Below are 113,428 nucleotides of genomic sequence, written 5' to 3'. Positions count from 1 at the left end.
TCTATAACATCCCGCCGCGTTCGGTGGTGGATATGTCGCCGGAAACCATGGGTGCGCTTGTGAAGGCGCACAGGAACATCGTCGGCGTCAAGGATGCGACGGGCAAGCTCGACCGCGTCTCCGAACAGCGGATTTCCTGCGGCAAGGATTTCATCCAGCTGTCCGGCGAAGATGGCACGGCGCTTGGCTTCAACGCCCATGGCGGCGTCGGCTGCATTTCGGTCAGCGCCAATGTTGCGCCACGCCTCTGTTCTGAATTCCAGGCGGCCATGCTTGCAGGCGACTACGCCAAGGCGCTGGAGTATCAGGACCGCCTGATGCCTCTGCACCGGGCCATCTTTATGGAACCTGGTGTCTGCGGCACAAAATATGCGCTTTCGAAGACCCGTGGCGGCAACCGCAAGGTCCGCTCGCCGTTGATGAGCACGCTGGAACCGGCAACGGAAGCGGCAATCGACGCGGCGCTGAAGCACGCCGGCCTGATGAACTGACGGACACCTGAAACCCGAAAGGCGCGCAATGGGACTGCTTCGCGACAGAAGCCGTTTCGCGCGCCTTTTCTTTTCGTAACGACGATACTAAATAGAAACGTGAAAACCGCTCGTGGCGGACAAGCCGCAGGCGCAATAAGAAAAACAAGGGATTGAAATATCATGGCCCCCAAAGGCAGCCAGCGCGTGGTGAACAAGATCGTTGCGGAAAACCGCAAGGCTCGTTTCAACTACGAAATCATCGACACCTATGAGGCGGGTTTGGTGCTGACCGGCACCGAGGTCAAGGCGCTGCGCGAAGGCAAGGCTAATATCGCCGAGTCCTACGCATCGGACGAGGGCGATGAAATCTGGCTCATCAATTCCCACCTGCCGGAATATCTGCAGGCCAACCGCTTCAACCACGAGCCGCGCCGCCGTCGCAAGTTGCTGCTGAACAAGCGCGAGATCAACCGTCTGCGCGCCGGCATCAACCGTGAAGGCATGACGCTGGTGCCGCTGAAGGTCTATTTCAACGAAAAGGGCCGTGCGAAGCTGGAACTGGCACTGGCCAAGGGCAAGAAGCTACACGACAAGCGCGAGACGGAGAAGGAACGCGACTGGAACCGGCAGAAGTCGCGGCTGCTGAAGGGCAACAACGCCTAGAGCTCATCCCTCATTCCTGCACTTGTCGCAGGAATCAAGCCGCCGCGCGTCCGCGCGGCGAGAGAGTTCTTTTCAGCCCAAGGATTTGGTCTGGCTAGATTGCTGTGACAAGCACAGAAATGAGAGTGGGGATGCTTTCGCCTCTTGAATAGACAGCTCTCACGCCGCCCTATAAGTCCGCTCCACATAGGACGTGGACGCCGAAACACTGAACCGGCTGACCAGTGCCGCCAGATTGGCGCTGACATCGCTCAGATTATGCGTGGCCGCGTTGGTTTCTTCCACCATGGCCGCATTCTTCTGGGTCAGATTGTCCATGCTGTTGATGGCGGCGCTGATTTCCTGAATGCCGACGGACTGCTCCTGGGCCGCCTTGGTCAGTGAGGTGATATGTTCCTGAATATGATCCACCTTGTTGCCGATCGTATTCAGCGATTGCCCGGTTTTATTGACCAGCGATACGCCCTGCATCACATCCTCCGAGGATTTGGTGATGAGGGTCTTGATCTCCTTGGCGGCGTTGGCTGAACGCTGTGCCAGCTCGCGCACTTCCTGGGCGACGACGGCAAAACCCTTGCCAGCTTCACCGGCACGCGCGGCTTCCACACCGGCATTCAGCGCCAGAAGGTTCGTCTGGAACGAAATCTCGTCGATGACGGAAATGATCTGGGTGATCTTCTGCGACGATTCCTCGATGGCGCCCATCGCTTTTACCGCTTCCGTCACCACATCCCGTGACCGCGCCGCTTCGGCGGCCGAGCTTTCGACGATGGCCTTGGCTTCTTCGGAGCGCTGCGCCGAAAGCTTGGAAATGGTGGTGATTTCCTCCACGGCGGCGGCGGTTTCCTCAAGGGCTGCTGCCTGCTGCTCCGTTCTGCGGGCCATGTCGTCGGTAGCCGATGTCAGTTCGCGCGTATTGCCTGATATCTTGTTGGCTTCCTCGACGATCTGCGAGAACGCACCCGCGAGATTGCCGACCGCAGCGTTGAAATTGGCAATCAGACCCTCGAATTGCGGTGCAGTCTTTTCGTTGATGCTGGAGGTGAGGTCGCCATTCGCCAGCTTGTTCAGGGCGTTGTTGAGCAGTTCGAGAACGTGCTCCTGCTCCTTCTTCATCTGCGCCTGTTGTTCCTCGACCTTCAGCCGCTCGGCGGCAAGCACGTCGAGGTAGACGGAGATCGAATAGTCCATGTCGAGAAGGGCGGCCTTGATCGTTACCGTCAGGGCGTCGTTCAGCTTCTTGGCCTTCTTTTCCTGGAAAAGGCCCTTCAGTTCCGAATTGATAACGGCTTTGACGATGCCATCAAGCATCAGCGCGTAACCGCCAATATACCATCTCGGCTCCAGCCCCAGCCTTGCATGGGTACGGCCGATGGCCGTCACGGCATCGGTATAGTCCGAGTTGAAGGTGCCGGAGGCAATTCTTGCCCAGTGTTTCATCTGCATGCCTTTGGCATGCTGGACATGCGCGTCGCTTGCAAAGAATTTCGCCGTTTCCGGCACGGAGCGCGCCTTCGCATAAAACCGGTCGAGAGAGGCGTCGAGCGAGCCTGTAATGACGCCCTTCATGTCCGAAAGGTTTTGCCGTTGCTCCTGGCCAAGCCCCAGAAAATTAAGTCTTTCGTCGAGTTGTTGATTGGTTTTTACTTGGCCATGCATGTCTGAACATCCTGATTTGACACCGAAATCATGTCGTTGGTGCCGTTGGGTGATTTAGACACGTCTAAAATTAACCAAGATATAATTTTGACTGGCCGAATTTGATGTTTGTTAATTTTAAGAGGAATTTTCCGGCAGGAATACACGGTTGTGACGCCAAACAAAAACGCGCCCGCCTTGCAGACGGACGCGTTCTCATTAGGTCGGCGGCTTAAAAACCGGTATCAGATCGTCTCGGGGCTTTCGACGTGCCGGGCAGGGCGCTCGTTCGGGTCACGCCCGATTTCGGCCTTCAAGGTCATGAGATCAATGAAGTGATCTGCCTGCCTGCGCAGATCGTCGGCGATCATTGCGGGCTGCGTTGCCATGGTGGACACCACGGAAACCTTGCGGCCCTTGCGCTGAAGCGCGTCCACCAGCTTGGTGAAATCGCCGTCACCGGAAAACAGAACCAGATGATCGACGGTCTCTGACTGTTCCATGGCATCGACAGCAAGTTCGATATCCATGTTGCCTTTGATCTTGCGGCGACCGAGCGCGTCGGTGAATTCCTTCGCCGGCTTCGTCACGACCTTGTAGCCGTTATAATCCAGCCAGTCGATCAGAGGGCGGATCGAGGAATATTCCTGATCCTCGATCAATGCGGTGTAATAGTAGGCGCGCAGCAGGTATCCGCGCTTCTGAAACGCCTTAAGAAGCTTGCGATAGTCGATATCGAACCCCAGGCTTTTAGATGCTGCATAAAGATTGGCTCCATCTATAAAGAGCGCAATTTTCTCCCGTGGATCGAACATTCCATCCCATTCCTTTTTTGGAAAGGCCATTATCTGGCTTTTATTTCCGGTCGCAAATGCGAAAAATCATGTCGTATCAACGAATTTTGCGTAGCGCCGTTGCGTTTTAAGTAAGGTAACTTCACCCGTATTCCAAGACAATTCTTCTAGACATTTTGTTCATCAGACGCCAAACAAGGGCAATAAGGTGCCAAAAGACGCCAAAGACAGGAAAAACTTGAATTCCGCGGCCAATGGCTGTATCGGAAGCTGGAAGGCTTCGTCGCGAGGAATCCAAAGCGTTTTTCGCAAGGCACGAAGCGCAGATTCAATAGGTTAGAGCATCCCTTGTGCATCCTCAAGAAAGCACGGCGCTCTGATCCACGACATTACGACTCGCAAAGGACAGGCAATGGCCCGCGTCACAGTTGAAGATTGCATTGATAAAGTAGACAACCGTTTCGAGCTGGTCCTTCTCGCCAGCCACCGTGCGCGCCAGATTTCCCAGGGCTCGTCCATCACGGTTGACCGCGATAACGACAAGAACCCGGTCGTCGCTCTGCGCGAAATCGCCGACGAGATGCTTTCGCCCGACGACCTCAAGGAAGACCTCATCCATTCGCTGCAGAAGCATGTGGAAGTGGACGAGCCCGAGCCCGATCCGGTTACGCTGGCAGCCTCCGCTACTGCCGATGGCGAAGAGGACGACCAGCCGGAAACCGTTACTTTCGACCAGATGTCGGAAGAAGAACTGCTGGCCGGTATCGAAGGCCTTGTGCCGCCGGAAAAAAATGACGACTATTGATCTGACTTTATGACGCCATTGGCAGGCGGTGGTTACCGTCTGTCAATATTTGCCGTCATAATCTGATCCCTATTGATGCAGCATTGTGCGCCGACCCCAAGGTTGGCGCGCTTTCTTTTTGTGGAATATCGCATGATGCGGCAATACGAACTCGTTGAGCGGGTTCAAAAATATAAACCGGATGCGAATGAGGCCCTGCTGAACAAGGCCTATGTTTATGCAATGCAGAAACATGGCCAGCAAAAGCGGGCCAATGGCGACCCCTATATCTCGCATCCGCTGGAAGTTGCCGCCATCCTGACGGAAATGCATCTCGACGAATCGACCATCGCGGTGGCGCTGCTGCACGATACGATCGAGGACACCACCGCTACCCGCGCTGAAATCGACGAGCTGTTCGGCGAGGATATCGGCAGACTGGTGGAGGGGCTGACCAAGCTCAAGAAACTCGATCTCGTCACGCGCAAGGCCAAGCAGGCCGAAAACCTGCGCAAGCTACTGCTTGCCATTTCCGACGACGTGCGCGTTCTTCTGGTGAAGCTGGCCGACCGCCTGCACAACATGCGCACCATGGAATATATGCCGGCGGACAAACGCAGCCGCATTTCCGAAGAAACCATGGAAATCTATGCGCCGCTGGCCGGCCGCATGGGCATGCAGGACATGCGCGACGAGCTGGAGGACCTGTCCTTCCGTTACCTCAATCCGGAAGCCTATGAGACGGTGACCAACCGCCTTCAGGAACTCGAAACGCGCAACGAAGGGCTCATCAAGAAGATCGAGGACGAATTGCGCGAGCTACTCGTGGCGAATGGCCTTCTCGGCGCCAGCGTCAAGGGGCGTCAGAAGAAGCCCTATTCGGTGTTCCGCAAGATGCAGTCGAAATCGCTCTCTTTCGAGCAGCTGTCCGACGTCTACGGCTTCCGCATTCTGGTGGACGATATTCCCTCCTGCTACCGCGCACTCGGCATTGTCCACACCCGCTGGCGCGTGGTACCCGGTCGCTTCAAGGACTATATCTCCACGCCGAAGCAGAACGACTATCGTTCCATCCACACCACGATCGTTGGCCCTTCGCGCCAGCGTATCGAGTTGCAGCTGCGCACCAAGCGCATGCACGAAATCGCCGAATTCGGCATTGCCGCCCATGCGCTCTATAAGGACGGCGAAAACGGGGAGGGCGATCTGCTCTCGCCGGAGAGCAACGCCTACTCCTGGCTGCGCCACACCATCGAATCGCTGGCAGAAGGCGACAGCCCGGAAGAATTCCTCGAACACACCAAGCTGGAACTGTTCCAGGACCAGGTGTTCTGCTTCACGCCCAAGGGCAAGCTGATTGCGCTGCCGCGCGGCGCGACGCCCATCGATTTCGCCTATGCGGTACACACCAATATCGGTGACACCACGGTTGGCGCCAAGATCAACGGGCGGATCATGCCGCTCGTGACCCGGCTCAACAATGGCGACGAGGTGGAGATCATCCGCTCCGGCGTGCAGGTTCCGCCCGCTGCATGGGAAGAGGTGGTGGTGACGGGCAAAGCCCGCTCGGCCATCCGCCGCGCCACGCGCATGGCCATTCGCAAGCAATATTCGGGTCTCGGTTACCGTATTCTGGAGCGCACTTTCGAACGTGCCGGCAAGGCCTTCTCGCGTGACGCGCTGAAACCTGTGCTGCATCGCCTGGCGCAGAAGGATGTGGAAGACGCTATCGCCGCCGTCGGACGCGGCGAGGTCTCCTCGCTCGACGTGCTGCGTGCAGTCTATCCGGATTATCAGGACGAGCGCGTGACGGTGAAGATGACCGGCGACGACGGCTGGTTCAACATGCGCAGCGCTTCCGGTATGGTCTTCAAGATCCCCGGAAAGTCGCGCTCCGTTCTGGAAGACGATGGCGCAGCCGAAATGCTCGATGGACCGGACCCGCTGCCCATCCGTGGCCTTTCCGGCAATGTCGATGTGCATTTCGGTGCCGCCGGCGCCGTTCCGGGCGATCGCATCGTCGGCATCATGGAAAAAGGCAAGGGCATCACCATCTATCCCATTCAGGCGCCGGCGCTGCAGCGTTTCGACGATGAGCCGGAGCGCTGGATTGATGTCCGCTGGGATCTTGATGAGGCGAACAAGTCGCGCTTCATGGCGCGGGTGATGATCAACGCGCTGAACGAACCCGGCACGCTCGCCTCCGTGGCGCAATCAATCGCGACGCTGGATGTCAACATACGCGCCCTGAATATGGTCCGCATCGGCACGGATTTCTCCGAACTGGCGCTGGATGTCGAAGTCTGGGATTTGCGGCAACTCAACCAGCTGCTGTCGCAGCTGAAAGACCTCGATTGCGTATCCACAGTCAAACGTGCCTTCGATTGAGGCATTTTTGATCATTCGCGCATTCCAAAAGGCCGCTGTTATGCATTGGATGCATGGCAGCGGCCTTTTACTGTCTCTGGTCGCGCATGTGGTTTGCGACTATCTTCCTTTCAGAAATTGAAAACGGAAAACGCGGCGTGCCGGTGGTCCTACCCCGATGAGAAACGCCATTTCCAAACTGAAAGGACATGAAATCATGTTTACTCCGCTTCGCAAGATCGCCCGTGCAGTTCGTGGCAAGACGACCCAGGAACGCGAATTCGAATATCTCAGCGGCTCCGTGTCGAATGTCGACCTCGAGTTCCGCCAGCGCGAAATCGACCGCGGCCTGTTCCGCCGGTAATGCACTCAGCGCATGGCAGCCGTTCGCCATGCGTATGGGACTTGGAAGGCGGGTGACCGTTATCGGTCAGCTCCTTCTCGTGTCTCGTAAGGCTGTGTGAATGCGCGCTACGAACGGGCGTTCGCCGTTGTCCGGTCTAAATGATAGGACATGCTGCTTTTGAAACGAATTTGACGGCGAGAGGTGCTTGTTTCCTCGACGTCATCCTTGGCGCGTGCCAGGGATCTGGTAGCCTTGCATTCAATCAATCGATTGCAAATCCTCGGGACAAGCCTGAGGATGACGTCAGAGTATTCGGCAAGGTTCGTATACTCGGTTGTGCCACGTGGCGTGGGCGGAATTCCAGCTAACGGCCGGAATGACGGGGAAAATATGCCTGCAAAAGAAATCCCCGTGTCGTATACGATGCTCTTGGCTCAGCCGGGGCGATGAAATAGACTGCCCTCATGCCGTTTCGCCGCCGTGAACCCGTTGGTTTTTCAGAGAAGATTCGTGACCTCTTTTGGCCGCGCACGGGATTTACCCGTTCGCTGCGCTATATGAAGCTGCGTCTCCTGCGGTTGTCTGCGTCTCCGCATTCGATTGCCGCCGGTGTCGCGCTCGGTATCGGCGTGGCGTGGACACCGTTTCTCGGCGTGCATATCATTATCGCCATGGCGCTCGGTTTCCTCATGCGCGTCAATCTCGTTGCGGCAGCACTCGGCACCACCTTCGCCAATCCCCTGACATTTCCGTTCATCTGGGCGTCCACCTGGGAACTCGGGCATTTCCTGCTCGGACGACAGAAGGAGGCGGGGGTTGCGCATGTGGATTTCGTTGCGCTGTTCAGCCACCTCGAATTCCGGCAGATATGGAGGCCGGTGCTGGAACCCATGACCGTCGGTGCGCTTCTGCCCGCGGCCGTGAGCGCGGTGATCGCCTATATCACCGTCTACAGCCTCATCAGCGGTTTCCAGCGCCGCAAGATGGAAAATCTCGCGCATCGCGCCGCCAATAAAAACGCGTCTCTGGAGATGTTGAAATGATCCTTGGATTGGGCAGCGACCTGATCGATATCCGCCGCGTCGAACATTCGCTCACTCGTTTCGGTGAACGTTTCACGCACCGCTGTTTCACCGATATCGAGCGCGCCAAGTCCGATGGCCGCAAGAACCGCGCGGCATCCTACGCCAAGCGTTTCGCCGCCAAGGAAGCCTGCTCCAAGGCGCTCGGAACCGGCCTTGCGAACGGCGTTTTCTGGAAGGACATGGGGGTCGTCAATCTGCCGGGCGGCAAGCCAACCATGGCGCTCACCAACGGTGCCGCAGAAAGGCTGGCGGCCATGCTGCCCGCCGGTCACCGCGCCAATATCCATCTGACCATCACGGACGATTACCCTTACGCTCAGGCATTTGTGATTATCGAGGCGCTTCCCGTGAGCGACTGAGACCGGCGGCTGCCGCATTGGCGGCCTATTTGCAGGCGTATGACAGAAGCGCTTCCCTTCCGGCTGGAAAGGTTCTAGAGAAGTCGCAGAAATATGAAAGCGTCGCTGGCTGCGTGAAAAATTGCTTCACCCCGCCGCAGTCGCGAGCAACAACGGCCCGGACGCCTCCGTCAAATCGCAGGAACCGGTAAACAATCAGGCAGGTCTTTAAGTGTCCGAAAAAGCTGAAAAGAAGCAGAACGCCCTCTGGGAAAACGTCAAGGTCATCATTCAGGCGCTGCTGCTGGCCATGGTCATCCGCACCGTGCTGTTTCAGCCCTTCACGATCCCTTCAGGTTCGATGATGCCGACGCTGCTGGTAGGCGACTATCTTTTCGTCAACAAGTTCTCCTACGGCTATTCGAAATATTCGCTGCCCTTTTCGCCGAACCTGTTTTCCGGCCGTATCCTCGAATTCAGCAAGCCCAAGCGTGGCGATGTCGTGGTCTTCCGCCTGCCGCCCAATCCTGAAGTCGATTACATCAAGCGTCTCGTCGGCTTGCCCGGTGACCGCATCCAGGTGACGAACGGCGTGCTGTTCATCAACGGCCAGCCGGTTCCGAAGCAGCCTGATGGCACCTTCACCTCCGATTACCGTGCCGATCCGGGCGCCAATGTACCGGTGTTCCGCGAAACGCTCGATAATGGCGTCACCTTCGACACGCTCGACCAGTCGCCCGATTCGCGCGGCGACAACACTCGCGAATTCCTGGTGCCGGAAGGCCATTATTTCATGATGGGCGATAATCGCGACAACTCGCTCGACAGCCGTTTCGACGTCGGTTTCGTGCCGGAAGAAAACCTGATCGGCCGCGCCAGCGTCATCTTCTTCTCGCTGGGCAATGACACGCCGTTCAGCCGCATTTGGGACTGGCCGTCCAACATGCGCTGGGACCGTCTCTTCAAGGTTGTGGGATGAGCAAGACCAAGCCGCTGTCGATTGCGGAGATTTCCCGTCTCGAAGCGTTGATCGGATATGAATTCAAGGAAAAGGCCCGGCTCGACCGGGCCTTGACCCATGCGAGTGCCCGTTCCGCTGCGGCGGGCAATTACGAGCGGCTGGAGTTTTTGGGCGACCGCGTTCTCGGCCTTTGTGTTGCCGAACTGTTGTTCTCCACCTTCCGCAACGCCAGCGAAGGTGAGCTTTCTGTTCGCCTCAACCAGCTTGTCAGCGCCGAATCCTGCGCCGCTATCGGCGACGAAATGGGCCTGCATAATTTCATTCGCACCGGATCGGATGTGAAGAAGCTGACCGGCAAGGCGATGCTGAACGTGCGCGCCGATGTGGTCGAAAGCCTGATCGCCACTCTTTATCTGGATGGTGGTCTGGAGGCATCCCGCAAGTTCATTCTGAAATACTGGCAGGGCCGCGCAACGCGCGTGGATGCCGGACGGCGCGATGCCAAGACTGAATTGCAGGAATGGGCGCATGCCAGATTTGCGGTTACGCCCGCTTATCGGGTTGACGATCGCTCCGGACCGGATCACGATCCCAGCTTCACCGTGACGGTGGAAATTCCCGGCGTGAAGCCGGAAACCGGCGTCGAGCGTTCCAAGCGCGCAGCCGAACAGGTGGCAGCAACCAGATTGCTGGAACGCGAAGGCGTCTGGCAGAAAAGCTCCACCTAGAACTGAGCGCCCGAAAGATAGTGGCGCTAAAATCGAGCGCATGGCGAGCCTTGTGGCCGCATGTTGAATACCTCAGACCTTGAATGGATATCATGACCGATCACGAAAACCCCGCCGTTGCCGGCGAAGACATCGCCCTTCCGACCCGCTCCGGCTTCGTGGCCCTCATCGGCCCGACCAATGCCGGCAAGTCGACGCTGGTCAACAGGCTGGTGGGTGCAAAAGTTTCGATCGTCAGCCACAAGGTACAGACGACGCGCGCGGTGATGCGCGGCATCGCCATTCACAAAAATGCGCAGATTGTTTTCATGGACACGCCCGGCATCTTCAAGCCGCGCCGCAGGCTCGACCGCGCCATGGTCACCTCGGCCTGGGGCGGAGCGAAGGATGCGGATCTCATCCTGCTGCTGATCGACAGCGAACGCGGCCTGAAGGGTGACGCGGAAGCGATTCTCGAGGGGCTGAAGGATGTTCCGCAGAAGAAAATCCTCTGCCTTAACAAGATCGACCAGGTGAAGCGCGAAGACCTGCTGAAGCTTGCTGCCGCCGCCAATGAGCACGTGACCTTCGACCGGACCTTCATGATTTCGGCCACCAACGGTTCGGGCTGCGAAGACCTGATGGATTATCTGGTCGATACCCTGCCGGAAGGTCCGTGGTATTATCCGGAAGACCAGATTTCCGATCTGCCGATGCGCCAGCTCGCCGCCGAAATCACCCGCGAGAAGCTGTTCCTGCGTCTGCATCAGGAGCTTCCCTACGCCTCGCATGTCGAGACGGAGAAGTGGGAAGAGCGCAAGGACGGCTCCGTGCGCATCGAGCAGGTGATCTATGTCGAGCGCGACAGCCAGAAGAAGATCGCTCTCGGCAAGAACGGCGACGCGATCAAGGCGATCTCCACCGCCTCGCGCAAGGAACTGTCTGAAATCCTCGAACAGCCGGTCCACCTCTTCCTGTTCGTCAAGGTTCGCGAAAACTGGGGCGACGACCCCGAACGTTTCCGCGAAATGGGCCTGGAATTTCCGCGGGGATAAGGCACATCCGGTTCCTCCCACATTCCTGTGACAGGCACAGGAATGTGGATGTGCCGGCCGGAAACGGAACGGCACACAACGAACATTCTGAATATCTTCAACCTTTTATCGGGAACCGAATGCATTCGGGTGGGTTGTTCCAAAACGATTGGGCGCAACCTTTTTTTCGATGATGGATATTCATGTCGCCAAAAAACCCGAACGGAATTTCCACCACCCCGTGTCAGCACTGTCCCTTGCGCGACCTGCCGCATTTCAGGGACTTTTCCTCTTCCGAACTGGATTTCGTCTCCCGTTTCAAGACAGGGGAACTGGCGGTCGAAAGCGGTTCCGTCATTTTGATGGAAGGGTCGCACAGCGCCCATCTCTACACTGTCCTTCAAGGCTGGGCTTTCCGTTATAAAACACTGGAAGACGGCAGGCGGCAGATACTCAATTATGTCATGCCAGGCGATCTCGTCGGCCTGCAGGGCACGGTCATGGGGGAAATGCAGCATTCGGTGGAGGCGCTGTCGCCGGTGACACTGTGTGTCTTCGAGCGCTCGCGACTCAACAACCTCTTCACCGATCATCCGACCCTTGCCTATGACCTGACGTGGATTGCAGCAAGCGAGGAGCGCATGCTCGACAACCACTTGCTCAGCATTGGCCGGCGCACCGCGATCGAGCGTGCTGCCTACCTCATCGCGTTCCTTTACAGCAAGGCAAAGGCGGTTAATCTCGTGCAGGGTGAAACGCCGATCCCGGTAACCCAGCAGCATGTTGCCGATACGCTTGGCCTCTCCATCGTCCACACCAACAAGACCTTGAGAAAGCTTGTCGATCGCGGTCTGATTCGCTGGACGGACAAGGGCTGTCTGGTGCTGGACGATGCCGGACTGAGCCATGTTGCCGGTTGGCAAAACGATGAAAAGCGGCCAAGACCCTTCATCTGATCTTTTTTCGACATGTCTTTTTTAAATGACGTTGGGTCCGTAATTTGCGAACTCTGTCGACATGGCGCTTGAAAATCACATTGGCGACAGCGGCGCAAATCCGTCTGGTTCCCTTCACGTTGAAAGAAGAAGAAACATGGTGCCACAACGCTGCATCATCGTTGAAGATGAATATCTGGTGGCGCTTGACGTCGAGGCGGTTCTCCAGTCCATCGGCGTTGAAACCATCACGATTGCGACGACACTTGCGCAGGCACAGGACGCATTAGGGCGGGATGGCGCCGATTGCGTGCTTCTCGACGTCAGCCTTTCCGACGGCAAGAGTTACGATTTTGCCCGCCACCTTCGCGATCACGGAATTCCCTTCGGTTTCGTCAGCGGTTATGGCGACACGAGTGGTTTTCCCGAAGATCTCGTGCATGCGCCCTTGCTGGGCAAGCCTTTCGGTGAAAACGAAATCGCCGATTTCGTGACGACGCTCGTTGCTGCGGCGCGTGACACCGTAAAAGAATAACGTTTCGCCGTCAGATCGGTTATGATCGGGCTTGAATCGGAATTCGGACAGATTTCATGCAGTGGCAGGACGAGGCAATCATTCTCGGCGTAAAGCGTCATGGCGAGACCAGCGTCATCGCCGAGGTGATGACCCGTTTGCGCGGCCGCCATCTGGGTATGGTGCGCGGCGGGCGCTCCCGCAGCATGCAGCCGGTGCTGCAGGCGGGAAACCGGGTGGATGTGATCTGGCGGGCGCGGCTTGACGACCATCTCGGCGAATTCCGCATTGAGCCTTTGCAGTTGCGGGCAGCGCAATTGATGGAAACGGCAACCGCCGTTTATGGCGTGCAGGCCATGGGCGCGTTGCTGCGCCTTTTGCCGGAGCGTGACCCGCATCCGCATCTCTATCAGGCGCTCGACGTCATTCTCGACAATCTCCATGATCCGGTCGATGCAGGCGAATTGTTCGTACGGTTCGAGCTGGCGGTGCTGAACGATCTTGGTTTCGGTCTCGATCTCACGGAATGCGCGGCAACGGGCCTGCGCACCGATCTCATCTATGTATCGCCCAAAACGGGCAGGGCGGTCTGTAGTACGGCGGGGGCGCCCTATGCGGCGCGTATGCTTTCGCTTCCCGCTTTCCTGAGCGAAGGTCAGTCGAAGGCCGCCGATCGCGACAGCCTCGCGGCCGCCTTCCGTCTCACCGCCCATTTCCTCAACCGCCATGTTTATGATCCACGCGGCCTCAATGAAAACGCCGCCCGCGACGGTTTCGTGCAGGCGGCGTTGAAGGCACTGGAGCGCAAGGCGGTGCTGCCTGCGCTCGATAAGGCGGTATAGCCTCAGGCCATTGCTGGCCGAGGTGCGGGTCGTTCCTGAATAGGCCAATGCACGATGGCCGCAAAAATCCCCATGCCGACGCCGAGCCACCAGACGAGATCGTAGGAGCCGAGCTTGTCGTAAAGGAAGCCGCCGAGCCAGACACCGAGGAACGAGCCGATCTGATGCGACAGGAATACGACGCCACCCAGCATGCCGAGATGGCGCGTGCCGAACATGATCGCCACCAGCGCATTGGTCGGCGGCACGGTGGAAAGCCACAGGATGCCCATCACGGCCGCGAAGATGATGACCGAAAGCGGCGTTTGCGGTAGAAGCAGGAAAGCCGTAACGGCAATTGAGCGGGCGATATAGATATAGGCCAGCAGATAGGGTTTCGAGTAACGCTGGGCAATGACGCCGGCGGCCAGCGATCCGATGATGTTAAAGAAGCCGATCAGCGCCATGGCGATGACCGCATAGCGGGGTTCGATGCCGATATCGCCGAGATAGGCCGGAAAATGCGCGGTGATGAAGGCCACCTGAAAACCGCAGACGAAAAAGCCGGTGGTCAAAAGCAGATAACTCTTGTGGCCGAGCGCTTCTCTCAGCGCCTCGCCTGCCGTCTGCTTGAATTGCGTCTGCGACTGGCTGCCGGACGAGGAATTGCCGCGCATCGGATAGGCCAGCAGTGGCACCAGCATCATCATTACGGCAAGCCAGACGAGACTGTCCGACCAGCCATAGGTGGAAATCAGGCCCTGGCTGATTGGCGCAAACAGGAACATGCCCGCCGATCCCGCCGCGGTGCCGATGCCGAAGGCAAGCGAGCGTTGCTGCGGCGTAACATGCCGCGCGAAGGCCGAAAGAATGACGCTGAATGAACCAGCGGCAATGCCAAGCCCGACAAGCACGCCACCACCGAAATGCAGCCAGAAGGGCGAAGTGCCGAAGGACATGCAGATGAGGCCAGCCGCATAGAGAAAGCCGGAAAGCACGAGCACACGGCCGGTGCCGAATTTATCGGCGATGGCGCCGAAGAATGGCTGGCCTAGACCCCAGAACAGGTTCTGAAACGCCATGGCAAGTCCGAAGGTGGAGCGGTCCCAGCCGGTATCGGCCAGCATGGGTAGCTGGAAAAAGCCCATCGCCGAGCGTGGCCCGAAGGTCATGACCGCGATCAGCGACCCGGCGACGATGATCGCCCAGGGCATGGTTTGGCGTGTGGCTTGCGACATGAAACTCTCCCGATGCAGCACCTCGCCCCGTGGGACGCTGTGCCGCAAAATTCCCCTTTGATGAGAGGAATATTATCTTTTGCAAGGCTGCCCCACTAGCAACTTTTCTTGACGGCACTATTCGTGCGATTGATGAGACACTCAGGTGAAATGCCATCGGGCAAGGTGAGGCAACGATGAAGCAGAATATTTACGACGACCCGCAGTTTTTCGAGCGCTACAGCGCCATGCCACGCTCTCTGGAGGGACTGCGTCAGGCGGGCGAATGGCATGAGCTGCGCGCCATGTTGCCAGCGCTGAAAGACAAGACAGTTCTTGATCTCGGTTGCGGTTTTGGCTGGCATTGCCGCCATGCCGTAGAGCAGGGCGCGGCGCATGTCGTCGGGGTCGATCTGTCGGAAAATATGCTGCGCCGCGCCGCTGAGATAAACGGCGGCCCCGGCATCGAATATCGCCGCGCCCCGATCGAGGACATCGATTTTGCGCCTGAAAGCTTCGATCTGGTACTGAGCTCACTCGCTCTGCACTACGTCCGCGACCTCGATGCGGCATTCGCGAGAGTTTTCTCCGTGTTGAAATCCGGCGGCGACTTTGTCTTTTCCATCGAGCATCCCGTGTTCACGGCGCTGGACAAACAGGACTGGTTCTACGGCGAAGATGGCGAAATACTGCACTGGCCGCTCGATAACTATCAGAACGAGGGCGTGCGCCATTCCAACTGGATGGCGGATGATGTCGTCAAATATCACCGCACGGTGTCAGGCATTCTCAACGCCCTGCTGACTTCAGGCTTTGCGATCACGCGGCTCGCGGAACCGAGGCCCGATCCCGCCCTGCTGGCGGAGCGGCCGGAGATGAAACACGAAGACCGCCGTCCGATATTCCTGATCGTCGGTGCGAAGAAGCCTTGATATGAGATCGTGAGATGCATCGCCCGGCAGCTTAACGCCTCTTGATCGCCCAGCCGTCCGGCCGTTCCTCGACTACCTTTGCCACATCGCCAACAGCTAGCCTGCCTTTGCCGCGCGGTGTGACATTCCAGCCGAAGAGCGGGCCGGGCACGCGCCGGTCGCCGGACATGCGGATGCGGCCCATGGCCTTCATGGGGGAAGGTACATCGCGCGAGCCGGTTATCTGGTCCTGCGTCGTCATGATGCAGCGGGCACAGGGCTTGACGAGGTCGAAACGGATGCCGCCGATCTCGATCGCCGCCCAGCGATCCTCCGCCCACGGCTCGTCCGTTTCCAGCACGATATTGGGCCGGAACCGCTCCATGCCAACGGCGTCCTCGCCATTTGCACGCATATTGTCGTTAAGGGCTGCAAGTGAAGCGGTGGTGGTGACGAGTATCTGGTAACCGTCCGCAAAGGTGACGGGCGTTTCGTTGCCGGTCCATTCAAGGCTCGCGATGCGTTTTGCGATGTCATCGAAGAACACCAGCTTCACCTCGCGCCCAAGCCACTCAGACAATGTGTCGTTGGTTTCGCTATCGGCGATATTGGCGCTGACGATCGATTTCCACACGGCCACATCCATGCGCTGCCCGGAAGGCTTGGCGAAAATCTCGCCACCTGCTTCCCGCGAAAGCATCATGCCGCCACCCGCGTGCTGTGCCAGAACCGTGGCAATATCAGGCAATTCGCGCTGGGTGATGAAGTGGCCCGAAGGGTCGGTCAGCATGGCGCGCCGGTCGCCGGGCAGGCCTTCCGCCGAAACATCGCTTTTCGAGAGGACAATGCCGCGCGCGCTTTTCAGCGGGTAGATGTTGAGTTCGGTCACACGCATTCAGGTCTCCTCAGATTTCGTCGAGAAACAGGTCCAGCACCTGTTTCAGCCGCTCATGGCGGGCCTTTGCCAGTTCTCGCCCGGTTTCGGTGCGGAAACCATCCGCAAGCTTGAACAGCTTGGTTTCGAAATGGTCGATGGCAAAGGCGCGATCATCAAGCGGGCGGTCCTTTGCCAGCGGATCGGCCGGGTCGTAGAGCGCCGAACCCATGCGCCCGGCAATATAAAAGCAACGCGCAGCACCCACCATGCCGATGGCGTCCAGCCGGTCGGCATCCTTAAGGATCTTTGCCTCCAGCGTCTGCGGCTCGATATTGGCGGAAAAACTATGTGTGGTGATGGCATGCGCGGCGGCGTCAATATCGGCCTGACGCCAGCCAAGCCCGGCCAGAATGCCGGAGGCTTTTTCCGCCGCAAGGCGTGAGGCCTGCGCGCGAAGCGGCGAGTTCTTCTCCACCGCCACGCAATCGTGCAAAAGCACGCTGGCCGCAAGCACCGTGCCATCGCCGCCTTCGCCCGCATGGATGCGCATGGCGTTGCGGAAGACGCGGTGGATATGGGCAAGATCGTGCGAGCCGTCGCCCGCATCGGCGGCATGCGGGATAAGGTCCTGCGCAAGCGCCTCATAGGGCGCAAAAGCCTCAGCCGGGATCATGTCTTCGGCTGCCGGGTGAGGATTTTCTGATAGAACAGACCGATACCGATCAGCACGGCGCCAAGCCCGATGAAGGACAGCGCCCGCAGCACGCCCTCAAGATTGCTCATGTCGATCAGGAATGCCTTGGCGACGGAGATCAGCACGAAGGCGGCGGATGCCAGACGCAGGCTGCGGGCATTGAAGCGCGAACCGACGATGAGCAGCAATACGCCGATCAACAGCCAGACCACCGAGTAGCTGTAGGTCTCGCCCTGCAGGAAGCCTTTCCAGTTGGCAATGTTTTCACCCTGCCAGAAACGGCGGACCGAAAGTGTGGCCCAGGCAAAGCCGAGTGCGGCACCCGCCACGGCCAGCAGGCTGACATAGGCTGCAGGCCGCTTGCCGCGTGCGTAATAGGCAAGGCCGCCATAGGCAAGCGCCGGCAGCAGGTAACCGATCAGCAGCAGGTTGAGGAACGGGATGCGGCCGGTATTTTCGCCGGTGAAATAGGGGTTCAGCGTGAAGAAATGCATCACCAGCACGTTGATGACGGCGATAACGCCTGCAATCATCGAGCCGTAACGGAAGACGGGGCTGGGGCTCTTCAAATCGAGCGTCATCAGTACGCCTGAAAAACCGATGGTCAGCAGCGTATAGATCGACTGTTCGCCAAGCGTCGGCACGCTTTCGTCCAGTGTGCCGCCATTCATCGCATGGCGGATGAGGATTGCGACCGCCAGCAGGCCCATCAGGCTGGCGATGGCCTGCAGGAAGTTCTTTGCCCGGAAGCCCGGCCAGTCGCGCAGCATCCAGGCGGAGACGATAGCGAGCAGCGCCGGAATGCCGTAACCCGGCAGAAGCGCGTTGAAGACCGGCGTGAGCCCAAGATTTTGCGGCCCGACGATGGTCGGCTCCCAGGCGATGCGGCCGAGAACGGCGACGCTTGCAATCGCCATGACCCAGGGCAGCACATCCCAGTTGCGCTGGCGGGTTGCCAGCACATAACCGAAACCGATGACGGAAAGCAGTATGGTTGTCGTAAGCCCCTCAGTCAGCGTGTGCAGGCTTAGCGCGAATGCGGCAAAGGAGCCTAGCACGAGGATGTTGAGCGGCTTGCGATAGGCCTCGTTGTTTTGTCGGTGCAGCCATTCGGCAGCGGCGATCAGCACGAAACCGAGGCCGAGGCCATAGGCTGCGTGCAGCCAGTCACGACCGAGATTTCCATATTCGACGAAGCTCGCGGTTCCGAGCCAGACCGGGAAGAGAGCTGCAATCCCCGCCCAGAACTGGGCGAAATCCGGATCGTCCGCGCCCTTGCGTTTCAGGAAGGAAAAACCGCAGAGCAAAAGAATGGCGCCAAGACCAAGCGCCATGGCGATTTCAGCCATGTAGCCGGTTCGCACCGGCGGCAGCGCAATCGAGGTATCGTTGATGATGCCAATGAAATCGAGCCCGGAGCGAGACATCACCGAGACCGCAGCCTGCGCACCAAGTGCTGCGATCATGGCGGGCCAGACCGCGTTGCGGCGGGAAGCACCAAGGGCCGCCAGCCCTGCGATGAGCGCTGAGACAATCACGGCCGGATGAAGGTCGATGCCGGCGCCGATGACGAGAAAGCTGAATGCCGGCAGGATCACGGCCATTGAGACGGTGAGATTGATGGCAAGCGACGGGCGCAGCAAAAGCCGCATGGCGCGAACGGCGCGCCGCCCGGAAGTTACGGTTTCTCCCGTTCCGGCAGGTGCTGTGTCGAAATAGCGTCCGGGCCAGAGGAAGATCGTACCCGCAAGCATGACGAGCAGCGCAAGGACCGGAGGTGCGGCACTGATCGTGTCGGCGATGGCGATATAGCCGAGCGCCCAGAGGCCGAGACCGGCATTGGCAAGCGAGGGAGCCACGGTCCAGCGCTGCCTGCGCGCGGCAGCAGCTGTCGCGAGCCAGGAGATCGTCAGGAAGATGAACAGCGCCCATACATCAGGCGTTTCGGTGGCGATCAGCGCAGGCGTCAGCATAGAGCCCAAAAGGCCAAGACCGGCGAGCGCCTGCCCATGCAGAAGTGAAAGGCCAATAGTGGCGAAGGCGACAAGCCCGAGCAGGATGAAAGCGGTGGTGGGGCTTATGTAGTCGTAAATGCCGTAGGCCGCATAAACCACGCCGAACAGCGTCAATGCGCCGGCGGCCGTCAGCACGCCCGGTATCATGGCGTTGGAATAGGTCGTAGCGATGCCCGGCACGGCCTTGCGGCGGATCGCCTCGCCGGCAAGCCCAAGACCGAGGCCGAAAATGGCGGCGAGCGAAAGCCGCACGGCCGGGCTCAGGAGCCCAGACTCGATCGAATATTTGATCAGGAAAATGCCGCCGAGCGCCAGCGCCAGCCCACCTGCCCACACTGCCCAGCGTGCGCCCAGCAGACTTTCGAAGCTTTCCTTCGGGGCTGACGCGGATGCGGCCTCAGTGGAAAGCGCACTTGTCTCTTCCGCGCTGGCAAGGTTCTCCGCCGGCGCCATGGCCGCGGCCACTTCGGTTTCGGACGGATATTCCGTTTCGACGAACTCTTCTTCCGGCAAAGCCCGGTTTTCTTCTTCCGCCCTGAAATCCGGGTTTTCCGCGGCTGCATCCGCCTCCGCCTGTGCGGCAAGAGGAGAGGCCGCCCCGGTGGCCATCAGCCGCTTCAGGCCGTTAAGCTCACGCTCCAGCGACTTGATGCGGCTTGAATTGCGGATGCTTGCGACCAGCGTATAGATGAAGGCTGCGATGACGGCGAGGATGAGAAACGGGATTTCCAAACAGACTCTCCAATTACTAAGCTGTTTTTAAAGCCGTTTTGGCGAATTTATGCAAGGCTTGGTTGAGGGATGCGGGAGGTTGTCGTTTGTTTCTTCTCCCCGCCGGGGAGACGGTGTCCCGAAGGGTCGGATGAGGGGAAAACGTTGCTCAATCTCACGGCCTTTGCCCCTTATACCGCTGCCGTGGCTTTTTGCCCGGCGGGGGAGAACAAACCACGAGGCAACGCGGTATCGTCAGATGTCACGCCGCAAGCCAGTGCCGTGCCGCTTCGATATCGGCAAACCCAAGATCGTGACCGTCATCGATCATTTGCACTTCTGCCCGCGCGCCGCCGGCCACAAGCCTGCCTTGCACATCTGCCGCTCTGTCGCGATATTTGTCGCGTTCTCCGGCTACGAGCAGGAAGTTGCGTCCGGTAAGATCACTTTCCGGCCATCTATCGAGAATCGGCAATGGGCGATAAAGCAGCGCATCCCCGGCAAGCTCCGGGTAGAGTGCCGCAAAGGCCGCATAGAAATTTGCGCCGTTGGAATGGCCGATGAAGCGCAGCTTCGAACGATCCAGACCATAGGACCGAATGGCGCCGTCAATGAAGGCGGCAAAGGCTTCCGCTTCCGAGACGATATCCTTCTGGTCGAAGCTGAAATCAGGCAGACGCCTGAACCAGCGGGCGATGTCTTCCTCCGTGCTGCGGCCACGGACGCCGAGAAGCGTGGCGCCCGGAGCAGCCCGGTGCGCCAGCGGCATCAGGCTGGTTTCACTGCCGCCGGAACCGTGCAGCAGAATGATGGTGCTGCCATCCGGCTTCTCGGGCGTATAGAAGCGGTGCACAAAGGGCAGGTCGCGATAGACGATACGTTCTTCGCCCGGCATCGAAAATTGCGGCAGCGCAACGCGCACATCCGCTTCGTCCTTCATGAAGAGTGGCGGGATGAACAAATTTTCGCCGAGTGCCTCCAGCGGTTCGTCCACGGTCATGCCGGGAGCGTCGGTCGCCATTTCAATCAGCACGCCGCCCGGTTCGCGGACATAAAGCGAGTGGAAATATTTCCGGTCGTGGGCATTCGTGGTGCTGGAATTCAGCGATTTCAGCTCGGCCAGAACCGCGTTCAACTCTTCCAGATCCTTCGCGCGGAAAGCGATGTGGTCAATAGTGCCGGTGCCCGGGGCGCTGGACCAGAAGCCGGTCGCGTCGCGCACGTCGATGATGTCGCCGCTTTGCGAGACGAGCCGTCGGATCGCGCCCGTCTGGCTTTCCTGCCGGTAGCCGAAATATCGTGTGAGGAACGCCACGGTTTCTTCCGGCACCTCGCTCAGCATCGTCGCGCCATAAATCCGGCGAATGGCGTCTTCTGCGGGGATGTCGTTTGTCACATGCGGCGTGGCATCGGCGAAGGCGTTCGTGCCGACCAGCTTGACGATCAGGCCGTCAGGGTCTTTCAACCGGATGACAGGGGTTCCGAATTCGTCGGATGGGCCCTCCGCGCGGATGCCGAATTTCAGCGCGCGCGTCAGCCAGAAACCAATGCTGGCAGGGTCGATCGCCAGTGAAACTTCCAGCGTCTGGCCATAACCCACGCGGCCCTGCCCACCGTCTTCCCAGACGAGGAAGGTCAAAAGCGAGCCGGGCGAGGCGTTTCCATCGCCGTAAAGCAGGTGAAGCTGCATGGCATCTTCAAAACCGGCAGTGCGTTTGACAAGCCTTAAGCCCAGAAAGCCGGCGTAAAAATCGACATTCGCCTGCACCTTCCGGGTGATCATCGTGATGTGGTGTATGCCCAGTGCAGAATTCATCTTGCCGTCCCCGCCGTTTTGCCTGCTGTTTGTGGCCCTATTTGTCCCACGCTGCGCCTGATCCGCAACCCCGGCAAGTGAGAACGCTGTGTTCGCTGCGTGAACGATATTGCTGTCGCTTCGTTGCATGCGGGATGGGCAAAAATCGGGCTTTTTGCCTGCCGGTTGACCAAGAATGCCTTTAAAATAAGCATACAAAATAACGGCTATTTTGTATGCAATTTTATCTTGCCTTGATGGCTGGAATTGGGTCTTATGCAACCAATCCAACCATAACCATCAGGGGGAACAGATGATATTAACGCGTAGGTTGTTGTCGAGAGCTCTGGCCATTGCTGCAGTCGGTGCCGCTGCCGGGCTGTCGCTGCCGGTAACGAGCGCCCATGCCGAAACGCCGGTGAAATTCACGCTCGACTGGAAATTCGAGGGACCTGCAGCAGGTTTCCTGCTGGCGTTGGACAAGGGATACTTCAAGGCCGAAGGCCTCGACGTGACGATCGACAGCGGCAACGGCTCGGTGGAGGCCATTCCGCGCGTGGCAACCGGCGCTTACCAGATGGGTTTCGGCGACATCAATTCGGTGATCAAGTTCCTCGATGAGGATCCGAGCCAGAAGGTCAAGGCCGTTTACATGGTCTATGAACGCCCGACATTTGCCGTCGTCGGCCGCAAGTCGCTTGGTGTCACTGGCGACCCGAAGTCGCTGGAAGGCAAGAAACTCGGCGCGCCGCCGCCGGATGGCGCTTTTGCGCAATGGCCAGCCTTCAAGCAGGTCGCGGGGCTGGACGACAGCAAGATCAAGATCGAATCGATCGGCTTTCCGGTGCGTGAGCCGATGCTCGCGAAGGGTGATGTCGACGGCGTCTTCGGTTTTGCCTTTTCGGTGATCCTCAACCTGAAAAAACAGGGCATTGCCGATGACGATATCTCGACCATCCTGATGGCCGAGCATGGCTTGAATCTTTATGGCAATGCCGTGCTGGTAAACACTGAGTTTGCTGAGAAAAACCCTGATGCCGTCAAGGGTTTCCTCAAGGCGTTGGCCAAGGGCTTCGCCGATTCCGTCAAGGCCCCTGAAGAGGGTGTGGCGGCCGTGCTCAAGCGTAACGAGACGCTCGACAGCGCGATTGAGCTGGAACGCCTCAACATGGCCAACAGCATGAATATCAAGACGCCCTATGTGATGAAAAATGGCATGGGCGGCGTCGATCCGGCCCGGCTTGCTGCCTCCCTCGAGACCCTGAAAGTTTCCATGGGTCTGAAAGGTAACGTCAAGGCAGAGCAGGTCTTCGACGCGGCTTACCTGCCGCCCAAGGAAGAGCGCATGCTTCCCTGATTGATGTCACGGCGACCGCCCGGATCGCTTGCCGGTCCGGGCGGTTTGCAATTTTTAAATAGCATGGGGGGCTGAAAAGGGGACTGCGATGTCACATCTCGTGGAAATAGACAATGTCGACATGCGTTACGGCGGGGCGGCCGGAACGCTGGCTGTATCCGGCCTCAACCTGACGGTCGACAAGGGGGAATTCGCTGCTGTCGTCGGCCCGTCGGGTTGCGGCAAGTCGACCCTGATGAAGCTGGTAACGGGGCTGCACATTCCGCAAAAGGGCAATGTCATCGTGGCCGGGCGGCAGGTCACGGAACCCGTGTCCATTGTCGGCATGGCGTTTCAGAACCCGACGATGCTGCCCTGGCGCACGACGCTCGAAAATATCCTGCTGCCGCTGGAGATCGTCGAGAAACACCGCCGGCGTCTGCGCGCGCATAAGGCCGAATATGTCGCCAAAGCCGAACGCCTGCTGGAAATCGTCGGCCTCAAAGGCTTCGGCTCGAAATTCCCCTGGCAGCTTTCCGGCGGCATGCAGCAGCGCGCCAATCTCTGCCGCGCATTGATCCACGAGCCGGACCTTCTCATGCTGGATGAGCCCTTCGGCGCGCTCGACGCCTTCACCCGCGAGGAACTGTGGTGCGTCATCCGCGATCTGCATACGGCGCAGCGGGTCACCATCATTCTGGTGACACACGATCTGCGCGAAGCGACCTTTCTCGCTGACAAGATTTTCGTGATGAGTGCAAGGCCGGGCCGCGTGCTGGCGGAACACCGCGTGCCTTTTGCGCGACCGCGCCAGCTGGATATCATGTATGACAAGGGTTTCAACGACATGGTGCAGGAACTGCATGGCGAGATAGCGCAGGCGAGGGTGGCGGCATGAGTGCGTTTGTGGAAAGCAGCATGGCAACCGCGCCGTCGAAACCGCTGATCGCCCGGGTCAACTGGGTGAAGGCCGCCCCCTGGCTCTATACGCTGGCGCTGTTTGCAATGTGGGAATTGCTGGTTTACGCGCTGAAAATGCCGCCAACCATTCTGCCATCGCCCGTGCGTGTGGGGCAGGCCATCGTGCAATATTGGTCGCCGATCTGGAAGAACTCACTGCAGACGCTCTATACCACCACGCTCGGTTTTGCGATCGCCGTCGCGGCGGGTCTCGCCATCGGCCTCTTTATCGGCTGGTCGAAAACCATCTATGCCGGGCTTTATCCGCTGATGATCGGTTTTAATGCCATCCCCAAAGTGGCGTTGGTGCCGATCCTCGTCATCTGGTTCGGCATCGGCACTGTTCCTGCGGTTCTGACTGCGTTCCTGATTTCCTTCTTCCCCATCGTCGTCAACGTCGCGACCGGTTTGGCCACCATCGAGCCGGAAACTGAGGACGTGCTGCGCGCACTTGGCGCCAGGAAGATGGATATCATGCTGAAGGTCGGCATTCCGCGCTCCATGCCTTACTTCTTCGGCTCGCTGAAAATCGCCATCACGCTCGCCTTCGTCGGCTCGGTCGTATCGGAAACCGTCGCCTCCAATTATGGCCTCGGTAATATGATGAGTTCGGCGCAAAGCCAGTTCAACGTCCCACTGGTCTTTGCCGGTCTGTTGATGCTCGCCGTGGAAGGTATCGTCATGTATGCGATCATGGCCTGGCTCGAAAAGCGCATGACCGGCTGGGCGCATCGCTCGACCATGGGGCAGTGAGCGGGGAAAGGGCCGCATCAACTCGCATTGGTTGCCTTCTCCCCACTGGGAGGAAGGCGAAATCGTGACAATTCAAGGTTTGACCACAGGCTGCGGAAAACCAGGAAGAGTGCGGTCTTAATGCGCCGCCATTTCCTCGACGATCTCAGGGCCATCCATCTGGAACGGATAATAGGTTGGCCAATTGGTCACCTCGTCCAGAAGGGCCTTGCGGTCATTGCCCCAGTAGAGGTGGTAATGGCCGGCTTTTTTAGGCGCGATGGTGTGATCGCTGAACTGAATGAATTGCGGTGCATCCGCATCGCCGCCGGTCTTTTTGAAGATGTACCGCACGCCGCGATTACCCTTCTTGTAGGTCAGGATTTCCTGGCCGTCGCTGACATAAGTGCCTTGCGTTGGTTTGCCTTCCTTATAAAACGCCACGTTGTCGCCCTTGATGGTGATGCGATTGACATCCGTTTTGTAGCCAATTTCGTAATAGGCACGATATTCGGCTGCTGTCTTGTCGCCGTGGGCTGCCTTCTCCGCCATGATCCCATCGAGAGAACCGTTCAGCAGATAGGGATAGACTGACTGCCAGTCACCTTCCCAGTCTGAAAGCATGCGTGGCTTCACCTGCGCATCCTCGAAGTAACCCTTGTAGATCTGTTTCTCGGCTTCGGTCTGGCCATGGCTGTGGTCGTGGCTGTGACTATGCGCGGTGGACGTCTTGTCTTTTCCGGCCGCCAGTGCCGGGGCTGTCATCAGCAGCATGGAACCGATTGCAAGCGCGCCGGTGACGCGGGTGATGGTTTTTTGCATTCTTCTGGCCCTTATGTGGTTATAAATCGAAGGGTAAGTTATGTAATAACATTACGCATAGGTCGTATAAACACGTCCTTCGCCAGACGCAAGAGCGCCTGCCGCCACCCTTGCGCGAAAAATGGTGAAAGCCGGCTCAGGGTCGGCTTTCATATGGGAAAAAGTTGCATGGAGAAGGGAGCGGCTGGGACGCTCTCAATTCACGCGGTTTGTGCGGTTAATTCCGCCTTGCGCTCATCGAAAGCGAGCTTCATTGCCTTCGTCACGTCACGCGTGGTTGCGAAGTAATTGTCGCTACGCGCCCAGTAGCGCAATTTCACCGTGGCGCTGTCTGCGCTGACAGAATCGACGAAGGTAACGGGGGCGGGGTCCAGCAGCACCCGGCTTTCCGAGCGCACCACACGCATCAGCATATCCTGCGCCGCAGCCAGATCCTCGTCGCTCTTAACCGTCAGGCTCAATTCGTGGCGGCGTGAGGGAAAGCGGCTGTAATTGGTGATTGGCACGTTCCACAGGGTGGAATTTGGCGCAAGGCGGTAAAGCCCATCGCTGGTTTTAAGCTCGGTCGCAAAAAGGCCGATTTCGATCACCGTGCCGCTCACGGCGCCAGTCTCGATATATTCGCCAACCCGGAAGGGACGCAGCACCAGAAGCATGATGCCGGCGGCGATGTTCTGCAATGTGCCCTGAAGCGCCAGGCCGATGGCGAGGCCGGCAGCGCCGAGTGCCGCAAGAATGGAGGCCGTCTGTACACCAAACTGGCCAAGCACCATGACCAGCACCAGAATAAGCACCACGTAACGGATGGCACCCGCGAAGAAACCGGCAAGCGTCGCATCGAAGCCGCGGATGCGGGACAGACCCTGAAAAGCCCAGCGCTGCAGGAAAGTCGCGGCCAGCCAGCCGATGATCAGAAGCAGCAGCGCACCGATGATCGAAAAGGAATATTGCACCGCCAGCGTGCTTGCCTGCCGTACCGCTGCCTGCGATGCGACGATGATATCCGTTGCCTGTTGTTCCATGAATTATCCCGTGATTCTTATTGCTGTTCTACTTTGGTAACGACTGGATGCCGCAGGGGTTCCGCCAAAAACGGAGCCGTCAGTTGGAGAGAGGCAGCACGAAGGGTACGTTGCCGTCCGTATCCGCGCCCCTGCCGATCGTCTTGATTGCCGCCACCAGCTTGCCATCCCGCCCAAGCAACCGGTCCCCGATTGCGATGATGCGGGCATTGGGGGTGGCATAGGGTGATGCGGTGCGCAGGCTGAGCGCAAGCGCCATCTCGTCCTGATCCGGATAAAGGCTGAGTGCTGCAATGACGGCTGCGGCAGGAGAGCGCGACACGCCCATCCAGCAATGGATGAGAAGCGGTGCGGACTGGTCCCATTCGCGGGCGAAATCGATCAGCCGCAGCACATGCGCATCGTCAGGCGCGATGAGATCGCCGGTGCCCTTGAAGCTGATGTCATTCATCGCAAGGGTCAGGTGCCTTTGGGCTGAGATCACCGCCGGGCGGTGAAAGGTCTGCTCCTTTGCGATCAGCGTCACCATTTCACGGGCTTTGTGCTTCACGGCCATTTCCGCGATCCGCGACAACGGCGATACGACGATGGAAGTCATTTAACCCCTCCAGCCGCGTTGCCGGTTTTGACCACGCGCATCGCCTCGATCGCCTCGAAGCGTTCAACGAACCGCTTCTGCGCCTCGGTCGAGGGAAGCGGGATAATGTCGAACATATCGCGGGTGATGCCGCGCGGCAGGCCGAAGAATTTCTGTGCCTCGGCAATGGAAAAACCGGCAAGCTCCGTCGCCTCGAAAAAGGCGGCAACCGTATCGGCTTTCTTGATGCGGTCTTTCAGTTCGCGCGAGGCATGCGGCGGCAGGCCAAAGCGCAGATGCACGGCCGCTTCCAGCCTTTTCTCCACGGTTTTATAACCGCCGCCGACCACTGATTTGAACGGCGATATCATGTCGCCGATGACATATTCCGGGGCGTCGTGCAAAAGCGCCATCTGCATATCGTCGGGCGTCGCATTCGCACATATGCGGCAGAAAATGTTTTCGACGATGAGGCTATGCTGGGCGACGGAGAAGGCATGATCGCCGCGCGTCTGGCCATTCCAGCGGGCGACGCGGGCAAGACCATGGGCGATATCGGCGATTTCTACGTCGAGCGGTGAGGGGTCGAGCAGGTCGAGCCGCCGTCCAGAAAGCATGCGCTGCCAGGCGCGCGGACTTTTAGCGGGCGCCACGCCTATTCCTCCGCCTGTACCGCAGGATCGACGACGGGGAAGGAGATGCCGCTCCAGGCCGGCAAGGCCACAGTCACGGGAACATTCTCGGCAATGAGCGGCGTGGCGGAGGCGAGCGCATCGGCAACGCGGTCTGTCCGCACGATGGCAAGTCCCGTGTTGCCGCAAACGGTTCCAAGCGCCCCGACCGGTTTTCCATTGGCGGTGATTTCTGTTCCGGTTGCGGGAAGCGCGCTTTCAGCCGAAACGGTGACGACCCGCCGTCTTGCCGTGCCGCGATGTTTCATGCGCGAGACGACTTCCTGACCGACGAAGCAACCCTTCTTGAACGAGACGCCGTCATTCACATCCATCAGCACATCATGCGGAAAAGCATCCTGCAACGCGTAATCCCGGCCGGATTCGGCAATTCCGTACTCAATGCGCAGGGCATCATATGCCGTTATGTCGCCCGAGGCCGAAGCACCCGGCACGCGGAACAGATTGATGCCGGCCTTGGCGAAACGGCCGTCCTTCGCGTCCGCCTCCGGCACACTTTCGCTCCAGAAAACGCTTACGCCTTCTATCGGTTCGGCCTTGAGATCAACGGGCGCGCGCAGCTTGTACATGGTCAGGCGGCGCAGCAGCGCATCCTGTTCGGCAGCGCCCGATTCGATCAGATAATCCGGCCCATCGCGCGTGATCAGGAAATCGAACAGGATCTTGCCCTGCGGCGTCAGAAGTGCCGAGGCGCGCGCCTCGCCTTGCGGCAGGTTTTCAACATCGGCCGTGATCAGATTGTTCAGAAACTCTTCGGCACCCGTGCCGGAAACTCTGATCAGGCGGCGGTCGGCAAGAAAGGCGGAAGGCATGGCATCACCGTTCGGTTCATCGAAAGCATTTCCGGCTAGGGTCGCTGAGGGCTGCCCGAGGCAATCTGCAGAAATGCTCTCTTTTTGTTTTCGCGCAGTTCCACTTGCAGAACCGCGACGCGCTTCTGCTGAATTGCTCATGCCGCACAGTTAGGATTTTTGCAAAAGAACGGCAAGCACCGCCGCGCGATCAATCGCCGGCGGTGAAGAACTTCCACTTGCCATCGGGCGAAATGCCGATGCGGTAAAAGCTGTAATTACCGTATTCCTGCATATCAGCCAGATCGCCCGCCGTGATGATGCGCAGCAGCTCGACCTTTTCCGGCGCGGTCAGCGTATTGAGCGGCTTTCCGGAGAAATAGGGGAAAACATAGGCTTCATCCGGGGTGCCGGCGTCGACATGGGCATAACCCGTGGAAAGCAGATCGATGATGATCGCCAGCACTTCCAGACCGTCGGGGTCGCCGGAATAGCTTTTCAGCGCTGCGATCGGGTCGTCGCTGTCATTGCCGTCGATACGGAACTGCTTGTCGCTGGCGGCGATGAAAGGCCGCAGTTTTTCGATATCGCCCGAAGAAGCGGCGTCGATGATCTGCTGGCGAAGCTTGCGCACAGCTTCCGGCGCCTTTGAAATATCATGCTCGATAACGACCGACATTTCCGGCGTGTTGCCCGGCTTGGCGGGTTGCTGGGTCGATTGACCGGCGGAACGGTCGACCAGAGGGTCGGGCAGTGGAATGCCGTCCGAATCACCTTCGATCTCGTCGGGCTCAGGAGCCTGGGGCCGTTGCGGCTGTTCGCCACTTTGGGCTTGCGGCTCGCCTTCGGTATTTTGTGCGGGTTTCAGCTCGGAAAGCGCAAAGGCGCGGCTGGGCAAACCAATGGACCCGGCGGTCAAGGCAGCCAAGATGGACAGCATGGCGGAAGAGCGCAAAAGCCCCTTGCTCAGGCAAGACATGACAGACCCCGACTTTACTGTATCACGCGCTGCGGGGAAAATTCGCCTTCAAGCATGCGCTGGCGCAGCGATTCCAGCATTGCTTCGGCACCGGCTTCGCCGTGCATACGGATGGTTTCGCGCATGGCCAGAGCGATTGCGGCATCGGCGATGATCTCCGGCTCGATGCCGTCGGCCATGCCGTCAGCCCATGCCTCGTTCTGGTGTTCCAGAGCGACCTGCATCTTTTCATGCACGATCATGTCGTCGATTTCGTTACGGCTCGTCTGCATTTTTCATCCTCGACAGGGCGGGCAAGTCCTTACCACCCTGTTAACAACACTAGCAGCCTTTTATCAAAACGGCACGGGCTGCGGCGAAAAGAGGTTAACAATCCGCTAATTTCCGAACCTGGACGCAATTTCCTGGGCGAGTGTTGCCCCTTCGTTACGGTAGCCCTCTTCTGCCATGACGGCGGCGCGTGTGCAACTGCTGTGGATGGCCGCAAAGGAACGATATCCACGGTTGAATGCAGCCGTCATGCGCTGGCGCCTTTCTGGTTCGTTGGCCGTATCGGCCGCCAGAAGATCGCTCATCGATTTGCGCCAGTCCTCCGGACCGGAGGAAGGGCACAGGGTTCTCAGATATTGCACCGCCCCCAATATCTCCGACAGCCGTGCCAGCCTGTCGTCATAGGGAGCGGGTTTGGGCGGTTGTGCTTCCGGCGGGCGAACCTCACTGGAAGCAGCCTTCGAAGGCTGCGCATGAGCGACGCCGTCTTGCCCGGCGGGTACAAGCATGGTCAGGAAAAAAGACAGGAAAATGGTTGGCCGTATCAAAATTTTATTCTGCCCCACACACACTCGTGAACACCCGGCGGGCGGATTGGTCCTAAAGCCATCGCGGTCTTTCAGACCGCCCCGTCAGCTTTAGGTCTATATCATGTCGTTATCGCAAAACTGCTGCACAGTGTTGCGCGACATCCTCTAGATAATAGCGATTCTGCCTGGCTGGCAATCATGCAAGCAGCCGCTCGGCGCATTCGACGACGCTTTCCGGTGCCGGCAACCGGCGGATTTCCGACAATGTGAACCAGCCTGCATCCGCCGCGTCGTCGGCCGCCGTCACCGCCGGGTCCGCGTCCGTTTCCACGGTAAAGACGGAGAGGAAATAGTGGCTCGTCAGCGCACCTTCGGGGTCGCGCGACGGCAGGTCATAGGTCGCAAACAGCTGCGGTTTACGCGCGACGATACCGGTTTCCTCCTGAAGTTCGCGCAGCGCCGTCTCTGCTGGCGTTTCACCCTCTTCGCCGCGCCCGCCCGGAAATGCGAACATGTCTTTCGACGGCGGATTTATACGGCGCACGAGCAGCAGCCGATCTCCATTCCGGACGATGGCGGAGGAGGCGGGGCGGGGCTTGATACGAAGGGTCATGAGTGGTTTCGCTTGTTTCAGCCGTCTTGGGCCTGTCTATATTGGTCCGGGAATACCGATGGTATATTCGGGAATCGGATCGATTGTGCACGCAGAAGACGGTGGAATGAAGGTCTATCTTATTTATGCCCTGGCGGCTGTTGCGGAAATCGCCGGTTGCTTTTCCTTCTGGGCGTGGCTGAAGCTTGGCAAGACAGGCTGGATATTGCTGCCAGGCATGCTGGCGCTCGCCGCTTTCGCCTGGGCTTTGACGCTTGTGCCGACCGAGACCGCGGGCAGGGCCTATGCTGCCTATGGCGGGATTTACATTGCCGCATCGCTTCTCTGGCTCTGGGGCGTTGAGGGGCAAGTACCGGATAGATGGGATATCGCCGGCGGTGCCGTCTGCCTCGCGGGCACGGCTATCATTTTATTCGGTCCCCGGGCCTGAGGAGCAGACAATGTGCGGACGTTTCGTGCTCAAAGCGACACCGGAAGAGATTGCCGATTATCTCGACCTGATCGGCCTTGAAGATTTTCCCGCCCGTTTCAACATCGCGCCCACACAGCCGATCCTGATCGTGCTGGAGGGTGAACGGCAGGAGCGCGGCAGTAACCTGCCCAACCGTCGGGCCATGCTGGTGCGCTGGGGTTTTCTGCCCGGCTGGGTCAAGGACCCGAAGGATTTCCCCCTGCTCATCAATGCGCGTTCGGAAACGGCCATCGGCAAGGCATCCTTTCGCGCCGCCATGCGCCATCGCCGCGTGCTGGTGCCTGCCACCGGCTTTTACGAATGGCGCCGCCCGCCGAAGGAGGAGGGCGGCAAGCCGCAGCCCTATTTCATCCGCCCGAAGAACGGCGGCATCGTCGCCTTTGCCGGCCTCATGGAGACGTGGTCTTCCGCTGACGGATCCGAGGTCGATACCGGCACCATCCTAACCACCGCTGCCAACGCCGCGATCGGCCGCATTCACGACCGTATGCCGGTGGTAATCGCGCCGGAGGATTTCAGCCGCTGGCTGGATTGCAAGACGCAGGAGCCGCGCGAGGTGGCCGACCTGATGCGCCCGGTTCAGGATGATTTTTTCGAGATGATCCCGGTATCGGACAAGGTCAACAAGGTCGCTAATGTCGGCGCTGACCTTATCGAGCCGGTGCCGGAAAGCGCGCCGCTCGCGAAAATGAGGCTACCTAAGGATGATGGCCAGATGTCATTGTTCTGATGTGCTTGCTGGCATTCGAGGCTGGTCATCGCGGATCGACCCGGTCACTCCACAGTTGCCCATCCTGCGTCCGTCTTACCCGTTTCGCCCGATTTTCTGCAGGCCTTCCTGGATCATGATATCGGAATAGACGCGGTTGCGGCCGTTCGCCTTGGCGAGGTAGAGCAGCTGGTCTGCGGCATTGAGCTGATTGTCGAAGGGTTCGCCCTTTTCGATTTCCACGACACCGAGCGAAATCGTCAGCGCCAGGCTGCTGCCGCTCAGCTGGCGGCCGTTCTTTTCGACGGCGCCGCGCAGCTCCTCGCAGAATTGATAGGCGGCATGCGCATTGAGCCCACGCAGGAACACGGCGAATTCCTCGCCGCCAAGGCGCGCGGGAATGTGGCGCTGCTCATGGCACATGTCGTGCAGCAGTTCGGCAAGCTTCTTCAGCGCCCTGTCGCCGGCATCATGCCCCAGTGTGTCGTTGATCTTCTTGAAATGGTCGATGTCGAGAATGGCGACTGCGCCGTTCTCGTCATTGTCGTTGATGACGTCCATCAGCGCCCGCGTACGCTCGAAGAAGGAGCGGCGGTTCGGCAATCCGGTAAGATGATCCCGCTCTGCCAGTTCACGCAGCCGTTTCAGCTGTTTCAGCGTTTCGATATTGTTGTCGATGCGGCACTGCAATTCTTCCGGCACGAAGGGGCGGTAGACGAAATCCGATGCTCCGGCCTTGAGGAAGCTTGCCGAAAGCAGCCGGTCCGTGGAGGACGAGATGCCGATGACCCGCAGGTCTTCCGAGGAACGGCTGTCGCGGATGCGGCGCGTCAGCTCGTAGCCGTCCATGTCAGGCATATGATAATCGGTGATGACGAGCTGAATCGATGGGTCCTGCGACAGGATTTCCAGCGCCTGCTTGCCCGAATGGGCTTCGCTGACCCTGAAATTCTGCCGTTCGAGGATTTCCACGAGGCCGGAACGCGCCGTCCGCACGTCATCTACCACCAGCACGGAAAACAGTCTGTTGGTCAAAATCCGGTCGACCGTTTTCACCACGGCATCAACGGTGCGATGGCCATCCTTGACGATGTAGTCGATGATCTTCTTTTCGGCGTAGCGCTTGCGCGCCTCCTCATCCACGGTGGCGGTGAAGACGATCGCCGGCACCTTGTGGTCGGCAAGAAGTGCGAGAATTTCACCCTTCGGCGCATCGGGCAGATTGAGACCGGTGAGTGCCAGCGTGAAATCATGGGCGCGCAGCAGGATATCGGCCTGCGCCATGCTGTCACAATGGATCACTTCGGCTGCCGTTTCCTCCGAAAGCCGCGACTTCAGCAGCATGGAAAGAGCAACGGAATCTTCAATCAGAAGGATTTTATCCTGCATGCCGTATGAAGCCCCCCATGGCCCGTCTTCGTTGGTTTTCCCGCAACATCCGAATTGGTCCGATACCGCCTGTCAACGGTATCGAAAATCGGCCTTGTTCGCTGTAGCAGGAAGAATCGCTAAAGTAGAAATTTTTTTGATGCTCAGTAGTCGATGCGAGACTATCCGTACAGTCGTCCCGTGGAAGTCGAATACTTTACTTCGTTTTGGTTGCAGCTTCGTTACAGATCGGGAAGTTTTATAAAACAGGCCGGTTATGCGGTTCTTGATGGGGGCCGTACAAACGGAGACGGCGCTAATATTAGCGCCGCACATTTATCCGGATGTTTTTTCGGATTGACCGTTACCATCGCAAAGTCTGCGAGGCCTTGGATGCTATGCTTTTAAGAAAAGCGAATGTTTTCAAGCGGTTTTGGCGGCGGGCTTGCGCTTCAGCATCAGGGCTGCGGCCGCAACGGCCTTCAGTCCGAGCGGTCGGTAGTGGCTGTTGAGGTCGGGCTTCGCCTGCGGCTGTGCCTTCGTCTCGTTCGTCATTTCTCTTTCTCCACAATTCACGTCAATCGCCGTTTCGATACGTGTGAGCTACTTCTCTCGCGGGTAATCTTGACGGATTCGAGGCGAAAGAAAGCGAAGCCCGTTTTTCGGGCTGCGACATTTTGTGTCACATCAAACGACGGTTCGTGGGAGAAAAATAATACCTGCGGTTTCAAATACCGCGATCGAGGCCGTTGCCGCCATTGGCGTCGTCATGCGCGTCTTCCTCAATCGTCAGCGTGCCATAACGGCGGTGCCAGAGGCGGGCGCTGATGGGGATGAAAACGAGATAGGCAGCAACCGTCAGAACCAGTACCTCCCAGGTGAAGCTCATCAGCATCGCGACGTAAAGCACGACGACGAGGATCATCGGCAGCACCAGATCGCGGCGAATGCGGCTGGTACCTGACTTTCCCGACCAGACCGGCAGGCGGCTGATGAGAAGATAACCGATCAACACGGTGTAGGCGGCGGCGATATAGGCGAAGGGCTTGCCCGGCTCGACACCAAGGAAGCCGAGATAAACAGGCAGAAGCACCAGCATGGCGCCCATCGGCGCCGGAACGCCCACGAAAAATTCGTTCTGCCACGGCGCCTTCACCGGGCGCTCGATCATGACATTGAAGCGCGCCAGACGAAGGCCTGCGGCAATCACGTAGATGAGGGCGGCGATCCAGCCTATCGAACGAGCCTGATCGAGCATATAGATATAGACGACGAGGGCAGGGGCGACGCCGAAATTGACGATGTCGGCCAGACTATCCATCTGTTCGCCGAATTTGGATGTCGCCTTCATCATCCGGGCGATGCGCCCGTCGATGCCGTCGAGGAAGGCGGCAAGCAGCACCATGCCCACGGCCAGCTCGAACCGGCCTTCAATGGCAAGGCGCACGCCGCTCAGGCCCGCGCAGATGGCCAGAACGGTGATGAGGTTGGGTATCACGAGGCGAAAGGGAATTTCCCTCAGGCGCGGCCCACGGCCGCTGTCGTTGCGGCCCTCATGTTTTCCGTTCTGTTGCGGCTCCGAGATCGGCGTTTCCATGGCGCATGCCCTTCCTGTTTTCGTCAGCCGCGACGGCTAAGGACCGGACCCTTGGCGGAGCCGAACTCGGCCAGAACCGTTTCGCCGGCAATTGCCGTCTGGCCTACCGAAACGCGCGGCTGAAAACCTTCGGGAAGGAAGATATCGAGGCGCGAACCGAAACGGATAAGACCGAAACGCTCGCCGGCATCAACTGGTTCATTCGGCTTGACCCAGCAGACGATACGGCGGGCGACCATGCCGGCAATCTGCACCACGCCAACCTTGCCATGCGCTGTCTCGATGACGAGGCCGTTGCGCTCATTGTCTTCGGAGGCCTTGTCCACTTCCGCATTGAGGAAGAGGCCGGGGCGGTAGGCGACATTGACGATACGGCCGCGCACGGGCGCGCGGTTCACATGGCAGTTGAACACGTTCATGAACACCGAAATGCGCACCATCGGCTCCTTGCCGAGTTCCAGCTCCAGCGGCGGAACGACGGTCTGGATGGCGGACACCTTGCCATCGGCAGGGCTGATGATCAGGTCGTCATCCTGCGGCGTCACGCGCTCGGGGTCGCGGAAGAAGTAGGCGCACCAGGCCGTCAGCACCAGACCGACCCAGAACAGCGGTTCGGATATCCAGCCGAGCACCAGCGATGCGACGAAGAAGGCGGCCACGAAGACGTAGCCTTCCTTGTGGATCGGTACGATGGTGTTGCGAATGGTGTCGAACAGATTCATAAGTTTCCTTGCTCCGGTTTCCGCCTGCCGTGTCGGTATATGGTCGTGATACGACATCATCCATACGGGCATGCGACAAAGTTCGCCTAGCTGGTTACAGCCAAACTCCCCGCCCGGCAATGGTCCGGTTGGTGTGCCGCCCCGTTGTCAGGGGTTTATGCCCGTCAATGCGCGGGTTCGCCGCGGTCCACAACGCCAAGATCGTCGGTTTCGCGAACATGGCGCAGCATTTCCTCTGCCCGGATGGCTTCGCGCTGGCGGCTCCACATCGAGGCATAAAGCCCGTTCTGTGCCATCAGCGAGGCGTGGGTTCCGCGCTCGGCGATCAAACCTTCCTTCAGCACGATGATTTCATCAGCGCTGATGACGGTGGAGAGGCGGTGGGCGATGACCAGCGTCGTGCGGTTTTTCGAAACGATATCAAGCGCGCTCTGGATTTCCTGTTCCGTATGGGTGTCCAGCGCAGAGGTCGCTTCATCGAGAATGAGGATCGGCGGCGCTTTCAGAATGGTTCGGGCAATCGCCACGCGCTGCTTTTCGCCGCCGGAAAGTTTCAAGCCCCGTTCGCCAACCATGGTGGCGTAACCCTCCGGCAACTTGCCGATGAAAGCGCTGATCTGGGCCGCATCCGCCGCTGCCGTGACCTCCTCGGTCGTTGCCGAAGGGCGTCCGTAACGGATGTTGTAGGCGAGCGTATCGTTGAACAGCACGGTATCCTGCGGCACCATGCCGATCATCGAGCGCAGGCTCTTTTGCGTCACGTCGCGAATGTCCTGCCCGTCGATGGTGACGGCGCCTTCCTGAATATCGTAGAAACGATAAAGCAACCGCGAGATCGTCGATTTTCCGGCACCCGAAGGACCGACGATAGCCACCGTCTTGCCCGCAGGCACATCGAAGGAAATGCCCTTCAGGATCGGTCTTTCCGGATCGTAGGCGAAATGCACGTCGCGAAAGGAAATGGCACCCGGTCCGGCCACAAGCGGCTTCGCGTCCGCCCTGTCGGTAACCTCGGCCTCGACCTCGAGAAGTTCGAACATCTGTTCGATGTCGGTCAATCCCTGGCGAATTTCACGATAGACGAAACCGATGAAGTTCAGCGGTACCGAAAGCTGCAGCAGAAGCGCGTTGATGAACACGAAATCGCCAATGGTCTGCTCGCCGCGTTGCACGGCCATCGCCGACATCAACATCATGACAGTGGAGCCGATGCCGAAGATCACGCCCTGGCCGAAGTTCAGCCAGCCGAGCGACGTCCAGATCGAGATCGCCGATTTTTCGTAACGCTCCATGGCAACGTCAAAGCGCTTCGCCTCCATCTCCTCATTGCCGAAATATTTGACGGTTTCGAAGTTCAACAGTGAATCGATCGCCTTGGTGTTGGCGTCGGTATCGCTGTCGTTCATGGCGCGGCGAATGGAGATGCGCCAGTTGCTGGCCCGCACGGTGAACCAGATATAGGCCCAGACGGTGACAACCGTGACCAGCACATAGGAAAAGCCGTAGGAGGTCCAGAAAATGATCGCCGTCAGCAGGAATTCGATGAAGGTCGGGGCGGTGTTGAGAATGGTGAAACGGACAATGGTTTCGATGCCCTTGGTCCCACGCTCGATAACCCGTGAAAGCCCGCCGGTCTTGCGCTCCAGATGGAAACGCAGGGAAAGCCGGTGCATGTGCACGAAGGTTCGGTAGGCGAGCTGGCGCACGGCATGCTGGCCGACGCTGGCAAACAGCGAATCGCGCAGCTGGTTGAGCCCGACCTGTATCAGCCGCGTCAGATTATAGGCGATGACAAGCGCGACAGCACCGAGCAAGAAGGCCGGAACCAGCCCGACCATGTCCAGCTTGCCGTTCAGCGCATCCGTTGCCCATTTGAAGAAATAGGGAACGAGGATCAGCACCAGCTTGGCGACAACGAGAAACGCCGTCGCCCAGATTACCCGCATTTTCAGGTCAAGGCGGCCTTCCGGCCACATGTAGGGCCAGAGGTTGATGAGGGTCTGCGTGGGATTGCTGGAATCCGCCGAAATGGTTTTTTTCTTGGTGGCCATCATTTGCTCCGGGCACTGCCGGAAGCCGACAGCAGGGCGGCGGCTCTGGAAAGCCGCCGTGCTTGTCACAGGTAGGGTTGTTGCGGGGTCACCGCAATGTCTTGAACGATCAGGAACCGCTCTTCAGACGCTTGCGATGAAGTTCTTCCGCATTCGGCAGGGCCTTCTCCGGCACACCGAAAATCTGGCCGGGCTCGATCAGGTCAGGATTTTTGATCTGATCCTCGTTGGCGAGGTAGATCGTGGTGTAACGCACACCCTGTCCGTAAACGCGGCGGGAAATCTGCCACAGCGTATCGCCGCGGCGGATGATGACGCTGTTCTGGCTTTCGGCAAGCGGCGGCTGCTCGAAGGTCTGCGGACCGGCGGGCGCCTGCGGTGCAGGTGCGGGCGGGGCGATGATGTGGAGGTCGGCAAGGCGGCTTGCCAGCGTGGCGATGCCCTTGCCGATCCCGGCAACGTCGTTCGGCCATGCCTCTACCGATGTCAGCAGCTGACGTGCCTTGGCGGCGATATCGCCGGCAAAGGCGGTAAAGGACGGCTCGGTGCCGGCGGCAGTGCGGAACTCGGAGAGCGACTTGAGGCCGATCACCACGGCGGAGCGGCCGGCAATGGCCTGGTCGAGCGCCGGTGTGGCCTGATCCTTGTAGAGATTGGACAGAATGCCGAAGGCCTTGGCGACATCCGTGCGCAGCTTTTCGAATGCAGCGCGGTCGCTTGCCGTGCTCTGGTTTTCAGAGGGCGCGGTCGTCGTGGCGGCGGATGGCGTTGCGGACGGTGCCTGCATGGCGACGGTTGCCTGGTCGGTCTGCGGGCGCTCGAATGGAACGCGCACGCGCACCTTCACCGTGCCGTCGGCATTCAGCTCTTCGACAGTGATGATATGGCTGCCGACGGAAAGATCGACATTGCCCTCGATGACGAAATGGCCGGAGGCCTCCGTGGTGCTTTTGCCGATTTCTTTGTCATCGACCAGCGCGCGCACGCTCGAAGCGGCAGGCGCGGAACCCGCAACGAAAATCTTCGAGCCTTCGAATTCGACGGCGGTTACCTGAACGGTCGAAGTCAGAGGAGCTGCGGCACCGGACGGAGCCGGGGTACCAGCGGCAGGCGCGGGCGTCGTGGTGGCGGCAGGTGTTGCCGACTGACCCGGTTGCGCGGCTTGCGGGGGCTGGAGTGCTGAAGGTGCCGCCTCCGGCATTGCCAGCACGCGGCTTGCTTCACCGGGCTTGGACACCATTGCCAAGAGTTCGCCCGCCTTGCCGTTGGGCACGGAAACGGTTGCGACTTCTTCGGATTGCGTTGCCTTGCCGCTGGCGTCGGTCGAGCGCAGCACCAGCTCATGGTCGCCCGGTGGCAGGGGATTGTCAAAAACGGCGGCGAAATCGCCCGATCCGTCGATGGTCGTCTGCGCGATCACCTTGCCGTTGCTGAGAATTTCAAGCTTCGAGCCGGGCTGTGCCTTGCCTGCGACCACAGCCGAACCATCGGGCTCGACGCGAAGCACGTCAAAGGTCGGTGCGCCCGATGTGGACTGCGCTGCATCGGCGGCAGGAGCGGCGGGTTGGGGCTGCTGTGCAGCCCCATCGTCGGTGCCGGTGAAGACGCCCGCCAGACGGCGAACCTGTGCTGCCGCCGCCGCTGCACTATCCGGCAGACCGCGCAGGAAAGCGGTGGTGCGTTCGGCCGCAGTGCGCGCCGTGGTGATGAGGCGCGACGTCGTTTCATCCAGCGTCTCGGGAATTTCGATATTGGTCAGTTCCTTGAGCGATGCCTCGACCTTCTTGCGTGCTGCCGCAAAGTCGGCGTCGGACGGAACCTTGCTATCGGCGAAAAGCGTGGTCAGATCCTTGATCGACTGGGTTGCGGAAGCCGCGAGGCGCCCGACCTTGTCGGCGATATTGGCGGTCTCCTGAGCGGCGTCGGACAGGATGTCTCCCGCCTTGTCGCTGCCCATTTCAACGCTGTTCTTCACTGCGTTGCCCGCTTCGTTGATGGCATCGCCGATCGGTTTGCCGTCATTGGAAATTCTAGGCAGGACGAAAAAGATCATGAGCAGGGACGCGATGCCCAGCACGATCAGTGCCAGCAAACCGGCTTTATTGTTTTTCATCCTGGAATCTCCGGGTATTGTAAGCTTTTTACACGAGTTCAGATTGCTAGCGTCTTACCTTGCCCCAGACAAGCGGCGTGGCCGTAAAAGGCCATATTTGCAAGGGATTTCCCAAATTTTCTTGACGTGTCGCATCCGGCATAGTTCCTTCCCATCATGACGGACAAAAATACAGCGATTCGATCCATCTGCGTTTATTGCGGCTCCCAGCCCGGACGTGACCCGGCTCACATGGAAGCAGGCCGCGCGCTTGGGAAATCCATTGCCGAAAACGGCATTCGCCTGGTCTATGGCGGTGGCACCAAGGGCATCATGGGCGCGGTCGCCAGCGGCGTTCTTTCCAACGGCGGCGAAGTAACGGGAATCATACCGGAATTTCTGGTCGATATGGAGGCTACACGCCATTCTCTCGGACAATTGAACGAGCTTATCGTCACCAAGGACATGCATGAGCGCAAACATATGATGTTTGAGCGCTCGGATGCTTTCGTAACGCTGCCGGGGGGCGTCGGCACGCTGGAAGAGATCGTCGAAATCATGACGTGGGCGCAGCTCGGCCGTCACGCCAAGCCGATTGTCTTCGCCAATATCAACGGCTTCTGGAACCCGATGCTGGAACTTGTGCAGCATATGCGCGATCAGGGTTTCATCCATCGCGCCCATCTTTTGAACCCGCTGGTCATCGATGAGGTCAAGGACATCGTGCCCGCCATCATCGACCGGGCGCTTGCGCAGCAGAACCCGGAAGGCGACCCTTCGGTAATTTCCCGTCTCTAGGCATCGAATAAATGTTAACGGGCCGCCACGAGGTTCGTTACAATTTTAAGTGTATATTAATAGAGATTTGACTGCGGCATCGCCCCGCCCGCTGTTTTCATGGCTCCGCGCCCGATCCTGTGCCAGCGTCTACAAGGCGTAGGCTGAGCGCGGAATTTGATTTTCGCCGCCATGATAGCGGGGCTCATTGGGGAATGATTGCTTTTTTGGTGCGGCTGAAAAGCCGGGCGCATTTTATTATTCAGAGAAGTCCGTTTCAGGGCAGGGATGCGATCCTCGGTTCCGCTGCCCGCCGCCGGGTGGACGCGAAAAAGCGGCTCGGAATATTGATCGCCGTCTTTGCCGTTATCTACGGCGTCGTTGCAGCACGGCTTGTCCAATACGGCCTTGCCGAACCCATTGCGACCGCATGGATCAATACCGGCGCTACAGCGGTCGCCTCCCGTCCCGATATCCTCGACCGCAACGGCACTCTGCTCGCGACCGATCTCAACATGGTGTCGCTCTATGCGGATCCGCGTCGGGTCGTGGACGCGGATGAGGTTGTCGAGAAGCTCGCAACCGTCATCCCCAATCTCGACTGGCGCGAGACGCACCGCAGATTGCGCTCGGACACCGGCTTTCAATGGCTGCGGCGCCAGCTGACGCCGCGCCAGCAGGCCGATATTCTCAACCTCGGCATCCCCGGCATCGGTTTCCGGCCGGAGAAACGGCGCTTTTATCCGGGTGGCCCCGCAGCCTCGCATATCATCGGCCACGTCAATGTCGACAATCAGGGCCTTGCGGGGATGGAACGTTATCTCGACCAGCAGGGACTGGCCGACTTGCGCGCGACCGGCCTTGCCAGCGGTGCACCGCTGGAGCCGGTGAGGTTGTCGATCGATCTGCGGGTGCAGAACATCGTGCGTGAGGTCGTGCTCAAGGCGAAAACCGCCTATCAGGCGGAGGCTGCCGGTTCAGTGATACTGGATGTGGAGACGGGCGAGGTGCTGGCCATGGCGTCGGTGCCGGATTACGACCCGAACGAGCCTTCCCGCACCCTTGCCGATGGCAGCATCGACAGGGAGTATGAAAAGGGCTGGTTCAACCGCATGAGCAATGCGACCTTCGAGATGGGATCCACTTTCAAGAGCTTCACACTTGCCATGGGACTGGATGCAGGTGCCATAACGCTCAACTCGGTGGTTGACGCGTCGCGGCCCATCCGCATGGGCGGCTTCACCATCAAGGATTTCAAGGGCCGGAACCGCCCGCTGTCGATCCCGGAAGTGTTTCAATATTCATCGAATATCGGCACGGCGGCTGTTGCCGACAAGGTCGGGGTCGAAGGCCACCAGCAGTTCCTGACGAAACTGGGACTTCTTTCCAGAATGGATACGGAAATGCCTGGCGTTGCCACGCCAACCCAGCCGAGAACATGGAAGAAGATCAATTCCGTCACTATTTCCTTCGGCCATGGCGTTGCCACGACGCCTTTGCAGACGGCGGTGGCAGCAGCTGCGCTCATCAATGGCGGCAGCCTTATTTCGCCGACCTTCCTGCCGCGTTCCCGAGAGGATGCGGCAGTGCTTTCCCGCACCGTCATCAACGGAAAGACGAGCGCCGATATGCGTTACCTGTTCAACTGGAACGGCATCAAAGGGTCGGGCAGGGGTGCGCAGGTGGAAGGATTTCACGTTGGCGGCAAGACAGGAACCGCCGACAAGGTCATCAATGGCCGTTATGCCAAGGATATCAATTTCAACGCCTTCGTTGCCGGTTTTCCGATGCACAAGCCGAAATATGTCGTTCTGACGATGATCGACGCCCCCAGGACCGGCGTGAACGGAGGACGCACGGCTGCCTCGACGGCCGCACCCGTGACCCGTGAAATCATCACCCAGACGGCTGGACTTCTCGGCGTCAAACCGCGCTTCGGTTATGACGCGACACCGCAATTGCTGGTCGATTATTGAAGACCCACATTCCCGTTACAGATACGGGAATGTGGAGAGCTGGCATGACGCGGAAGGTTATCGCTTCAGCCGCATCAGGCTCGATGCGGTGTAGATCGCCAGCGCCACCCAGATCATTGCAAAGGCCGCCATCCGCACCATGTCGAACGGTTCCTTGAAGATGAAGATGGCGATGAGGAAGATCATCGTCGGAGCGATATATTGCATGATGCCGATGGTCGACAGCCGCAGAAGCTTTGCACCATTGCCATAAAGAATAAGCGGAACGGCGGTGACGATGCCGCTGGCCGCAAGCAGCCAGGTGTCGGTCGCATTGCCGGCCATGAAATGCGCCTGTCCGCTAATGGCAAGCCAGGCTAGCACCAGCACGGCCGGAACGGAAAGAAGCATGACTTCAAGCAGGAAGCCCTGTGTGGCGCCGATTGGCAGCGTCTTGCGGAAGAAGGCGTAAAAACCCCAGGACACGGTGAGCGCAATGGAAACCCATGGCAGGCTGCCCGCATGCCAGGTGAGGATCGCAACGGCCAGCCCCACGAGGCCGATGGCGGCGATCTGCGCCGGATAAAGCTTTTCCTTGAGCAGTACCGCGCCGAGGAAGATGCTGAACAGCGGATTGATAAAATAGCCGAGCGCGGCATCGAGTGCGCGGCCCGCGCCGATCGCCCAGATATAGATGCCCCAGTTGATGCTGATGAGCGCAGCCGTGAGGCTTGCCATGGCGAGCATTTTAGGGGTTTTCAGCGCAGTGCGGATTTCCGCCGTGCGACCGAGAGCGATGAGGACGGCGGCGCCGATCGGCACTGACCAGATGACGCGGTGCACGATGACCTCTATCGGCGAAATATGCGCAACCGCCTTCATGTAGATGGGAAGGAATCCCCACAGCAGATATGCGGAGAGCGCGAAAGCAAAACCGCGTGCGCTATCGCCGCCCTCTTGGGCCGGAAGCGTTTTATCGAGTGCCATGGGAGTACCGCCAATTATTAGGGATTGCCCTTCATAACGGATCGGCGTAGCGCGGGCCAATTCATTTCCGTGAAGCGTTCATGAGAAAAACTGCATGAATAAAAGGCGATTTGCTCTTGAAACAGGCGACTTTGCGATCGGAGGGATGATCCACGCACGAAAATCTGCGTGAATCATTGTCTCATCAGGCCGCTTCAAGCATCTGAAAGGCCTGCCTATTTCCCCCCGAAACGATCGGTTGCGCGGATCAGCTGGTCAAGAATACCGGGTTCGCTCAGGGCATGCCCGGCTGCCTCGACAATATGGAAATCCGCCTTCGGCCAGGCCTTGGCAAGCTGCCAGGCATATTTCAGCGGGCAGGGCATATCGTAACGCCCGTGCACGATGACGCCCGGAATATCGCGAAGCTTGCCTGCATCGCGCAGCAATTGCCCTTCCTCCAGCCAGCCGCGATTGACGAAGAAGTGGTTCTCGATGCGTGCGAAGGCGATGGCGTATTTATCCTCGCCGAAATCCTCGACGCGCGCCGGATCGGTAACAAGGGCGATGGTTGCGCCTTCCCACTGGCTCCATGCTCGCGCGCATTCGAGCTTCTTGGCTTCGTCCGTACCGGTGAGATAGCGATTATAGGCCTGCATCATCTCGCCGCGCTCGGCTTCAGGAATTGGCGCTATGAAGTTTTCCCAGCGATCGGGATACATTTCAGAAACGCCGAACTGGTAATACCAGTCCAGTTCCGGCCTGGTGACCGTGTAGATGCCGCGCAGCACCAGTTCGCTCACGCGTTCGGGATGAGTCTCGGCATAGGCGAGCGCCAGCGTCGAGCCCCAGGAGCCGCCGAAAACCAGCCATTTTTCAAAGCCGCACAGCGCACGGAGCCTTTCAATGTCGGCAACCAGATGCCAGGTAGTATTGGCTTCCAGTTCCGCATGCGGCGTGGAGCGACCGCAGCCGCGCTGATCGAACAGGATGACGTCGTAAAGTGCCGGGTCGAAAACGCGGCGATGCGTGGGGTTTACCCCGCCGCCCGGACCGCCATGCAGGAAAACCGCCGGTTTCGCACCGCGTGTACCAACCCGCTCCCAATAGATCGTGTGCCCATCGCCGACATCGAGCATGCCGCTCTCGAAGGGTTCGATCTCGGGATAGAAGCTGCGCAATTCTTCGGTCATGTCTTACTTTCCTTCAGGTGGCCATTCGGCCGTGTCACGATCCGGGTGTTGCCGGTTGTTGACCGGTAGCCGGTTTTCGTCCGACGCAGCTTCCGGCTCGACCGGCAAGCCGTCAAGGTCACCGAACCAATGCATTTTGCTGTCGAGATTTGATTGCGCCTCGGGCTTTATCAGCTCCGGCTCGTCCAGCGAACCAAGCGTGATGTTGATGAAATCGGCGTCCGGCATGTCATAGAAAAGCGGCGTGCCGCACCGTCCGCAAAAACCGCGTCGCACGTGATCGGACGACTGAAACCACGAAGCCTCGCCACGGGTCATTTCAAACTTCGCGCGGGTACTTGCTGCAAGCGGCATGAAATAGTTGCCCGATGCCTTCTGGCACATGCGGCAATGGCACAGATGCGGATAGCGTAACCCGCCATCGATCCGGTAACGCACGGAGCCACACTGGCATCCGCCGCTGAAGCTTTCTGAACCGTTCATGCGCGGTCGTCTTCCGGCGGCCAGACCTTGGTGTCGTGGTCCGGGTGTTGGAAGGAGGTGATATCAGCCTCATCGACGCTCTGCTCGATTACAGGTTTTGAAAACAGCTGCTCGATCCAGGGCATGCGCTTGTGGATATTGACCTGCACCTGCGGTTCGATCCGCTCCGGATTATCGAAAGCGCCGATCGCGATCTCTACGCCGCCAGGATAATGATAGGTCAGCGGCGTGCCGCATTTGTTGCAGAAGCCGCGATGGATTTTCGCAGATGAACGGAAGAGGGAAGGCTGGCCGCGCGTCCATGTCAGATGCGCCTGATCGGCGGTGACGAGTGCACCGAAGAAATTGCCGAAATGCTTCTGGCACATGCGGCAATGGCAAATGGAGGGGCGACCGATCTTGCCCGCATGAAACCGCACGGCGCCGCACTGGCAGCCGCCGGAAAAGCCTGTTTCGCTCATCGTTTATTCTCCGGGGGCCAGCTCTCGGTGTCATGGTCGGGGTGCTGGTAGGAAACGAGGTTGGTCAGATAGTCGACCGAGGTCAGATCGTCTTCCGTTGGGACGGCGGGTAGCGTGTGGATGCTGTCGACGAAATCGATTTTGCGTTCCACGCCCCACTGAATGGTGGGCGGCAAGGCGGCGGGATCGTCGAAAGCACCGGCCGCAACCGCCATGCCATCCGGCGCCTCATAGGTCAGCGGCGTGCCGCATTCGGGGCAGAAGCCGCGCTTGACGACGCTGGAGGACTGAAAACGTTTCGGCTCCCCCCGCGTCCATTCGAAATCGACGCCGCGCACCGAAACCAGCGGCGCGTAATAGGCCCCAAAAGCCTTCTGGCACATGCGGCAATGACAGATGGAACTGTCCTTGAGATCGCCGGTCGCGCGGAACCGGATCGCGCCGCACTGGCATCCGCCGGTGTAGGTGGTCATGGTTGGCTCTCCTTTACCGTCCGGATAATGTGGAGACAGACATTGTCGATGTCTTTCACAACATCTTCGTTCCAGAAACGCAGAACCCGCCAGCCACACTGCTCCAGCGTCTCCGTTCGTTGCCGATCATAGTCTGCCGCAGCATCTTCCGCATGCTGAAACCTGTCTAACTCGACAATGATCTTATGCGACGGGCAGGTGAAATCAACGATGTATCCTGCGACAGGCAGCTGGCGTCTGAAAGACAGACCTGCAAGACGATGGGCACGGACGGCGTTCCAGAACTTGAGTTCGGCGCCTGTCATGACCTTGCGCATCTGCCGAGCATGTTTCCGATGTCGGGGGCTGACCTTGGCATGGGGCATCGGGATGCTCGCGACTTGATCGGTTGCCGCGAGATTGTAGCATGGTGTGGACGAAATCAAGGGCCTGTCGTGGGGCATCACCACCCTCTGCCCTGCCGGGCATCTCCCCCTCAAGGGGGGAGATCGACAAGCGGCTAGCACCCTACCTATGGAATGCGCGGGGACTTATCGCACTAGCGCGCGGCATCTGATCTCCCCCTTGAGGGGGAGATGCCCGGCAGGGCAGAGGGAGGTAAGTCCCAAGCCGCAGCAGCAAATTACCGCTTCAACTCCCAGGTCGTCGTCCGTTCCCCGGTTTCCTTATCCTTGCCATCCTTCAACTGAATGCCCTTTTCAGAAAGCTCGTCGCGCAAACGATCCGCCTCTGCAAAGTTCTTCGCCTTCAGCATTTCCAGACGCAGTTGCACTAGGGCATCGACTGCCGAAACGATAGCCTCGTCCACTTCCGCTTTCTTCGGCAATACGCCGAGCAGGGCGGCGCTGGCCGCAAAGGCGGGCAGGCGGGCAGGATCGGTATTGGCGGCATGTGCCAGCGCGTGAAGCGCCTGCACGGCGGCAACCGTGTTCAGGTCGTCGGCAAGCGCATCAAGCACGGTTTCGTCCGGTGCCGCGTCGGAGGCTTCGGCCGCCGGCCACTTGGCGAGAAGACGTTCGGCCTCTTCGAGACGCTTCACCGAAAAATCGATTGGCTCGCGGTAATGCGTCATCAGCATGGCAAGGCGAAGAACCTCGCCCGGCCATTGGCGGCCGCCGAATTTTTCGGTGTGCAGCAATTCATAGATGGTCACGAAGTTGCCCTCGGACTTCGACATCTTGCGGCCTTCCACCTGCACGAAGCCATTATGCATCCAAACATTGGCCATCACCTGCGTGCCGTGGGCGCAGCGGGATTGCGCGATTTCGTTCTCGTGATGCGGGAAAATGAGATCGAGCCCGCCGCCGTGAATGTCGAACACTTCGCCGAGGTAGCGACCGGCCATGGCCGAGCATTCGATGTGCCAGCCCGGACGGCCGCGGCCCCAGGGGCTTTCCCAGCCGGGCTCATTATCAGAGGAAAGTTTCCACAGCACGAAATCGCCGGGGGTCTTCTTGTGTGCTTCCACCGCCACGCGCGCGCCGGCCTGCTGTTCGTCCAGCGGGCGTTTGGACAACTGGCCGTAATCGGCCATCGAGCGGGTGTCGAACAGCACTTCGCCGCCCGCCGCATAGGCATGGCCGCGTGCGATCAGCTTCTCGATGATGTCGATCATCTCGGCGATGTAGTCGGTGGCGCGCGGTTCAACGGTCGGCTGCAGGCAGCCGAGTGCTGCCACATCCTCATGGAACTGGTCGGCGGTCTTTTTCGTCACCGCGTGGATGGCGTCATTCAGCGGCAGATGCGGATAGTCGCGCAGCGCCCTTGCGTTGATCTTGTCGTCGAGATCGGTAATGTTGCGGGCGTAGGTCACATGGCTTTCGCCATAGACGTGGCGCAGCAGCCGGTAAAGAACATCGAAAACGATGACCGGGCGCGCATTGCCGATATGGGCGAAATCGTAAACCGTTGGTCCGCAGACATACATGCGCACGTTGTCGGCGTCGATCGGCGCAAATTCCGTCTTTTCGCGTGTCAGGGTGTTGTGGAGTTTCAGGCGCAAGGACATGCGGGCGTTCCCTAAAGGCAGTCAATTGTCCTGGCCGGACCGTTTGTCTGTTGGACCTTGCGGGGAGACGAAAACGATCTGGCCGGTGGTGAACCAGCAAAAATTATTCAGCAGCAGGTGCAGATCGTTGTTTTCATGCCTTGCCTTATGGCGTGCCGGTGTTTCGCGGTCAAGCGTTTCTCGCAGACGCCAGAAGCACCTTAAGAGACCGCCTTGACCAAAAGCCTATTCCGGCTGGCGGTAATCCAGGAATTTGCCTTCACGCACCACGAAGAGCTTGCCGGTTTCGGTAAGCTCAGGCGAGGCGAGTTGAACAATGGCGGCGGCAACTTCAGAAGGGTGCGGCACGTCTGCGGGGTCTTCGCCGGGCATGGCCTGCGCACGCATGGCTGTTCGTGTCGCGCCGGGATTGATGCTGTTGATGCGCAGGGCGGTTTTATCTGTTTCCGCAGCCCAGGTCCGGGCAAGTGCCTCAACGGCGGCCTTGGAGGTGGAATAGACGCCCCAGAAGGGACGACAGCTATGGGCAGCACCCGAAGACAGGATCAACGCGCGCCCGGCATCCGATCGCAGGAGCAACGGTTCGACCGAGCGGATCAGCCGCCATGTAGCGGTGACATTGATGGTCATGACCCTTTCGAAGACTTTCGCCTCGATATGGCCGACCGGGGAGATGACGCCGAGAACACCGGCATTCGCGACCAGAATATCGAGCTTGCCCCAGCGCTCGAAGATATTGGCGCCCAGCGCATCGATGGCGTTCATATCGGCGAGATCGAAGGGAACCAGCGTCGCGGTGCCGCCGACGGCCTTGATGGCGTCGTCCAGATCCTCGAGGCCGCCGACCGTGCGGGCGCAGGCAATGACATGCGCACCGGCCTTGGCAAGTTCCAGCGCCGTGAAATAGCCGATACCGCGCGACGCGCCGGTGACGAGCGCGATCCTGCCCTTGAGATTGATGGTCATTTTGCCCCCTCCGAAATTCATTCCGCTTGTTTTATGAAGCCCCTGACGCCAACCGCAAGCGATCAAAACGCCGCAGCGGGCACGGTTTCAATCGCCCGCCACAAAAAAGCGACCACCGGAAGCCGGTGGCCGCTTGTTATTTCAAGATTATCAGCCGTTGCTGGCCAGCACGGAAATCTTGCTGCCCATCGCCTCGCCGTTCTGGTCGAGAAGGCGGGTAGGGTAGTCGCCGGTAAAATAATGGTCCGTGAATTGCGGACGCGCATTGTTGCGGTTCTCGCCACCGACGGCGCGGTAAAGACCGTCGATCGACAGGAAGGCAAGCGAATCGGCGCCAATGAATTTCGCCATGGCGTCCACATCGGCATATTGGTTGGCGAGCAGCTTGTCGGCATCAGGCGTGTCGATGCCGTAGAAATCCGGATGGAAAATCATCGGGCTGGCAACGCGGATATGCACTTCTTTCGCGCCAGCTTCGCGGATCATCTGCACGATCTTCAATGAAGTCGTGCCGCGCACGATCGAATCATCCACCAGCACCACGCGCTTGCCTTCAATCATCGCCCGGTTGGCGGAGTGCTTGAGCTTGACGCCAAAAGCGCGAATCTGCTGCGTCGGCTCGATGAAGGTACGGCCGACATAGTGGTTGCGGATGATTCCGTATTCGAACGGAATACCGCTTTCCTGCGCAAAACCGAGCGCTGCCGGCGTGCCGCCATCGGGAACCGGAACGACGACGTCAGCTTCCAGCGGCGCTTCCTTGGCAAGGTTCATGCCCATGTTCTTACGCGTCGTATAGACGTTGCGGCCGCCGACGACGGAATCGGGGCGGGCGAAATAAACATATTCGAACAGGCAGAGACGCTCCGGCTGCGGCTTCGAAGGCTTGCGTGCATCGATTGTGATCGAACCATCAGGCTGAATTTCACAGATGATGACTTCGCCGTTTTCGACGTCACGCACGAATTTCGCGCCGATGATATCGAGAGCGCAGGTCTCCGAGCAGAAGATCGGCTTGCCGTCCAGCTCGCCCATGACGAGCGGGCGGATGCCGATCGGGTCGCGGGCTGCGATCAGCTTGGTGCGGGTCATCGCCAGCATCGAATAGCCGCCTTCCATCTGACGGATGGCGTCGATGAAACGGTCGGCAGTGGAGCTGTGACGCGAACGGGCGATGAGGTGCAGCACGACTTCGGTATCCGATGTCGACTGACAGATGGCGCCGGTGGCGATGATCTGTCGGCGAAGCGTCAGGCCATTGGTGAAATTGCCGTTATGGGCAATCGAAATGCCGCCTTCTTCCAGCTCGGCAAACAGTGGCTGCACGTTGCGCATCGCCACTTCGCCTGTCGTGGAGTAGCGGGTATGGCCAATCGCGATGGAGCCGGGCAGGCGGGCAAGGGTTGCAGGATCGGTATAATGATCGCCGACGAGGCCCATATGGCGTTCCTGATGGAAGCGCTTGCCATCGAAGGAGACGATGCCTGCTGCCTCCTGGCCGCGATGCTGAAGCGCATGCAGGCCCAGTGCAGTCAGGGCAGAGGCATCGGCGTGGCCGAGAATGCCGAACACGCCGCACTCTTCGTGCAGCGTGTCGCCGTCGATCTCTTCATTGAAAGTGGAATGCGAAAGCGGCTCAATCATCCGGCTTGCCCTTGCTCTCTACCGAGAAAAACGAAAGACCTCTCCGGTGAGCTTGTCTCCCGGTCGGCCAGTCTGTGTCGTGCTTGATATTTAGCACAAATAGCGCGCCTTGCATGCATTGCAAGGCGCGACACTGTGTCAATTATTCGTTGCCGGCGGATTTGTCGCCGGTACATCTTCCGCAGGCGTCTGCGCGGCTGCCGGTTCCTGCGGTTTTCCGAGGATACGGGCGCGGATCTGCGGCTCTATATCGTCAGGCAGAACCGCTTCCAGCTTGCCCACCAGCCCGTCGAGGAAAGGCTTGGACTTGGCCTGGGTTACCCATTGCGGCTGCGTCTTCACATCCACCAGCCAGTTCCAGAAGGCAACCGCGACGACCAGCAAGAGAATGCCGCGCGCTGCGCCGAACAGGAAACCCAGCGTGCGATCCAGCGCACCGATGCGGCTGTCGATGATGAAATCGGCAATGCGCGAGGTGATGAAGGAAATGACGACAAGGGAGATGAGGAAGACGACGCCTGCCGAACCGGCGATGGCGATCTTGTCGTCATCGGTATAGTTGCGTGCATAGGGCAGCAGGATCGGGAAAAGATAATAGGCGGCGGCGACCGAACCGGCCCAGCTCGCGATGGACAGAATCTCGCGGGAAAAACCGCGCACCATCGCGAGAATGGCGGAGAAAAGAACAACGGCGATGACGATGCCGTCGAAAATTGTAATGGGCATATACCAACTCCGGAGGTGCGACGCCCTGTCAGGCGCTGCCTTGCCAATTGTGCGATCCTCTTACACCACTGTTTCCCTTGGCGAAAGGATCAATCTTAGTCGTCCTCAACCTGTTTGAACCGGTTGCCGGAACCGGCAATGCGCGCCACGAGGTCCGGCAGGCTTTCTATTTCCGTCCAGCGCCCCTTGCCCGCTTTCGGCAATTCAGCCGAAGCAGACGGCAGAAGTGCGGCGGAGAAACCGAGTTTTTCAGCTTCTTTCAAACGCTGGCCCGTATGCGAGACGGGCCGGACCGCGCCCGACAGGCTGATCTCGCCGAAATAGACGCAATCGGCGGGCAGGGCAAGACCGGCAAGCGAGGAAACCAGCGCAGAAGCTATCGCCATATCCGCAGCCGGTTCGGAAATGCGGTATCCGCCGGCGACGTTCAGATAAACGTCGTGCTGACCGAGCTTCACGCCGCAATGGGCTTCCAGCACGGCAAGGATCATGGCGAGCCGCGAACTGTCCCAGCCGACCACGGCGCGGCGCGGCGTGCCGAGCGAGGTGGCCGCGACCAGCGCCTGCACCTCGACCAGAATGGGACGGGTGCCCTCCATGCCGGCAAAGACCGCGGCACCGGGAGATTTCTCGTTGCGCTCGCCAAGGAACAGTTCGGACGGGTTGGAGACCTCGCGCAATCCGCGGTCGGACATTTCAAACACGCCGATCTCGTCTGTCGGCCCGAAGCGGTTCTTGACGGTGCGCAGAATGCGGTAATGGTGGCCGCGGTCGCCTTCGAAATAAAGCACGGCGTCGACCATGTGCTCCACCACGCGCGGACCGGCGATCTGGCCTTCCTTGGTCACATGGCCCACCAGCACCATGGTCGCGCCCGTTTGCTTGGCGTAACGGATCATTGCCTGCACGCCGGTGCGCACCTGCGTTACCGTGCCGGGAGCGGAATCGGCCGTGTCGCTCCATAGCGTCTGGATGGAATCGATGATGACGAGATCGGGGCGTTTGCCCTCGGAAATCGTCGCCAGAATATCCTCGACATTGGTTTCTGCCGCCAGCAGCACGTCGGTTTCCGCCGCACCCAGCCGCTGGGCCCGCAGACGCACCTGCGCTACCGCTTCTTCGCCAGAAACATAGATGACGCGATGTCCGCGCCGTGAAAGGGCAGCCGCCGCCTGCATCAGCAGGGTCGATTTGCCGATGCCGGGATCGCCGCCGATCAACACCGCCGAACCGCGCACGAAACCGCCACCGGTTGCCCGGTCCAGTTCGCTGATGCCGGTCGGAATGCGCGGCGCCTCCTCGATCTCGCCCGAAAGCGCCGTGAGCGCGACCGCCCGGCCCTTTTTCGGCGTCTTGCCGGGGCCGGAGCCGATGCCGCCCATCGGATCTTCTTCGACGATGGTATTCCACTCGCCGCAGCCTTCGCATTTTCCCGCCCAGCGGGTATGAACCGTGCCGCAGTTCTGGCACACGAATTGGGTCTTGGCTTTGGCCATCTATGTCAGTTTTCTTCTTGTTTGAAATCTTTGGCGGAATTGTCCTGGTGGCCGTGCAGCAAGCGCAGAACGGTTAGATCGGCCTCGTCAACGCGAAAGAAGATGACGCGCTCACGATAGGCAATACTGCGAAGCCCGGCCCATGGTCTTCGGCAAGATCGCGCCTTGCCCGCGTGGTCCAGATTGGGGTCCGGATTTTAATGACCGGTCCCCGTTTTTTGCTGCACGGAAACGCGTTTGATATCGCTCAGGAAGTCGTCTTGTGAGGCATAGCGGTGAACCCGGTCTGCTTCAGCGTCGTCAATGCCCTGTATCAGCAATTTACGCGCGACTCTTTTTCTTTCATCGCTGCTCAGCAATTGCAGGCTCGCATGAATAGCGGCGTCCGCATCGCTATAGACACCCGCAGCCACCTGCTCTTCGATGAACCTTTCGTCCTGCTCGCTCAAATGGATTTCGGGCATTTCGATCTCCTTTTGTTCTCTTTTAGCACAGGTCGCTTCCGCTTTCCAAGAGCTAAAGACGTGGTTCAGTCGTCAGCCATCAGATATTGCCGCTCGTAGCGCAAACCAAGCCCCGTCAGCATTTCGTAACCGATGGTGCCGGCGGCGCGCGCCACCTCATCGAGCGGCACTTTCGGGCCGAAAAGCTCGATATAATCGCCGGTGCGGACAGCGTTTGCCGGTATGTCCGTGATGTCGAAAATGGTGAGATCCATGGTCACACGACCGGCGACCGGCGCCTTGTGGCCGTTGACTATGCCGTAAGCACCGCCATGGCCCATTTCGCGCAATGGAATGCCGGAACCGGAAAGCGACCGCTGGTAGCCGTCCGCATAACCAACGGAAGCGATGGCAAGGCGGCTCGCCCGTTTCAGCAAATAGGTGCCGCCATAGCTGACTGTCTGGCCTTCGCCGGCCTCGCGAATCTGGATGATCCGCGCTTCGGCCTTTGCGACGGGCCGCATCGGGTTTGCCACATCGTTGATTGCCTCGCCGCCGTAAAGGGCAATGCCGGGGCGGGTCAGATCGAAATGATAATCCGGCCCCAGAAAGATTCCGGCAGAAGCGGAAAGGCTTGATTCGATTCCTTCGAAAGCGGCGCTAACCTTGCGGAATGATTCGAGCTGGACCTTATTCATGGGCGAAGACGGCGTGTCGGCGCAGGCGAGGTGGGAGAGCACCAGAACCGGATCGAAACTCGCAGGCCGGGTCACGTCGTCTGCCAGAAACAGCGCGTCGTCCAGCGGCAGGCCAAGCCGGTTGAAGCCGGTATCCACATGCAGCGCGCAGGGGTGTTCGCCGCGTTCGGCAACCGTCGCCATCCAGAAGGACAGCTGTTCCTCCGAGGCCAGAACCGGCACGAGATCATTATCGAAGACCTGACGCTCCTGGCCCTGCCAGATGCCTGACAGCACGAAGATTCGCGCTTCCGGTGCATAGGATCGCAAGGTCGCACCTTCGGACACCGTTGCCACGAAGAAGTCGCGTGCGCCGGCATGGTAGAGCGTCGCGCCGCAATCCTCGATACCGAGCCCGTAGGCATCTGCTTTCACGACAGCCGCCGTCCGCGCCTTGCCGGACCGCTTTTTCATGTCGCGCCAATTGTCGGCAAGCGCGCCGAGATCGACGGTCAGCCTCAGCGGCGCATGTTCGAAAGCGTCGGTTTCGTGTTCGGGAAATGTGTCTTCGAAGTCGTCTGTCATGCCATGCGTCCGGTTGATTTGGAACCGGTTCGGACCCTAGCACTTTTGTTCAAGACGGTAATGACCGATTGGTTTAAAGTCGTTCTATGCACAATGTTTCGCAGGAACAGGCCATAGACGTCATGCCGGTTGCAGCGACGGAAACGACGCGTTTCTGGCGCGACCCGCGTTTTGGCGGCATGGAATGTCTGAGCGCGACGTTCCTGACACATGAATATTCGCCGCACGCACATGATACCTTCTCGATCGGCGCGATCGAAAGCGGCTCGCAGATTTCCACCATTCAGGGCACCAGGGAACAGACCGGGCCGGGGCATCTCTATCTCATCAATCCGGACGAGATTCACGATGGTGCGCCGGGTGGCGGCGGTTATCGTTATCGGATGATCTATCCCGACGCAGCGCTGCTGCGTGATATCATCGAGGATGTGACGGGCAGGGCTTTCCACGGAATGCCGTCCTTTCCAAGGTTTCTGCCGCGTGATCCGCAGATGGCCGCTGCTTTTCAGATGGCGCATCGCAGGCTGGAGGCCAAGTCCGGCGCTCTTGAGGCAGACGAGGGCATGTTCTCGGTTCTGGCGGCACTGTTCGGCAGGCATGGCAGCGCCATTATCCTGGCCGTTGAAACCCGCGAGAAGACGGCGGTCCATACCGCCCGCGACTATCTCTCCGATAATTACGAGACCGATATCGGCCTTGAGGAATTGGCGTCCATCGCTGGTCTCAGCCGCGCGCATCTCATCCGGGCCTTCCGCAAGGAGTTCCACATCACCCCGCATGCCTATCTGACAGATGTGCGCATAAGGCGGGCGCGCCGTCTTCTGCGTTCCGGCGAAATGCCGGCCGAGGTGGCTGCGCTGTGCGGTTTTGCCGATCAGGCGCATTTTACGCGGCATTTCAAGGCGCGCACCGGCGTCACGCCGGGACAATTCCGGACAGCGTGATTTTGGTGGCCATTCCGAAGCGCAACGTCACTTTCATTCAAGACTGGAAAAACTTGCAGGCGTAATCGCATGTCTCTGAAAAGGAGAATGCAATGTCCGTGCTGGAAAAACGTGCAGAGCTTGGCGCAGGCCTGAGAGCTGCGGCACCCCTGCTGGTCGCCATGGTGCCGATCGGCGCCGTGTTCGGTGCAGTCGCGGTCGGCAAGGGATTGTCGCCGCTGGAAGCCTCGCTGATGTCGATTCTCGTCTTTGCAGGTGGCTCGCAATTCGTCGCCATGGATCTGTGGACGCATCCGGCAAGCTGGAGCGCGCTCGGTTTTGCCGCGCTGCTGGTCAATCTTCGCCATGTGCTGATGAGCGCTTCCATCGCTGGCAAGCTCGATGATTTTACCGGCTGGCGAAAATATGCTGCCATGCTGGTGCTGACGGACGAATCCTGGGCGCTATCGGAATTCAGGGCAGTTGCCGGCAGGCTGACGGCCGCATTTTTCACCGGCGCTGCGCTGTCAATCTACCTCGTCTGGAACATCGCCACGCTCACGGGCGCACTTTTAGGCTCGGTGATGGGGGACATGACGGTCATCGGTCTGGACTTCGCTTTTCCGGCCGTGTTCATCGTGCTGCTGATGGGGTTCTGGAAGGGCAGGGAAACGGGCCTGGTGCTGCTGGCAAGCGCTGCCGCCGCCTTTGTCACGCACGCGCTGGTCCCGGGCGCCTGGTACATAGCCGCCGGTGCGCTTGCGGGACTTTCCGTCGCAGCCTTCGGCCGCGAGGACGAGGTGGAGCAGCCTGCATGACGCTTGATACGAACACCCTGCTGGCGATCCTCGCCATGATGGCGGCCACCGTCGCTACGCGTCTTGGGGGTCTGCTGCTGGTCAACCATTTCACCCTGACGCCGCGTCTGAAAAAAGCGCTCGGCGTGGTTCCGCCTGCGGTCTTGATGGCTGTGGTGACGCCAACGGCATTCTCAAGCGGAATGGCGGAAACAATCGCCTGCGCGGTGACGGCAGTCGCGGCGCTCCGCCTCAGCCTGCTGCCAGCCGCAACGCTCGGCGTCGTCACCGTGGCGCTTTTGCGCGGAATCGGATTGTGAGGCAATCCCGCCAAAGTTCTGAAAAGATTCCCCAGTTTCGATTTAGAGCAGGCAGGGCGAAACGCTGACCCGGTTCCGCCCTCGGTTTAGATCAATGCTCTTCGTACTGGCTGAAGCTCGGGTCGGCCAGATCCGCGAAGCGGGTGAATTCGGACTGGAAGGCGAGTTTCACCGTGCCGGTGGGTCCGTGACGCTGTTTGGCGATGATGACGTCGGCGGTGCCTTTCACCTTGTCGAACAGGGCCTCCCACTCGGCATATTTCGGATCGGAAATATCGCGCGGCTCCATGTTCTTGACGTAATACTCCTCACGGAACACGAACAGCACCACGTCGGCGTCCTGCTCGATCGAGCCCGATTCACGCAGGTCGGAAAGCTGCGGGCGCTTGTCTTCACGGCTTTCCACCGCACGAGAGAGCTGTGAAAGCGCGATGATGGGAACGTTGAGTTCCTTGCCGAGCGCCTTAAGGCCCGTGGTGATCTGGGTGATTTCCTGCACGCGGTTCTCACCGCTCTTGCCGGCGCCGGTCATCAGCTGAATATAGTCGACCACCAAGACGTCAAGACCACGCTGGCGCTTCAGTCGACGGGCACGGGCGGAAAGCTGGGCGATGGAGATACCACCGGTCTGGTCGATGTAAAGCGGCACCTTCTGCATCATCTGGGAGCAGGCGACGAGCTTCTCGAAATCGGCCTCGGTAATGTCACCGCGGCGGATTTTCGAGGAAGACACTTCCGTCTGCTCTGAAATGATACGGGTCGCCAGCTGTTCGGACGACATTTCGAGCGAGTAGAAGCCGACGACGCCGCCGTTTTTCGCCTTGAACGAACCATCAGGCTGTACTTCCTGATCGTAGGTGGCCGCGATGTTATAGGCGATGTTGGTGGCAAGCGAGGTCTTGCCCATACCCGGACGACCGGCAAGTACGATAAGGTCTGAACGCTGCAGGCCGCCCATGCGGGCGTCGAGCGAGTGGATGCCGGTGGAAATGCCGGAAAGATTGCCATCACGCTCGAAGGCGGCGCCCGCCATGTCGATCGCCAGCGCCACGGCATCGTTGAACGACTGGAAGCCGCCATCGTAGCGACCGGTTTCCGCCAGTTCGAACAGGCGGCGCTCGGTGTCTTCGATCTGCGCCTGCGGCGGCATGTCCAGCGGCGCATCATAGGCGATGTTGACGACATCCTCGCCGATCTGGATCAGCGCGCGGCGCAGCGCCAGATCGTAGATCGCCCGGCCGTAATCTTCCGCATTGATGATCGAAACGGCTTCTGCCGCCAGACGCGCCAGATATTGCGCCACCGTCAGGTCGCCGACCTTGTCGTCTGCGGGCAGGAAGGTCTTGATGGTCACCGGATTTGCGGTCTTGCCCATGCGGATGATGTCGCCCGCCACTTCGAAAATCTTGCGGTGCAGCGGTTCGTAAAGATGCACGGGCTTCAAGAAGTCCGACACGCGGTAATAGGCGTCGTTGTTAACGAGGATGGCGCCCAGCAGCGCCTGTTCGGCCTCGATATTGTTCGGCGCCTCGCGGTAATGCGGTTCCGCCGGTTGCGCGGGGGTGATCTTTCTCACAGCGTCGTTCATGGTTTGCACGATCTCCCTTTGCCTTGCCACTACACTTCGGGTTTGGCTTCCTTGGCCATGGCAGTCAATGATATTGTTGCAACACTCTATGGTAGCCTGACGTCCTGTCTGCGAAGCTGGATCACATCTTCAGTTGTCCCCAGCAATCCACAGGCGGGTGGGGACAAGGGGCGGGAAATTCCCGGCAACGTGATTCGCTGCCATGAGTTTATCGCATGGCAGACCCGACGTGAAAGAAACTTGAAAATCGGCAGGCTTCCAAATAAATAGGCAGAAAATAAGTAGTGTGCTAATTATAAGGCTTGCTGACATGTCCCGCGAAACCGACAAGGAACAGCTTCTGGACGAGGTGTCCGCCTTCACCCGCAAGCTGCGCGCATTTTTTGACGCGCGGGTAGGGGAAAGCGGCCTGACTTTGGCGCGTGCGCGTGCGCTTTTCGCGCTGTCGCGACGTGGGCCGCTGACCCAGACGGAGCTTGCCGAGGAAATGGAAATCGAAACGCCGACGCTGGTGCGCGTGCTTGACGGCATGGAGAAACAGAACCTCATCGAGCGCCGCTCCGACGAAACCGACCGCCGTGCCAAACGCATCCACATGACGGAGGAGGGCGAGAAAACCTCCGAAACGGTGCAGGCGGTGGCAAAATCGCTCCGTTCTGAAATCGCCGCCGATGTTTCCTCGCAGGATCTGGCGATGGCGCTGGATGTCATGCGCAGGCTTTCGGCCAATCTGCAAAATCTGGCAAGCGGGAGGGCGCAATCGTGAGTACCGTGGTGCCGCAAACGGCAGATGAGACCGCCTCTGAAAATGCCGACGTTACGGTAAAGCCGGCGAACGTGCCGGAATCTGCTGCTGCGGCCGCCGCGCCTCAACCGGTGGAGCGGCCAGTGTGGCTGCGGCTGTGTTTCATCTTCGCGGGCCTGGCGTTCTTCATCACGCAAGGGTTGGGCATGAACCTCGTCATGGCCAATCTATACCAGTTGCAGGGCGAATTTTCCGCCACGGTGGCTGAGGTCGCCTGGCTCTCCGCCGCCTATATGGCCCCCTATGCCACGTTTTCCATCGCGCTGTTCAAGGTGCGAACGCAATATGGCCTGCGGCCCTTTGCCGAACTTTCGATCATCGTCTTCGTGGTTGCCTCCTGCCTAAACCTGTTCGTGACAGACCTGCATTCGGCGATCGTCATCCGCTTCCTCAGCGGCATGGCGGCGGCGCCTCTTTCTTCGCTCGGCTTTCTCTACATTCTGGAGGCCTTTCCGCCGGCGCGGAAATTCTCGCTGGGCTTCAGCATCGCACTCACCGGAACCTTGCTGTCTGCACCGCTCGCGCGCATCGTCTCGCCTTCCTTGCTGCAAATAGGCGGCTGGAATGCCCTTTACACGATGGAAATGGGCTTCGCGCTGATCTCGCTCGCCTTGATCTACCTGTTGAAAGTCACGCCGCCTCCGCGGGCGAAAGTCATCGAGCGCACGGATATTCTGAGCTACCTTCTGTTCGCGGGTGGCCTTGGCTGTCTTGCGGTCATGCTCACGCTTGGCCGGTTTTACTGGTGGTTCGAAACATGGTGGCTGGGCGTGCTTCTGGCCACGTCGATCACGCTTCTCACGCTGATGGTCGTCATCGAGTTGCCGCGCAAGAACCCGCTGCTTGACCTGCGCTGGATTTTTTCGAAAACCAACCTGCATGTCATAGCGGTCCTGCTCATCTACCGTGCAGTTTCCTCCGAGCAATCCTCGACGGCGGTGAGTTTCTACCAGCAGCTTGGCCTTTTGAACGACCAGACGATCACGCTTTATGCTCTGGTGCTTTTGGCGACGGTTCTTGGCGGTGCGGCCTGTGCCTGGCTGATGCTGACGAAATATGTCGATACCGCTCATGTGATTGCGCTTACCCTGATTGCGGCCGGCGCTTTTCTGGACAGCCAGTCCAACAACCTGACGCGGCCAGCGCAGATGTATCTGAGCCAGATGATGATCGCCTTCGGTGCGGCCATGTTCCTGCCGCCCGTTATGGCAAAGGGGTTCGCTGCCGCACTTGCGCGCGGTGCCCCCTATCTGGTGAATTTCATCACCATCTTCCTGTTCACCCAGATCACCGGATCGATGTTGATGACCGGGCTGCTCGGCAGTTTCGTGACGCTGCGCGAAAAATTCCATTCCAATATTCTGGTGGAAAATATCCTGCTCACCAACCCATTGGTCGCCCAGCGCGTGTCGCAGCTTTCCGGCGCCTACAGCCACGTCATCACCGATCCGGCGTTGCTAAAGGCCGAGGGGCTTTCCCTCCTTGGCCAGCAGGTTACCAAGGAAGCCTATGTGCTCGCCTATAACGATACGTTCCTGTTGATTTCCACCGTTGCGGCGCTGGCGCTCATGGCGCTTTTGCTCCACCTTGCATGGCTGCGCATCCGTCCCCGCTTTTTCCGGGACAATGTCGATGCCGCGCCGGCGCCACAGTCTTGAACCTCCAAGAGTGATAATATGCTGAAGAAGATTTTTACCCCCGTTTCCATTCTCGTTCTGCTCGGTGGCCTCGCCGGCGTCGCGCTGGTGCTCTATGCATGGCGCCTGCCGCCATTCCTTTCCACCGTCGAAATGACCGACAACGCCTTCGTGCGTGGTTACGTGACGACGATGAGCCCGCAGGTGAGCGGTTATGTCGTGGATGTGCCGGTGAAGGACTATCAGGAGGTCAAACAGGGCACATTGCTGGCGAAGATAGACGACCGCATCTACCGCCAGAAGCAGGCGCAGGCGGGAGCCGCGCTGGATACGCAAAAGGCGGCATTGGACAATTCCCGCCAGCAGGAAAACGCCGCCAACGCCAATATCCGTTCCAGCGAGGCGGCTGTCGATAGCGCGCAGGCATCTCTGAAACAGGCGCAACTGGCATCAGACCGTCAGGACAACCTCATCAAAAGCGGTGCCGGCACCTCCAGCCTGCAGGAAGAGGCGCATGCCGCGCTTGAAAAGGCGAGGGCATCGCTCTCGCAGGCGAAAGCGGCACTTGAGGTCTCGCGGCAGGATTTGCAGACGATCATCGTTAACCGCAGTTCCCTGCAGGCCGCTGTCGCCAATGCCGAGGCTGCGGTCGAACTCGCCAGGATCGATCTCGACAATACCGAAATTCACGCGCCGGTGGACGGCAGGCTCGGCGAAATCGGCGTGCGCACCGGTCAGTATGTGACAGCCGGAACGCAGTTGATGGCGGTTGTGCCGCACGATGTCTGGGTCATCGCCAATTTCAAGGAAACCCAGCTCGCGGGCATGCAGGTCGGCCAGCCGGTGACGATCTCGGTGGATGCCCTGCATCGCCGCAAGCTCAACGGCCGCGTCGAGCGGTTCTCGCCCGCAACGGGATCGGAATTCGCTGTCATCAAGCCCGACAATGCCACCGGCAATTTCGTGAAGATCGCCCAGCGTCTCGGCGTGCGCATCGCAATCGACGCCGACCAGCCGCTGGCAGCGGATCTGTCGCCGGGCATGTCGGTGGTCGTGCATGTGGACAAGAGCGTGGCGCCGGAGGGGGCGGAGACGGCGGCGAGGTAGTCTGGCTATCTAGAGGCCCCCCTCTCTCCCGCCGGACATCTCCCCACAAGGGTGGAGATCGAATTGTGGCTTGCGCTCGACAACCTCAACGTTGCGGCTATTAGCGATGTGGGATCGCCCGGCTGATCTCCCTCCTTGTGGGGGAGATGCCCGGCAGGGCAGAGGGGGGGTAACCTCTCCGCACACTCCAGTCACAAAACCAAAAAAACCCCGGATGTCGCCATCCGGGGTTTTCCTTATGACCACAAGGCCAAATCTTATTCGTCGTCGTCGTTGCCGTCAGCTTCCGGATCGAAGAAGTCTTCCGGACGCAGGGCGTCTTCGTCAACGCCGTAGATGGCGTCGGCGGAGGTGAGGCTTTCGCCCTTGGACTGACGCTCGGCTTCTTCGGCAGAACGGGCAACGTTCAGCTCTACCTGAAGCTCGACTTCGGCGTGCAGGTGCAGGGTAACGTTGTGCAGGCCGATGGTCTTGATCGGCGTGTTCAGTTCAACCTGGTTGCGGCCGATGTTGAAGCCTTCGGCGCCGAGGATTTCAACGACGTCGCGAGCAGCAACAGAACCGTAAAGCTGACCGGTTTCGCCAGCCGAGCGAACGACGATGAAGGACTTGCCTTCGAGTGCTTCGGCAACCTTCTGGGCTTCCGACTTGCGCTCGAGGTTACGGGCTTCAAGCGTTGCGCGCTCGGTTTCGAAACGGGTCTTGTTGGCGGCGTTGGCGCGCAGCGCCTTGCCCTGCGGCAGCAGGAAGTTACGTGCGTAACCGTCGCGAACCTTTACGGTTTCGCCCATCTGGCCGAGCTTGTTGATGCGTTCGAGAAGAATAACGTCCATCTTCTTGATCCTTTCTATGTGTTGGTTTCGTTCGTATTGTCAGTTTTCCGCGTTGGGGTGAGGGAGATCGTGCTGCGCACGTCGCTCAATCCCAAAACGAGAATGATAAGCAGCGGGAAGACAAAGACCGCCGAGAGATAGGCGAGGATGAGAACCGGCAGACGCCAGTCCTTTCCACGCGCGCGTTTGTGCAGCGAGGCGTAACCTGCCATCAGGAAGCCCGCGCCGAAGGTGCCGCAGACGACTGCGCCGACCATCGCGGCGACGCCACCGAAGAACATGGCGACGATGCCGCAGAGAAAAACGAAGATGGCGTTGCGGTGCATGCGCAGTGCGGAAGGAATGTCCTCGCGTGGGCGAAGACCCTTGCCGAAGGAACCGACCAGCCGGGCCGCGAAATAATACGCCGCAAACAAAAGGATGACCCACAGGCCGCCCTGAACGATCGGCAGCATCAGAACCAGCAGCGACTTCGTCTGCGCCAGTGCCTCGACATTGGGTTCGAACAGCGGTTCGCGGCTCTGCACTGAGGTCATCATCAGATCGACCATGCGCGCGACGAGATCGGGACCGTAACCGATCATCCAGCCGAGAATGACGACGGCAACCGAAACCAGAAGGCAGAGATGCAGGACGATGCCGGACAGCGGATACCAGGCAAGCAGGTCATCCGGGCCGCCGAGTTCCGAGGCCGGGCGCGCCAGATTGGCAAGATGCGAAAGCCAGCCCGCCGGGATCAGCGTGAAGATCGCAATGGTCAGCGAGAAAAGCGGCGATATGACGAGCGCGCCGATGATAGCCGTGGTGATGATCGCAACGACGGCTGCGCGGTTGCCCCAGCCCATGCCGGCGATGAAGATGGGCATGGCGGAACCGGCGTAAAGCAGGAAGGAAAAGGACGACTGTGCCGTTGCGCCAAGCGTTAGAAACGCGGCGCATATGCCGGCGAGAACGCCGGTGATCAGCACTGTCTGGTTCAACTTTTGCACTTCGCTGTCCTGCTGGAAACTTGAGCAGTTAGAGGACCGTTCCAATCAGGATCGTCGTCCCCAACATGGGTTTTATGGTATCGATCCGCGCCCAACGCGGAGGGATTTGAACTCGCAACCTACTGATTAAAAGTCAGTTGCATCGTGGAAGACGAGGCCGCGCCAAAGCGCGGCCTCGTTTCAAATCATTACGCTACGACGTAAGGCAGCAGGCCGAGGAAACGGGCGCGCTTGATCGCCTGGGCGAGTTCGCGCTGCTTCTTCTGGGAAACGGCCGTGATGCGGGAAGGAACGATCTTGCCGCGCTCGGAAATGTAGCGCTGCAGGAGACGAACGTCCTTGTAGTCGATCTTTGGAGCGTTTGCGCCGGAGAAGGGGCACGTCTTGCGACGGCGGTGGAACGGGCGGCGTGCCTGGGAAGAGGATGTATCAGCCATTGGTCAATTCTCCTTATGCACGGTCTTCGCGCGGACGGCGCGGACGGTCTTCGCGGTCGCCGAAGCCACCTTCGCGCGGTGCGCGGGGACCACGATCTTCACGCGGGCCACGATCCGGACGGTCGCCATCGCGGCGCGGACGGTCGTCACGGTCGCGCTTCTGCATCATCGCGGACGGGCCTTCTTCGTGGGCTTCGACGGCGATGGTCATGTAGCGAAGAACGTCTTCGTTGATGCGCATCTGGCGCTCGATTTCGTGGATCGCAGGCGCCGGAGCGTCGATGTCCATGAGAGCGTAGTGAGCCTTGCGGTTCTTCTTGATGCGATAGGTGAGGGACTTCAGACCCCAGTTCTCGACGCGTCCGACTTTACCGCCGAACGATTCGATAACGCCCTTGTACTGCTCGACAAGTGCGTCGACCTGCTGGGCAGAAATATCCTGCCGGGCAAGGAAGATGTGTTCGTAAAGAGCCATTTAAGCTTTGCCTTTCTTGCGTTTCGTCCTTCACCCGGCAACGGCGCTAAGCCTCAACGACTGCTCCTGGTTAGGCTGCGAAGCCTTAAAGCAAGAAAAGCGTTGTTCGAGACGGTCGAGAGCGGAGACACGGGAGGCCGGAAAAACCTTATGGTTCCTGCTGTTTCGTTACCGAAACCAGCCCTCCGTTCAGCCACCAGCCAATTGGACCGGGTGTTGTGAACAGCGCGCTTATACCCATTTTTGCCCGGAATGCAAGGACCGGAGGCGAAAAAGCGCGCTGCGCTGTCGTCAGATCGGCATCGGATATTGCCGATGGATCGCCGCAATACCCTTCAGCACCTCTTCCGATAGCGCCACATCGGCTGCTGCGATATCCACCTTCAGCTGCTCCATGGTCGTTGCGCCGATGATGGCGGAGGCCATGAAGGGGCGTGTCAGGCAGAAGGCGATGGCGAGCTGTGCCGGATCGAGGCCGTGTTGTGCGGCTAGCTCAAGATAGGCCTTGACCGGCGCTTCCTGATGCGGCTGCAGGCGACCGCCGAGGTCCTTGTTGATGGTGCCGCGCGAGCCCGCAGGGCGTGCGCCGTTCTGATACTTGCCCGTGAGCAGCCCTGCCGCCAGCGGCGAGTAGGCCAGCAGGCCGACATCTTCGTGATGCGCGACTTCCGCCATGTCGAGATCGAAGCTGCGATAGAGCAGGTTATATTCGTTCTGGATGGTTGCGACGCGCGGCAGGCCACGGGCCTCGGCAATATCGATATATTTCTGTGTACCCCAGGCGCTTTCGTTGGAAAGGCCGATAGCGCGGATCTTGCCGGCCTTTACCAGCTCGCCGAGCGTGTCGAGCTTTTCGGTTATCTCGGCAAGCGTGCGCTCCTTTTCCTGACCGGAAGCATCAAAGCTCCAGGCGCCGCGGAAGTGATAGGTGCCGCGGTTCGGCCAGTGGATCTGATAGAGGTCGATGTAATCCGTCTTCAGGCGCGTGAGGCTGGTATCTACTGCCTCGCGGATGGCGCTCGCATCAATATCGCGCCCGCCGCGAATATAGTCACGCCCGGAACCGGCGACCTTGGTGGCGAGCACGACCTGGTCACGCTTGCCGGTCTTTTCGAACCATGTGCCGATATAGTCTTCCGTCCGTCCCTGCGTTTCGGCGGAAACGGGGGTGGTGGGGTAAAGCTCGGCAGTATCGAAGAAATTGACGCCGTTCTCCAGCGCGTAATCCATCTGCGCATGCGCTTCGGCTTCAGTGTTCTGCGTGCCCCACGTCATTGTGCCAAGGCAAATTTCGGACACGGAAATGCCCGTGCGGCCCAATAGTCTCTGTTTCATGGAAATGTCCCGGTGCTTGGCCAGATATTTGAAAGGTGGCATGAAAGTAATGGGGAATTGCCGCAGTGCAAGAAAAAATATGATGAAAAGAAAGGGGAAAATAGATCGGCAAAACCGCGTCGATGGGGTGCCGAAGGGCTTCAAGCCTTGACTCCGCAGGCCGGAATGTGAATGGAAGTCGAAAAGAATAAAGGCAAGGCCAGACAAGAAGGACCACATCCCATGGGTATTGCATTCACATTTCCCGGTCAGGGAAGCCAAGCCATCGGCATGGGCAAGGAACTCGCCGATACCTATCCGGAAGCACGGGCTGTGTTCCAGGAGGTCGATGACGCGCTCGGCCAGAAGCTTTCCGACATCATGTGGAATGGCCCGGAAGAAACGCTGACGCTGACGGCCAATGCCCAGCCGGCGCTCATGGCGGTGTCCATGGCGGTCATGCGGGTTCTGGAAGCGCGGGGTCTGAAGCTCTCCGACGCCGTTTCTTATGTCGCTGGCCATTCGCTCGGTGAATATTCCGCGCTCTGTGCTGCCGGCACCTTCTCGATTGCCGATACCGCACGGCTTCTCCGCATCCGCGGCAATGCCATGCAGGCTGCCGTGCCGGTGGGCGAGGGCGCGATGGCAGCGATCATCGGGCTGGAGCACGATGCTGTTTCGGCAATCTGTGAAGAGGCTTCCATTCTCGGCGTCTGCCAGATCGCCAACGACAATGGCGGCGGCCAGCTGGTCATTTCCGGCGGCAAGGCGGCTGTCGAGAAGGCGGCTGCGATCGCTTCCGAAAAGGGCGCCAAGCGCGCCATCATGCTGCCTGTTTCCGCGCCCTTCCACTCAGCGCTGATGGCGCCGGCGGCGGAAGCCATGCGCGAGGCGCTGGCGGCTGTCGAAAAGAATAATCCGGTCGTGCCTGTTATCGCCAATGTGCGTGCCGCCCCGGTTTCCGACGCCAATGAGATCGCCGCTTTGCTGGTCGAGCAGGTGACGGGCCAGGTGCGCTGGCGCGAGACGGTGGAATGGTTCGCCGCCAACAATATAACGCAGCTTTACGAGATCGGCTCCGGCAAGGTGCTGACGGGTCTTGCCCGTCGCATCGACAAGACGGTGAACGGCGTTGCCGTCAACGGCGCTGCCGATATCGACCAGCTTCTCGCCACTCTTATCGGCTGAGACGGGCTTCGCCCCGCATCGGCTTTTTGTTTTACGGTAATTCCCGATGCGATTTCGCTAAAAGGCTTTTGCGGAATTGCTCTAAAGAAGGAACGGAACATGTTTGATCTGACAGGCCGCAAGGCTCTCGTAACCGGCGCGACCGGCGGCATTGGCGAGGAAATCGCCCGCCTTCTGCACAGCCAGGGCGCAACCGTCGGCCTGCACGGCACGCGCGTTGAAAAGCTCGAAGCCCTGGCGGCGGAACTTGGCGACCGCGTCAAGATTTTCCCGGCCAACCTTGCCGATCGTGCCGAGGTCAAGGCGCTGGGCGAAAAGGCCGAGGCCGAGCTGGAAGGCGTCGACATTCTTGTCAACAATGCCGGGATTACCAAGGACGGCCTGTTCGTGCGCATGAGCGACGAGGACTGGGACAACGTCATCGAGGTGAACCTGACCGCGATGTTCCGTCTGACGCGTGAACTGACGCATCCGATGATGCGCCGCCGTTTCGGCCGCATCATCAACATCACCTCCATCGTCGGCGTCACCGGCAATCCCGGCCAGGCGAACTATTGCGCCTCCAAGGCCGGCATGATCGGTTTTTCGAAGTCGCTGGCACAGGAAATCGCCACCCGCAACGTCACCGTCAACTGCGTGGCGCCCGGCTTCATCGAAAGCGCGATGACCGGCAAGCTGAACGACAAGCAGAAAGACGCCATCATGGGTGCCATTCCCATGAAGCGCATGGGAACGGGCGCCGAAGTCGCTTCGGCCGTACTTTATCTGGCTTCCAATGAAGCTGCCTACATGACCGGCCAGACCTTGCACGTCAATGGCGGCATGGCGATGATCTGACGCCACCTGAAAGGCGTCTTGAAACGATTGCGGCGCTGTTTCTGCACCTTGTTTGGTGTCGGGCGCCGCAAGACCCTCCATGCCGGTTTCCGGCGAAATTGCCTGTCATACGTTGTGCTTAGCGCGTTTTCAGGCTTTTCGACCGGTTGAAACCGTGTTAATCGGGCCAAGACTGTGAACAGTCGTCCCGGAGAGACAGGAAGCCGTTGCGATTTTGCGCGACGATGTCTAGCTTGGACCGGGTTGAACGGGTTTGCCAGCAGTGCCGGATTTGAACGGCGCATGAGGGCTTCTAACAGGGCAGGGTGCCGTAAGGCATTCCCTTCAAAATAAAGGTCGAGGAAACCGACATGAGCGATATCGCAGAACGCGTAAAGAAAATTGTAATTGATCATCTGGGCGTCGACGCCGACAAAGTTGTTGAAGGCGCAAGCTTCATTGACGATCTGGGCGCTGATTCGCTCGATACCGTTGAACTGGTCATGGCTTTCGAAGAAGAATTCGGCGTCGAGATCCCAGACGACGCAGCTGACTCGATCCTGACTGTTGGCGACGCTGTCAAGTTCATCGAGAAGGCCCAGGCCTGATCGACCTGTATTGGGGAGGTGTAACAACCTCCCGTCTTGGCCCGGCTTGTCCGGGCCAATATTTTATCGTGAAACAGAACGCGCCCGAAAGACGTGCGTCCTGACGAATGCATAAGTTTCCGAACCGGCTCCGGCCTGCGGAAGATTATGCGGACATTCAAAATGGCGCAGCGCCTGTTCCCGCCATTCCATGGTGTGTGGCGTTGCAAAAAGACCGATGATTTGGATAAGGGCGGAGCGTTGGCGATGAGGCGTGTCGTTATCACCGGTACCGGCATGGTATCTCCTCTTGGATGCGGAACGGAAATCACCTGGGAACGGCTGCTTGCCGGCCAGAACGGTGCCCGTCTCGTGACTGAGTTCGAAGTCGAAGACTTGCCCGCAAAGATTGCCTGTCGCATTCCCGTCGGCGATGGCTCCAACGGCACGTTCAATGCCGACGACTGGATGGAACTCAAAGAGCAGCGCAAGATCGATCCGTTCATCCTTTTCGGTGTGGCCGCTGCCGACATGGCGCTTGCGGACGCCGGCTGGCATCCCGAAACGGACGAAGACCAGATCGCCACGGGCGTTCTGATCGGCTCCGGCATCGGCGGTCTGGAAGGTATTGTCGAGGCGGGTTATACGCTGCGCGACAAGGGCCCCCGCCGCATTTCTCCATTTTTCATTCCCGGCCGTCTGATCAATCTGGTTTCCGGCCACGTTTCCATCCGTCACAAGCTGCGCGGTCCGAACCACGCCGTAGTGACGGCTTGCTCGACCGGTGCGCATGCCATCGGCGATGCTGCCAGGATGATTGCGTTCGGCGATGCCGAGGTCATGGTCGCAGGTGGTGCCGAATCGCCGGTCTGCCGCATCGCGCTTGCCGGCTTTGCCGCCTGCAAGGCGCTTTCCACCCAGCATAATGACGATCCGCAGAAGGCATCGCGTCCCTATGACCGCGACCGTGACGGTTTCGTCATGGGCGAAGGTGCCGGCATCGTCGTTCTGGAAGAGCTGGAACATGCCAAGGCCCGCGGCGCAAAGATTTATGCCGAAGTCGTCGGTTACGGCCTTTCCGGTGATGCCTATCACATCACCGCACCGTCTGAAGATGGCGATGGCGCCTACCGCTGCATGGCAATGGCGCTGAAGCGCGCCGGCCTCACGCCTGACGATATCGACTACATCAACGCCCACGGCACCTCCACCATGGCCGATACGATCGAGCTTGGTGCGGTCGAGCGGCTGGTTGGTGACGCGGCGTCGAAGATTTCCATGTCTTCCACAAAGTCGGCCACCGGCCATCTTCTCGGAGCAGCTGGCGCTATCGAGGCGATTTTCGCCACGCTTGCGATCCGCGACAACATCGTTCCGCCGACGCTGAACCTCGACAATCCCGACGTGGAGACGAAGATCGATCTGGTGCCGCACAAGTCGCGCAAGAGGCAGGTCAACGTCGCCTTGTCGAACTCCTTCGGGTTTGGCGGCACCAACGCCTCCCTCGTACTGCGTCGCTACGAAGCATAAATCACGACGAAAACCCGGCGCCGCAAACCGCCTAAAGCGGTGCGGCTCCCTCCCGCCGGGTGCCTGAGAGCGCTCTTCTTTGAAGAACGCATTGCGGCTTGCGAAAGCCATTTCGATTTTCGCGCCGATATTGTAGTCGTTTACGGAAGACGGTTTGCCGGTTTCGGAATGATTTCCTGCTGCGGGTGAATTTCCCGCCGCAGATGGCTTTCCTTGACCGGCTTTGCCGGAAACGACGATTCGTGAAGGAGGACAATGAGGTCTTCACGATGTCTCTATGTGGTGCAGGAAGGCATTCCGAACCTGTTTTTGCCGCATTACCTGCGCAAAAAGCGCTGACAACGCCGAACTGAAAAGGACCGACGGTGAGCGACACGAACCAGAACAGCCAGGGACCATACGGACGAGACGGCGCGGGTGAGGGCAATCGCGGCCCGATCATCCCGAAATCCCCGACCGAAGCGCTTCGGCCGGAAAAAGTGCCGGCTCCACCGAAGCGCTCCCGCAAGGCCCATGGCCAGCTGGTGATCTTCCTGAATTTTCTGATGACGCTTGCGGTTGCCGTCTGTGTGCTTGCTGTCGCAGCCTTCTATTACATGATCAATGCGTTCCAGGAGCCCGGTCCGCTTCAGACGAACACACATTTCACGGTGCGCAACGGCGCAGGCCTCATCGAGATCGCCAATAATCTCGAGCGCAATGACGTCGTATCCAATGCCCGTGTCTTCCGCCTGATGACGGGCAGCTACCTGCAAAAGGACCAGACGCTGAAGGCGGGCGAATACGAAATCAAGGCCGGCGCATCGATGAAGGATATCATGATGCTCTTGGAGTCGGGCAAATCGATCCTTTATTCCGTATCGTTGCCGGAAGGTCTGACCGTCAAGCAGATGTTCGCGCGGCTTGCCGCCGACGAGGTGCTGGATGGCGAATTGCCCGCCACCCTGCCGCCGGAAGGCAGCCTTCGCCCCGATACCTATCGCTTTACCCGTGGTACGAAGCGTGAGGAAATCATCAACCAGATGAGCGCGGCGCAGGAGAAGCTGATCGACATGATCTGGGAACGTCGTGACCCCGATCTGCCGATCAAGACGGTCGAAGAATTCGTGACGCTCGCCTCGATCGTGGAGAAGGAAACCGGCAAGGACGACGAGCGCGCCCATGTCGCTTCGGTGTTCTACAACCGGCTGAAGAAGGGCATGCGCCTGCAATCCGACCCGACGATCATCTACGGTCTCTTCGGCGGCGACGGCAAACCGTCCGACCGTCCGATCTACCAGTCGGACCTGCAAAAGCAGACGCCGTTTAACACCTATGTCATCAAAGGCCTGCCACCGTCTCCCATCGCCAATCCGGGCCGGGCCGCACTCGAGGCGGTTGCCAACCCGTGGCGCACCGATGACATCTACTTTGTTGCCGATGGCACCGGCGGCCATGTGTTTGCAAAGACGCTGGACGAACATAACGCCAATGTGCGCCGCTGGCGCAAGATTGAGGCCGAAAAAGCGGCTTCTGGCGCCAATCCCGATGTTGTCGTGGATGGTCAGCCCGGCGGCACCGAGGCGGAAAAACCGGCCAATAACTGATAGTTCTGACCGGGCTTTGTCATCGCGAGGCCCGGTTTTTTGCACGGCATGATGGGGGCTTTCTGAATATGACATTGCAATCGATGACCGGGTTCGCGCGCAGCGAAGGAACCTCCGGCCGTTACCGCTGGGCGTGGGAATTGCGCTCGGTGAACGGCAAGGGGCTCGATGTGCGCCTGCGCCTGCCAAACGGTCTGGAAGCGCTGGAAACGGGCCTACGGGAAATCGCGGCACAGCATCTTTCCCGTGGCAATATTCAGGCGGGATTGACGCTGGCGATTGCGGAAAACCGGCTGGAGGCGGTGATCAACCGCGATGCTCTTGCCGCAGTTCTCGCTCTCAAGGAAGAACTGGGCGACGTCGTCGACGACAAGCCGCTGAGCTTCGATACGCTACTGTCGCTGCGCGGGCTCGTCGATTTTCGCGAGGCGGAAGATGATGCCGAGGCGCAGGCCGCGCGCAACGCCGACGTGCTTGCGGGCTTTGCCGCCGCCGTTGAGAAGCTGAAGGACATGCGCGAGCGGGAAGGGGCGTCCCTGTTTGTCATCCTTTCCGGGCAGATCGACAGGATCGAGCAACTCGTGAACCTCATCGAAAACGATCCTTCCCGCCAGCCGGAACAGATCGCTGCAAGGCTTGCCCAGCAGATTGCCCTTATTGGCGATGGCATGCACGGGCTCGATCGCGACCGTCTGCACGCCGAGGCCGCACTGATCGCTACCAAGGCGGATCTGCGCGAAGAGGTCGACCGGCTACACGCACATGTCCAGGCATCGCGCGAACTTTTGGCTCATGGCGGGCCAGTTGGCCGCAAGCTCGATTTTCTTGCACAGGAATTTAACCGCGAGTCGAATACAATCTGTTCCAAATCGAACGCCAGTGCGGTAACCGCAGCAGGCATAGAGCTGAAAGTGGTTATCGACCAGTTCCGCGAGCAGGTCCAAAATCTGGAGTAGACCCATGGTTCCGGTGAACAATTCCCCTGTTACGATTGCCCGCAGAGGGCTGATGCTGGTGATTTCATCGCCATCGGGCGCTGGTAAATCCACGATAGCGCGCAACCTGCTCGACAAGGACAAGAACATCAGCCTGTCCGTCAGCGTGACGACGCGCCCGCGCCGCCAGAGCGAGATTGAAGGCATCCACTACCACTTCATCTCCAAGCGCGACTTCGAGCGCCTGCGTGACAGCGATGAGCTTTTGGAATGGGCCGAGGTTCACGGCAATTTTTACGGCACGCCGCGCGAGCCGGTGGAAGTGGCGATGGCGGCCGGACGCGACATGCTGTTCGACATCGACTGGCAGGGCGCCGAACAGCTTCAGGACAAGATGAAGGCCGACGTCGTGTCGATCTTCATCCTGCCGCCAACCATGACCGAGCTGCAATCGCGCCTGCACCGCCGCGCCGAAGACACCGAAGCGGTGATCCAGACCCGGCTTCTCAATTCCCGCGCCGAGATCGAGCACTGGCGCGATTACGACTACGTCATCCTCAACGACGACCTGCAGGCGGCCTTCGAGGCCGTAGAAGCGATAGTGAAGGCCGAACGTGTGCGCCGCGACCGCCGCCACGGCATGTTCGATTTCGTGCGCGGACTGCTTGCAGAAGAACCGCAGCTCTGATTTGGCAGTTAAAGCGGCGTGTTATCTCTAATGCTGACGTAGCCATTGCCGGGACAGGCGCTCGTCTGCCGCGTCTGCTGCCCAGCCGTGGCCTGTGTCGAGTGTCTCCAGTACCACATCCGCGCCCGCAGTCGAAAATTGATCGGCCAAATGGGGCGCATCATCGCGATGCCGCCGCTCATCATGCGCACCTGCAAGCAGAAGCGCAGGATATCCGGTGAGCTTCGGAAAATGCTCGTTATTGCGTGGGGATAGTGGTCGAAGCAGAATTGCACCCCTCGACAGATGACGATTCTGGCAGATTGTTTCAGCCGCGATGATCGCACCGTTTGAATATCCCACGAGAAAGGGTCTTTGCCCTGTCTGCTGAAATACGAATTCGATAAACCGGCAAAGCCCGGCGGCTTGATGTTTCAGGTCGTCGATATCGAGTTGTCTGTCGGGCTTTCTGCGAAAAAACGCAAAGCCATTTTCCCATGGCACAATGCCTCTCGGAGCATACAGAATGCCGTTGCGAAAAACGGCACGGCCAAACGAAGCGAGATCTTCCTCCGTTCTTCCCGAACCGTGTAGCAACACGACCGCGCAATCAGGCGATCCGACGGGCATGTGGAGCTTGTAGTGAAAACCGGCACTCTCCACGCGCTTGTCCCCTAATTCTTTCACCCGCGTTAGAAGTGCCGAAACGTCGCCTTCAATTACAGGCAGTTCGCCAGCGTCACAAATTCCTCGACCGACAGCGTCTCAGCCCGTCGTGTCGCGTCAATGCCTGCCTTTTCCAGCAGAACTTCACCGCCAAGGCTTTTCACGCTCTGGCGCAGCATCTTGCGGCGTTGGCCGAAGGCGGCTTCCGTTACCTTTTCGAGCTTCGCGACATCGCAGGGCAGCGGCTTTTCCTTTGGCAGCAGATGCACGACCGTCGAGGTAACCTTAGGCGGTGGGCTGAAGGCCTGCGGCGGGACGTCGAAGGCCATTTCCGAAACCGTGCGCCAGCCGGCGAGAACGCCAAGGCGGCCGTAATGGTTGTCGCCTTCTTCTGCCACGATGCGCTGGCCGACTTCCTTCTGGAACATCAGCGTCATGGAGAGCCAGAAAGGCGGCCATTCTTTCGGCAGCAGCCAGTTGACCAGCAATTGCGTGCCGACATTGTAAGGCAGGTTGGCAATGATCCGCACCGGTTCGCCAGCGGGAACCAAACCCTCGAAATCGGTCTTCAGCGCATCACCCTCGATGACCTCAAGACGTCCGGGATAATGCGCTTCGATCTCCGCAAGTGCCGGCAGGCAGCGGCTGTCCCGCTCAATGGCGATAACCTTTTTGGCACCGAGCGATAAAATGGCGCGGGTGAGGCCGCCAGGCCCGGGGCCAACCTCAATGACCGTCACGCCGTCAAGCGGCCCAGCGGTTCGGGCGATCTTCTGGGTGAGGTTGAGATCGAACAGGAAGTTCTGCCCGAGCGACTTCTTAGCGTCTAGCCCATGGCGCTGAATGACATCGCGTAGCGGCGGCAATCCGTCAATGGCGGCCATTATGCGCCGACCCGGCTGCGAAGAGAAATCTCCGCCGCCATCTTCAGCGCTGCGACAAGGCTCGTTTCGCTGGCAATGCCCTGGCCGGCGATGCCGAAGGCGGTGCCGTGGTCGGGCGAGGTCCGGATGAAGGGCAGGCCGAGCGTGACATTGACGGAATCGTCAAAGCCAAGCGCCTTGGCCGGGATAAGGGCCTGATCGTGATACATGCAGACGGCGACATCATAGCGCCTGCGGGCGGCATCGTGGAACATCGTATCGGCGGGCAGTGGGCCGAAAGCGTCGATCCCGTCTTTCCGCAACCGTATGGTCGCAGGGTGAACCACATCGCGGTCCTCCGTGCCCAATGCCCCATCTTCACCCGCGTGCGGATTGAGACCGGCGACCGCCAGTCGTGGTGCTTCAATGCCGAATTTCTGCCGCAGATCAGCATCGATAATGCGGCAGGTCGTAACGATCAGCTCTTCCGTCAGCGCCGAAGGCACGTCTTTTACTGGGATATGGATCGTTACCGGCACGACGCGGACCTTGGGTCCGGCAATCATCATCACCGGCATCACCTGTTTGCCGGTCAGGCGCAAAGCCAGATCGGCGAGAAATTCCGTGTGACCGGGAAAACCGAAGCCTGCTTCGTAAAGCACGGATTTCGCAATCGGATTGGTGACGACGGCGGAAGCCTTGCCCTCGACCGTCAAGGCAACGGCGAGCTCGATCGCCTTGATCGTCGCATGAGCGGCTCCGACATGCGGCTGGCCGGCCTGAACCTCGAAACCGACGGGAAGAGGAAGAACGGGAAAAGCACGGTCGAACACGCCGACGGCATCCGCCGCTTCGCAGGTCTCGATATTGACCGGTATGCCAAGCAGCGCCGCACGGCTCGCCACCACATCGGGATCGCCGATGAAGATGAATGGCGCCACGCCGTTCTCCCGGCGGTTGGCCCAGGCGGCAATGGCGATATCAGGGCCGATACCGGCTGGATCTCCCTGTGTCAGGGCAAGCGGCAGGGATGCATGTGTCACGGAAAGGCCGGCTCTCGTATCAGGTGTTGACGATCTGCGCCTTCTTGCGCAGCTCATCCATATATTTCTTCTCGTTCGGGTTTTCGCCACCCTTGGCCTTCATCAGGTCTTCGGACTTGAACACCATTTCCGCTGCGTAATCGTCGGAAACCTGACGCTGCTTGCAGATTGCCAGATATTCGACGCCCTTTTCGGTCACGCGTGTTCCTGTGGTGCCGCCTTCCTTGGTCTTTTCCACGAGAGGCTTCCACTCTTCCGGCAGTTCGGGCGCCAGAATCCGTCCAAGATCCTTGATCGCCACGTCCCGCATGGTGGCCGCGAAAGTCATGGCCTGGTCGCAGCCGGGATAACGCTTGCGCGAGGCTTCAGCCTCGGCCTTGCGCTTGCCGGTGATGGCATTACGCTTCGATTCCGGAATGACAAAGATCACCTGTTGCAGGAAATATTCCGTCGTTACCGGCTTGTCGCCGCGTTCCCTCAGGCGGGTGACGAGGTCCTGGTTAGACATCTTGCCACGCGCACCATAACGGGCGTTCACAAGGCGCGGCCAGCTCATCTGCACGGCAATGAAGGCTTTGAAGTGGTCGGCGCCGACACCGGCCTTGGAGAGGATCTGCGTCAGCTGTTGCGGGTTCATCTTGTTGTTTGCAGCAAAGCGCGCAAAAGCCGCATCGACTTCTTGGGTGCTGACCGACATTTTCACACGGCCGATTTCTTCGCGCTTTAGCGCCTCATCAACCAGCTGCTCGCGTGCCTTTTCGGCGAGATTGCCGGATTGACGCTGCAACTTCAGAAAGGCGACACGCCTGGCAATATCGTCGTTGGTGATGGGGGTCTTGTTGACGACGATCTTGACCGTGCTGTCGGCGAAGGCCTGGCTGGCAAAGGGCGCAACGGCCATGGGAACGGCGAATATCGCAAAGGCGAAAGCAGCGCCACGCAAAGCCGTCTTTCCGAAATTCATCATATCCTTCTCCCTTTCGTCGGGCGGGGGTCTGTTTCCCCGTCCCGCCAATCTGTTCTGTCTGCCAATGGGGAATATTCCTTACCCCGGCTTTTCAGATCTGCACCTGTGCATCCGCACCGCGAATTTGCCACGTATATATCATCGCGATCTGCAAGACGGCAATGTGTCGGTTTGTTGAAAGAAACCCGATGGTTCTATACCGGACGAACCCTGGCGCGTTGTTGCGGCAAAACCGTGACTTTTACTGGCTGGATGGCAAAAAGGCAGGCCACGATGCTGTATGGCCTGCCTTTAAACTCAGTAATTGTTCGGTTTCCAGCCGATATCCATATCGGCCCAGTCCTCGTTTGCGGAGCCTATGCTGACATCGCCGAGCGTGCGGAATGCCAGACGGGCATTGATCGACCAGTCATTGGCGGCCTGCCGGCTGGAATTGATATTGCCCTCGTCGGAGTAGCTGACCGTCAAGATCGTGCATTCATCCTGATAGGCGATGCCAATACGGCGCTCGGCGGCAAATTTTCCGTTCAGATCGTAGTTGATCGAGCCGAACAGCGACCAGTTGTCGTCCATGCGCAGTGTACCGGACGCCTGAACGATATCGCGGTCTTCATTGTAGCCGTACTGCGGCTGCGCCTTGACCTGCGTATAGCTGAGCTTGCCGGTGAGGCGGCGGTCCGAATAGCTGACGCCTGTCTCGGAACGGTTGATCTCGAGATTGTCCTTGTCGAAGCGCAGGCTCGACGACAGCGAAAGACCGATTGGCGCATCGAAGGCTGCCATGGCGACGTAATCCGAGCGGTCGGATTCGAGACCGGAATTCGCGCCGACATTGACGAGATCGTAGGAGGCGAAAGAATTGTCGCCCGCCAGGTGGAAAGACTGACCGGCAATGGCGCGAATGCCGTAGCCATTGTCGAATGTGCCGTTGTAGCGCAGACCGATGTTTGCGCGCGTGCCGCCCTCGATCCGGTCGAAACCGGAGAACTTGTCACGTTCGAACAGGTTGGTCGCGTCGAACACGAAAGCCTGCGAATCTTCGTTGGGGAAGCGGCCGGCATATTGTTCGTTCGGACGCACAAAAATCTGCGCAATCGGCTCGATCACGTGGTTGCTGTTAAGCGCCGTGAACAGCCAGGGGTAACGCACTTCCAGGCCGCCGGTTACCATACCTCGCAACGCCGCATCGTCCTGCATCATGCCCTGATAGGCATAGGACGTGCCACCCGATGTAAAGCTTGCCGCCGACATATCCGTCCACAGCGCATCACCACGGGCGGCAAGGATCGGCGTGATCTGCAGGCCGCTATCCATCGTGAAGGTGCGCTTCCATTCGGCTTCGGTGGAAAGGCGCGTGTAGTTTCCTTCAAGCCCGTTGAACCGCGAATAGCCTCCAAGCGCGTAGGCATCCTGTTTCTGGCGGGTGATGCTGGTCAGGTTGGTGGTCAGCGAAAGTTCGCCGCCATAGATCGGATCCGGTACGAAATAACGGTAGTCGACAACCGGATGAACGATGGCCTGCTTGCGTTCGTTGGATTCGTTGTTGTCCGTATCCTGAACGTTGAAATAATAGCCGCGGGCATCGAAGCTGTTCCGCTCGCCTGCGCCAGCCAAATAGATCTGATTGGTCTGGACGTCGTTCTTGTAACCCTTCAGCCCATAGGTGCGCGAAAAGTTGTTGTCGGTCTGCACCATGGCATCCCAACCGAACGCCCAGCGCGGATTGATGGAGAAGTTACCCTTGCTGGCAATCATGCCGCGATTGTCGTTGAGGGCGTCACTGGTTCCGGCAGTAAATGTATCGGACTTCAGCTGGCTGATGCCGGCGACGGTCACGGTGTGCATGCCGGTTTCGAAACGCTGGCGCAGTTCCGCCTGCAGAAGCAGACCCTGCGTCGTGTAATAGGTCGGGGTAACGGTCACATCCGAGGTGTCGGACAGAACCTGGAAATAGGGCACGCCGATGCCGAAACCGAGGTTGTCGGTAATGCTCATTTGCGGGAAGAGGAAACCCGACTTCCGCTTCACCGTATTGTCTGGAACCGTCAGGAACGGCACATAGGCGATCGAATGGCCGAAAAGCTGCAAGCGGGCTTTTTCCAGCCGGATCGTATGGGTCTTGCCGTCCTGAATGACACGTTCAGCCTTGACCTGCCACAGCGGCGCCTTTTCGGGCCGTTCGGCGCAGGGCAAACAGGCGGTATAGACGCCGTTATTGAGGACCATGCGGTCGCCTTCGAGCCGTTCGGCACTTTCACCCGCGATGCGGGTATTGTCCGGGGTCTCGACGCGCAGCGCATTGACGAAGCCCTGACCGAAATCGTCAGTGACATCCATCTCGTCGGCATAGATCTTGTTGCCGCCGGGCTCGATCAGCTCGATGTTGCCGTGCGCAATCACGCGGCCCGTCTGCTGATTATATTCCACTTGCTGGGCCACCATACGGTAGCCCGAATAATGCATGCGAACCACACCCTTCGCGATGACCCGCTGGGAATCGCGATTATAGGTCAGTTCATTTGCCGTAAGCAGGAGTTTCGAATCGTCTTGGCTTCCGGGCGCAAGCAAACCACCCTGGCCGAAAGCGACCGGGCTGGATGCCAAATATGCGCACACAGCGGCACCTGTCAGAAGGGCCGTCCAAAGCCGCCTGATATTCCCGCGGTCATATACCGCCACTAGCCGTCCTCCTGATGAAGCAGAATGGTTGCCCCCAAAGCCAACGCCACGATGACTGGAACCCAGACCGCGACGGTGGGAGGGACAACGCCACCACTCCCGAATGCCCTTACGAGCACGGTTACTACATAAAGCACGAAGCCGGAAACGATTCCACCCAGAATCACGGAGCGCGACTGGGCGAAGCGGCTGAACTTTAATGAAACTGTCGCGGCGATCAAGGTCATCGCAACCAGAAGCAGGGGCGTCGATAGCAGGAAATGATACTGCGTCTCAAGCGCTTTCGAAGACAGTCCAAAAGACTTTGCAACTTCGATCTTGTGAGAAAGATCAAAGAAAGCAACGGTTTCCGTCTGCGTCATACGTTCCTGAACGAATTCCCGTCTCAGATTGGTACTGATCCGCGTGCTCTCTTGCCGAACTGGCACATGTCCCGCGCGGGTTTCCGCGACGCCGTTAAGAAGCCAGTAACCATCTTCCAACTTTGCCGACTTCGCGTCCTGCCGGGAGACGATGTTGCCGGCCTTGTCGAGGTGTATCAGAACCACGTCGAGAAGCATGGTCCCGTTGTCTTCGAAGCTCTTGGCGCCGATGATCGTATCCTGGCCGCCGCTCGACTGGCGCATCCAGGGAATGATGTCCTGCTGGCGGCCGCCGCTGCCTTCGTTACGCCAGCCCGCTTCCATCGACAGCGACTGGTTTTGCCCCCAGGCGGCGATAGGGTTGAGGACGAGGACGGACAGGATTCCAAGAAAGACCGCACCAAGGACAAAAGGAAGGATGAATTGCCAGGCGGAGACGCCTGCCGCACGCGTGACGACGAGCTCGTAACGCCGGTTGAGCGAGATCAGCGTCGTCATGCCGACGAAGAGCGCGATGAAGGGAATAGTCTGCTGCAGGATCAGCGGCAGGCGAAGCGCGGTGAGGCCAAGTGCGCCTGGAACAGAATAGCCTGGCACGCTGGACATGCGCCGCGCCGTTTCGCTGAAATCGGCAAGATAGATAATTGCCGATACGCCGAGCAGGAACCAGATGGCCGTGATCAGATACCGTTTGAGGAAATACCGGGCGAGGGTGCTGAAAATCATGCGTTACCGCTCCCCGAGCTTCGCGCCAGCCGGCTGGAGAAAAGACGGCGCAGACGGCTGGCCGTATCCGCGATGATCTTCGGCATTCTCGGCTTGCGACCCGTGATGAGAATAAAGGCGGCGGCGGCACCGCTGAGGCCCGGCACGGCATAGACCAGCGGAATGAAGGCCGCGCTCTGCTTGACCTGGTTGGTGACGTAAAAACCGAGCCAGCGCAGCATGAAGGCCGTCACCAGCGCAGCGACCATCGGATGCATCCGCGCTTCACGATGCGAGCGCGCATCAGCGGCTATGACCAGCGATATCAGTGCGAAGGCGAAGGCGAACATCCAGTCCGACAGGCGCTTGTGCAACTCACTGCGGAAGCTTTCGGGAGACCGCTTGTAACTCGCGTTGTTCTCGTCTGGCGAGAGAAGGAAACCGAGGCTCGCATCGCCCGGAGAAAGCGACGGTTCGGAAGTCTGCTTTTCCGACATGGTCGAAAGGTCGAAGGCATAGGACAGGAACTTGACGATGGAGACCTTGCCATCAGGTGTTTTCTGCTGGACTTCGCCGTCGCGCATCGTCAGCGACGTGCCGCTTTCATCGATCATGCCTTCCTTGGCGTAATAGATAAGATCGAAATTGGGATCGCGGCGGTCGGCGACGAACAGGCCCTTGAGGATACGGCCCTGACGCTGGGCGATCTGCACATAGAGGCCGTCCTGAACGGCGCGGAAGGTCTTTTCCTCGATCACCGACGAGAGGAGGTCGGCATAGGCAGCCGCCACCATCTGCCTGGCCGAATTTCGGGCAGGCGGCTCGATGAAGTTGGTGATGGTGAAGGAAAGCGCACTTAGAACGGCAGCCAGAATGATAACCGGGCGAAACATCACAGAGCGCGACGATCCGGCCGCATCGATGATGGCAAGCTCGGAATCGTTGTTCATCGCCGTGAATGTCTGGGTGATGCCGATGACGAGGGCGAAAGGCAACACGACGGGGATCAGCGTTGGCAGGATCATCGTCGCCAGCGCCATGAAAGAGCCCATCGACTGGCCGGTATCGGTGACGAGGTTGATTCTCTGGAGAACCTGGATGGTCCAGATGATGGCCAGCACCGGCAGCAGCGCGACCAGAAACATCTGCGTTGTCCGTCGCAGGATATAGTTCTCGAGAAGCTTCATACTGCCCTTGTCGACATTGTTTTTCTGCGCGATCGCTCGCCGGATTTCCGCCTATCTAATCGCATCGTTTGCAATTGGCTATTCCGGCACGCTCACAAATATGTTTTGCACGATGATTTTTCCACCGCCTGTGTCTTTTTGTGGAACAAGCTGTCGGTTTCATGACGCGATCGGCCATTCCACAAAAATGCCTTTCCTTTAGCGAATGTCGGCCTTTAAAGAATGTGAGCCTTTAAAAATGCAGGGTTGCGCCGGGGGCCGAAAAGGCCATGATCGGGCGCACACGCAAGTTATCCACGAAGAGCAGGAAAACATGTCCGCCAAATTCGATATTTCTTTCGCCAATTCCGCCTCGCTTGAAAATACCCTTGCCGTTGTGCTGCAAGCCTCGGGTGAGGCGCAGGCAGCTGCCGGCGCATCGGAAGCCGATCCGGGCGGCGTGCTTGAACGGGCGGCAAAGATTTCAGGCTTTTCCGCAAAGTCCATGACGACACTCGACGTGATTGCGCCGCAGGGTTCGGGCGCCGACCGGCTTCTCGTCATTGGCCTCGGCAAGCCGGCGAAACTTGTCGCCCATGACTGGTTGCGTGCCGGCGGCACCGCTGCCGCCAATTTCAGGAAGGCGGACAAGGTTGCCGTCTATCTAGATGCCCCGGGCGTCGATGTCGGTGCGCAGGCGGCGGCGGATTTTGCGCTTGGCCTGCTGCTGCGTGCCTATAGCTTCGATGCCTATAAGACCAAGAAGAAATCCGATGATGAGAAGTCGCCGAAGAAAGTAGAAATCGTCATCGTGACGGCAGTCCATCAGGAGGCGGAAAAGGCCTTTGCCGTGTCCGAGGCCGTCGCGGGCGGCGTTGTCCTGGCGCGTGATCTCGTCAACCTGCCGCCGAATGTTCTCGGTCCTGTCGAATTCGCTGAAAAGGCGGAAGAGTTAAAAAAGCTCGGTGTCGAGGTCGAAATTCTCGGCGAGAAGGAGCTGAAGAAGCTTGGCATGAACGCGCTTCTCGGTGTGGCGCAGGGTTCGGCGCGTCCGCCCCGGCTTGCGGTCATGCAGTGGAACGGCGGCTCCAAGAAGGACGAGCCTATCGCCTTCGTCGGCAAGGGCGTTGTGTTCGATACCGGCGGTATCTCGCTGAAGCCCGGCCTTAACATGGAAGACATGAAGGGCGACATGGGTGGCGCTGCCGCCGTGACCGGCCTCCTGCACACGCTCGCGGCCCGCAAGGCGAAAGCCAATGTGATCGGCGTCATCGGTCTGGTGGAGAACATGCCTGATGGTAACGCCCAGCGTCCCGGCGATATCGTCGCCTCCATGTCCGGCCAGACCATCGAGATCATCAATACCGACGCCGAAGGCCGGCTGGTTCTCGCCGATGCGCTTTGGTACACCAAGGAGCGTTTCAACCCGAAATTCATGATCAACCTCGCCACCTTGACGGGAGCGATCACGGTTGCACTCGGCAATCTTCAGGCTGGCCTTTTCTCGAATGACGACGAGTTGGCTGCACGTCTTTCGCAGGCGGGTGATGTTACGGCGGAAAAGCTGTGGCGCATGCCGCTCGGCAAGGATTACGACAAGATTATTGATTCCAAATTCGCCGACATGAAGAACAGCTCCGGCCGTCTGGCGGGCTCTGTCACCGCCGCTCAGTTCCTCAAGCGTTTCGTGGGCGAAACACCCTGGGCGCATCTCGATATCGCCGGCACCGCCATGGGTTCGCCGATGACCGAGATCAACCAGTCCTGGGGATCCGGCTATGGTGTGCGGTTGCTGAACGAACTCGTTCGCGCGCATTACGAAGATTGATGCGACCGGAGCTGCAAGTCCGCAGATGACTGAAATCCTGTTCTACCATCTGACGGAATCGAAGCTGGAGGATGCATTGCCGCCCTTGCTCGAAAAATCGCTGGAACGCGGCTGGAAGGTCGCGATCCAGACGGTGGACGAGGAGCGCCGCGATTTCCTCGACACGCATCTGTGGACCTTTCGTGACGACAGTTTTCTGCCGCACGCAACGGATAGCTCTGCCGCGCCGCAAAATCAGCCGATTCTTTTGACGGCGTCGAATGCGAACGGTAACGAGGCGAGTGTCCGCTTTCTCGTCGACGGTGCCGAACCTCCGGCGGTGGAGGGCTATGAGCGGATAGTGTTCATGTTCGACGGATACGATGCCTACCAGCTGGAAATGGCGCGGAACCACTGGAAAAGGCTGAAGACCGAAGGTCATGCGCTGACCTATTGGCAGCAGTCGCCGGAAGGCCGCTGGCAGAAGAAGGCCTGATCACAGTTTCCCACACAAAAAGACTGGCAAAAATTCGCATGTGGCGCCGCCTGTCGGTTTTCGCATTATGAGCCGAATCAGACATAGCTGTCTGATCCGGACCACAGGTGACGGACGGTGGCGGCTGCCACAGACGAAACAGCAGAAGGACATCATCATGGGACAGGCGATTTCACGGCCCGACGGGGAAATAGAGCGTCTGGTCGCGGTGCGGTCAATCATGTCCGTCAAGAATGCCGAGATGCCGGAACTGGAAGTGCTGTCTCGATTGGGGCAGGGCGTCTTTGACGTCCCGCGTGCGGCCGTCCATATCGTCGACGAGGACTGGCTCCATATTGCCGAACAGGCGGGAATGCAACTTTCGGAATGCCCGCGCGATCTGTCGATCTGCAACCGAGTAATTGCCAGGCAGGATGTCGTGGTCATTTCCGATCTGACCCAGCATCCGGATTTCCGCTTCATGTCCTATGTGAAGGGCGGTCCCGGATTGCGTTCCTATGCTGGCGCGCCGATCGAGCTGGAACCGGGTCTTGTGGTCGGCGCCTTTTGCCTTGTCGATACGGTGCCGAGAAAATTCTCTCAAAGCGAAATCGACAATCTGAAGCACTTCGCGCTGCTGGCGGCCGCACTCCTGCGTCTACAGAAGGCCAATTTCACAATGAGTCTGGCGGAGCGTGAATTGCGGGATGCGGTGATGACTGATCCGTTGACCGGCTTTTACAATCGCAAGGCGCTGGAGGCGATTGTCGATGGCCAGCTTGGCGCGGCTCTACGTGAGAACGAGGCCTTCGGCGTGCTCTATCTCGATCTGGACGGTTTCAAGGCGATCAATGACACGTTCGGCCACCCGGCGGGTGACAGGGTGCTGACCGCTGCCGCCGACCGCATTCGCAATTCGATCCGCAGCGAAGATACGGTGGTGCGCATGGGGGGCGACGAATTCGCCATTTTCATTCCCCGTCCCAGCAGGTCTGAGGTGATGAACGGACTGGCAGACAGGCTTCTGGCAGCCTTCCGTGAACCCTTTGATGTTGACGGGCAGGCGGTCGGTGCGCGTCTCAGCATTGGCGGCGCCATCGCCCCTCAGGCCGGTGCTGACCGCGCCACGCTTTTGCGCAGCGTTGACGAGGCACTGTATCAGGCAAAAAAGTCAGGGCGCGACCGTTTCGTCAGCCGCGCCCTTTGATGCACCTGTCTTCCGGAAGGCTTCCAAAAGCCTTTCGGCTCCTCAGTCGTAGAAGGAATCCACGAATTTGTGGCGGCCGAGCAGGAAGGCATCGGCCACATGAGTCAATGGCGCAAGATCGACATCAGAGCGTCCGGCCTTGATGATTTCCGCAAAACGCTCGTAGAGCGCCGGATATTCCCGCTCGGGTTCCGACACCGCCTGCTCGCCATTGATGGAGAGCTTCGCGCCGCCTTCCGAAAGCACCATCTGCCCGGCCGCCGTTTCGGCAACGATATCCCAGCTCTGCTTGCCGGTCTGGCGCCAGTCGAACTCGGCGCGCACGGGCATTTTCGTAACATCGGAAAAATGCAGCTCGGCAGCGATGGGCGCGTCGCGGTTTTCCGGGAACTCAAGCGTTGCCTTGGTCAGGAACAGCGCGCGGGGCAGGATGTGGGTGATGATCGACAGCGCATTGATGCCGGGATCGAACACACCGAGACCGCCCGCCTGCCAGATCCATGCCTGGTTGGGGTGCCAGTGGCGCACATCCTCTTTCCAGATGACATGCACGCTGTCGATTTTTGTCGAGGCCAGAAACGCCTTTGCAGCTTCAACGCCCGGCGCATAACGCGAGTGCCAGCTTGCAAATAGCGAAAGACCCTTCGAATCCGCAAGACGAACGAGATCCTGAACTTCCGAAAGCGTTGCGCCCGGCGGCTTTTCGAGGAAAACGTGCTTGCCGGCATTCAACGCCGCATAAGCAGCCTCGTAACGGTACTGTGGCGGCATGCAGAGCGATACGGCCTCGATATCCTCGACGGCCTCCAGCATGGTCTCGATGGTGCCGTAAGAAGCGACGCCATCCACGGTACCGTGGCGGCTGGCCGTGCAGATCAATTCAAAATCCGGATTGCCTGCGATGGCGGGAAGGTGCTGGTCGCGAACGATTTTGCCGACGCCGACGATGGCAAGCTTGGTGGCTGACATGAAGTGGGACCCATTTGTATGATGCGTGGGATAAAGTGTGACTTTACGAGTTTTTTAACAGAAACGCTCAAAGGAGCAAGGCGATCGTCCTTGCAGGTCTCGTCTTTTTTCGGTGCGTAACGGCATGGCAAAAATCGGTATGCATATTTTATGTTGCCTAATATTTGAAATGTGAAAATATTGTTTCAAATTTAAAAGTATTGATTTTTATAACTTAATGCTTTTAAAATTCGAACTCGAAGTTAAGTTCCGAAATATTAATGTATATTTTATATGTAAATCAATTTCAATTTCATTATTAAATGTATTATAGTCAGAATTTAAAATACATATTTATATGTATTTTGTAATTATTTAAACTAAGGCAATTGTCAAATAAATACATACAGCGTAATTCTTGCATCTTTATCTACGCTAAGTTCTTTAGTGTCGACGTAAAATTCGTTAGTTAGACTGTCTCGATGGTTTTTTCGTTCGGTTGTTGGTTGGCGCTTCGCTTCGTTTCTTGATTTTCCTGCTCGGCATTGTGCGACGCCGGCGGTGAGGAGGTACTCGAACTCGTGTCTTGTCAGTCGCTTGCTGTTGGCACCTGTCCGGCGATTTCGCCGAGGGCAGCCCGCGGTGGAGCGACAGGTCGTGTGGAGCGATTGGCTATATGTACTGATTTTCCTGCGTAAACGCGGGATTTGTGAAGGTCAAACGCCGGAACCACGGCAAAAGAATAGTAATGACCGGGGGACATGCAGAGATGATGGAATTGATCGCCGCCCAGGCGGCCGCGTCAGCCGCCGAGTTGCCGTTCCTGCTGCTCCAGGCTGCGGCCCTTGTCGGCATGGTGTCGGTGCTGATCCTTCTGCAGCGAAACATCGCTCTCGATGACGCTCGTTACAAAATCTACTACGGCATCATCTTCGGGGTTACCGGTTTCTTGCTGACGCTACTGGTATCCGAGTTCATCAAGCTGCCTTCCAAGCCCTATATCCGCTCTGACCTGCTGTTCCTGGCTGGCGTGTTGGGGTCCTGGCAAGGCGGCTTGATAAGCCTGGCGCTCGTCTCCGCAGGGCGATTTTTGTTTGGTGGTCCGGCACTCTTTGGGGCCGCTTTTCTGGATATGAGCATTATCTCGGCTTTCGGGATGGCAATGTATGGCTGGATGCGCCGGCGCAGTCTCACTGAACTCGGCGTCCGCGAGGTCTTCGGCGTATTCGCGGTCAGGATTTTCGCGGCGTTGTTCGCTGTTTGCGTGACCTACAGTCTCAGCATGATAAATCAGGACGTTTTTCTCAGTAACGTCGGACGGCGCATCTTCGGCTCGTTGGTCGGGTTGCCGATGATCGCCTGTCTGTTTCTGTTGCTGCGCAGCGAGGCGCGGGCGCGTGAAGAGGCAAGGAAACGCGATGCTGCGGCGCGGACGGATTCGTTGACGGGCCTGCCCAACAGGCGCGCCCTTAAAGACCATATCGAAGTCGTGATGCGGCAGGAGCCGGCCGTTCCGCACGCTCTCCTTCTCATAGAAATCGTCAATATGGCCGATGTCGCCGCCTGCCAGGGCGAGGATTGGGGCGATCTTTTCTGGCCGAGGCTGGCACAGGAAATCTGCAACGATGACAACGGTCTGCTGTCGAGTTCCAATGCACCGCGCAGCTTCATGTTCGGCGATACCACGCTTGCAGTCGTCATGTCGGGGATTTCGCTCGAGAAGTCGGAAAGCACAAGGCTGATAATGCGTCTCCACGACGGGTTAAGTACATTTTCACGGTCTGCGGATCCAGAACCGGTGCCGCATCTGAAAATCGGTGCCGCTAATCTGGATAAGCTCTCCCGGCAGAACGTGGCTTCCTTCCTCCGGCAGCTTAGTCTTGCGCTGCGAGGAAGCGAAAATCCGGTTCAGATATTCCCCTTCTCCTTTGCCGATAAAGCCACGCGGGACGAGGGGGTGCGCCAGATGCTGGTCAACTGGATCAGATCCGGCAAGCCGCCGATATTTTATCAGCCGAAATTCGAAATGCACAATCGCCGCATGATTGGCGCGGAGGCTCTTTTACGGGCGGTGGATGCGTGCGGACAGCCGCTTTCGCCCTATTATGTGCTGGAGATTGCCGAGCGTCACCGGCTGCTGGTGGAGTTTGAATGGTCGACGATCGAAGCCGTCGTCCGCGATCTCATCGACCTGCGGGGCCTCGACCCGGACTTTCATTTGGCGGTGAACATTTCCGCATCGTCTTTTGCCACTGCGGGCTTCGGAGGGCGGGTTGTGGCCTTTTTGAACGAGATGGGGGTCCCGGCGCACCGTCTGTCGATCGAAGTGACGGAGATGAGCAGGATACCGGCCATCGACATCGTGCAGCAGAATTTCGACAGGCTGAGCGAAGCGGGCGTGCGGCTGGCGCTCGATGATTTTGGCACCGGTTATGCGGCACTCACCCTGCTTGCGCGGTTCCCCTTCGAGGAGGTCAAGATCGATCACTGGATGACGTCCCGGCTTGAACAGTCGCGGTTCCGGGATGCCATCGCGCTCGCCTTCGAAAGCGCCGAACGTTACGGCGCCACGCTGGTGACGGAAGGTATAGAAACGGAAGAGCAGAGCAGGCTGCTCATGCAGATGGGAATCCGTTTCGGTCAGGGCTATCTTTATTCGCCGGCCGTGCCGCTCGAGCGGCTGCAGCCTCGCAGGGAATGCGCTTAGATTTTCGCACCAGCTTGATGACGCATCACTGCGTCATCGCATCCTCATATTCGCTCGAAAGCATCAGCCACTGCTCCTCGGCGTCCGAAAGCTTACTCGCGGCTTCGCCACGCTCTTTGACTTTCTGCGCGGCCTTGGCAGGTGCCTTTTCGTACAAAGCAGGGTCCGCCAGTTCCTTGTCGAGCGACTGAATCACTTTCTCAAGCTTCGCCGTCAAAGATTCGATTTCATTGATCTTTTTCTTCAGCGGCGCAAGCTGGGCGCGTTTTTCGGCGTTGGCCTTGCGCTGGTCGGCTTTCGATGTCTGGTCGGCGGCGGCTTCTGTCTTCTCTTCCTTCTTTTTTCCGGAAGAGACGACGAGATCGCGATATTCCTCCATGTCGCCTTCAAAGGTCTTCACCGTGCCGTCGGCCACCAGCCACAGGCGGTCGACAGTTGCCTCGATGAGATGCCGATCGTGCGAGATGAGGATGACGGCGCCGTTATAGTCGTTCAGCGCTTCGATCAGCGCCCGGCGACTGTCGATGTCGAGATGGTTGGTCGGTTCGTCGAGGATGAGCAGATTTGGCGCATGGAAGGCCGCAAGTCCCATCAGCAGTCGGGCCTTTTCACCGCCGGACAGGTCTTTCGCAGCCGTCGCCATCTTCTCCGTCGCAAGGCCCATCTGCGCCACCCGCGCCCGCACCTGCGCTTCAGACGCCAGCGGCATCAGCTTGCGCACGTGTTCGACCGGTGTCTGGTCCGGCACGAGATCGTCCAGCTGATGCTGCGCAAAGAAGCCGATCTTCAGGCCGGGGGCGATGCGAAGATCGCCCGCCTGCGGCGCAAGCCTGCCGGAGATGAATTTCGCAAACGTTGACTTGCCGTTGCCGTTGGAACCGAGCAGCGCGATGCGGTCGTCATTATCGATGCGAAGATTGAGCTGCTTCAGAATGGATTTGCCCGGCTCGTAACCCACCGCACCGCCATTGATGGCGACGATGGGTGAGGCGGGCTGCTTTTCCGGCTCCGGGAACGTGATCGGCTGGACGTGATCCTCGATCACGGCGGCGACGGTGCCCATGCGCTCCAGCGCCTTGATACGGCTCTGCGCCTGGCGCGCTTTGGTGGCCTTGGCGCGAAAACGGTCGATGAAGCTTTGCAGATGTTTGCGCGCGGCGTCGTTTTTCACCTTCGCCTTCATCTGCAATTCGTCTGCTTCGGCTTTCTGGCGCTCGAACTGGTCATATCCGCCGCGATAGAAGGTCAGTTTCTTCTGGTCCAGATGCACGATGGAATTGACGGCATTGTTCAGCAGATCGCGGTCGTGGCTGATGATAATGACGGTATGCGGATAACGCCGGATATAGTCTTCCAGCCAGAGCGTGCCTTCAAGGTCGAGATAGTTAGTCGGCTCGTCGAGCAGCAGGAGGTCGGGTTCGGCAAACAGCACGGACGCGAGCGCCACGCGCATGCGCCAGCCGCCGGAGAACGAAGAGGCGGGGCGAAGCTGCGCCTCGTGATCGAAGCCAAGACCGGCAAGAATGCTGGACGCCCGGGCTTCCGCCGAATGCGCGTCGATATCGACCAACCGCACCTGAATTTCCGCGATCCGGTGCGGGTCTGTTGCGGTTTCCGCCTCGGCCAGCAGCGCGCTGCGCTCCTTGTCGGCGGAAAGCACGATGGAAATCAGCGATTCTTCCGTTCCCGGCGCTTCCTGCGCAACCTGGCCGATGCGCGCCAGTTTCGGGATCGTTACCGAACCGCTTTCCGCTGAAAAGTCACCGGTGATGACCCGGAAAAGAGTAGATTTGCCGGCGCCGTTGCGGCCAACGAGGCCCACCTTCACGCCAGCCGGAAGCGTCACGCTGGCGTGGTCGAGAAGCAGGCGCCCGGCGATGCGGGCGGAGAGATCGGTAATCGTAATCATGGCGCCGTTTTGGCCGAACTGCGTGGCCAAGGCAAGAGCGCGCGCGCCACACCAGATCAGATATGCAGCTTCAACAGCCGAGCTGCGCCAGATAGCTGCTGCGGCTGCGTTGAGCCACGTCCCGGGAGTAGCCTATGACGCAATTGCGCGTGCCGCAGCGTGCGGACAGCAGGGCGAGCTCGGCATGGCTGAAAAATTCGGCTGATGTCGCGGTGCAGTCCACTGCCGCAACGCCGATCGAGACGGTCAGATGCTCGCCGTCGCCCTCACTGGTGACGAAACGCAGCGCCTCGACGTTCTGCCGCAACCGCTCTGCAATTGCTTCAGCTGTATTTTGCGAGACGCCGGCAAACAGAAAAGCGAACTCGTTTCCGCCGATGCGGGCAACGAAATCGTCCTTCTTGATCGCCTTGCGGAAAAGCGCTGCCAGCCGGCGCAGCGCCTTGTTGCCGGCGGTGGGGCCGTATTTGCCGTTGATTTCGCGGAAATGGTCGATGTTGAGCAGCACAAGCGATGTGGCTGATGCCCCCTGAGCGCCCGAAAACAGGTCGCCGAGCTTCTCGAGGAAAGCCGCCCGGTTGGGAAGCGCCGTCAAGGCATCACGCAGGGAACTCGCCTGAAGATCTGTCCGGCTTTTCTCAACCTCGCGGATTTTCATCAGCCCCATGGAAACGAAATGCCGGAGACTCGTTTGTTCCTCGTGAATATCGCCCATCAATTGCGCAAGCCGCTCCGTTGCAGGCAGCTCGGAGTGATCTTGCCCGGAAAGACTGGCAATAAATGTTTCGGTGCGTTGCAGGCCGGCTTCCAGCCGCGCGGAAATCTGCTTCAGCGTCTCGAAGGCCGTAGCTGCCATCTGCTCGGCCTCGATCTTCGAAAAACCCGGCAGATTGTGTCTCTGGCCGACAATATCGATTTCATGCTGTTGCGGCGCGTTGCCAAGGGCGAGAATATCGCGTCCCATCGCCGGGTTATGCCCTGACAATATTTCGTAGATCAGTTCGTAGTTTCGCGGCAGCGGAGCAATATTCATCTTGTCGATGAACTGAGCAATTTTTGTAAAGACGAGACCGTTCCTTGCCTTCTCGCGTTTTTTATCGCCCGCCGTTGACGTCACTGACAGCCCCAATACCAATAAATTATGAATGCACCGGTGATAACCGATTGTTGAACACGATTATTCTTACAAGCAACGGTTTAAAATAGGCTAAACCTGACGAGGTTTTCATTGCCGTGAGACCCCAATTCTCGTGGAGGGGACGGTTGAGCGCCGGATGCGGTTTTTGATCAGTAGTATGACAAATCCTGATTTGATTTCAGGCGGCGGTCGTTTTTATATCGCATCATCGATGTAGCAGAAGAGGGTGCAGCCTATGACGACCTCCAGAACCTTATATTCACTTTGCGGAAGCGATAGCGCACGGCCGTTCTCTCCCCATTGCTGGAAAACCGTGCTTTCGCTGGCGCATAAGGGGCTGGAGTTCGAGGAGCGTCCCTTGCCCTTCACGGTCATCCCGACGGTGGAGGACGGTTTTTCGAGGACCGTGCCGATCCTTCGTGATGGCGACCAGCTGGTGAGCGACAGTTTCGAGATCGCCCTTTATCTGGATGAGGCCTATCCGGAGCGGCCGTCGCTGTTTAACGGGGAAGGCGGCAAGGCGATGGCGCGTTTCGTTGAAAGCTGGTCGCAGACGGTACTGCACCCGGCCATCACCCGCATTGCCGTGCTCGATATCCACAATATGCTTGATGAGCCTGACCGCCTTTATTTCCGCGACAGCAGAACGAAGGCGCTCGGCCGGACGCTAGAGGATGTGGTGGCGAACCGTGAGGCGGAAATCGCGGCCTTCCCAGCGCTCCTGGCGCCGATCCGCCGCATGCTGGGCTTCCAGCCTTTCATCGGCGGCTCATCGCCGCTGTTTGCGGATTACATTGTTTTCGGTGCGCTGCAATGGGCAAGGATTACCACCGGAGCGGATCTGTTTTCCGAAAACGACCCCGTCCGTGACTGGTTCGAAGGCTGCCTAGACCTCCACGACGCCAGAGGCCGCAGTGTGACAGCGGCGTGAAATGTCTGCAGCCATCGTCGCAATGTGGTTGATCCCCCTTGTTTTCGGGCCTTTGGGCGGGTAAAGACCGCCCACTTTCTCTATAGGAAAAGGAAACGGACACATGGCGATTGAACGCACATTTTCGATGATCAAGCCGGACGCAACCAAGCGTAACCTGACTGGCGCGATCACCAAGGTATTTGAAGACAACGGTCTGCGCATCGTCGCCTCCAAGCGCGTCTGGATGAGCAAGCGCGAAGCCGAAGGCTTCTACGCCGTTCACAAAGAGCGTCCCTTCTTCGGCGAACTCGTTGAAGGCATGACCTCCGGCCCGACCATCGTTCAGGTTCTGGAAGGCGAAAACGCTATCCTCAAGAACCGCGAAATCATGGGCGCAACCAACCCGGCCCAGGCTGCTGAAGGCACCATCCGCAAGAGCTTCGCGCTTTCCATCGGCGAAAACTCCGTTCACGGTTCGGACGCTCCTGAAACCGCCGCACAGGAAATCGCCTACTGGTTCGCCGAAACCGAAATCGTTGGCTGATTCAAAATATCAACGGCTTGAATCGCCCTCTCAGGCGATGGCATGAAGCCGCTGAAAAGACTCGATGAAACGGAGCCGAAAGGCTCCGTTTTTTTGTATTATTTGCAGGTAGATTGTTTCCTGTGCCGAGCATCCGCCCCCCCTCATTCCTGTGCTTGTCACAGGAATCCAGCCGACGCGCGTCCGCGCGGCGAAAGAGTCTGTCCAGCCCAAGGACGTGGGCTGGCTAGATTCCTGTGACAAGCACAGGAATGAGGGGAGGTTCAATTTTCGCTTCGTCTCCTCCGACGATCGTCACGACGCCGGACACCCCTCGACAGGCCGCATATCCGTCGTGCCGTCCGCTTTGAACACGTCCGGATTGGGTGTGTAGAGCGGCCCTACCGTCAGCGGTTTGGCGGGAAGGAGCGACTGGTCGGTGTCGGAGCGGATGGTGGTCTCTATCGTCTGCAATACATCGCCTTCCGGCCCTTTGATGCGGATCGTGACCTTGTAGGGGCGGTCCTGCTTGACGCATTCGACCGGCGGACTTTGAACGGCGATCTTTTCATCTGCCGGGAAAATCTTCTCCCTGGTCGTCAGCTCGGTGCCGCCGCGGGGATTTTCGAAGGTCGCTTCCAGTGTGCTGCCGTCGCGGATGGGGGCGATGCGCTGCAAGGTCACGAGATAGGTGGCAATCGCCACACGGTAGTTAAAGACGAACATGCGGCCGGAAACCTTCGCGACATCGCGCGGCTCGTCCCGCTGACAACCGGAAAGACCGAGCACCATAGTGATCGCCAGCAACGGAATGGTTATTCCTTTCATGCCTGCGCTTCCTTCTTGCGGTGATAATGCCGGCTGGCTTTCTGCCGGTTGCCGCACACCGTCATGTCGCACCAGATGCGGCTTCTGTTCTTGCTGCGGTCGATGAAAAGCCAACCGCAATTGCCGCAAATCCGCAGCCGTTTCCGCGTCTCCGCCGCAAGCAGCGACAGAGCTGAATGGGCGGTCGCATTGGCAAGGCTCTCTCGCAGGGGAAACAACCGTAGTGCCGTGCCGCATGCGAAGAGAAGCCCGGCCAGCCGACCGTCGTCATCGTCGCCACTCGTCATCGAAGAGCGGAAATAATCGTCGATCGCCTCGCGAAGATCGAGAAATACCTGCCTCATGTCCGCTTCGGGCGCGATGAGTGCGGGAAACCTGTCGCGCTCCGCTCCGAGTCGGGTCGACGCCTCGGCAAAGGTGGCGATCTGCTCAGGCACAGCAAAACGGTCGACCGATTTTGCCGCGTCCGCGCGCAGGATGACGCTATTGGCGACATCGAGGGCCAATGCGCCGCCTGCGAAACGATGTTCTGTCCAGCGAAATGTCATGGCGACATTATAACTATCAAAATGGATTTTAACAGTTATAATGCGATGGGGAGGACGGATTGGCTTATTTCCTGCAACAATTGCTGAATGCCGTACCGGTAGCCTCGCTTTATGCGGTTCTGGCGTTCGGCTATGCCATCGCCTTTTCGGTCACGAAACGGGCCGATGTCACCTATGGCGCGATCTTCGCTTTCGCCGGTCAGACCTGTCTGCTGTTTGCCGATTTTGGCTGGAACCGGCTGTGGCTGATCTTGCCTGCAACACTCGCGCTTGGGGCAGGGGCCGGTCTTTTCGGCGGTCTGTGGGCGGCGGCTTTCATCGGCAGGGCGGTGATGCGGCCCCTGGCGAAAGCCTCGCCCAATGCGGTGACGGTCGCCTCCATTGGCGTGCTGATCGCGCTCACCGAAAGTGCCAGACTTGCCGCCGGCACGCGGCAATTATGGCTGCCACCGCTTTTGTCGGAACCGGTGCGATTCTGGGCCGATGGAAGCTTCGCCGTCACCCTGACGTCGATGCAGATGCTGAACACGGCTGTCTTCTGCCTGCTCATTCTCGCAGGCACTTTCTACCTCCAGCGTTCCGGCTTTGGCAGACGCTGGAAGGCGGTGTCGGACGATGCTTTCGCCGCGTCACTGTGCGGGGTAAATGCAGGCAGGGTGTTCCTGCTGTCCTACTGTGCAGCGGGTCTGCTTGCCGCCATCGCCGGCGTCCTCGCCACGTTTTATTACGGCACCATGGATTTCGGTGCCGGTCTGGTGTTCGGCCTGAAGGTCGTGCTGATTTCGGCAGCGGGCGGTTATGCAAGCCCGCTCGTCTGCGCGCTCGGGGCTGCTGCCGTCGGGTTCGCGGAAACGCTATGGGTCGGTTACGGCCCGGTTATCTGGCGGGATGCGGCGGTTCTGGCACTTCTGGTGGGCTGGCTGATCGTCATGCGTAGCAGGGTGGAAGCGCCCTAGAGCATTTCCAGGAGGGGTGGCGTCCGGTTTTCGTCCGGAAGTGCGGGAAAACACAAAGCGTTACCGCCATTTGTCCTTGGCCGTGTCGTCGGTCGTCTTTGCGGCAACCCAGTCGCCCTTCGTGCCATCCTTGCCATGTTCCTTTTTCCAGAACGGGGCGGACGTCTTGAGGTAGTCCATCACGAAATTTGCGCCGTCGAAGGCGGCCTGCCGGTGCCGGGAAGCGGCAATGACGAGGACGATATTCTCGCCGGTGGCGATCTTGCCATGGCGATGAATGGCGGTGAGGCCGAGGAGGTCGAAGCGTTCGATGGCGAGTTGCGCGATGCGGGTCATTTCCGCTTCGGCCATGCCGGGATAATGCTCGAGTTCCAGCGCCGCGAGCGTGCCGCCATCATCGCGACAAAGCCCGGTGAAGGCCACCACCGCGCCGATGCTCTTGTCGCCTTCCGTCAGCCTGCGGGTTTCTTCCGCAGCGTCGAAATCCTGTGCCTGCACGCGGACCGTCGGCTGCATCCGGTTATCCCCCCGTCATGGGCGGGAAAATGCCGATCTCGCGCGCACCGGCAATGCTCTCGTCATGTTCAACATGCTCCTGATTGACCGCAACGCGGATCACATCTGGAAATTCGAAGGCGGCTTCGTAGTTTTCACCAAGGGTTGAGAGATAGGCGATCAGCTCACCGGCCGTGGTAACGGAGGAGGGGATATCCAGCTCCTCCTCCGCCGTGCCGATCTTTTCGCGAACCCAGGCGAAATAAACGATCCGCGCCATCATTCTTCGTCCACGATGTGCTTGAGACCCGCCTTGAAGTAGTCGTAGCCGGTGTACATGGTCAGCGCTGCTGCTAGCCAGAGAAGCGTAATTCCCATCTCGGTCGTGTAGGGCAGAACCTTGTCTCCCGCGGGACCGGCAAGAAGAAAGGCGATGGCCACCATCTGGATGGTGGTCTTCCACTTCGCGATGCGGGTGACGGGAACGCTGACCTTCAGCGCCGCCAGATATTCACGCAGGCCCGAGACCAGAATTTCGCGGCAGAGAATGGTGATGGCGGCCCACAGCGACCAGCCGGCAATGGTGCCGTCCGCTGCCATCAAGAGCAGCACTGAGGCGACCAGCAGCTTGTCGGCGATCGGGTCCAGCATGCGGCCGATATTGGAGGTCTGGTTCCAGATACGCGCCAGATAACCATCCAGAAAATCGGTCAGCGAGGCGACGATGAACAGCCAGAGTGCCGTCCAGCGCGCAAAATCCGAGCTTTCCAGCTTTCCTTCGATGTAAAAACACAAAACGATGACGGGAACCGCCAGAATGCGGGCATAGGTGAGAAGGTTGGGAATGCTGTATGCGCGCGAAGCCATGGGAAACCTGTCAGTCTGGATAAGCTGCCTTGATGCCGCCCCTGACGCATAGGGTCAACACGTTATTATGTTTTTTTAGCAGTTCGTTGCGACAGTGCGCCTTCAATCGCCACTGCTCTCATGGAAGTGATTGTAGATTTGCCGCGCTACGGCTTCTGAAATGCCGGTGACATTCATCAGATCGTTGAGGCCTGCGCGTGAAACCGCCTTGGCCGTACCGAAATGCTGCAGCAGCGAGCGCTTGCGTCCTGGGCCGATCCCCGAAATTTCATCCAGCGGATTGCGCACCATTTCCTTCTTGCGCCGCGCCCGGTGTGAGCCGATGGCAAAACGGTGGGCCTCGTCGCGCATGCGCTGGATGAAGTAAAGCACGGGATCGCGCGGCGGCAGGGAAAAATCGCTGCGGCCATCCGCAAAGAAGCGCTCGCGGCCCGCCTCGCGGTCCACACCCTTGGCGACGCCGATGGCAATCACGCTGTCGCGAATGTCGAGCTCATCGAGGATGGCACGCACCGCCGTCATCTGTCCCTGACCACCATCGATCAGGATAACGTCCGGCCAGGCGGGGAAGGGCATGTCCGCGGCTTCCTCGGGTGTGGGCGTCAGCGTCTGTGCGCGGTCGGGCTTGCCCTCTTCCTTCAACAGGCGCGAGAAGCGGCGGGTCATGACCTCACGCATCATGCCGAAGTCGTCACCGGGAGTGATGTCAGTCGATTTGATGTTGAACTTGCGATACTGGTTTTTCACGAAGCCTTCCGGCCCCGCCACCACCATGCCGCCCACGGCATTTGTGCCCATGATGTGCGAGTTGTCGTAAATCTCGATCCGGCGCGGCACGTAAGGAAGGTTGAAGGTTTCTGCGAACCCCTTCAGCAACCGCGCCTGAGACGAGGTTTCCGCCAGCTTGCGGCCATGCGCCTCGCGGGCATTGGCAAGAACATGGTCGGTGATGTCTTTCTTCTCGCCGCGCTGCGGCACGTTGATCGTGACCTTGTGTCCGGCTTTTTCGCCAAGAGCAGCGGCCAGCAATTCCTGTTCCTCTACGGTTTCGGAAAGCAGGATCTGCTTCGGCACCGGTTTGTCGTCGTAAAATTGCGCCAGAAACGCATTGAGGATTTCCGAGCCGGGCAGGGACGGGTCGGCCTTCGGGAAATAAGCGCGGTTGCCCCAGTTCTGGCCGGTGCGGAAAAAGAACACCTGGATGCAGGATATGCCGCCCTCGTGATGGATGGCGAAAACATCCGCCTCCTCGATGCCGGCCGGATTGATGCCCTGATGGCTCTGGACGTGCGAGAGCGCCGCCAGCCGGTCGCGATAGACGGCGGCGCGCTCGAAGTCGAGATCCTCGGCCGCCTCGTTCATCTGCCGGGCAATCGCGGTCTTGACGCTCTGGCTCTTGCCGGACAGGAAATCCTTGGCTTCCTTGACGAGTTCCGCATACCCCTCATCGCTCACCTCATGTGTGCAGGGGCCGGAACAGCGCTTGATCTGGTAAAGAAGACAGGGACGCGTGCGGGTTTCGAAAACGCTGTCGGTGCAGGTGCGGATCAAGAACGCGCGTTGCAGTGAATTGATCGTGCGTCCAACGGCTCCGGCAGAGGCGAAGGGTCCGAAGTAGTCGCCCTTGCGCGCCCGCGCACCCCGGTGCTTGAAAATCGCCGGTGCACGATTGTCGGCTGTGATCAGGATATAGGGAAATGACTTGTCGTCGCGCAAAAGCACGTTAAAGCGCGGCCGCAAGCGTTTGATGAGGTTAGCTTCCAGGAGAAGCGCCTCGGTTTCCGTGCGGGTGGTGACGAATTCCATATGGGCGGTCAGCCGCACCATCTGCGCAATGCGGTTGGAATGCACGCGACCCTGGGCATAGTTACCGACGCGCTTCTTCAGCGAGCGCGCCTTGCCGACGTAGAGAACGTCGTTCGCCTCGTTGAACATGCGGTAGACACCCGGCGAGTTCGGCAGGTGTTTGACGAATTCGCCGATCAGATCCATGCCCTTCAGGCCGGATTCGTTTTTCCAGCCGGCATTCCAGTCCATGCCGGCAACGTCGCGCGGTGCCTCGGCCGCGTCTGTCGCGGCAAGGTTTGCATCGTCGTCTTCGTCATCGGTTTCATCGAAGAGAATACCGCCGTCAGGCAGCTTCTTTCCGTTCATTCAGGTATCTCCGCCACATCAGGGGTTTCCCAGCCAAGATGCTGGCCGCCATCGAGCGCGATCATTTGTCCGGTGATCGACGGCGTATCAAAAAGAAAGCGAATCGTCCGCCCGAACTCGTCGGGTTCCGGACCGCGCTTTAATATAAGGCCGTCGATCTGCGCCTGAAAGTCCTCCGGCGCCTGTCTTTCGCTTTTGAAGGAGGGACCCGGCCCGATGGCGTTGACGCGCACCCGCGGCGCAAAACTCTGCGCCATCGTCCGTGTGGCTGTCCAAAGGGCCGATTTCGAAAGCGTATAGGAGTAAAAACGCGGCGTAAGCGCAAGTACACGCTGATCGATGATGTTGACGATCAATCCGGATTTATCCTGAGGCAATTGCTGAACGAAGGCGGCCGCGATGAGGGAAGGCGCCCGCACGTGCACGGAAAAATGCGCGTCGAAGATTGCCGGATCGGGCGTTTCTGCCGAATCGTCCAGAAAAATGGATGCATTGTTGACGACGACGCCTATCGGGCCGAGCACCGAAGATGCCTGTTCGACAAGCGCCATTGTTGGCGATGATTGTGTCAGATCCGCCTGAACGGCAACGGCCTTGCCGCCTTTTTGCCTTATTTCGTTAGCGAATTCCTCGGCTTGCCTCATAGAGGCATTGGCGTGGACGGCAATCGCAAAGCCATGCGAGGCCAAATCCGTGGCGATCGCCCGCCCGAGCCGCCGGGCGGCACCCGTTATCAAGACTGTCTTCGGTATATTTTCTTTCACAGCGGACCTGCATTTGCTCATACACGCCCTATTTGCTGGATATAATCGCAAATCGCAAGCTGTCCGTGGGCCGTAAAAGAATTGTGTGGATTTTTATTGGTAATGTAATTTAAATTTAATTTGAATATAACTAAGTTTAAATTCGATATATTGGAAATTAAGTTTCCGGTAGGGTTAATAAAACCCTTGTGACAATTAGGCAACGTCTAATTCTAGTCACGTGTCTGCCCCAAACAATTCACATTTTGGCTCTTTGATCTCCGCATTCTCCCATCAAATTCAATTTTCAGAGGGGCGATTAACCCGACGAATTTACCGCGTCTAAAAACAATGTTTTGAGTACGGCGCGGTCCTGAAAGGAGAATAACATGCGTATTTTCGTAGCAACCATTATGGCTTCGACCATTGCAGCCGCCGGTTTCTCGGCTGCTCACGCCGCTGACGCCGTAAACGACGTGCCGCAGGCACCGGTAGCCTACGACCAGCCCGCTCCGGTCAAGAACTGGACCGGCGCTTACCTCGGTGGTACCGCCAACTACGATTGGGGCCGTTTCAGCTCCAGCAACGACGGCCGTGACGCCAAGGGCGCCGGCGGCGGCATCTACGGCGGTTACAACATGCAGAACGGCCAGATCGTTTACGGTGCCGAAGCAGACGTTAACCTCGGCCGCGAGCGCGGTTCCGCTGGTACGGTTGGTGGCAACGCCGTCGAAGGCAAGCAGGGCGTCAACGGCTCGCTGCGTGCCCGTGTCGGTTACGACATGAACCCGTTCCTGCTGTACGGTACGGCTGGTCTCGCAGCCTCCGACAACAAGGTACGTGACGCGACCTCCAAGGACAGCGCAACCGCCCTCGGCTACACCGTTGGTGCCGGCGTTGAAGCCATGGTTACGGACAACATCACTGCCCGTCTGGAATATCGCTACAGCGACTACCAGAAGAAGGACTACAGCCTGGACTCCGGCGCGTTCTCGCGCGGCTTCGACGACCACTCCGTCAAGGCCGGTATCGGCGTCAAGTTCTGATCCTTCAAGGATCGGTAAACAAAAGCCGGGGTTTACGCCCCGGCTTTTTCGTTTTTGCCATCAGCTACAGCATCCATGCCCGGCGATCAGGCCAGGCATGGCGCTCACATTGGCGTCAGGCGGCAGCCCTCATGTCCTTATAGGCTTCGAAACGCTTGCTGAATGTTTCCGGCCATTGCGCCAGCGCCTCGTGCCCTTCGGCCCATTCACCTGCAAAACGCAGATCGAGATAACCGATCAACGCCGCAAGGGCGAAATGTCCGCCATGCAGCTTCTTGCCGGTTTTCGGCAGGTTGGCGTTGAGATGATCCAGACCCTTCACCGCCTTTTTCCACTGCTTGTCGATCCATGGCTGGTGAACTCTGTCCTCCGGGCGGGAACGGCGCTCGTAAACGATGGCCAGCAGGCAATCCATGATGCCGTCGCAGAGCGCTTCCAGAATTTCCGCTTCGGTGCGCTTGCCGTTCTTTTTCGGGTAGAGCTTGCCGCCCGAAAGGCGGTCTAGATAGTGCATGATCGCGACGCTGTCATAGACCGAGCCGCCATCGTCCAGAAGCAGGACCGGAATTTTGCCGAGCGGATTGTTGTCAACCAGCGTCGCGGGCTCGGCATTGGTGTCGACGGCGACGTTGGTAATGTCGATGCCGAGATGGCGGGCGGCCATGCGCACCTTGGCGGAGTAGGGGGAAGTGACGGAGTAAAGCAGTTCCATAGCCGGGTCCTGACATATGTTGATGTGTGGGTATTAGCGAATGGGGACGATTTCGGTAGCGCTGACGCGGCAGCCCTTGCGGTCAAGCTCAGGGCAATCGCGGAATGTCATGTCCTTGTTGAGGCAGATACGGACTTCCTCAAGGCGTTTCCCGTCGCAGCTGATCGAGACGCCGCGTTTCGACATGCCGGGGTTGGCGTCGGTGAAGGCGGTTTCGATGGCTTCGGCGGAAAGGGTGGCGCCTTTAGCGCCCGAGGCAATCGTCTCCGGCAGCTTGACCGCCTCGAAGGCGGTTCGTGTTGCCGAAAAATAATCCTTCTGCGAAAGGCCGGAGCAGGCGCCGTGCTTGCGCCACTGGTGGCCGATCAGGCCCATGGAGGGCATGATGTCGAACATCGTGCGGCCGATTGCGTCGGGCACACGGTCCGGCTCGCTGCTCGTGCAGAATTCGGGGTATCCGGTTTCGTTTTGCGGCCAAAGCCCGTGTACGACGAAACCGTACCGCCTGTTGCTGCCGCATTGCTGGCGATTGCCGGAACCTTCGGAGCTGGCGCAGAACGCCGGCGACCAGGAGAGCGAAAGCACATAAAAATCGAAGCCTGTTCCGGCGGGCACAGGGTTTTTGCCCGTGTCTCGTCGGGCAATTTCCGGCTGGGATGTTTCGGGCCTGGAATTGCCGGCGGGCTGCGTTTGGGATTGGGTCTGCCGGTTGGTTGCAGAACCGGTCGGGGCCGGATTTTCCCGCGAAAACCACAGGGCCGCAAGCGACAGAAGACCGAGGGCGATGAAACCGGCATAACGCTTCATTTCGTGCACGTTCTCCGGAAAATGGACGACCTCGTATCGCCCGCAGACGACAAAGCGGTCTTACATAAATTTGTGAACGAGGCAAACGGGCAAAAAGGTTGAAAGCTTCGCCGCATAACGAATAGAGTCGAACGAATCTTCTGCGGAGTGCGGAAATCGGGTTGGGGTGAAGCTGGGGGAAATAGGCGGGCATGACCGCATGACATTCAAGAAATACATCTGGCCCATCATTGGTCTGGCAACGATCGGTTTTTCGGCCTGGCTGCTCTATCACGAGCTGCGCGGTCTTTCACTCGATGATCTATGGGAAAGCCTCACGGCCATTCGCGCGCGGGACTGGGTGTGCTCCGGCCTGTCGACGCTTGTCGCCTATGCCGCCCTTGCCGGTTACGACCGCATCGCTCTCCAGCATCTCGGCCGGAAGGTAAACTGGTTCTTCATCACGCTCACCTCCTTCACCACCTACGCGCTTTCCCACAATGTCGGGGCATCCGTGTTTTCCGGTGCCGTCGTCCGATACCGGGCCTATACGTCCAAAGGGTTGAGCGCTGCCGAAGTCGGCATTCTCGTCGGCCTTTGTTCCTTCACCTTCATCATCGGAACGATCATGCTCATCGGTCTGGTGCTGGTCTACGAACCGGACATTACCGAGCGCTTTACTGGCATCCTGCCCGTGGAAGCATCAACGACAACCGGCGTACTGCTGCTCGCCATCGTTGCACTTTATGTGCTCGGCAGTCTTTTGAAGCTGCGGCCGCTGAAAATCGGTTCGTTTTTTCTGCCATATCCCGTGCCGAAACTGGTGGCGCAACAGCTGGTCATCGGTCCGATCGAACTGATCGGAGCTGCAGGCATCATCTATTTCGCGCTGCCGGAAGCCGGAAATCCCGGTTTCATGATCATTCTCGGGATTTTCCTGATTTCCTTTTCCGCGGCGCTCATCTCGCACGCGCCGGGCGGGCTTGGCGTGCTGGAGCTGGTGTTCGTCACCGGCCTGCCTGATATGAACCCGGCTGACGTGATTGCGGCGCTGCTGGTGTTCCGGCTGTTCTACCTCATCATCCCGTTCATCATGGCGCTGTTCGTGATCCTGTTCTTTGAGCGATCGCAGCTTGCACAGGCGCGGAAGGGGTGAGGTAAGCCCTCAATCCTCTTCCGGCTTTTCCTCGCCGCGTAGCCAGAAGGCGCGGTGCGAGGCGTATCTGTCCTGCGCCATCACCGTCTTCAGGAATGGCAGCAGCGTGTGCAGCTCGTCCTTCAGCGTGTAGGGCGGGTTGACGACGATGAGGCCTGAGCCGCTCAAGCCTTCCAGCCGGTCGCTTTTCACGGAAAGTTCCGCGCACAGCATCTTCGGAATGTCGAAGGATTGCAGCCGCTCGTGGAAATCCTTGATCGGTGCGCCTTTTTTGAGCGGATACCACAGGCAATAGGTGCCGGTGGAGAAACGCCGATATGCCTTGTTCAACCCATCCGCCAGCCGCTGATATTCATTTTCAAGCTCGAAAGGCGGATCGACGAGGATGAGGCCGCGTTTTTCCTTCGGCGGCAGATGCGCGCCAAGCGACAGCCAGCCATCGAGCTCCGTCACCCGAACTTGATAATCTCCCTCGAACAGACGCGCCAGCGCGCGTGCGTCGTCCGGGTGCAGTTCCATGGCCGAAAGCCTGTCCTGCGGGCGGAACAGCATGCGCGCGAGCTTCGGCGAGCCGGGGTAGAACTGCATGCCGCCTTCGGGGTTAAGCTCTCTCACGGTGGAAAGATAGGGTTCCAGCAATTCGGCGACAGGGGCCGGCAGATCGGCGTCCATCAGCTTGCCGATGCCGGTCTGCCATTCGCCTGTCTTCTGCGCCTCTTCCGATGACAGATCGTAGAGGCCGATGCCGGCATGAGTATCCAGCACCCGAAACGCCTTGTCCTTGTTCTGCAGGTAACGGACGAGACGGGCGAGAACGGCGTGTTTGAGAACATCCGCGAAATTGCCGGCGTGGTAGATGTGGCGATAGTTCATGGGATGTGTCTCGCTTCCCGATGGGGATGATGAATATTCTTGATGGACGTCACTTCGGCCTTTTTGCCGCGTCGCTGATGCAATATAGAAAAGACATGAACCTTGCGACCCCGATTTCCGCTAAAAACGCCACCCCGAAAGCCGAAAGTGCCACGCGCATCGGCCACACGGTCTGTCCGCACGACTGTCCGAGCGCCTGCGCGCTGGAAGTGGACATCAATGCCGATGGCCGCATCGGCCGTGTGCGCGGCGCCAATGCCAATACATACACTGCCGGCGTCATCTGCGCCAAGGTGGCGCGTTACTCAGAGCGTATCTATCATCCCGGCCGTCTTTTGACCCCGAAGCGCCGCAAGGGTGCGAAGGGTGCCGGCGACTGGCAGGAGATATCCTGGGAAGCGGCACTGGACGAGGTTGCTGACGCCTTCGTCAAAGCCGAGGCAAAGCACGGCGCCGAAGCCATCTGGCCTTATTTCTATGCCGGAACCATGGGACAGGTTCAGCGCGATTCCATCGAGCGCCTGCGTCACGCCAAGAAATATTCCGGCTTTTTTGGATCGATCTGCACCAACATGGCCTGGACGGGTTATGTGATGGGTACAGGCGCGCTGCGCGGGCCAGATCCGCGCGAAATCGGCAAGGCCGATGTCGTTGTCATCTGGGGCACGAATGCTGTCGCCACGCAGGTCAACGTCATGACCCATGCGGTAAAAGCCCGCAAGGAACGTGGCGCGAAGATCGTCGTCGTCGATATCTATGACAATCCAACCATGAAACAGGCCGATATGCGCATCGTCCTGCGTCCCGGCACCGATGCGGCGCTCGCCTGCGCCATCATGCACATTGCCTTCCGCGATGGTTATGCCGACCGCGATTACATGGCGCGCTTCGCTGACGATCCGGCGGGACTTGAAGAGCATCTGAAATCGAAGACGCCGCAATGGGCGTCCGAAATCACCGGTCTTTCCGTGGAGGAAATCGAGGATTTCGCAAGGCTCGTGGGCACGACGAAAAAGACGTTCTTCCGGCTCGGTTATGGTTTCGCCCGCCAGCGCAACGGCGCGGTCGCCATGCATGCCGCCCTTTCTATCGCCACCGTTCTTGGCTCCTGGCAATATGAAGGCGGCGGCGCCTTCCACAATAACGGCGATATCTTCCGGCTCAACAAGGCGGAACTGATGGGCACAGCCTATGCCGACCCCAACGTGCGCCAGCTCGACCAGTCGCAGATCGGCCGCGTGCTGACGGGGGATGCGGAAGCGCTGCGACATGGTGGCCCGGTGACGGCGCTGCTCATCCAGAACACCAACCCCGTCAATGTCGCACCCGAGCAGCGGCTGGTGAAACAGGGTTTCCTGCGCGACGATCTTTTTGTTGCCGTGCATGAGCAATTCATGACGGAGACGGCCGAGTTGGCCGATATCGTGCTGCCGGCCACCATGTTCCTTGAACATGACGATATCTACCGCGCCGGTGGCCAGAACCACATTCTGCTTGGCCCCAAGCTGGTGGAGCCGCCGGAAACCGTGCGCACCAATCTCTTCGTCATCGAAGAACTGGCGAAACGTCTTGGTATCGACCATATGCCGGGCTTCGGTCTTTCAGCCCGCGACCATGTCGATCATATGCTGAAAGTCAGCGGCTGGGGCGATTTCGATACGTTGGCGGAAGAAAAATGGATCGATGCGCAGCCCTCTTTCGAGGTGGCGCATTATCTCGAGGGTTTTGGTTATGGTGACGGAAAATTCCGTTTCAGCCCCGAATGGGCGACAGGGCCGTCTCCAAACAAACCGCCGAAAAATATCGGCGTTATGGGGCCGGTTGCGCAATTTCCGAAATTCCCGGATCAGGTAGATGTCATCGAAACCGCCGACGGAGAGCATCCTTTCCGACTGGCGACATCGCCAGCGCGCAACTTCCTCAACTCCACCTTCGCGGAAACGAAAACCTCCGTGCAGAAGGAAGGACGTCCGGAAGTGATGATCTGTTCCGAGGACGCCACCCGCAACGGTATAGCCGATGGCGACATCGTGCGTATCGGCAATGGCCGCGGCGAAGTGCGCCTCCATGCGAAAATCGTGGAGGGTGCGAGGCCCGGCGTTCTGGTTGCCGAAGGGTTGTGGCCCAACAAGGCGCATCTGGACGGCGAGGGTATCAATGTTCTGACGGGCGCCGATGCCGTCGCCCCCTATGGCGGCGCGGCTTTCCACGACAATAAGGTGTGGCTCCACCGCGACGACGAAGCCTGAAAGGCTTGATATTGCACCGCAACAGGGCCAAGCTGAACACTTCCGCGACAGGCAAGGGAATATCCGGTGACACAGACGCAAGCGAAAAACGTTCCGGCCGACACTGATTCCGGCAGGGTCCGGCTGGTGGAAAAGGAAACGGTGTGGAAGGGCTTCGTGCATATGCAGAAGCTCATTTTCGACCAGCGCATGCCGGATGGCAGGACGATGCGCATCGTGCGGGAAGTGCATGACCATGGCAGCGCCGCCGCCATCCTTCTATACGATGCCAAACGCGACAGCGTGGTGATGGTGCGCCAGTTCCGCCCTGCCGTCTTCGTGAACGGCGATCCAAGCTTCATGATCGAAGTGCCAGCGGGGCTCCTCGATGACGACAACGCCGCCGACGCCATTCGCCGCGAGGCCATGGAAGAATCTGGCTACGCGGTGGAAAAGGTCGAATACCTGTTCGACATGTATGCCAGCCCGGGAACGCTCACCGAAAAAGTCAGCCTCTTCGTCGCCCGCATCGATCTCGACGTGCAGGCCGGCAGCGGCGGTGGTCTGGAAACCGAAGGCGAGGATCTGGAGGTTCTGACCTACGGCCTCGACGAAGCCTTCGCGATGATCGCGTCCGGCGAAATCACCGATTCCAAGACGATTATTCTGTTGCAGTGGGCCATGTTGAATCGCGCGGCTCTACGCAAACCTTAAGCGAACGCAACGTTTTCCAACTTTGCCGCAGCCGCAAGCTTCCTATCATGTGTTGCTAAAGGCACATTGTGCGAAATCGCAAGCGAGAGGTAGGCAGCATCATAGGCGGGAAGCGCATGTTTCGTGCCAGGCGGATGATAGAGACGTGATCGGCGATTGTGCCGTCCTCGTCAGACAGGAACCAAGCCGCGACTACCGAGGCGTCCACGACAAAGGCCATTACTTGCGGCCTTCTTCTTTCCACGCCTTGACCTCATCCGGAGTTGTCTTTTTTCGTTGCGACCGTTCTGTCCGCATCGCAGAGATGAGGTGTCGACGAGATTGAGGATCGATCGCTTTTACGAGGCATGCCACAGCTTCGTTCTGCGTGCGATAATAACATCTTCTCCCGCCTCAACCGGAAGCCTTCAACTCAGAATCTGCCCTTTACGCCGGCCCCAACGAAAAGCGACTGCATATCGCCGCCCGCCGTATCTTTATAAAACAGGCCGGTAGTTCCGCCAGTCGGTGTGAGGGTTTTGTCACCGCGACCGAAGCTCGTATATTCGTATGCGCCATCCAGGTAGAGGGAGGCATTCTCAGTCAGGGCATAGGCGATGCCCGCTTTTGCTCCGAACATGCCGCCAACATGGAATTTGTCGGTGAAGCGGATCGAACGCATCCAGTGATCGTCCGTGGCTTTCGCATAGATCATTGCGCCGCCTTCGAGGCCGGCATTCAGCGACCAGTTCCCGAATTTGCGCCCACCGGTCACATTGCCGTAAAATACGGGGATTTGCTGCCGGTAGGTGATGGCTTTTTCGCTATTGTTGAACTCACCGACATTATTGCGAAATCCTCTCCAACTGTAGATGTAGTCACCGCCATAGGCGGACCACTGCACGTCGGTATAGCGAAAGCCGATACCGGCACTGAGGTGCTGCAGCGGGTCTTCCAGCAGTGTTCTGTTGATTTCGATGCTTCCGGTCAGGTAGTGGTCGAGGCGAGTGTCGCCGTGCTGTGAGCGGTCGCTCCATCCAGTTTTCGATGTATCCCTGTAATAGGGAGGCAGCCAATCGTAGTCGGTCATGTAGCCATCGCCAGCAAAGCCGATTCGACCTTCCGTTTTTATGCGCCACTCGGGTGACAGCTCAAGTCCAAGCGATCCGCGTAACGCCATGGCATTTGTTGTTTTCCAGTCGAGTTGACTGTTTTTGTGGCTTCCGTTGTAAAAGGTCTCTGTGGCCTTGATGTTTAGAACACCGGCATCGAGCGAAGCGGTGATGCCGCTTTGCTCGGCGGCGAGCGGCAGGCTCGTACCCACCAGTAAAACGGCCGAAAGCGGCAGGGAAAACTTCGAAATTAGCATAATCGCTCCTGAATGACCGGAGGGCTCCAAAATGCGGGGCCGTTGCGGGCATTAAAGGTGATTATGGTAAACGTTCGGTTTATTTTAGAGGAAATACCACTTTAAGTATCTTTGTACTTTAGTGAAATATTTGTCAGTAAGCAGAAATCAGGCTGGAATACTCAGATTTACTTGCGTCGCCGCTGGAAATGGCTTTCCCACCTTCCATCCGCACCTTGCCTTCCGCAAGCTGCTTCAGGGCAAGTGGATAAAGCTGGTGTTCGACGGTGAGTATCCGCGCCGCCAGCGTCTCGGCCGTGTCGTCGGAAAGAACCGGCACCGCGCCCTGCGCGATCGTCGGGCCTTCGTCCATGCCTTCGGTGACGAAATGTACGGTGCAGCCGGAAATCTTCATGCCGCTGTCGATGGCGCGCTGGTGGGTGTGCAGGCCGGGGAAAAGCGGCAGCAGGGAAGGGTGGATATTGATGATGCGGCCTTCATAGGGGGCGATGAAATTCCCGGAGATCAGCCGCATGTAACCGGCAAGACAGATGATATCAGGCGCAATCTCGCCAAGTGCGGCCAGAATGGCGCCCTCATGCTCGGCTTTGCTGGCATAGGTCTTGCGCTCGAAAACGAGCGTGGGAATACCGAACGCCCGCGCCTTTTCCAGCCCGCCTGCCGACGCCTTGTCCGAAATTACACAGGCGATCTCGGCCGGAAAATCCGTCTCCTGACAGGCCTTGGCAAGCGACACCATGTTGGAGCCGCTGCCGGAAATGAAAACGACGACACGTGCGCGGCCAGATCGAGAGGCGGCGCTCATCATAGGCTGAGGGCGCCCTTGTAGATCGTGCCGTGCGCACCCTCTTCGCGGGCGACCATGCGGCCGAGCGGGAACACGGTCTCGCCTTCCGCCGTCAGAGCATCGGTGACCTTGGCGGCATTTTCAGCCGAAACGACCACGATCATGCCGACACCACAGTTGAACGTGCGCAGCATTTCTTTGGCTTCAACGCCACCGGTTTTTGCAAGCCACGAGAACACAGCCGGAACCTCGATCGCGTCGAGATCGATCTCGGCGGCGAGATGCTTGGGCAGAACGCGCGGAATATTTTCCGGGAAGCCGCCGCCGGTAATATGCGCCAGCGCCTTCAGCGCGCCGGTCTCGCGAATTGCCTTCAAAAGCGGCTTTACATAGATGCGCGTCGGCGTCAGCAGCGCTTCGCCAAGCTTCTTGCCATCTGCGAAGGGTGCCGGGGCGTCCCAGTCAAGGCCGGAGATCGAAACGATCTTGCGCACCAGCGAAAAACCGTTGGAATGAACGCCGGAGGACGAAAGTCCGAGAATGACGTCGCCTTCGGAAATATCGCCGGCGGGCAGAAGCTGGCCACGTTCGGCAGCACCCACGGCAAAGCCCGCGAGATCGTAGTCGCCATCGGAATACATGCCGGGCATTTCAGCGGTTTCACCACCGATCAGCGCACAGCCGGATTCGCGGCAGCCGGCAGCAATGCCGGACACGATGGCAGCGCCCTGATCCGGGTCGAGCTTGCCGGTCGCGAAATAGTCGAGGAAGAACAGTGGTTCTGCGCCCTGCACGACGAGATCGTTGACGCACATGGCTACGAGGTCGATGCCGACGGTGTCATGGAAATTCGCGTCGATGGCGATCTTCAACTTGGTGCCGACGCCGTCATTGGCGGCCACCAGAACCGGATCGTTAAAGCCTGCGGCCTTCAGATCGAACAGGCCGCCGAAGCCGCCGATTTCGCCATCCGCGCCGGGACGCCGCGTCGAGCGCACCGCCGGTTTGATCTTTTCGACCATCAGGTTGCCGGCGTCGATATCCACACCTGCGTCACTATAGGTAAGACCGTTCTTGCCCGACTGGCTCATCGCTCTCGTCTCCGCTGGTTCCTTTGGCGTCGCCATTCGCACGGGACGGGGCCTGATGCAAGGGTTTGAGTGGCAAAAGCTCCGGTTTTTAACGGCTTTGCGACGGTTTGACGTTTTGTGTGCCTCGGGCCTCTCGACAGCGATATGCGCAGCGCATACTTGAAAACCCGTCGTCGTTGCACAGACCTGGTAACCGCCGTGTCTATCGCTACCGGGCCACCGGCCTTGACCATGTGCATATGCGCATCCTATCTCCATCATGGGCAATGACGGCACGGCGACAAGAGGATGAACGGATGCAACCCCATGTGAGCGGTACGAGCCTGCGCCGGCAGGTTTTTTTCTGGATTGGCGTGCTTGCCGTCTTTATCTTTTTCCTGATGGTCTTCAGCTCCATCCTCCTGCCTTTCGTGGCGGGCATGGCACTTGCCTATTTTCTCGATCCGGTTGCCGACTGGCTGGAGCGCCGAGGCCTGAGCCGGTTGATGGCCACCGTCGTTATCCTCGTCACCTTCGTGCTGATTTTCGCGCTGTCGCTCATTATCATCATTCCGCTGATTGCCGCCCAGGCATCCGAATTCATCACGCGCATCCCGCAATATATCTCGTCCCTGCAGCAGTTGATCGCCGGTGCGGACGCCAATCTGCTGCCTGACTGGGTGAGCAACCAGATCAATGCAGTGAAGGAGAATTTTTCCAAGCTGCTGACCGAAGGCGCGGGCTTCATCGGCACCCTGCTGACGCAGATCTGGAATTCCGGTAAATCGCTGGTCGATGTCATGTCGCTGCTGGTCGTCACACCCGTCGTCGCCTTCTACCTGCTGCTCGACTGGGACCGGATGATCGACAAGGTCGATAGCTGGATACCGCGCGACTACGTGCATACGGTCCGCCAGATCGCCCGCGACATGGACAGGACGATTGCCGGCTTCGTGCGCGGGCAGGGGTCGCTCTGCCTCATCCTCGGCGTTTATTACGCTGTCGGCCTGTCGTTGGTGGGCCTGAATTTCGGCCTGCTGATCGGCCTTTTCTCCGGCCTTATCAGCTTCATTCCCTATATTGGTTCGATGGTCGGCCTCATCCTTGCCGTCGGCGTCGCCATCGTGCAGTTCTGGCCTGATTATATCTATGTATTTCTGACACTTGCCGTGTTCTTTTCCGGCCAGTTCATCGAAGGCAACATCCTGCAGCCGAAGCTCGTCGGCAGCAGCGTCGGCCTGCATCCGGTATGGCTGATGTTCGCATTGTTCGCCTTCGGTGCGCTTTTCGGTTTCGTCGGCCTTCTGGTCGCCGTGCCGGCGGCGGCAGCCGTTGGCGTGCTTGTCCGCTTTGCATTGTCGCGATATCTTGAAAGCGATCTTTATCATGGGCACGCCGCCAACCTTCCCTGGGAAGAACAGGAAACGTCCTCCGGCAAGGTTGACTCTCAGGGCTAACGATGACTGACCAAATCAAAAACGACAACGCCCGGTCGAAGGCCGAGCAGCTGCCGCTCGCATTCTCACACCAGTCCGCTTCCGGAAGGGACGATCTTCTCGTGTCCGACTCGCTCAAGGCTGCCGTCAGCCTTTTGGATGAATGGCCGAACTGGCCTTCGCCCGTGGTGGTGCTGGCCGGGCCTCCGGGTTCGGGAAAATCGCATCTCGCCAATATCTGGAAAAATATCAGCAGCGCGCAGGATATCCACCCGCAAGCCGGTGTTGGCGCTGCGCGTCTTGCCGAAACCGGAGCGGTTCTGTTCGAGGATGCCGATCGCCGCGGTTTTGACGATACCGAACTTTTCCATGTCATCAACAGCGTGCGCCAGCACGGCACCACGCTTTTGATGACCAGCCGGCAATGGCCGGCCGCATGGCCGGTGACCTTGCCGGACCTGCGCTCACGCCTGAAAGCCGTGACTGTGGTGGAGACAGGCGAGCCCGACGAGGGTCTTCTGGCACAGGTTTTGGTGAAACTCTTCGCCGACCGGCAGCTTTATATGGATGACAAACTCATAGGCTACATCGTCAACAGAATGGAGCGTTCACTCGATACGGCGCAGACGATTGTGGACCGTATCGACAGGCTGGCGCTCTCGCGTGGAACAAGGATAACCCGTCCCTTGGCGGCGGAAGTCCTCAACGCGATGGGCGAAGGGACAAGGGGTAGCGGGCTGGAGGTCGATTGACTGTCACAGTTCCGTCGTCAAACTGTTATACGGGCAAGAGGGACGATCGCGGGATGCAGCAGGATCACGGGACGGAAAGTCAGGGGATGGTACAGGACATGGACGCTATTGTGCAGGACGACTTCAACAAGGTTCAGCCGATGACCGAGGGCGAGAACCTCTGGGACAGCCCCGCGCGCTTCATCAACCGCGAATTCTCCTGGCTCCAGTTCAATCGGCGTGTTCTGGAAGAAACGCTGAACACGGATCATCCGCTGTTGGAGCGGCTGCGTTTTCTGTCCATCTCCGCCGCCAACCTCGATGAATTCTTCATGGTCCGCGTCGCCGGCCTCGAAGGCCAAGTGCGCCAGAAGATTACGGTCAAGACACCTGACGGCAAGACACCAGCCGAGCAGCTGGAAGACATTTTGAAGGAAATCGACAACCTGCAGATGGAGCAGCAGGCCTCG

At 59.0% G+C, this 113,428-nt stretch carries 112 protein-coding genes (2 of these 112 cut by a window edge); 48 read left to right on the top strand and 64 right to left on the bottom strand.

Annotated features, from left to right (window positions below; genetic code table 11):
* Both dapA and smpB read left to right on the top strand, forming a co-directional pair.
* Positions 1–491, top strand: partial view of a 4-hydroxy-tetrahydrodipicolinate synthase gene (gene dapA / locus ACQZ45_RS04245; RefSeq protein ID WP_019565353.1) — the 3' portion only. It extends 394 nt beyond the left edge of the window; 491 of the gene's 885 nt are visible here — the last part of the coding sequence; the start codon falls outside the window, past its left edge; it ends in the stop codon at positions 489–491.
* A gap of 162 nt (positions 492–653) precedes the next feature.
* The gene (smpB, locus tag ACQZ45_RS04240; protein ID WP_003512228.1) at positions 654–1,136 is read left to right on the top strand and encodes an SsrA-binding protein SmpB; all 483 of its coding nucleotides are present in this window, start codon (positions 654–656) and stop codon (positions 1,134–1,136) included.
* Positions 1,137–1,295: 159 nt separating this feature from the next.
* Here the strand turns inward: smpB and ACQZ45_RS04235 are convergent, their stop codons facing one another.
* Both ACQZ45_RS04235 and ACQZ45_RS04230 read right to left on the bottom strand, forming a co-directional pair.
* Positions 1,296–2,795 (bottom strand): globin-coupled sensor protein, encoded by a 1,500-nt coding sequence (locus tag ACQZ45_RS04235; protein ID WP_113291438.1) that lies wholly within the window; start codon positions 2,793–2,795, stop codon positions 1,296–1,298.
* 224 nt (positions 2,796–3,019) lie between these two features.
* Entirely contained in the window at positions 3,020–3,589 is a 570-nt protein-coding gene (locus ACQZ45_RS04230; protein WP_013635795.1) for a LabA-like NYN domain-containing protein, read from the bottom strand.
* Between the two features lie 391 nt (positions 3,590–3,980).
* Between ACQZ45_RS04230 and rpoZ the strand changes: the two genes are divergently transcribed.
* The 11 genes from rpoZ (at position 3,981) to recO (ending at position 13,481) form a co-directional block, all read left to right on the top strand.
* Positions 3,981–4,373, top strand: coding sequence for a DNA-directed RNA polymerase subunit omega (gene rpoZ, locus ACQZ45_RS04225; RefSeq protein ID WP_003512234.1), 393 nt, complete (start codon positions 3,981–3,983; stop codon positions 4,371–4,373).
* Between the two features lie 132 nt (positions 4,374–4,505).
* Complete coding sequence (locus tag ACQZ45_RS04220; RefSeq protein WP_003512236.1) at positions 4,506–6,740, top strand: RelA/SpoT family protein; 2,235 nt, start codon at positions 4,506–4,508, stop codon at positions 6,738–6,740.
* Between the two features lie 196 nt (positions 6,741–6,936).
* Complete coding sequence (locus tag ACQZ45_RS04215) at positions 6,937–7,083, top strand: hypothetical protein (RefSeq protein WP_003496944.1); 147 nt, start codon at positions 6,937–6,939, stop codon at positions 7,081–7,083.
* Positions 7,084–7,529: 446 nt separating this feature from the next.
* Positions 7,530–8,108, top strand: coding sequence for a DUF2062 domain-containing protein (locus tag ACQZ45_RS04210; protein ID WP_003512239.1), 579 nt, complete (start codon positions 7,530–7,532; stop codon positions 8,106–8,108).
* Positions 8,105–8,509 (top strand): holo-ACP synthase, encoded by a 405-nt coding sequence (gene acpS / locus ACQZ45_RS04205; protein WP_003512241.1) that lies wholly within the window; start codon positions 8,105–8,107, stop codon positions 8,507–8,509. The genes ACQZ45_RS04210 and acpS overlap by 4 nt, the downstream gene beginning before the upstream one ends.
* Before the next feature lie 211 nt (positions 8,510–8,720).
* On the top strand, positions 8,721–9,467 hold the full coding sequence (gene lepB, locus ACQZ45_RS04200) for a signal peptidase I (RefSeq protein WP_003512243.1): 747 nt from the start codon (positions 8,721–8,723) through the stop codon (positions 9,465–9,467).
* On the top strand, positions 9,464–10,177 hold the full coding sequence (gene rnc, locus ACQZ45_RS04195; protein WP_003512245.1) for a ribonuclease III: 714 nt from the start codon (positions 9,464–9,466) through the stop codon (positions 10,175–10,177). Before lepB ends, rnc begins: the two co-directional genes overlap by 4 nt.
* Before the next feature lie 83 nt (positions 10,178–10,260).
* A complete protein-coding gene (gene era, locus ACQZ45_RS04190) occupies positions 10,261–11,211 on the top strand; it encodes a GTPase Era (protein WP_013635798.1) in 951 nt (316 codons plus the stop codon).
* A gap of 182 nt (positions 11,212–11,393) precedes the next feature.
* A complete protein-coding gene (locus ACQZ45_RS04185) occupies positions 11,394–12,146 on the top strand; it encodes a Crp/Fnr family transcriptional regulator (RefSeq protein ID WP_448742183.1) in 753 nt (250 codons plus the stop codon).
* Between the two features lie 136 nt (positions 12,147–12,282).
* Positions 12,283–12,660: a response regulator gene (locus ACQZ45_RS04180; protein WP_025592901.1), complete on the top strand. Its 378-nt coding sequence runs from the start codon at positions 12,283–12,285 to the stop codon at positions 12,658–12,660.
* 56 nt (positions 12,661–12,716) lie between these two features.
* The gene (gene recO, locus ACQZ45_RS04175) at positions 12,717–13,481 is read left to right on the top strand and encodes a DNA repair protein RecO (protein WP_025592903.1); all 765 of its coding nucleotides are present in this window, start codon (positions 12,717–12,719) and stop codon (positions 13,479–13,481) included.
* Positions 13,482–13,483: 2 nt separating this feature from the next.
* Here recO and ACQZ45_RS04170 read toward each other — a convergent pair whose 3' ends face one another.
* A complete protein-coding gene (locus tag ACQZ45_RS04170) occupies positions 13,484–14,698 on the bottom strand; it encodes an MFS transporter (RefSeq protein WP_003512255.1) in 1,215 nt (404 codons plus the stop codon).
* A gap of 176 nt (positions 14,699–14,874) precedes the next feature.
* Here ACQZ45_RS04170 and ACQZ45_RS04165 point away from each other — a divergent pair, with 176 nt between their 5' ends.
* Complete coding sequence (locus ACQZ45_RS04165; protein ID WP_113291440.1) at positions 14,875–15,609, top strand: class I SAM-dependent methyltransferase; 735 nt, start codon at positions 14,875–14,877, stop codon at positions 15,607–15,609.
* Positions 15,610–15,640: 31 nt separating this feature from the next.
* Here ACQZ45_RS04165 and ACQZ45_RS04160 read toward each other — a convergent pair whose 3' ends face one another.
* The 4 genes from ACQZ45_RS04160 to ACQZ45_RS04145 all read right to left on the bottom strand — a co-directional run bounded on the left by ACQZ45_RS04160 (position 15,641) and on the right by ACQZ45_RS04145 (position 21,701).
* The gene (locus tag ACQZ45_RS04160; RefSeq protein WP_113291441.1) at positions 15,641–16,483 is read right to left on the bottom strand and encodes an MOSC domain-containing protein; all 843 of its coding nucleotides are present in this window, start codon (positions 16,481–16,483) and stop codon (positions 15,641–15,643) included.
* Between the two features lie 10 nt (positions 16,484–16,493).
* Positions 16,494–17,138 (bottom strand): HD domain-containing protein, encoded by a 645-nt coding sequence (locus ACQZ45_RS04155; RefSeq protein WP_113291442.1) that lies wholly within the window; start codon positions 17,136–17,138, stop codon positions 16,494–16,496.
* Positions 17,135–19,906: a DUF2339 domain-containing protein gene (locus ACQZ45_RS04150; RefSeq protein WP_162736164.1), complete on the bottom strand. Its 2,772-nt coding sequence runs from the start codon at positions 19,904–19,906 to the stop codon at positions 17,135–17,137. The genes ACQZ45_RS04155 and ACQZ45_RS04150 overlap by 4 nt, the downstream gene beginning before the upstream one ends.
* A gap of 241 nt (positions 19,907–20,147) precedes the next feature.
* Positions 20,148–21,701 carry a VOC family protein gene (locus ACQZ45_RS04145; protein WP_113291529.1) on the bottom strand — a complete coding sequence of 518 codons (1,554 nt, stop codon included), beginning with the start codon at positions 21,699–21,701 and terminating at the stop codon, positions 20,148–20,150.
* Positions 21,702–21,993: 292 nt separating this feature from the next.
* Between ACQZ45_RS04145 and ACQZ45_RS04140 the strand changes: the two genes are divergently transcribed.
* From ACQZ45_RS04140 to ACQZ45_RS04130, 3 genes are all read left to right on the top strand, one after another.
* On the top strand, positions 21,994–23,037 hold the full coding sequence (locus ACQZ45_RS04140; RefSeq protein WP_113291443.1) for an ABC transporter substrate-binding protein: 1,044 nt from the start codon (positions 21,994–21,996) through the stop codon (positions 23,035–23,037).
* A gap of 88 nt (positions 23,038–23,125) precedes the next feature.
* Positions 23,126–23,914 (top strand): ABC transporter ATP-binding protein, encoded by a 789-nt coding sequence (locus ACQZ45_RS04135; protein ID WP_003512279.1) that lies wholly within the window; start codon positions 23,126–23,128, stop codon positions 23,912–23,914.
* Entirely contained in the window at positions 23,911–24,729 is an 819-nt protein-coding gene (locus ACQZ45_RS04130) for an ABC transporter permease (protein WP_003512280.1), read from the top strand. Before ACQZ45_RS04135 ends, ACQZ45_RS04130 begins: the two co-directional genes overlap by 4 nt.
* Positions 24,730–24,846: 117 nt before the next feature.
* On the opposite strand, the gene ACQZ45_RS04125 is transcribed toward ACQZ45_RS04130, so the two are convergent.
* From ACQZ45_RS04125 to ACQZ45_RS04085, 9 genes are all read right to left on the bottom strand, one after another.
* Complete coding sequence (locus ACQZ45_RS04125; protein ID WP_038490476.1) at positions 24,847–25,530, bottom strand: metal-binding protein ZinT; 684 nt, start codon at positions 25,528–25,530, stop codon at positions 24,847–24,849.
* Positions 25,531–25,730: 200 nt separating this feature from the next.
* Entirely contained in the window at positions 25,731–26,552 is an 822-nt protein-coding gene (locus ACQZ45_RS04120) for a mechanosensitive ion channel family protein (protein WP_019565366.1), read from the bottom strand.
* Positions 26,553–26,631: 79 nt separating this feature from the next.
* The gene (locus tag ACQZ45_RS04115) at positions 26,632–27,150 is read right to left on the bottom strand and encodes a tyrosine phosphatase family protein (protein ID WP_003512287.1); all 519 of its coding nucleotides are present in this window, start codon (positions 27,148–27,150) and stop codon (positions 26,632–26,634) included.
* A complete protein-coding gene (locus tag ACQZ45_RS04110; RefSeq protein ID WP_003512289.1) occupies positions 27,147–27,782 on the bottom strand; it encodes a YfbR-like 5'-deoxynucleotidase in 636 nt (211 codons plus the stop codon). Before ACQZ45_RS04110 ends, ACQZ45_RS04115 begins: the two co-directional genes overlap by 4 nt.
* A 2-nt stretch (positions 27,783–27,784) precedes the next feature.
* Positions 27,785–28,633, bottom strand: a complete 849-nt coding sequence (gene ygfZ / locus ACQZ45_RS04105; protein ID WP_035251747.1) for a CAF17-like 4Fe-4S cluster assembly/insertion protein YgfZ — start codon at positions 28,631–28,633, stop codon at positions 27,785–27,787.
* A 190-nt stretch (positions 28,634–28,823) separates the two neighbouring features.
* Positions 28,824–29,591, bottom strand: coding sequence for a hypothetical protein (locus ACQZ45_RS04100; RefSeq protein WP_026330794.1), 768 nt, complete (start codon positions 29,589–29,591; stop codon positions 28,824–28,826).
* A 14-nt stretch (positions 29,592–29,605) separates the two neighbouring features.
* A complete protein-coding gene (locus ACQZ45_RS04095) occupies positions 29,606–29,863 on the bottom strand; it encodes a hypothetical protein (RefSeq protein WP_003496894.1) in 258 nt (85 codons plus the stop codon).
* Positions 29,864–29,968: 105 nt separating this feature from the next.
* Positions 29,969–30,409, bottom strand: coding sequence for a TIGR02301 family protein (locus ACQZ45_RS04090; RefSeq protein WP_003512294.1), 441 nt, complete (start codon positions 30,407–30,409; stop codon positions 29,969–29,971).
* 178 nt (positions 30,410–30,587) lie between these two features.
* Entirely contained in the window at positions 30,588–31,004 is a 417-nt protein-coding gene (locus ACQZ45_RS04085; RefSeq protein ID WP_003512297.1) for an NUDIX hydrolase, read from the bottom strand.
* A 106-nt stretch (positions 31,005–31,110) separates the two neighbouring features.
* Here ACQZ45_RS04085 and ACQZ45_RS04080 point away from each other — a divergent pair, with 106 nt between their 5' ends.
* Positions 31,111–31,434, top strand: coding sequence for a YnfA family protein (locus ACQZ45_RS04080; protein WP_026330795.1), 324 nt, complete (start codon positions 31,111–31,113; stop codon positions 31,432–31,434).
* A 10-nt stretch (positions 31,435–31,444) separates the two neighbouring features.
* Complete coding sequence (locus ACQZ45_RS04075) at positions 31,445–32,206, top strand: SOS response-associated peptidase (protein ID WP_111783192.1); 762 nt, start codon at positions 31,445–31,447, stop codon at positions 32,204–32,206.
* Positions 32,207–32,281: 75 nt separating this feature from the next.
* On the opposite strand, the gene ACQZ45_RS04070 is transcribed toward ACQZ45_RS04075, so the two are convergent.
* From ACQZ45_RS04070 to ACQZ45_RS04045, 6 genes are all read right to left on the bottom strand, one after another.
* Complete coding sequence (locus ACQZ45_RS04070; RefSeq protein WP_065688173.1) at positions 32,282–33,574, bottom strand: GGDEF domain-containing response regulator; 1,293 nt, start codon at positions 33,572–33,574, stop codon at positions 32,282–32,284.
* A gap of 402 nt (positions 33,575–33,976) precedes the next feature.
* Positions 33,977–34,108, bottom strand: a complete 132-nt coding sequence (locus ACQZ45_RS04065; RefSeq protein ID WP_003496883.1) for a hypothetical protein — start codon at positions 34,106–34,108, stop codon at positions 33,977–33,979.
* A gap of 172 nt (positions 34,109–34,280) precedes the next feature.
* Complete coding sequence (pssA, locus tag ACQZ45_RS04060; RefSeq protein ID WP_003512304.1) at positions 34,281–35,150, bottom strand: CDP-diacylglycerol--serine O-phosphatidyltransferase; 870 nt, start codon at positions 35,148–35,150, stop codon at positions 34,281–34,283.
* 23 nt (positions 35,151–35,173) lie between these two features.
* The gene (locus tag ACQZ45_RS04055) at positions 35,174–35,872 is read right to left on the bottom strand and encodes a phosphatidylserine decarboxylase (protein WP_003512305.1); all 699 of its coding nucleotides are present in this window, start codon (positions 35,870–35,872) and stop codon (positions 35,174–35,176) included.
* A gap of 164 nt (positions 35,873–36,036) precedes the next feature.
* Positions 36,037–37,923 carry an ABCB family ABC transporter ATP-binding protein/permease gene (locus ACQZ45_RS04050; protein ID WP_013635819.1) on the bottom strand — a complete coding sequence of 629 codons (1,887 nt, stop codon included), beginning with the start codon at positions 37,921–37,923 and terminating at the stop codon, positions 36,037–36,039.
* Positions 37,924–38,032: 109 nt separating this feature from the next.
* Entirely contained in the window at positions 38,033–40,036 is a 2,004-nt protein-coding gene (locus tag ACQZ45_RS04045) for a LysM peptidoglycan-binding domain-containing protein (protein WP_013635820.1), read from the bottom strand.
* A gap of 156 nt (positions 40,037–40,192) precedes the next feature.
* On the opposite strand from ACQZ45_RS04045, the gene ACQZ45_RS04040 reads away from it, so the two are divergent.
* Together ACQZ45_RS04040 and ACQZ45_RS04035 are read left to right on the top strand one after the other, a co-directional pair.
* Complete coding sequence (locus ACQZ45_RS04040) at positions 40,193–40,813, top strand: LOG family protein (RefSeq protein WP_003512311.1); 621 nt, start codon at positions 40,193–40,195, stop codon at positions 40,811–40,813.
* Between the two features lie 194 nt (positions 40,814–41,007).
* Positions 41,008–42,768, top strand: a complete 1,761-nt coding sequence (locus ACQZ45_RS04035) for a peptidoglycan D,D-transpeptidase FtsI family protein (RefSeq protein WP_113291444.1) — start codon at positions 41,008–41,010, stop codon at positions 42,766–42,768.
* A 57-nt stretch (positions 42,769–42,825) separates the two neighbouring features.
* Here ACQZ45_RS04035 and rarD read toward each other — a convergent pair whose 3' ends face one another.
* The 13 genes from rarD to alr form a co-directional block, all read right to left on the bottom strand.
* Positions 42,826–43,734 (bottom strand): EamA family transporter RarD, encoded by a 909-nt coding sequence (rarD, locus tag ACQZ45_RS04030; RefSeq protein ID WP_003512314.1) that lies wholly within the window; start codon positions 43,732–43,734, stop codon positions 42,826–42,828.
* 215 nt (positions 43,735–43,949) lie between these two features.
* A complete protein-coding gene (gene pip, locus ACQZ45_RS04025; protein WP_113291445.1) occupies positions 43,950–44,906 on the bottom strand; it encodes a prolyl aminopeptidase in 957 nt (318 codons plus the stop codon).
* A gap of 3 nt (positions 44,907–44,909) precedes the next feature.
* Entirely contained in the window at positions 44,910–45,389 is a 480-nt protein-coding gene (locus tag ACQZ45_RS04020) for a GFA family protein (RefSeq protein WP_065661172.1), read from the bottom strand.
* Complete coding sequence (locus tag ACQZ45_RS04015; protein ID WP_065661171.1) at positions 45,386–45,850, bottom strand: GFA family protein; 465 nt, start codon at positions 45,848–45,850, stop codon at positions 45,386–45,388. Before ACQZ45_RS04015 ends, ACQZ45_RS04020 begins: the two co-directional genes overlap by 4 nt.
* Complete coding sequence (locus ACQZ45_RS04010; protein WP_065661170.1) at positions 45,847–46,323, bottom strand: GFA family protein; 477 nt, start codon at positions 46,321–46,323, stop codon at positions 45,847–45,849. Before ACQZ45_RS04010 ends, ACQZ45_RS04015 begins: the two co-directional genes overlap by 4 nt.
* Entirely contained in the window at positions 46,320–46,688 is a 369-nt protein-coding gene (locus ACQZ45_RS04005; RefSeq protein ID WP_075807490.1) for an endonuclease domain-containing protein, read from the bottom strand. Before ACQZ45_RS04005 ends, ACQZ45_RS04010 begins: the two co-directional genes overlap by 4 nt.
* Positions 46,689–46,945: 257 nt before the next feature.
* A complete protein-coding gene (cysS, locus tag ACQZ45_RS04000; protein ID WP_013635827.1) occupies positions 46,946–48,331 on the bottom strand; it encodes a cysteine--tRNA ligase in 1,386 nt (461 codons plus the stop codon).
* 225 nt (positions 48,332–48,556) lie between these two features.
* Positions 48,557–49,297, bottom strand: a complete 741-nt coding sequence (locus tag ACQZ45_RS03995) for an SDR family NAD(P)-dependent oxidoreductase (RefSeq protein ID WP_019565381.1) — start codon at positions 49,295–49,297, stop codon at positions 48,557–48,559.
* A 150-nt stretch (positions 49,298–49,447) separates the two neighbouring features.
* Positions 49,448–50,941, bottom strand: a complete 1,494-nt coding sequence (gene purF / locus ACQZ45_RS03990) for an amidophosphoribosyltransferase (RefSeq protein ID WP_003512343.1) — start codon at positions 50,939–50,941, stop codon at positions 49,448–49,450.
* A gap of 138 nt (positions 50,942–51,079) precedes the next feature.
* The gene (locus tag ACQZ45_RS03985; RefSeq protein WP_003512345.1) at positions 51,080–51,667 is read right to left on the bottom strand and encodes a CvpA family protein; all 588 of its coding nucleotides are present in this window, start codon (positions 51,665–51,667) and stop codon (positions 51,080–51,082) included.
* Positions 51,668–51,762: 95 nt separating this feature from the next.
* Positions 51,763–53,163, bottom strand: coding sequence for a DNA repair protein RadA (gene radA / locus ACQZ45_RS03980; protein WP_003512347.1), 1,401 nt, complete (start codon positions 53,161–53,163; stop codon positions 51,763–51,765).
* Between the two features lie 197 nt (positions 53,164–53,360).
* Positions 53,361–53,627, bottom strand: coding sequence for a type II toxin-antitoxin system ParD family antitoxin (locus tag ACQZ45_RS03975; protein ID WP_003512349.1), 267 nt, complete (start codon positions 53,625–53,627; stop codon positions 53,361–53,363).
* 65 nt (positions 53,628–53,692) lie between these two features.
* Complete coding sequence (alr, locus tag ACQZ45_RS03970) at positions 53,693–54,868, bottom strand: alanine racemase (protein WP_013635829.1); 1,176 nt, start codon at positions 54,866–54,868, stop codon at positions 53,693–53,695.
* A gap of 86 nt (positions 54,869–54,954) precedes the next feature.
* On the opposite strand from alr, the gene ACQZ45_RS03965 reads away from it, so the two are divergent.
* The 3 genes from ACQZ45_RS03965 (at position 54,955) to ACQZ45_RS03955 (ending at position 56,908) form a co-directional block, all read left to right on the top strand.
* Positions 54,955–55,812, top strand: coding sequence for an AraC family transcriptional regulator (locus tag ACQZ45_RS03965; protein WP_035251674.1), 858 nt, complete (start codon positions 54,955–54,957; stop codon positions 55,810–55,812).
* A gap of 92 nt (positions 55,813–55,904) precedes the next feature.
* Positions 55,905–56,609 (top strand): AzlC family ABC transporter permease, encoded by a 705-nt coding sequence (locus ACQZ45_RS03960; protein WP_003512355.1) that lies wholly within the window; start codon positions 55,905–55,907, stop codon positions 56,607–56,609.
* Positions 56,606–56,908, top strand: coding sequence for an AzlD family protein (locus ACQZ45_RS03955; RefSeq protein WP_003512357.1), 303 nt, complete (start codon positions 56,606–56,608; stop codon positions 56,906–56,908). Before ACQZ45_RS03960 ends, ACQZ45_RS03955 begins: the two co-directional genes overlap by 4 nt.
* A 91-nt stretch (positions 56,909–56,999) precedes the next feature.
* Here ACQZ45_RS03955 and ACQZ45_RS03950 read toward each other — a convergent pair whose 3' ends face one another.
* Positions 57,000–58,496 (bottom strand): replicative DNA helicase, encoded by a 1,497-nt coding sequence (locus ACQZ45_RS03950; RefSeq protein ID WP_003512358.1) that lies wholly within the window; start codon positions 58,494–58,496, stop codon positions 57,000–57,002.
* Positions 58,497–58,806: 310 nt separating this feature from the next.
* On the opposite strand from ACQZ45_RS03950, the gene ACQZ45_RS03945 reads away from it, so the two are divergent.
* The 3 genes from ACQZ45_RS03945 to ACQZ45_RS03935 are packed head-to-tail and all read left to right on the top strand — an operon-like array spanning position 58,807 to position 62,045.
* Positions 58,807–59,262 (top strand): MarR family winged helix-turn-helix transcriptional regulator, encoded by a 456-nt coding sequence (locus ACQZ45_RS03945; protein ID WP_003512359.1) that lies wholly within the window; start codon positions 58,807–58,809, stop codon positions 59,260–59,262.
* A complete protein-coding gene (locus ACQZ45_RS03940) occupies positions 59,259–60,959 on the top strand; it encodes an MFS transporter (protein WP_003512360.1) in 1,701 nt (566 codons plus the stop codon). Before ACQZ45_RS03945 ends, ACQZ45_RS03940 begins: the two co-directional genes overlap by 4 nt.
* A gap of 18 nt (positions 60,960–60,977) precedes the next feature.
* Positions 60,978–62,045, top strand: coding sequence for an HlyD family secretion protein (locus ACQZ45_RS03935; protein ID WP_003512361.1), 1,068 nt, complete (start codon positions 60,978–60,980; stop codon positions 62,043–62,045).
* Between the two features lie 257 nt (positions 62,046–62,302).
* On the opposite strand, the gene rplI is transcribed toward ACQZ45_RS03935, so the two are convergent.
* From rplI to ACQZ45_RS03910, 5 genes are all read right to left on the bottom strand, one after another.
* Positions 62,303–62,878 carry a 50S ribosomal protein L9 gene (gene rplI, locus ACQZ45_RS03930; protein WP_003512362.1) on the bottom strand — a complete coding sequence of 192 codons (576 nt, stop codon included), beginning with the start codon at positions 62,876–62,878 and terminating at the stop codon, positions 62,303–62,305.
* Between the two features lie 14 nt (positions 62,879–62,892).
* Positions 62,893–63,867 carry a YybS family protein gene (locus ACQZ45_RS03925; RefSeq protein WP_025592960.1) on the bottom strand — a complete coding sequence of 325 codons (975 nt, stop codon included), beginning with the start codon at positions 63,865–63,867 and terminating at the stop codon, positions 62,893–62,895.
* A 188-nt stretch (positions 63,868–64,055) separates the two neighbouring features.
* Positions 64,056–64,304, bottom strand: a complete 249-nt coding sequence (gene rpsR / locus ACQZ45_RS03920) for a 30S ribosomal protein S18 (RefSeq protein ID WP_003496832.1) — start codon at positions 64,302–64,304, stop codon at positions 64,056–64,058.
* A 13-nt stretch (positions 64,305–64,317) separates the two neighbouring features.
* Positions 64,318–64,779 (bottom strand): 30S ribosomal protein S6, encoded by a 462-nt coding sequence (gene rpsF, locus ACQZ45_RS03915; RefSeq protein ID WP_003512373.1) that lies wholly within the window; start codon positions 64,777–64,779, stop codon positions 64,318–64,320.
* A gap of 291 nt (positions 64,780–65,070) precedes the next feature.
* Positions 65,071–66,114 (bottom strand): aldo/keto reductase, encoded by a 1,044-nt coding sequence (locus tag ACQZ45_RS03910; RefSeq protein WP_025592963.1) that lies wholly within the window; start codon positions 66,112–66,114, stop codon positions 65,071–65,073.
* Between the two features lie 222 nt (positions 66,115–66,336).
* Between ACQZ45_RS03910 and fabD the strand changes: the two genes are divergently transcribed.
* The 7 genes from fabD (at position 66,337) to gmk (ending at position 73,423) form a co-directional block, all read left to right on the top strand.
* The gene (gene fabD, locus ACQZ45_RS03905; protein ID WP_025592965.1) at positions 66,337–67,281 is read left to right on the top strand and encodes an ACP S-malonyltransferase; all 945 of its coding nucleotides are present in this window, start codon (positions 66,337–66,339) and stop codon (positions 67,279–67,281) included.
* Between the two features lie 99 nt (positions 67,282–67,380).
* Complete coding sequence (fabG, locus tag ACQZ45_RS03900; RefSeq protein ID WP_003512379.1) at positions 67,381–68,118, top strand: 3-oxoacyl-[acyl-carrier-protein] reductase; 738 nt, start codon at positions 67,381–67,383, stop codon at positions 68,116–68,118.
* A gap of 350 nt (positions 68,119–68,468) precedes the next feature.
* Positions 68,469–68,705, top strand: coding sequence for an acyl carrier protein (locus ACQZ45_RS03895; RefSeq protein ID WP_003502080.1), 237 nt, complete (start codon positions 68,469–68,471; stop codon positions 68,703–68,705).
* A gap of 246 nt (positions 68,706–68,951) precedes the next feature.
* Complete coding sequence (gene fabF / locus ACQZ45_RS03890; protein WP_025592969.1) at positions 68,952–70,214, top strand: beta-ketoacyl-ACP synthase II; 1,263 nt, start codon at positions 68,952–68,954, stop codon at positions 70,212–70,214.
* Positions 70,215–70,579: 365 nt separating this feature from the next.
* Positions 70,580–71,800: an endolytic transglycosylase MltG gene (mltG, locus tag ACQZ45_RS03885; protein ID WP_003512383.1), complete on the top strand. Its 1,221-nt coding sequence runs from the start codon at positions 70,580–70,582 to the stop codon at positions 71,798–71,800.
* A gap of 68 nt (positions 71,801–71,868) precedes the next feature.
* Positions 71,869–72,756, top strand: coding sequence for a YicC/YloC family endoribonuclease (locus tag ACQZ45_RS03880; RefSeq protein WP_025592973.1), 888 nt, complete (start codon positions 71,869–71,871; stop codon positions 72,754–72,756).
* Between the two features lie 4 nt (positions 72,757–72,760).
* Positions 72,761–73,423, top strand: coding sequence for a guanylate kinase (gmk, locus tag ACQZ45_RS03875; protein WP_003512388.1), 663 nt, complete (start codon positions 72,761–72,763; stop codon positions 73,421–73,423).
* 27 nt (positions 73,424–73,450) lie between these two features.
* Here the strand turns inward: gmk and ACQZ45_RS03870 are convergent, their stop codons facing one another.
* The 7 genes from ACQZ45_RS03870 to ACQZ45_RS03840 form a co-directional block, all read right to left on the bottom strand.
* Positions 73,451–74,065: an alpha/beta hydrolase gene (locus ACQZ45_RS03870; protein WP_113291448.1), complete on the bottom strand. Its 615-nt coding sequence runs from the start codon at positions 74,063–74,065 to the stop codon at positions 73,451–73,453.
* Positions 74,066–74,121: 56 nt separating this feature from the next.
* Positions 74,122–74,952, bottom strand: a complete 831-nt coding sequence (gene rsmA, locus ACQZ45_RS03865; protein ID WP_003512392.1) for a 16S rRNA (adenine(1518)-N(6)/adenine(1519)-N(6))-dimethyltransferase RsmA — start codon at positions 74,950–74,952, stop codon at positions 74,122–74,124.
* Positions 74,952–75,974 (bottom strand): 4-hydroxythreonine-4-phosphate dehydrogenase PdxA, encoded by a 1,023-nt coding sequence (pdxA, locus tag ACQZ45_RS03860; RefSeq protein ID WP_065688186.1) that lies wholly within the window; start codon positions 75,972–75,974, stop codon positions 74,952–74,954. Before pdxA ends, rsmA begins: the two co-directional genes overlap by 1 nt.
* A gap of 19 nt (positions 75,975–75,993) precedes the next feature.
* Positions 75,994–76,941, bottom strand: coding sequence for a SurA N-terminal domain-containing protein (locus tag ACQZ45_RS03855; protein ID WP_013635843.1), 948 nt, complete (start codon positions 76,939–76,941; stop codon positions 75,994–75,996).
* 297 nt (positions 76,942–77,238) lie between these two features.
* Positions 77,239–79,620: an LPS-assembly protein LptD gene (locus ACQZ45_RS03850; protein ID WP_003512398.1), complete on the bottom strand. Its 2,382-nt coding sequence runs from the start codon at positions 79,618–79,620 to the stop codon at positions 77,239–77,241.
* Entirely contained in the window at positions 79,620–80,708 is a 1,089-nt protein-coding gene (gene lptG, locus ACQZ45_RS03845) for an LPS export ABC transporter permease LptG (protein ID WP_003512400.1), read from the bottom strand. Before lptG ends, ACQZ45_RS03850 begins: the two co-directional genes overlap by 1 nt.
* On the bottom strand, positions 80,705–81,874 hold the full coding sequence (locus ACQZ45_RS03840) for an LptF/LptG family permease (RefSeq protein ID WP_003512402.1): 1,170 nt from the start codon (positions 81,872–81,874) through the stop codon (positions 80,705–80,707). The genes lptG and ACQZ45_RS03840 overlap by 4 nt, the downstream gene beginning before the upstream one ends.
* 313 nt (positions 81,875–82,187) lie before the next feature.
* Here ACQZ45_RS03840 and ACQZ45_RS03835 point away from each other — a divergent pair, with 313 nt between their 5' ends.
* The 3 genes from ACQZ45_RS03835 (at position 82,188) to ACQZ45_RS03825 (ending at position 85,342) form a co-directional block, all read left to right on the top strand.
* Positions 82,188–83,681 carry a leucyl aminopeptidase gene (locus tag ACQZ45_RS03835; protein ID WP_113291449.1) on the top strand — a complete coding sequence of 498 codons (1,494 nt, stop codon included), beginning with the start codon at positions 82,188–82,190 and terminating at the stop codon, positions 83,679–83,681.
* 25 nt (positions 83,682–83,706) lie between these two features.
* Positions 83,707–84,156 carry a DNA polymerase III subunit chi gene (locus tag ACQZ45_RS03830; protein ID WP_003512404.1) on the top strand — a complete coding sequence of 150 codons (450 nt, stop codon included), beginning with the start codon at positions 83,707–83,709 and terminating at the stop codon, positions 84,154–84,156.
* Between the two features lie 157 nt (positions 84,157–84,313).
* The gene (locus tag ACQZ45_RS03825) at positions 84,314–85,342 is read left to right on the top strand and encodes a sensor domain-containing diguanylate cyclase (protein WP_003512406.1); all 1,029 of its coding nucleotides are present in this window, start codon (positions 84,314–84,316) and stop codon (positions 85,340–85,342) included.
* A 42-nt stretch (positions 85,343–85,384) separates the two neighbouring features.
* On the opposite strand, the gene ACQZ45_RS03820 is transcribed toward ACQZ45_RS03825, so the two are convergent.
* Entirely contained in the window at positions 85,385–86,311 is a 927-nt protein-coding gene (locus tag ACQZ45_RS03820) for a Gfo/Idh/MocA family protein (RefSeq protein WP_003512408.1), read from the bottom strand.
* A 748-nt stretch (positions 86,312–87,059) separates the two neighbouring features.
* Here ACQZ45_RS03820 and ACQZ45_RS03815 point away from each other — a divergent pair.
* Positions 87,060–88,997 carry an EAL domain-containing protein gene (locus tag ACQZ45_RS03815; RefSeq protein WP_113291530.1) on the top strand — a complete coding sequence of 646 codons (1,938 nt, stop codon included), beginning with the start codon at positions 87,060–87,062 and terminating at the stop codon, positions 88,995–88,997.
* A 25-nt stretch (positions 88,998–89,022) separates the two neighbouring features.
* Here the strand turns inward: ACQZ45_RS03815 and abc-f are convergent, their stop codons facing one another.
* Positions 89,023–90,906 carry a ribosomal protection-like ABC-F family protein gene (abc-f, locus tag ACQZ45_RS03810; protein ID WP_019565405.1) on the bottom strand — a complete coding sequence of 628 codons (1,884 nt, stop codon included), beginning with the start codon at positions 90,904–90,906 and terminating at the stop codon, positions 89,023–89,025.
* A gap of 70 nt (positions 90,907–90,976) precedes the next feature.
* Entirely contained in the window at positions 90,977–92,023 is a 1,047-nt protein-coding gene (locus ACQZ45_RS03805; protein WP_065658067.1) for a GGDEF domain-containing protein, read from the bottom strand.
* A gap of 256 nt (positions 92,024–92,279) precedes the next feature.
* Between ACQZ45_RS03805 and ACQZ45_RS03800 the strand changes: the two genes are divergently transcribed.
* Positions 92,280–92,975 carry a glutathione S-transferase family protein gene (locus ACQZ45_RS03800; protein WP_013635852.1) on the top strand — a complete coding sequence of 232 codons (696 nt, stop codon included), beginning with the start codon at positions 92,280–92,282 and terminating at the stop codon, positions 92,973–92,975.
* A 103-nt stretch (positions 92,976–93,078) separates the two neighbouring features.
* Entirely contained in the window at positions 93,079–93,501 is a 423-nt protein-coding gene (ndk, locus tag ACQZ45_RS03795; protein WP_003502118.1) for a nucleoside-diphosphate kinase, read from the top strand.
* A 294-nt stretch (positions 93,502–93,795) separates the two neighbouring features.
* Here the strand turns inward: ndk and ACQZ45_RS03790 are convergent, their stop codons facing one another.
* Positions 93,796–94,308 carry a hypothetical protein gene (locus ACQZ45_RS03790; RefSeq protein ID WP_013635853.1) on the bottom strand — a complete coding sequence of 171 codons (513 nt, stop codon included), beginning with the start codon at positions 94,306–94,308 and terminating at the stop codon, positions 93,796–93,798.
* The gene (locus tag ACQZ45_RS03785) at positions 94,305–94,856 is read right to left on the bottom strand and encodes a CGNR zinc finger domain-containing protein (protein WP_013635854.1); all 552 of its coding nucleotides are present in this window, start codon (positions 94,854–94,856) and stop codon (positions 94,305–94,307) included. Before ACQZ45_RS03785 ends, ACQZ45_RS03790 begins: the two co-directional genes overlap by 4 nt.
* 59 nt (positions 94,857–94,915) lie before the next feature.
* Here ACQZ45_RS03785 and ACQZ45_RS03780 point away from each other — a divergent pair, with 59 nt between their 5' ends.
* Positions 94,916–95,812 carry a branched-chain amino acid ABC transporter permease gene (locus tag ACQZ45_RS03780; protein WP_113291450.1) on the top strand — a complete coding sequence of 299 codons (897 nt, stop codon included), beginning with the start codon at positions 94,916–94,918 and terminating at the stop codon, positions 95,810–95,812.
* Between the two features lie 60 nt (positions 95,813–95,872).
* Here ACQZ45_RS03780 and ACQZ45_RS03775 read toward each other — a convergent pair whose 3' ends face one another.
* The 5 genes from ACQZ45_RS03775 to ACQZ45_RS03755 form a co-directional block, all read right to left on the bottom strand.
* The gene (locus ACQZ45_RS03775; protein ID WP_013635855.1) at positions 95,873–96,328 is read right to left on the bottom strand and encodes a molybdenum cofactor biosynthesis protein MoaE; all 456 of its coding nucleotides are present in this window, start codon (positions 96,326–96,328) and stop codon (positions 95,873–95,875) included.
* Between the two features lie 4 nt (positions 96,329–96,332).
* Positions 96,333–96,587, bottom strand: a complete 255-nt coding sequence (moaD, locus tag ACQZ45_RS03770) for a molybdopterin converting factor subunit 1 (RefSeq protein WP_019565410.1) — start codon at positions 96,585–96,587, stop codon at positions 96,333–96,335.
* Positions 96,587–97,174: a CDP-diacylglycerol--glycerol-3-phosphate 3-phosphatidyltransferase gene (gene pgsA, locus ACQZ45_RS03765; RefSeq protein ID WP_003512433.1), complete on the bottom strand. Its 588-nt coding sequence runs from the start codon at positions 97,172–97,174 to the stop codon at positions 96,587–96,589. The genes moaD and pgsA overlap by 1 nt, the downstream gene beginning before the upstream one ends.
* A gap of 102 nt (positions 97,175–97,276) precedes the next feature.
* Positions 97,277–99,328 (bottom strand): excinuclease ABC subunit UvrC, encoded by a 2,052-nt coding sequence (gene uvrC / locus ACQZ45_RS03760; protein ID WP_162736165.1) that lies wholly within the window; start codon positions 99,326–99,328, stop codon positions 97,277–97,279.
* Positions 99,325–100,113 (bottom strand): SDR family oxidoreductase, encoded by a 789-nt coding sequence (locus ACQZ45_RS03755; RefSeq protein ID WP_112674517.1) that lies wholly within the window; start codon positions 100,111–100,113, stop codon positions 99,325–99,327. The genes uvrC and ACQZ45_RS03755 overlap by 4 nt, the downstream gene beginning before the upstream one ends.
* 347 nt (positions 100,114–100,460) lie before the next feature.
* On the opposite strand from ACQZ45_RS03755, the gene ACQZ45_RS03750 reads away from it, so the two are divergent.
* Entirely contained in the window at positions 100,461–101,117 is a 657-nt protein-coding gene (locus ACQZ45_RS03750) for an outer membrane protein (protein ID WP_003512439.1), read from the top strand.
* Between the two features lie 115 nt (positions 101,118–101,232).
* Here the strand turns inward: ACQZ45_RS03750 and ACQZ45_RS03745 are convergent, their stop codons facing one another.
* Complete coding sequence (locus ACQZ45_RS03745; protein ID WP_113291452.1) at positions 101,233–101,829, bottom strand: glutathione S-transferase; 597 nt, start codon at positions 101,827–101,829, stop codon at positions 101,233–101,235.
* Between the two features lie 33 nt (positions 101,830–101,862).
* A complete protein-coding gene (locus tag ACQZ45_RS03740) occupies positions 101,863–102,636 on the bottom strand; it encodes a ribonuclease T2 family protein (protein WP_113291453.1) in 774 nt (257 codons plus the stop codon).
* A gap of 199 nt (positions 102,637–102,835) precedes the next feature.
* Here ACQZ45_RS03740 and ACQZ45_RS03735 point away from each other — a divergent pair, with 199 nt between their 5' ends.
* Positions 102,836–103,771, top strand: coding sequence for a lysylphosphatidylglycerol synthase domain-containing protein (locus tag ACQZ45_RS03735; protein ID WP_113291454.1), 936 nt, complete (start codon positions 102,836–102,838; stop codon positions 103,769–103,771).
* A 9-nt stretch (positions 103,772–103,780) separates the two neighbouring features.
* Here the strand turns inward: ACQZ45_RS03735 and ACQZ45_RS03730 are convergent, their stop codons facing one another.
* The gene (locus ACQZ45_RS03730) at positions 103,781–104,644 is read right to left on the bottom strand and encodes a 23S rRNA (adenine(2030)-N(6))-methyltransferase RlmJ (protein ID WP_003512446.1); all 864 of its coding nucleotides are present in this window, start codon (positions 104,642–104,644) and stop codon (positions 103,781–103,783) included.
* Between the two features lie 29 nt (positions 104,645–104,673).
* Between ACQZ45_RS03730 and ACQZ45_RS03725 the strand changes: the two genes are divergently transcribed.
* Both ACQZ45_RS03725 and ACQZ45_RS03720 read left to right on the top strand, forming a co-directional pair.
* Positions 104,674–106,893, top strand: coding sequence for a molybdopterin oxidoreductase family protein (locus ACQZ45_RS03725; RefSeq protein ID WP_162736166.1), 2,220 nt, complete (start codon positions 104,674–104,676; stop codon positions 106,891–106,893).
* A 66-nt stretch (positions 106,894–106,959) separates the two neighbouring features.
* Positions 106,960–107,586: an NUDIX domain-containing protein gene (locus ACQZ45_RS03720; RefSeq protein ID WP_113291455.1), complete on the top strand. Its 627-nt coding sequence runs from the start codon at positions 106,960–106,962 to the stop codon at positions 107,584–107,586.
* 412 nt (positions 107,587–107,998) lie between these two features.
* Here the strand turns inward: ACQZ45_RS03720 and ACQZ45_RS03715 are convergent, their stop codons facing one another.
* The 3 genes from ACQZ45_RS03715 to purM form a co-directional block, all read right to left on the bottom strand.
* Complete coding sequence (locus ACQZ45_RS03715) at positions 107,999–108,934, bottom strand: omptin family outer membrane protease (protein WP_003512452.1); 936 nt, start codon at positions 108,932–108,934, stop codon at positions 107,999–108,001.
* Between the two features lie 133 nt (positions 108,935–109,067).
* Positions 109,068–109,742: a phosphoribosylglycinamide formyltransferase gene (purN, locus tag ACQZ45_RS03710; protein ID WP_003512453.1), complete on the bottom strand. Its 675-nt coding sequence runs from the start codon at positions 109,740–109,742 to the stop codon at positions 109,068–109,070.
* Positions 109,739–110,812: a phosphoribosylformylglycinamidine cyclo-ligase gene (gene purM, locus ACQZ45_RS03705; RefSeq protein ID WP_003512456.1), complete on the bottom strand. Its 1,074-nt coding sequence runs from the start codon at positions 110,810–110,812 to the stop codon at positions 109,739–109,741. The genes purN and purM overlap by 4 nt, the downstream gene beginning before the upstream one ends.
* A gap of 296 nt (positions 110,813–111,108) precedes the next feature.
* Between purM and ACQZ45_RS03700 the strand changes: the two genes are divergently transcribed.
* From ACQZ45_RS03700 to ACQZ45_RS03690, 3 genes are all read left to right on the top strand, one after another.
* Positions 111,109–112,248 (top strand): AI-2E family transporter, encoded by a 1,140-nt coding sequence (locus tag ACQZ45_RS03700; protein WP_013635868.1) that lies wholly within the window; start codon positions 111,109–111,111, stop codon positions 112,246–112,248.
* Between the two features lie 2 nt (positions 112,249–112,250).
* Entirely contained in the window at positions 112,251–112,979 is a 729-nt protein-coding gene (gene hdaA, locus ACQZ45_RS03695; protein WP_113291456.1) for a DnaA regulatory inactivator HdaA, read from the top strand.
* A gap of 98 nt (positions 112,980–113,077) precedes the next feature.
* Positions 113,078–113,428, top strand: the beginning of a protein-coding gene (locus ACQZ45_RS03690; protein WP_075807550.1) for an RNA degradosome polyphosphate kinase. It continues 1,848 nt past the right edge of the window; only the first 351 of its 2,199 coding nucleotides appear in the window; it begins with the start codon at positions 113,078–113,080; its stop codon lies beyond the right edge, outside the window.

It is taken from the genome of Agrobacterium sp. 16-2014-1-2a (genome assembly GCF_053522705.1).
The sequence above is the reverse complement of the archived record's forward strand: the minus strand, read 5'-3'. Positions and strand labels throughout refer to the sequence as shown.

Coding starts and splice junctions, on each gene's coding strand:
- ACQZ45_RS03825 (WP_003512406.1), top strand. CDS start 84,314: ATGGGACAGGCGATTTCACGGCCCGACGGGGAAATAGAGCGTCTGGTC.
- rpsR (WP_003496832.1), bottom strand. CDS start 64,304: ATGGCTGATACATCCTCTTCCCAGGCACGCCGCCCGTTCCACCGCCGT.
- ACQZ45_RS03840 (WP_003512402.1), bottom strand. CDS start 81,874: ATGAAGCTTCTCGAGAACTATATCCTGCGACGGACAACGCAGATGTTT.
- ACQZ45_RS03960 (WP_003512355.1), top strand. CDS start 55,905: ATGTCCGTGCTGGAAAAACGTGCAGAGCTTGGCGCAGGCCTGAGAGCT.
- alr (WP_013635829.1), bottom strand. CDS start 54,868: ATGACAGACGACTTCGAAGACACATTTCCCGAACACGAAACCGACGCT.
- ACQZ45_RS04210 (WP_003512239.1), top strand. CDS start 7,530: ATGCCGTTTCGCCGCCGTGAACCCGTTGGTTTTTCAGAGAAGATTCGT.
- ACQZ45_RS04125 (WP_038490476.1), bottom strand. CDS start 25,530: ATGCAAAAAACCATCACCCGCGTCACCGGCGCGCTTGCAATCGGTTCC.
- ACQZ45_RS03995 (WP_019565381.1), bottom strand. CDS start 49,297: ATGACCATCAATCTCAAGGGCAGGATCGCGCTCGTCACCGGCGCGTCG.
- ACQZ45_RS04045 (WP_013635820.1), bottom strand. CDS start 40,036: ATGAAAAACAATAAAGCCGGTTTGCTGGCACTGATCGTGCTGGGCATC.
- purN (WP_003512453.1), bottom strand. CDS start 109,742: ATGATGAGCGCCGCCTCTCGATCTGGCCGCGCACGTGTCGTCGTTTTC.
- moaD (WP_019565410.1), bottom strand. CDS start 96,587: ATGGCGCGGATCGTTTATTTCGCCTGGGTTCGCGAAAAGATCGGCACG.
- ACQZ45_RS04215 (WP_003496944.1), top strand. CDS start 6,937: ATGTTTACTCCGCTTCGCAAGATCGCCCGTGCAGTTCGTGGCAAGACG.
- ACQZ45_RS04070 (WP_065688173.1), bottom strand. CDS start 33,574: ATGCAGGATAAAATCCTTCTGATTGAAGATTCCGTTGCTCTTTCCATG.
- era (WP_013635798.1), top strand. CDS start 10,261: ATGGATATCATGACCGATCACGAAAACCCCGCCGTTGCCGGCGAAGAC.
- ygfZ (WP_035251747.1), bottom strand. CDS start 28,633: ATGCCTTCCGCCTTTCTTGCCGACCGCCGCCTGATCAGAGTTTCCGGC.
- ACQZ45_RS03815 (WP_113291530.1), top strand. CDS start 87,060: ATGATGGAATTGATCGCCGCCCAGGCGGCCGCGTCAGCCGCCGAGTTG.
- ACQZ45_RS04145 (WP_113291529.1), bottom strand. CDS start 21,701: ATGAATTCTGCACTGGGCATACACCACATCACGATGATCACCCGGAAG.
- ACQZ45_RS03785 (WP_013635854.1), bottom strand. CDS start 94,856: ATGACATTTCGCTGGACAGAACATCGTTTCGCAGGCGGCGCATTGGCC.
- ACQZ45_RS04035 (WP_113291444.1), top strand. CDS start 41,008: ATGATTGCTTTTTTGGTGCGGCTGAAAAGCCGGGCGCATTTTATTATT.
- ACQZ45_RS03730 (WP_003512446.1), bottom strand. CDS start 104,644: ATGAACTATCGCCACATCTACCACGCCGGCAATTTCGCGGATGTTCTC.
- ACQZ45_RS04085 (WP_003512297.1), bottom strand. CDS start 31,004: ATGACCCTTCGTATCAAGCCCCGCCCCGCCTCCTCCGCCATCGTCCGG.
- rarD (WP_003512314.1), bottom strand. CDS start 43,734: ATGGCACTCGATAAAACGCTTCCGGCCCAAGAGGGCGGCGATAGCGCA.
- ACQZ45_RS03955 (WP_003512357.1), top strand. CDS start 56,606: ATGACGCTTGATACGAACACCCTGCTGGCGATCCTCGCCATGATGGCG.
- ACQZ45_RS03975 (WP_003512349.1), bottom strand. CDS start 53,627: ATGCCCGAAATCCATTTGAGCGAGCAGGACGAAAGGTTCATCGAAGAG.
- lptG (WP_003512400.1), bottom strand. CDS start 80,708: ATGATTTTCAGCACCCTCGCCCGGTATTTCCTCAAACGGTATCTGATC.
- ACQZ45_RS03830 (WP_003512404.1), top strand. CDS start 83,707: ATGACTGAAATCCTGTTCTACCATCTGACGGAATCGAAGCTGGAGGAT.
- abc-f (WP_019565405.1), bottom strand. CDS start 90,906: ATGATTACGATTACCGATCTCTCCGCCCGCATCGCCGGGCGCCTGCTT.
- ACQZ45_RS04055 (WP_003512305.1), bottom strand. CDS start 35,872: ATGAATCTGTTCGACACCATTCGCAACACCATCGTACCGATCCACAAG.
- ACQZ45_RS04010 (WP_065661170.1), bottom strand. CDS start 46,323: ATGACCACCTACACCGGCGGATGCCAGTGCGGCGCGATCCGGTTCCGC.
- ACQZ45_RS03750 (WP_003512439.1), top strand. CDS start 100,461: ATGCGTATTTTCGTAGCAACCATTATGGCTTCGACCATTGCAGCCGCC.
- smpB (WP_003512228.1), top strand. CDS start 654: ATGGCCCCCAAAGGCAGCCAGCGCGTGGTGAACAAGATCGTTGCGGAA.
- ACQZ45_RS04135 (WP_003512279.1), top strand. CDS start 23,126: ATGTCACATCTCGTGGAAATAGACAATGTCGACATGCGTTACGGCGGG.
- ACQZ45_RS04165 (WP_113291440.1), top strand. CDS start 14,875: ATGAAGCAGAATATTTACGACGACCCGCAGTTTTTCGAGCGCTACAGC.
- ACQZ45_RS03775 (WP_013635855.1), bottom strand. CDS start 96,328: ATGCAGCCGACGGTCCGCGTGCAGGCACAGGATTTCGACGCTGCGGAA.
- ACQZ45_RS04050 (WP_013635819.1), bottom strand. CDS start 37,923: ATGGCCACCAAGAAAAAAACCATTTCGGCGGATTCCAGCAATCCCACG.
- uvrC (WP_162736165.1), bottom strand. CDS start 99,328: ATGAACGGAAAGAAGCTGCCTGACGGCGGTATTCTCTTCGATGAAACC.
- fabD (WP_025592965.1), top strand. CDS start 66,337: ATGGGTATTGCATTCACATTTCCCGGTCAGGGAAGCCAAGCCATCGGC.
- gmk (WP_003512388.1), top strand. CDS start 72,761: ATGGTTCCGGTGAACAATTCCCCTGTTACGATTGCCCGCAGAGGGCTG.
- ACQZ45_RS03715 (WP_003512452.1), bottom strand. CDS start 108,934: ATGCTAATTTCGAAGTTTTCCCTGCCGCTTTCGGCCGTTTTACTGGTG.
- ACQZ45_RS04015 (WP_065661171.1), bottom strand. CDS start 45,850: ATGAGCGAAACAGGCTTTTCCGGCGGCTGCCAGTGCGGCGCCGTGCGG.
- ACQZ45_RS03745 (WP_113291452.1), bottom strand. CDS start 101,829: ATGGAACTGCTTTACTCCGTCACTTCCCCCTACTCCGCCAAGGTGCGC.
- purF (WP_003512343.1), bottom strand. CDS start 50,941: ATGATTGAGCCGCTTTCGCATTCCACTTTCAATGAAGAGATCGACGGC.
- rpsF (WP_003512373.1), bottom strand. CDS start 64,779: ATGGCTCTTTACGAACACATCTTCCTTGCCCGGCAGGATATTTCTGCC.
- ACQZ45_RS03855 (WP_013635843.1), bottom strand. CDS start 76,941: ATGATGAATTTCGGAAAGACGGCTTTGCGTGGCGCTGCTTTCGCCTTT.
- ACQZ45_RS04220 (WP_003512236.1), top strand. CDS start 4,506: ATGATGCGGCAATACGAACTCGTTGAGCGGGTTCAAAAATATAAACCG.
- cysS (WP_013635827.1), bottom strand. CDS start 48,331: ATGTCCTTGCGCCTGAAACTCCACAACACCCTGACACGCGAAAAGACG.
- ACQZ45_RS04230 (WP_013635795.1), bottom strand. CDS start 3,589: ATGTTCGATCCACGGGAGAAAATTGCGCTCTTTATAGATGGAGCCAAT.
- ACQZ45_RS04005 (WP_075807490.1), bottom strand. CDS start 46,688: ATGCCCCATGCCAAGGTCAGCCCCCGACATCGGAAACATGCTCGGCAG.
- ACQZ45_RS03910 (WP_025592963.1), bottom strand. CDS start 66,114: ATGAAACAGAGACTATTGGGCCGCACGGGCATTTCCGTGTCCGAAATT.
- ACQZ45_RS04160 (WP_113291441.1), bottom strand. CDS start 16,483: ATGCGTGTGACCGAACTCAACATCTACCCGCTGAAAAGCGCGCGCGGC.
- ACQZ45_RS04180 (WP_025592901.1), top strand. CDS start 12,283: ATGGTGCCACAACGCTGCATCATCGTTGAAGATGAATATCTGGTGGCG.
- rsmA (WP_003512392.1), bottom strand. CDS start 74,952: ATGGCCGCCATTGACGGATTGCCGCCGCTACGCGATGTCATTCAGCGC.
- radA (WP_003512347.1), bottom strand. CDS start 53,163: ATGGCCAAAGCCAAGACCCAATTCGTGTGCCAGAACTGCGGCACGGTT.
- ACQZ45_RS04115 (WP_003512287.1), bottom strand. CDS start 27,150: ATGACTTCCATCGTCGTATCGCCGTTGTCGCGGATCGCGGAAATGGCC.
- ACQZ45_RS03935 (WP_003512361.1), top strand. CDS start 60,978: ATGCTGAAGAAGATTTTTACCCCCGTTTCCATTCTCGTTCTGCTCGGT.
- ACQZ45_RS04095 (WP_003496894.1), bottom strand. CDS start 29,863: ATGCAGACGAGCCGTAACGAAATCGACGACATGATCGTGCATGAAAAG.
- ACQZ45_RS03725 (WP_162736166.1), top strand. CDS start 104,674: ATGAATATTCTTGATGGACGTCACTTCGGCCTTTTTGCCGCGTCGCTG.
- ACQZ45_RS03700 (WP_013635868.1), top strand. CDS start 111,109: ATGCAACCCCATGTGAGCGGTACGAGCCTGCGCCGGCAGGTTTTTTTC.
- ACQZ45_RS03740 (WP_113291453.1), bottom strand. CDS start 102,636: ATGAAGCGTTATGCCGGTTTCATCGCCCTCGGTCTTCTGTCGCTTGCG.
- ACQZ45_RS04130 (WP_003512280.1), top strand. CDS start 23,911: ATGAGTGCGTTTGTGGAAAGCAGCATGGCAACCGCGCCGTCGAAACCG.
- ACQZ45_RS03735 (WP_113291454.1), top strand. CDS start 102,836: ATGACATTCAAGAAATACATCTGGCCCATCATTGGTCTGGCAACGATC.
- rplI (WP_003512362.1), bottom strand. CDS start 62,878: ATGGACGTTATTCTTCTCGAACGCATCAACAAGCTCGGCCAGATGGGC.
- ACQZ45_RS03755 (WP_112674517.1), bottom strand. CDS start 100,113: ATGAGCAAATGCAGGTCCGCTGTGAAAGAAAATATACCGAAGACAGTC.
- ACQZ45_RS04065 (WP_003496883.1), bottom strand. CDS start 34,108: ATGACGAACGAGACGAAGGCACAGCCGCAGGCGAAGCCCGACCTCAAC.
- ACQZ45_RS03835 (WP_113291449.1), top strand. CDS start 82,188: ATGTCCGCCAAATTCGATATTTCTTTCGCCAATTCCGCCTCGCTTGAA.
- ACQZ45_RS04100 (WP_026330794.1), bottom strand. CDS start 29,591: ATGTCTTGCCTGAGCAAGGGGCTTTTGCGCTCTTCCGCCATGCTGTCC.
- ACQZ45_RS04140 (WP_113291443.1), top strand. CDS start 21,994: ATGATATTAACGCGTAGGTTGTTGTCGAGAGCTCTGGCCATTGCTGCA.
- ACQZ45_RS04170 (WP_003512255.1), bottom strand. CDS start 14,698: ATGTCGCAAGCCACACGCCAAACCATGCCCTGGGCGATCATCGTCGCC.
- ACQZ45_RS03945 (WP_003512359.1), top strand. CDS start 58,807: ATGTCCCGCGAAACCGACAAGGAACAGCTTCTGGACGAGGTGTCCGCC.
- pssA (WP_003512304.1), bottom strand. CDS start 35,150: ATGGAAACGCCGATCTCGGAGCCGCAACAGAACGGAAAACATGAGGGC.
- ACQZ45_RS04120 (WP_019565366.1), bottom strand. CDS start 26,552: ATGGAACAACAGGCAACGGATATCATCGTCGCATCGCAGGCAGCGGTA.
- rpoZ (WP_003512234.1), top strand. CDS start 3,981: ATGGCCCGCGTCACAGTTGAAGATTGCATTGATAAAGTAGACAACCGT.
- ACQZ45_RS03965 (WP_035251674.1), top strand. CDS start 54,955: ATGCACAATGTTTCGCAGGAACAGGCCATAGACGTCATGCCGGTTGCA.
- ACQZ45_RS03895 (WP_003502080.1), top strand. CDS start 68,469: ATGAGCGATATCGCAGAACGCGTAAAGAAAATTGTAATTGATCATCTG.
- ACQZ45_RS04040 (WP_003512311.1), top strand. CDS start 40,193: ATGACGGACAAAAATACAGCGATTCGATCCATCTGCGTTTATTGCGGC.
- ACQZ45_RS03880 (WP_025592973.1), top strand. CDS start 71,869: ATGACATTGCAATCGATGACCGGGTTCGCGCGCAGCGAAGGAACCTCC.
- ACQZ45_RS04075 (WP_111783192.1), top strand. CDS start 31,445: ATGTGCGGACGTTTCGTGCTCAAAGCGACACCGGAAGAGATTGCCGAT.
- ACQZ45_RS04185 (WP_448742183.1), top strand. CDS start 11,394: ATGTCGCCAAAAAACCCGAACGGAATTTCCACCACCCCGTGTCAGCAC.
- acpS (WP_003512241.1), top strand. CDS start 8,105: ATGATCCTTGGATTGGGCAGCGACCTGATCGATATCCGCCGCGTCGAA.
- ACQZ45_RS04155 (WP_113291442.1), bottom strand. CDS start 17,138: ATGATCCCGGCTGAGGCTTTTGCGCCCTATGAGGCGCTTGCGCAGGAC.
- recO (WP_025592903.1), top strand. CDS start 12,717: ATGCAGTGGCAGGACGAGGCAATCATTCTCGGCGTAAAGCGTCATGGC.
- ACQZ45_RS03820 (WP_003512408.1), bottom strand. CDS start 86,311: ATGTCAGCCACCAAGCTTGCCATCGTCGGCGTCGGCAAAATCGTTCGC.
- fabG (WP_003512379.1), top strand. CDS start 67,381: ATGTTTGATCTGACAGGCCGCAAGGCTCTCGTAACCGGCGCGACCGGC.
- rnc (WP_003512245.1), top strand. CDS start 9,464: ATGAGCAAGACCAAGCCGCTGTCGATTGCGGAGATTTCCCGTCTCGAA.
- ACQZ45_RS03790 (WP_013635853.1), bottom strand. CDS start 94,308: ATGAAAGGAATAACCATTCCGTTGCTGGCGATCACTATGGTGCTCGGT.
- purM (WP_003512456.1), bottom strand. CDS start 110,812: ATGAGCCAGTCGGGCAAGAACGGTCTTACCTATAGTGACGCAGGTGTG.
- fabF (WP_025592969.1), top strand. CDS start 68,952: ATGAGGCGTGTCGTTATCACCGGTACCGGCATGGTATCTCCTCTTGGA.
- pgsA (WP_003512433.1), bottom strand. CDS start 97,174: ATGGCTTCGCGCGCATACAGCATTCCCAACCTTCTCACCTATGCCCGC.
- ACQZ45_RS04020 (WP_065661172.1), bottom strand. CDS start 45,389: ATGAACGGTTCAGAAAGCTTCAGCGGCGGATGCCAGTGTGGCTCCGTG.
- ACQZ45_RS03950 (WP_003512358.1), bottom strand. CDS start 58,496: ATGAACGACGCTGTGAGAAAGATCACCCCCGCGCAACCGGCGGAACCG.
- hdaA (WP_113291456.1), top strand. CDS start 112,251: ATGACTGACCAAATCAAAAACGACAACGCCCGGTCGAAGGCCGAGCAG.
- ACQZ45_RS03985 (WP_003512345.1), bottom strand. CDS start 51,667: ATGCCCATTACAATTTTCGACGGCATCGTCATCGCCGTTGTTCTTTTC.
- pip (WP_113291445.1), bottom strand. CDS start 44,906: ATGACCGAAGAATTGCGCAGCTTCTATCCCGAGATCGAACCCTTCGAG.
- ACQZ45_RS04080 (WP_026330795.1), top strand. CDS start 31,111: ATGAAGGTCTATCTTATTTATGCCCTGGCGGCTGTTGCGGAAATCGCC.
- ndk (WP_003502118.1), top strand. CDS start 93,079: ATGGCGATTGAACGCACATTTTCGATGATCAAGCCGGACGCAACCAAG.
- ACQZ45_RS04235 (WP_113291438.1), bottom strand. CDS start 2,795: ATGCATGGCCAAGTAAAAACCAATCAACAACTCGACGAAAGACTTAAT.
- ACQZ45_RS03800 (WP_013635852.1), top strand. CDS start 92,280: ATGACGACCTCCAGAACCTTATATTCACTTTGCGGAAGCGATAGCGCA.